Source organism: Streptomyces viridifaciens (assembly GCF_001888885.2).
GTDB lineage: Bacteria > Actinomycetota > Actinomycetes > Streptomycetales > Streptomycetaceae > Kitasatospora > Kitasatospora aureofaciens.
Window position 1 is genome coordinate 5315150 of the sequence record NZ_CP090841.1, and the last position, 115343, is coordinate 5430492.

Here is a 115343-nt window from a genome sequence, read left to right on the forward strand (position 1 = left end):
CGTTGCGCCAGCGGGCGAGGCGGAAGACGAGCGACTTGTAGACGTCCTTGATCGGGCCGAACGCGCCCACCGAGTCGCCGTACAGGGTCGAGTAGCCGACCGCCAGCTCGCTCTTGTTGCCGGGCGCGAGCACGATGTGCCCCTCCTGGTTGGAGATCGCCATCAGCAGGGTGCCGCGCAGCCGGGACTGCAGGTTCTCCTCGGCCAGGCCGGTCAGTTCGGTGGCGCCCAGGTAGGCGTCGAACATCGGGGCGATGGAGACGGTCCGGAAGTGCAGCCCGGTGCGGCGGGCCAGTTCGGCCGCGTCGTCGCGGGAGTGCTGGGAGGAGTAGCGGCTCGGCATCGAGACGCAGTGCACGTTCCCGGCGCCGATCGCGTCCACCGCGATCGCGGTCACCAGCGCCGAGTCGATGCCGCCGGAGAGGCCGATGAGCACGGATTCGAAGCCGTTCTTGACCACGTACGCCCGGGTGCCGGAGACCAGCGCGGCCCAGATCTCGGCCTCGTCGGACAGCCGCGGCGCGATCCCGGCGGTGAGCCTGTCCGCGGGGGCGGGCGACGGCTCGTCACCCAGCTCGGTGCGGACCAGGTGCAGTCCGTCGCTCAGCAACAGGCCGTCGGTGTGGTCGCTGCTCGCGGCCGGCAGGTCGAGGTCCAGCACCAGCAGGTGCTCCTCGAACTGCGGGGAGCGGGCCAGGACCCGGCCGTCCGCGTCGACCACGATCGAGTCACCGTCGAAGACCAGCTCGTCCTGGCCGCCGACCATGTTGACGTACGCCAGGGCGCAGCCCGCCTCGACCGCTCGGCGGCGCACCAGCTCGAGCCGCAGGTCGTCCTTGTTCCGCTCGTACGGCGAGCCGTTGACCACCAGCAGCAGCCCGGCCCCGGCCTCCCGCGCGGCGGTGACCCGGCCGCCGTCCTGCCAGATGTCCTCGCAGATCGCCAGCGCGACGTCCACCCCGTGCAGCCGCAGCACGGGCAGCTGGTCGCCCGGGACGAACCAGCGGAACTCGTCGAAGACGCCGTAGTTGGGCAGGTGGTGCTTGGCGAAGCGGGTGACCACCTCGCCCCGGTACAGCACCGCGGCGCAGTTCTGCGGCGACCCGGCGGGCCGGCCGAAGCGCGGCGAGGCGTGCTCGGAGCGCCCGAGGTAGCCGACCACCACGGGCACCCCGCCCAGGCCGTCGTCGGCCAGCCGGCCCGCCAGCTCGACCAGGGCGCCGCGCGAGGCCTCGACGAAGGAGTGGCGCAGCGCGAGGTCCTCGACCGGGTACCCGGTCAGGACCATCTCGGGGAACGCGACCAGCTGGGCGCCGGCCTCCACGGCCTGCTTCGTCCAGCGCACCACCTCGTCGCCGTTGCGGGTGAGGTCACCGACCCAGGGGTCGATCTGGCACAGGGCGACACGGAGATTGGGCATGCCTCGAAGTGTAATCGTCTAACTGACGCAATGTGCTGCGGGGGCGACCCCGTGGGGGGTCGGCCCTGCCGCGGAGGCCGGTGATCGGCCATGATGGGGGCAGCCGCTCCGCGGGGTCTCTCGGGGGCCTTCGGGGCGTAACACGAGCGTAAAGAGCAGAGGTGAGACTGTCCCCATGGGCAAGCAGCAGCAGTTCGTGCTTCGCACGCTCGAAGAGCGTGACATCCGGTTCGTCCGGCTGTGGTTCACCGATGTCCTCGGGTTCCTGAAGTCGGTCGCGGTGGCGCCGGCCGAGTTGGAGCAGGCCTTCGAGGAGGGCATAGGGTTCGACGGCTCGGCGATCGAGGGGTTCGCCCGGGTGTACGAGTCCGACATGATCGCCAAGCCGGATCCGACCACCTTCCAGATCCTGCCGTGGCGCTCCGAGACCCCGGGCACCGCGCGGATGTTCTGCGACATCCTGATGCCGGACGGCTCGCCCTCCTACGCCGACCCCAGGTTCGTGCTCAAGCGCACCCTGGAGAAGGCCTCCGACCTGGGCTTCACCTTCTACACCCACCCCGAGATCGAGTTCTTCCTGCTGAAGAACCTGCCCGGCGACGGCACCGCGCCGATCCCCGCCGACCAGTCCGGCTACTTCGACCACACCCCGCGCGGGGTGGGCCACGACTTCCGCCGCCAGGCGATCACCATGCTGGAGTCCATGGGCATCTCGGTCGAGTTCTCGCACCACGAGGGTGCCCCCGGCCAGCAGGAGATCGACCTGCGCTACGCCGACGCGCTGTCCACCGCCGACAACATCATGACCTTCCGGCTGGTCATGAAGGAGGTCGCGCTGGAGCAGGGCGTGCACGCGAGCTTCATGCCCAAGCCCTTCTCCGAGCACCCCGGCAGCGGCATGCACACCCACGTCTCGCTGTTCGAGGGCGACCGCAACGCCTTCCACGAGTCCGGCGCCGAGTACCAGCTCTCCAAGGTCGGCAGATCGTTCATCGCCGGCCTGCTGCGGCACGCCGCCGAGACGGCCGCCGTCACCAACCAGTGGGTGAACTCCTACAAGCGCATCTGGGGCGGCTCCCAGCGCACCGCCGGCGCCGGCGGCGAGGCCCCCTCCTACATCTGCTGGGGCCACAACAACCGCTCCGCGCTGATCCGGGTGCCGATGTACAAGCCGGGCAAGCAGGGCTCCACCCGGATCGAGGTCCGCTCCCTGGACACCGGCTGCAACCCGTACCTCGCCTACGCCGTCACCCTCGCGGCCGGCCTCAAGGGCATCGAGGAGGGCTACGAGCTCCCGCCCGGCGCCGACGACGACGTGTGGGCCCTGACCGACTCCGAGCGCCGCGCCCTCGGCATCCAGCCGATGCCGCAGAACCTCGGCGAGGCCATCGACCTGATGCAGCGCAGCGAACTGGTCGCCGAGACCCTGGGCGAGCACGTCTTCGACTTCTTCCTGCGCAACAAGCGCCAGGAGTGGGAGGAGTACCGCTCCGAGGTCACGCCGTTCGAGCTGCGCAAGAACCTCCAGGTGCTCTGAGGGGCTGCCGCAGGAGGCCCGCCCGGCGACGGCCGTCGGGCGGGCCTCCGCGCGTTCCCGGGGGCGGCCCCGGCGTTACTGCGTCCGGGGGACGGGCGTCGCCCCGGAGTGTGTCCGCTTGCGGTCGGGTGGGGCGGGGCGCTGAAGTGGCGGCCGGTTCGGTGGCGGCGACGGGAGCCCGGGATGGCGCGGCAGCGGGGCGTGGTGGTGCGGGCGGTGGCCCGGTGGACCGGGGACGGGCTGTTGACCCTCGGTCTCCTGGTGCTCCTCTTCGCGGTGTACGTGCTCTGGTGGAGCAACGTGGTGTCGGACCGGGCGGCGGACCGGGCCGCCGGGCGGCTGCGCGACAGCTGGTCGGCCGCCGCGCCGCCTGCGGCGGACGCGGACTCCCCGGTGGCCGGGCTCGGCCGGGGCGACCTCGGCTTCCTGCACGTGCCCGCGATGGGCCGGGACTACGAGGTGCTGATCAGGTCCGGTACGGACGAGGCGACCCTGGCGGATGGCGTGGCCGGCGCGTACACCGTGCCGTACCGCTCGGTTCCGCCGTGGGAGGGCGAGGGCAACTTCGCCCTCGCGGCACATCGCGACGGCCACGGCGCCAAGTTCCACGACCTGGACCAGGTCGGCCCGGGCGCCCCCGTGGTGGTCGAGACCAGGGACCGCTGGTACGTCTACCGGGTCGACGGCGTGCTGCCGGAGACCTCCCCGGACGACGTGGGCGTGATCGCGCCCGTTCCCACCGGTTCGCCGTACCGTTCGCCGGGGCGCTACATCACGCTGACGACCTGCACGCCGGAGTACACCTCGCTGTACCGGCTGGTGGTCTGGGGGAGCCTGGTCCGGGAGGAGGCGATGACGCCCGGGCGGGTACCGCCGGCGGAGCTGCGCTGAGCGGGGCCCGCCCGGACCGTACGGTCGGGGTCCCTAGGGTCGTTCGACGCTCAGCAGGTCGACCTCCATGGTGACCGGGTCGGTGCGGGTCGGCGGGGCGTGGAACGTCCCGTCGCCGATCGAGAGGTTGAGGATCAGGTAGGCGGAGAAGTCCGGCCCGACGCCCGTCCCGTCGGACCACACCGGGTTCAACTGGTCCCGGGAGGATCCGACGTACCAGGTGTCGTTGTCGGTGCCGAGCCTGACGGCCACGTACACCCACCGCTCGGGGCCGATGTCCGGGCCGTAGTAGACGGTGCTGCTCTCCCGCACGTGGTTGACGAACTCGATCCGGTCCGGATGGTCGGCGTACCACTCGAAGAGGTCGAGTTCGTTGCCGCCGTCCCGCCAGGTCCACAGGCAGGGCCAGGCGGCGGTGCCCGCGGCGGGGAGCCGGACGTGCACCACCACCAGGTCGCCGGTGCGGAGCTGGAATCCGCTGCCGCCCGAATCACAGGAGTCGCCGGTGGTCAGCAGCCCGGTGTTCCAGTTTCCGTCCGCGCGGTGCTGGGCGGTGACGGTCAGGTGCCCGTCGGCCGTGCTCAACGCGTCGGTGGTCAGCCGGTCGAGTTTCCAACTGTTGGGGTTGTAGGTGCAGTCGGCGTACGCGGCGGTCTGCCAGCCCCACATCCGGCCCGGTCCCAGGTCCAGGGTGTCGAACCGGTCCAGCAGGACGGTGGTGCGCTGCGTCCGCGGAGCCGCGGCCGCGTCCGCGGCGGGGGCGGGGGCGGGGGCGGGGGCGGCGGCCGACGTCGCGGCGGTCGTCGCCGCCATCGCCAGCGCCACCAGCAATCGGATAGCCATGCCGTTCACGATCCACGCCGGGCCGTCCGGCCGCGCCACGGGCGGAGCCGACCGGATGAATTCAGGGTGGACGCATCGACTGGCGGGGCCCGGAATGGCGTGTTAAGGACTCCGGTCGTGATAGAAGAAAAGCGGGTTATGGCGGTGGCCCGATGTCAGCGAATTCCTTCGAATTCCGCATGAATTCACCGATCGGCAATTCTGACCAGTCAGTGAGGAACAGTTATGTACGGACTCGCTCACACCGGCGTCGCTTCGCTGGCGCTCCTGGCGACCGGCGGCGCCGCCGCCGCGATCGGCGCGGCCGTGAAGTGGCTCGCCCGGCGGTGACCGAATCACTGACCGTGCTGATCCCGGCACACAACGAGGCGGACTTCATCGCTGACGCGGTGAAGTCCGCCTTCGGCCAGACGGTACGGCCGCGCACCGTGCTGGTCCTCGCGGACTCCTGCACGGACGACACGGCGGCGATCGCCCGGCGGTGCGGCGCCGAGGTGCTGGAGGTCGACTGCAGGAGCAAGCCGGAGTCGCTCAACCTCGCACTCGCGGAGGTGACCACCGAATTCGTCGCCCTGCTCGACGCGGACGGCTACTTCGCCTCGGACCGGGCGCTGGAGATGTGCCTGGAGCGGATGCGCGCCAAGGGCTACGGCGGCGTCTGCATGTCGGTCACGCCGCACAGCGCGAAGGGCGTGTTCCAGCGTTCGCGCGTGATCGAGTGGGCCGCGGCCCACCGGATGTCCCGGACGGTCGAGTCGTGGCACGGCTGGGTCGCCGTGCTCTCCGGCTGTGCGGGCGTGTACCGCACGGAGTCGGTCCGGGCGGTCGGCGGCTGGTCCGCCGACAGCCTCTGCGAGGACGTCGAGCTGGCGCTCAAGATGAACCGCGCCGGACACAAGGCGGGCTTCGTGCCCGGCGCGTACGTGTGCGTCCGGGACCCCGGCAGCTGGTCCGTCTACTGGGCGCAGACCCACCGGTGGGCGGCCGGCTGGGCGCAGGCGCTGTACAAGCACCGCAGTCTGTTCCTCCACAGCTGGGGCTTTACCCGGGTATTCGGCGCGATGCTCGTGGACAGCGTCCTGATGGCTTCCGGATACCTCTCGCTGCTTTATCAGCTGGCCACCAGGTTCACCCATTTCGATGCATTCCGGTGGATGGGTCTGTGGTTCCTGATGATGGTGGCGCTGACTTTCGGGACGGCCGCCCTGCAAATCGGTATCCGGCGAACTCTCACCTGTTATCCGGCATATCTCGTCGTGGGTACCATGGGCACCGTCGTCTCCCTCTGGGTGATGTTCCGGGAATGGGTCCTGGGCCGACATCTGATCTCCTGGACGGGCCGTCAGGGACGCCAGGTGGAGATCACCCGGATGTCGGAACGAAGACGGTTCGTACTCGCTCTGACGGGTGCGGGCGCGGGGCTCGTCGGCGCGCTCTCCGGCCGCGTGCTCGACCGGGAGTACCTGTTCCTGACGGGCGCCGCCGCGACCGGTTCGGTGCTGCTGTCGGCCCTGCTCTGGCACCTGGTGAACCGGATGCCGGAACAGGCGTGACGCCGGAACGACCGCCCGCGCCGCGGGCCCCGTGGCGCGGGCGGACCAGCTCCTGGGAAGGTAGGTCCAGGGCCGCGTGACCGCGTGGGCCACTGGGCGTTCCGGGAGAGCGATGGCGGTGGAGGAGCAGCGGGCCGGGAGCCGGGTCAGTCGGCCCGAGATCAGGCTGGTCCGGCGGGGGTTCACCGACCCCGCCAAGGCCGTGCGGCTACTGGACGGGCCCGGCCTGGAGGGCCTGGCCGACGACCCGGTGCTGCTGGACGCGCTCGGCGCCACCGCCGACCCCGACCTCGCGCTGCTGGGCCTGGCCCGGCTGCTGGAGGCCGCCGACGAACCCGAGCGGCACACCCTGCGCGACACCCTCACCACCTCCAAGCCGCTGCGCGACCGGCTGCTCGGGGTGCTCGGCGTCTCCACCGCGCTCGGCGACCACCTGGCCCGGCACCCCCACGACTGGCACGCGCTGGTCACCTTCGAACTGCGCGACATGCACCCCGGCCCGGAGGACTTCCGTCGCGCCCTCGCCGACGGCGTCAAGGAGGACGCCCTCAGCCCGGCGAACGCGTTGCGGGTCGCCTACCGCCGTTGCCTGCTGGCCATCGCCGCCCGCGACCTCACCGGCACCACCGACCTCGCCCAGACCGCCGCCGAGCTGGCCGACCTGGCCGGCGCCACCCTGCAGACCGCCCTGGACCTCGCCGCGGAGCAGGACCCGGAGGCCGCCGCGGCCTGCCGGCTCGCGGTGATCGGCATGGGCAAGTGCGGCGGCCGCGAACTCAACTACGTCTCGGACGTGGACGTCATCTTCGTCGCCGAGCCGCGCGAGGGCGTGGAGGAGCACGAGGCGGTCAAGGCCGCCACCCGGCTGGCCGCCGCGCTCACCCGGCTCTGCTCGGACACCACCGGCGAGGGCACCATCTGGCCGGTGGACGCCAATCTGCGCCCCGAGGGCCGCAACGGCCCGTTGGTGCGCACGCTGGCCAGCCACCTCGCCTACTACCAGCGCTGGGCCAAGACCTGGGAGTTCCAGGCGCTGCTCAAGGCCCGCCCGGTCGCCGGGGACGCCGAACTCGGCGCCGCGTACGTCGAGGCGCTCGCCCCGATGGTCTGGCAGGCCGCCGCCCGGGAGAACTTCGTCGCCGACGTGCAGCAGATGCGCCGCCGGGTGGTCGACTCCATCCCGGCCCCCGAACTGGACCGCCAGCTCAAGCTGGGCCCGGGCGGCCTGCGCGACGTCGAGTTCTCCGTCCAGCTGCTCCAGCTGGTGCACGGCCGCACCGACCCGGCGCTGCGCAGCGGGAACACCCTGGAGGCGTTGGCCGCGCTCTCCCGCGGCGGGTACGTGGGCCGGGCGGACGCCGCCTCGCTGGACGCCGCGTACCGCTTCCTGCGCTCGCTGGAGCACCGCATCCAGCTGCACCGGCTGCGCCGCACCCACCTCATGCCCACCGCCGAGGAGGACCAGCGCCGCCTCGCCCGTTCGCTCGCCGCGCTGATCAACGACGACACCCGCTCCGACCCGGTGGCCGCGCTGCAGCGGGAGTGGAAGCGGCACGCGGTGGAGGTCCGGCGGCTGCACGAGAAGCTGTTCTACCGCCCGCTGCTCGACGCCGTCGCCGAACTTCCGACCGGCGCCGCCGGGTTGACCCCGGACGCGGCCCGGGCCCGGCTGGAGGCGCTCGGCTACGCGGACCCGGCCGCCGCCCTGCGGCACATCAGCGCGCTCGCCTCCGGGGTGAGCCGCAAGGCCGCGATCCAGCGCACCCTGCTGCCCGTGCTGCTCGGCTGGTTCGCCGAGTCCGCCGACCCGGACGCCGGGCTGCTCAACTTCCGCCAGGTCTCCGACGCGCTCGGCCGCACCCCCTGGTACCTGCGGCTGCTGCGGGACGAGAGCGCCGCCGCCGAGCAGTTGGCCCGGGTGCTGTCGGCCGGCCGACTCGCCCCCGACCTGCTGCTGCGCGCCCCCGAGGCGGTGGCCATGCTGGGCGACCCGCAGGGCCTGGTGCCGCGCGGCCGGGCGGCGCTGCAGTCGGAGGTGCTGGCCGCCGTCGGCCGGGCCGGGTCCACTGCCGCCGCCGTGGCCGCCGCCCGCTCGGTGCGCCGCCGGGAGCTGTTCCGCACCGCCGCCGCGGACGTGCTCGGCCGGCTCGGCGAGGACCCGGCCGAGGCGCTGGACATCGCGGGGGAGGCGCTGACCGCGCTCAACGCCGCCACCCTGCAGGGCGCGCTCCGCGCCTGCACGGCCGGCTGGGAGGCCGAGCACGGGGATCTGCCGACCCGGATCGCGGTGATCGCGATGGGCCGCTTCGGCGGCCACGAGCTGGGCTACGGCTCGGACGCCGACGTGCTCTTCGTCCACGAGCCGGTGCTCGGCTCGCTGGAGCAGGAGGCGGCCCGGGCGGCCCAGGCGGTCTGCAACGAGCTGCGCACCCTGCTGGCCGCGCCGTCCACCGAGCCGCCGCTGCTGGTCGACGCCGACCTGCGGCCGGAGGGCCGCAGCGGCCCGCTGGTGCGCACCCTGGCCTCGTACGCGGCGTACTACCGGCGCTGGTCGCACGCCTGGGAGAGCCAGGCGCTGCTGCGGGCCGAACCGGTGGCCGGGGACGAGGAGCTGGGCGCCCGGTTCCGGCAGCTGATCGACCCGCTGCGCTACCCGGGCGCCGGGGTTCCGGAGCGGGACCTGGTGGAGATCCGCCGGATCAAGGCGCGGATCGAGGCGGAGCGGCTGCCGCGCGGCGCCGACCCGACCACCCACACCAAGATCGGCCGGGGCGGGCTGGCGGACGTCGAGTGGACGGTGCAGCTGCTCCAGCTCCGGCACGGGCACGAGGTGCCGGCCCTGCGCACCACCCGGACCAGGGCCGCGCTGGCGGCGGCCGCCGACGCCGGGCTGGTGGAGCCGGCCGACGCGGAGGTGCTGGAGGCGGCCTGGGTGCTGGCCTCCCGGGTGCGCTCGGCGGTGATGCTGGTGCGCGGGCGGCCGGGGGACAGCTTCCCGGGGGACGCCCGGGAGCTGAGCGGGGTGGCCCGCTACCTCGGGTACGGCGTCGGGCACAGCGGGGAGCTGGTGGACGACTACCGGCGCACCACCCGGCGGGCCCGCGCGGTGGTGGACCGGCTGTTCTACGGGGCCGGCTGAGGGCCCGCACGATGTGGAAAGGGGCCCCTCGGGAGGGGCCCCTTTCCACATCGTCCTCGCTTCGGTCAGCGCCGGGCGCTGCTGACCGTCGGTTCGCTCCACTGCTCGGGGACGGTGACCGGCCGGTCGGTCGTCTCCCGGGCGGGCACCTGCGGCAGCTTGTAGACCCACTCGTGGTAGAGCCAGCGGGCGGTGAGGAAGCCCACCGTGAGGCAGATCTCGCCGCCGACGGCGTCCATCCAGAAGTGGTTGGCGGTCGAGATGATGACCGTCAGGGTGGCCAGCGGGTACATCAGGCCGAGCACCCGGACCCAGGTCCGGCGGGCCAGGAAGAAGATCGCCAGCCCGCACCACATCGACCAGCCGATGTGCATCGAGGGCATCGCCGCGTACAGGTTGGAGACGTGCGCGGCGGGCCCCGAGGCGAAGGAGCCCCAGGTGTGGTGGGCCTGGACGGTGTCGATGAAGCCGCCGCCGGTCATCAGCCGGGGCGGGGCCAGCGGGAAGAAGTAGAAGCCGACCAGGGCGATCCCGGTGGTGACGAACAGCACCGTGCGGGCCGCGACGTAGCGGCCCGGGTGGCTGCGGTAGAGCCAGACCAGCACGCCGATGGTGATGATGAAGTGCAGCGTCGCGTAGTAGTAGTTCATCCCGGTGATGAGCCACCCGACGCTGTCCACGGCGTGGTTGATCGAGTGCTCGACGGCGATGCCGAGGTGGTGCTCCAGGTCCCAGATCCAGCGCGCGTTGCGCTGTGCCACCGCCTCCTGCTCGGGGACGGCGTTGCGCACGATCGAGTAGAGCCAGTAGCTGATCCCGATCAGGGCCAGCTCGAACCAGATCCGCGGCCGGGCCGGTGAGCGGCGCTGGTCGCGGACGCGGTTGCGCAGGGCCGCGGTACGGGACTGGGCGGCACGGGTGGCTCCTTCGGGCTGCCGGGCCGTGCTGGCCCGGGCTGCCTCGGAACCGCCGTCGTGGGCCGCGTCGGCGCGTGCGGCGTCGCCTCGCTGGATCTCGGTCGGTTCCCCCATGGACGAGAAGTCTGCCAGACCGCTCGTAGCCGTCTGCTCATCCTCCCGAAGTGGATTCTTCACCGGTTGTCCCCCTCCAGGGGTAGGGGGCGGATCCCACCGGGGTAGGGGGTGCGGTGGGATCTGGTGCTTACCGGAGGGGCGGACATACGTCCCATTGTCACGCCGTACGCCATTGGGACGTAACCGGGGTCGCCGGGAGGGCCGCTGGCCTGGATTTTTCCGGAACGAAACGGTTTCTGCATCTTGCTGAAACATATTGCAGGCCGCTAGCTTCCAGGGCAATCGATCGCCCCTTCCCCTAAGGGAGCCCCTCAGTGGCCGATACGCCGCTCCGCCCCCGATCACGCCGCGGTCCCCGCCCCAGACCGGGCCGCACGGCCGTGCTGCTGGCCGCCGCGCTGACCGCAGCCACCCTCGGCAGCGCCCCCGCGGCGCTCGCCGCCGCCCCGCCGCCCCCGCCCTCCGACACCGCGCTGGCGGCGACCGCCGGGCGGCACGACCTCACCCGCGAGCAGTTCTACTTCGTCCTGCCCGACCGCTTCGCCAACGGCGACACCGCCAACGACACCGGAGGCATCACCGGCGGGCGGCTGGACAACGGCTTCGACCCGAGCGACAAGGGCTTCTACCACGGCGGCGACCTGGCAGGCCTGATCCAGAAGCTCGACTACATCCAGAACCTCGGCACCACCGCGATCTGGATGGCCCCGATCTTCAGGAACAAGCCGGTGCAGGGCAGCGGCGCCGACGCCTCGGCCGGGTACCACGGGTACTGGATCACCGACTTCACCCAGGTCGACCCGCACTTCGGCACCAACGAGCAGCTCAAGGAGCTGATAGCCAAGGCGCACGCGCGCGGCATCAAGGTCTTCTTCGACGTCATCACCAACCACACCGCCGACGTCATCGACGACGCCGAGCAGCAGCACGGCTACCGCACGACCGGCGCGTACCCGACGCTCGACGCGGACGGCAACCCGGTCGACGAGACCGCGCTCGCCGACGCCGGGGCCCCCTGGCCGAGGACCACCAAGGACTCCTTCCCCTACACCCCGGTGTTCCGCACGCCGGCCGACGCCAAGGCCAAGAACCCGTCCTGGCTCAACGACCCGGCGCTGTACCACAACCGGGGCGACTCGACCTTCGTCGGCGAGTCCGCCACCGAGGGCGACTTCAACGGCCTGGACGACCTCGACACCCAGAACCCCCGGGTGGTCAAGGGCTTCGAGCAGGTCTACCAGCAGTGGGTCAAGGACACCGGGGTGGACGGCTTCCGGATCGACACCGTCAAGCACGTCGACATGGCCTTCTGGCAGCAGTGGGCCCCCGCCCTCAAGAACTTCGCCGCCGAGCAGGGCAACAAGAAGTTCTTCATGTTCGGCGAGGTGTACTCCGGGGACCCGGCCGTCACCTCGCCCTACGTCACCAAGGGCAAGCTGCAGGCCGCGCTGGACTTCCCGTTCCAGGGCGCGGCCCGCTCCTACGTCTCCCAGGGCGGCTCGGCGAAGAACCTCGCCGACGTCTACGGCCAGGACTACCGCTACACCAGCGCCGACACCGACGCGTACGAGCTGCCGACCTTCCTCGGCAACCACGACATGGGCCGCTTCGGCTCCTTCCTGCTCGCCGACAACCCGGGCGCCGACGACGCGACCCTGCTGAAGAAGGACCGGCTCGGCACCGAGCTGCAGTTCCTCACCCGCGGCCAGCCCGTTGTCTACTACGGCGACGAGCAGGGCTTCACCGGCGCCGGCGGCGACAAGGACGCCCGGCAGGACATGTTCGCCTCCAGGACCGCCTCGTACAACACCGACCGGGTGCTCGGCGGCCCCTCCGGCGCGGCAGACCGGTACGGGCAGGGCGGCGAGCTCTACCGGGGCATCGAGGGCCTGGCCGAGCTGCGCCGCGACAACCCGGCGCTGGCCGACGGCGCGCAGATCGAGCGCTACGCCGCCGACGGCGCGGGCGTGTACGCCTTCTCCCGGATCGACGCGGGCCAGCAGGTCGAGTACCTGGTGGCGGTCAACAACGCCACCGAGGCGAAGACCGTCACCCTGGACACCTTCTCGGCGGGCATGGGCTTCGACCGGATCTACCCGTCGGCGGGGGAGCGGGTCACCAGCGGCGGCGACCGCAAGGTGACCGTCACCGTCCCGGCGCTGTCCTCCGTGGTGTTCAGGGCCGCCGGAAAGCTCGCCCCGGTCGCGGCCGCGCCGCAGCTCTCGGTGCAGCCGCCCGCCGACGGGTCCACCGGCCCGGTGACGGTCGGCGCCACGACGGACGGCGGCTTCAACCGGGTCAGCTTCGCGGCACAGATCGGCAACGGGCCCTGGCAGACGCTGGGCACCGCCGACACCGGAAAGTACGCGGTCACCCAGGACCTGGGCGCCGTCGCCCCGGGCACGGTGGTCCGCTACAAGGCCGTCGTCCAGGACTCCAGCGGCCACCTGCGCTCCGCCACCGCGAGCTTCACCACCGGCACCCCCGCACCCAAGCCGGTGCCCACCGCGGGCGCCCGTCCGTACGCCGTCGTCCACTACAGCCGGCCGGACGGCGACTACGACGGCTGGAACCTCTACGCCTGGGGCGACCTCGCCGACGGCGAGGGCACCCAGTGGCCCGCCGGGCACCCCTTCACCGGGCGGGACGCGTACGGCGCCTTCGCGTACGTGCGGCTCAAGCCCGGCGCCTCGGACGTCGGCTTCATCGTGGAGAGGAACGGCGTCAAGGACGTGGACGCCGACCGCCACATCGACGTCGGCGCCACCGGTGAGGTCTGGCTGAAGCAGGGCGACGCCACCGTCCGCACCGCGAACCCCGGCCCGGCCGGCACCCCGCCGGCGAACACCGCCGTCATCCACTACAACCGGGCCGACGGCAACTACGACGGCTGGGGGCTGCACGACTGGACCGGCGCGGCCGGTCCCACCGACTGGGGCAAGCCGCTGATGCCGGTGCGCCGCGACGCCTTCGGCGCCGTCTTCGAGGTGCCGCTCGCCCCCGGGGCGACCAGCCTCAGCTACATCCTGCACAACGGCAACGACAAGGACCTGCCCGCCGACCAGTCGCTGGACTTCGCCGTCAACGGCAGGGAGGTGTGGATCCTCGGCGGCCGCGAGGGCTACCTGCTGCCGCAGAACCCAGCCGTCTCCTCCCGGTTGGACCCGGGCAGTGCCAAGGCCCAGTGGATCGACGCGAGGACCGTCGTCGTCCCGGCCGACTACGGCGCCACCGATCAGGCCCTGGCCGGCGGCACCAGCGCCCAGCTGGTCTACGACCCCGAGGGCGGCATCCGCGCCGACAAGGGCGTGCTCACCGGGCCCGGCAAGTGGATCCGGCTCAGCCCCGTCGCGGGCGGGCTGACGGACACCCAGAAGGCCAAGTACCCGCACCTGGCGGGCTACCGGGCCTTCACCGTGGACGCCCGGGACACCGCGCGCGTCCCGGCCGCGCTGCGCAGCCAGCTGCTGTTCACCGAACACCTGCCCAGCGGAGCGGCGCTGGCCGCCACCGGGGTGCAGACCCCGGGCGTGCTGGACGACCTGTACGCCGGCCGCACCGGGAAGGTGGACTTCGGTCCGGCCTACTACGACGGCAAGGTCGCCCTCTCGCTCTGGGCGCCGACCGCGCAGCAGGTGTCCGTCCAGGTCTTCGACAGCGCCACCGGGGGCAACCCGACGACGCTGCCGCTGAAGCTGGACGACGAGACCGGCGTGTGGGAAGTCGTCCGCGACAAGCGGGAGTTGGACGGAAAGTACTACCTGTACCAGGTGAAGGTCTGGGCGCCCTCGGTGCAGCAGCTGGTGGTCAACACCGTCACCGACCCGTACTCGGTGGCGCTGTCCACCGACTCCAGGCGCAGCCTGGTCGCCGACCTGGACGCCAAGGAGCTCAAGCCGGCGGGCTGGGACGACCAACCCCGCCCGGCGGCCGTCCCGCCCGGGAAGGAGCAGATCCAGGAACTGCACGTCCGGGACTTCTCGGTGGAGGACACCAGCGTCCCGGCCGCCGAGCGCGGCACCTACCTGGCGTTCACCGAGTCGAAGTCGGCCGGGATGCAGCATCTGCGGGACCTCGCCAAGGCCGGGATCACCACCGTGCACCTGCTGCCGACCTTCGACATCGCCACCATCCACGAGAACCGGGCGGACCAGAAGCTGCCGTCCTGTGACCTCAAGTCCCTTCCGCCGGAGAGCCCGAAGCAGCAGGAGTGCGTGGCGGCCGTCGCCGCCGACGACGCGTACAACTGGGGCTACGACCCGCTGCACTACAACGTGCCGGAAGGCTCGTACGCCACCGACCCTGGGGGCACCTCCCGGCCGGAGGCCGGGGGAGGGACCGCCCGTACCGTGCAGTTCCGGCAGATGGTCCAGGCGATGCACGCGGCCGGGCTGCGGGTGGTGCTCGACGTGGTCTACAACCACACCGCCGCCAGCGGGCAGGCCGAGCACTCGGTGCTGGACAAGGTGGTGCCCGGCTACTACCAGCGGCTGGACGCCGACGGCAAGGTGACGACGGACAGTTGCTGCGCCGACACCGCGCCCGAGCACGCCATGATGAACCGGCTGGTGGTCGACTCGGTGACGCTGTGGGCCCGGGAGTACCAGGTCGACGGCTTCCGCTTCGACCTGATGGGCCTGGACCCGAAGTCCACCATGCTGGACGTGCGGGCCGCGCTGCGGAAGATGACACCGGACTCCGACGGCGTGGACGGCAAGAACGTCTTCCTCTACGGCGAGGGCTGGAACTTCGGCACCGTCGCGAACAACGCCCGGTTCGTGCAGGCCACCCAGGCCAACATGGCCGGCACCGGCATCGCCACCTTCGACGACCGGCTCCGCGACGCCGCCCGCGGCGGCAACTTCATGCTGAGCTCCGCACCCCAGCAGGGCTTCGCCTCGGGCCTGTACACCGACCCCAACGGCTCGGCGGCGAACGGCAGTCCGCAGGAGCAGAAGGCCCGGCTGCTGCACCAGATGGACCAGCTGAAGGTCGGGCTGACCGGGAACCTGGCCGGCTACTCCTTCACCGACAGCTCGGGGAAGGCCGTCACCGGCGCCCAGGTCGACTACAACGGCTCCCCGACCGGGTACGCGGCCGCGCCGGGCGAGGCGGTGGAGTACGTGGACGCCCACGACAACACCGACCTGTTCGACGCACTCGCGTTCAAGCTGCCCACCGGCACCGCGCCCGCCGACCGGGCCCGGATGCAGGCGCTCGGGCTGTCGCTGACCGCGCTCACCCAGGGCGCGGGCTTCGCCCAGGCCGGCAGCGACCTGCTGCGCTCCAAGTCGCTCGACTCCAACTCCTACGACTCGGGCGACTGGTTCAACGCGATCCACTGGAACCCGTCGGCGGGCAACGGCTGGGGCCGCGGCCTGCCGACGGCGAAGGACAACCAGGAGCTCTGGCCGACCGCCCGATCCCTCCTGGCCAACCCGAAGTTGACCGTGGGCGCGGCCGACATCCGGGCGACGGCCGCGCAGTACCAGGACCTCCTGCGGATCAAGCAGTCCTCGCCGCTGTTCTCGCTGCCCACCCTGGCCGACGTCCAGCGGCGGCTGTCGTACCCGCTCTCCGGCACGCCCGGCGAGACGCCCGGGGTGATCACCCTGCACCTGGACGGCACCGGGCTGGCCGGCGCGGAGAAGGGCATCACCGTGGTCTTCAACGCCACGCCCACCGCGCAGACGCAGACCCTGGCGGCCCTGAAGGGGACGAGCCAGGCGCTGCACCCGGTCCAGGCGGGTGGGGTGGACCAGGTGGTGAAGCAGTCCGGCTTCGACGCCTCGACCGGTAGCTTCACCGTGCCGGGTCGCACCGTGGCGGTGTTCGTGCAGGGCTGATTCCGCCGTTATCCGAGTCCCGGGCCCCGTGCCGCCGTCGAGGCGGTGCGGGGCCCGGTTCCGTTCCGGCCGGGGAATGGCCGGAATCAGGCGGTGGCACGGCCGGAAGTGTGACGTGCCGCCCCGGCGCGGCGCTGCCCGCCGTCCGCCGGGGCGGGCGCCGGGACCGAGCGCTGGTCAGTCACCTCCGGTGGTGATCGAACTTTACCGGCGGGATGAAAACCGTGTTCAAGACTTGGTCATGCCGTAACACAACTGACTAACCGTCGTGCATACGGTTTCGGTAATGAATCGGCCAATCGGTGGCATGCATCTGTCATTAACGGCGCGTTTGCTGCCACGATTCCTCCGGCTGCAGACGAGGGGGCCCCACCTCCCGGTGCAGCTGCCCAAGTTCAGGTGCAGCGCGTCCCGACCTGCAACGAACCCCTGCACGACTTGTGAGCACCGAAACCGCACCCCCGTTGCACCCGGCGGGGGCCCCCACTGCGCCGCAACCCCGCGGCCCAGGTTCTCTCCACCGGGCGTGCCGAGTTGATCCCTCGACGCGCCGGTCGGAAAAGGAGTCCGCATGTCACGTCATGCTCACGTCCGGAAGGCAGCCGTTGTCATGGCCGCCACCACCGCGCTGCTGGTCACCGGCATACCGGTGATCGCCCAGGCCGCCCCGGACGCGCCGGCCGCCGTCGCCAGCCAGCAGGCCAGCCGGGCCGCGCTGATCGCCTCGGCGAACCAGCAGACCGCCTCCCTCGCCCAGGCCCTCGGCCTGGACGGCAAGGAGCGGCTGGTCACCAAGGACGTTGTCCAGGACGCCAACGGCGGTCGCCACCTGCGCTACGAGCGCACCTACGCCGGACTCCCCGTCCTCGGCGGCGACCTGATCGTCCACCAGGACGCGTCCGGTGCCACCAAGAGCGTGACCAAGGCCAGCGAGGCCAGCCTCGCGGGCGTGGACACCACCCCGGCCCTGGCCGCGCCCAAGGCCCAGGAGGCCGCGCTCGCCGCCGAGCAGGGCTCCGTCGACGGCGCGCCCCGCCTGGTCGTCTGGGCCGCCGACGGCACCCCGAAGCTCGCCTACGAGACCGTGGTCAACGGCCGCGAGTCCGACGGCACCCCGAGCAAGCTGCACGTCGTCACCGACGCCAAGACCGGTGCCGTGCTCAGCAAGGCCGACGGCATCAAGCGCGGCAGCGGCAACGGTGTGTTCGTCGGCCAGGTGTCGCTGACCACCACCCAGAGCGGATCGACCTACTCGCTCAAGGACACCACCCGCGGCGGCCAGTACACCACCGACATGAACAACGGCACCTCCGGCAACGGCACGCTGTTCAGCAAGTCGAGCGACACCTGGGGCAACGGCCAGGCCAGCAACCGCGAGTCGGCCGCCGTCGACGCTCAGTACGGCGCCGCCGCCACCTGGGACTTCTACAAGAACACCTTCGGCCGCAGCGGCATCAAGAACGACGGCGTCGGCGCGATGAGCCGGGTGCACTACGACACCGGCTACGTCAACGCGTTCTGGGACGACGGCTGCTTCTGCATGACCTACGGCGACGGCAGCGGCGACACCCACCCGCTCACCGAACTCGACGTCTCCGGCCACGAGATGACCCACGGCGTCACCTCGGCCACCGCCAACCTGAACTACTCGGGCGAGTCTGGCGGCCTCAACGAGGCCACCTCCGACATCATGGGCACGATGGTCGAGTTCTACGCCAACCTGCCCAAGGACGTGCCGGACTACCTGATCGGCGAGCTGATCGACATCAACGGCAACGGCACGCCGCTGCGCTACATGGACAAGCCCTCCAAGGACGGCGGCTCGGCCGACTCCTGGTACTCGGGCGTCGGCAACCTGGACGTGCACTACTCGTCCGGCGTCGCCAACCACTTCTTCTACCTGCTGGCCGAGGGCAGCGGCGCCAAGGTGATCAACGGCGTCAGCTACAACAGCCCGACGGTCAACAACATCACCGTCGCCGGCATCGGCCGGGACAAGGCGGCGCAGGTCTGGTACAAGGCGCTCACCGCCTACATGACCTCCACCACCGACTACGCCGCCGCCCGCACCGCGACCCTCAACGCGGCCACCGACCTGTACGGCGCCAACAGTGCCGAGTACAACGCGGTCGCCACCGCCTGGGCCGCCGTCAACGTCGGCTCGCTGCCCAACCCGGGCGGGGTCACCGTCACCAGCCCGGGCAACCAGTCCACCGCGGTGGGCGGCTCGGTCAACCTGCAGATCAAGGCCTCGGGCGGGACGGCCCCGCTGTCCTACTCGGCCACCGGGCTGCCGGCCGGCCTGGTCATCAACGCCGGCACCGGCGTGATCACCGGCTCCCCGACCACCGCGGGCAGCTCCAACGTGACGGTCACCGTGAAGGACTCGGCCGGCAAGAGCGGCACCACCAGCTTCACCTGGACGGTCACCGGCGGTGGCGGCGGCTCCTGCACCCCGGCCCAGCTGCTCGGCAACCCGGGCTTCGAGACGGGCTCGGCGGCGCCGTGGACGACCAGCTCCGGCGTGGTCGACAACAGCTCCTCGGAGGCGGCGCACGGCGGCAGCTGGAAGGCCTGGCTGGACGGCTACGGCAGCAGCCACACCGACACGCTGTCCCAGACGGTGACCATCCCGGCGGGCTGCAAGGCGACGCTGAGCTTCTGGCTGCACATCGACACCGCCGAGACCGGCTCGACGGCGTACGACAAGCTGACCGTGTCGGTGAACGGCACCACGCTGAAGACCTACTCCAACGCGGACGCCGCGGCCGGCTACCAGCAGCGCACCTTCGACCTCTCGGCCTACGCGGGCCAGACGGTCACCGTGAAGTTCACCGGCACCGAGGACTCCTCGCTGCAGACGAGCTTCGTGATCGACGACACCTCGGTCCAGACCGGCTGAGGTCGCACCGGCTCCTGAGGGACCGGTGAACCAGGACAGGTGAGGGGCCCGGCGGCTACGGCTGCCGGGCCCTTGCCGTGCTCCCTGTTGCAGGACTGTGTTGCAGAAACGTTCAGTCCTGGCCCTTGACGGCCCCTGCTGGTCGCCCTAGGTTCAGCGCTGCAAGTTTCCGGCAAGTTACAGAAACTTCCTGCATGCTTCACCCGGCTGTCCCACCCCAGCCACCCCCCCAGGAGACAACGTGGTCACCACCGCCCCCACCCGCCGGCCCGCCCGGGCGGCCGGCGCACTCGCCGCCTCCGCGGCCCTCGCACTCTCGCTCGCCGGGACCCTCGGCGCCCCCGCCGCCCAGGCCTCCCCGCCCGCGAACAACGGCAAGGACGTCACCGCCACCCTCTTCGAGTGGCGCTTCGACTCGGTCGCCCAGGCCTGCACCACCACCCTCGGCCCCAAGGGCTACGGCTTCGTCGAGGTCTCGCCGCCCCAGGAGCACATCCAGGGCCCGCAGTGGTGGACCTCCTACCAGCCCGTCAGCTACCAGATCGCCGGACGGCTCGGCGACCGAGCCTCCTTCAAGAACATGGTCGACACCTGCCACGCGGCCGGGGTCAAGGTGATCGCCGACGCGGTGATCAACCACATGTCGGCCGGCTCCGGCACCGGAACCGGCGGCACGGTGTACACCAAGTACAACTACCCCGGCACCTACCGGGACGCGGACTTCCACACCTGCCGCCAGCCGATCACCAACTACCAGGACCGCACCAACGTGCAGGACTGCGAGCTGGTCAACCTCGCGGACCTGGACACCGGCAGCGCCTCCGTCCAGACCACCATCGCCCACTACCTGGACGACCTCGGCTCGCTCGGCGTCGACGGCTACCGGATCGACGCCGCCAAGCACATCGCCGCCACCGACCTGGCCGCCATCAAGGCCCGGATGGCCAACCCCAACGCCTACTGGGTGCAGGAGGTCATCTACGGCGCCGGCGAACCGATCCAGCCCACCGAGTACACCGGCAACGGCGACGTCGACGAGTTCCGGGTCGGCACCGACCTCAAGCGCGTCTTCACCAGCGACAAGCTCGCCAACCTCGGCAACTGGGGCGCCTCCTGGGGCTACCTGCCGAGCAACCAGGCGCGCAGCTTCGTCGACAACTGGGACACCGAGCGCAACGGTTCCACCCTCAACTACACCTACGGCAACACCTACACACTGGCCAACGTCTTCCTGCTGGCCTCCACGTACGGCTCGCCCAACATCTACTCCGGCTACAGCTTCAGCAACAACGACGACGGCCCGCCGAACGGCGGCACCGTCAACGCCTGCTACCAGGACGGCTGGAACTGCACCCACGCCTGGCGGCAGATCGCCAACATGGTCGGCTTCCGCAACGCCGTAGCGGGCACCGGGGTGACCGACTGGTGGTCCGACGGAAACAACGCGATCGCCTTCGGCCGGGGCAACCGGGGCTACGTCGCGATCAACCACGAGGGCGGCGCGATCACCCGGACCTTCCAGACCGGGCTGCCGGCCGGGACGTACTGCGACGTCCAGCACGGCGACCCGCAGCCGGGCGGCGGCTGCACCGGCCCGACGTACCAGGTCGGCGCCAACGGGCAGTTCACCGCGACGGTCGGCGCGGGCGACGCGGTCGCGCTGTACGTCCAGCCGGGTACGACGGTCTCCGGCGCCTCGTTCAACGTCAACGCGACCACCGCGTACGGACAGAGCGTCTACGTGGTCGGCGACGTCCCGGCGCTCGGCGGCTGGGACCCGGCCAAGGCGCTGCCGCTCTCCTCGGCCGGCTACCCCGTCTGGTCGCTCGCGCTCTCGCTGCCGGGCGGCACGTCCTTCCAGTACAAGTACGTCATCAAGGACGCGGGCGGGGCGGTGACCTGGGAGTCCGGCGCCAACCGGACGGCGACCGCACCGGGCTCGGGGAACGTCACGCTGAACGACACCTGGCGGCCGTAGGGCCCTCCGCGCCCGGAACCCCCGTCAGCCGTGGACTGACGGGGGTCCCCCGTGGGGATGGCCGCACCGTCGCAAACCCCCCGGAAGAGGGCGGCGCTGCCACCATCGCGGGATGAGAACCACCCCCCTCGTCCTGGACCTCGAACTCTGCGGCGGCCGTTGGGACGGCCACCGCAAGCGCGTCAACGCCGCCGCCCCGCCGCCCGCGCTGCGTATGGTGCTGCGCGCCGAACTGCCCGTCGCCGAGAACGGCGAGTACTGGCCGACCACCAGCGTCTACCGGCTGGACGAGGAGAACGGCGCCGCGCTGCGGTACCGCTACTCCCACGACGAGTGAGCCGGCCCCGTTCCGTCAGCCCCGCCCGATGTACGGCATGGCGGTCGCCATCACCGTGGCGAACTGGACGTTGGCCTCCAGCGGCAGCCCGGCCATGTGCCGGACGGTGCGCGCCACGTCCGCCACGTCCATGGTCGGCTCCGGCACGATTCGGCCGTCCGCCTGCCGCGCCCCCGCGCCCATCGCGGCCGTCATGTCGGTCGCCGCGTTGCCGATGTCGATCTGCCCGCAGGCGATCCGGTACGGGCGGCCGTCCAGCGACAGCGACCTGGTCAGGCCGGTGACCGCGTGCTTGGTCGCGGTGTAGGCGATCGAGTGCGGGCGCGGGACGTGGGCGGAGATCGAGCCGTTGTTGATGATCCGGCCGCCCTGCGGGTCCTGGTCCTTCATCTGCCGGAAGGCGGCGCGGGCGCAGAGGAAGGCGCCGGTCAGGTTGAGGTCGACCACCGCCCGCCAGTCCTCGACCGCCAGCTCCTCCACCGGGACGGCCGGGCCGAAGGTGCCGGCGTTGTTGAACAGCAGGTCCACCCGGCCGTGGCGCTCGGCGGCGGTGGCGAACAGCGCGTCCACCGCGGCCGGGTCGGTGACGTCGGTCGGCACCACCTCGGCGGGCAGGGTGCCCGCCGGGAACGCGTCGGCCGTCTCCCGCAGCCGCTCGGCCCGGCGACCGGCCAGCACCAGCCGCCAGCCGGCCGCGGCCAGTTCGACCGCGACGGCCCTGCCGATGCCGCTGCCGGCTCCGGTGACGACGGCGACCTGCTCGATCATGGCACTCTCCTCGGTGGGCCGGTCCGGTGGCTCGGCACCGGTACGGTCACGCTCCGCTGGTCGGCGCCGGAGGCGTGTTGAGGAGATCGTTCCGGATGTGGGGGCCGCCGTCACTGGTCAAAGCACCCAAAATCCGGACGGCTGGGCAGGCCGGCGCCCGTGGCCCCCGCCGACCGGCCCCCGCCGACCGGCGGGAGCGGTGAAGGGCTTTACCTGATCACGAACAAACATTGGATTCCCGGTGGCCGCCTCGCAACCGGGCGACCCCGGCCCACGTCATAAGATCGCAGGAAGGTGCGCCTCCGCGAGGGACGGCGCTCCAACGCTCCGGGGGACCGCACAGTGCAGCGCCCCCGGGCCTGTCCGGCCCCACCGGGGGGCCGCCGCCCGGTCAGACGTACCGGGCGCGACATCGGTCGGAGAGTCCTCACCGTGCTTAGGCAGTCGTCCCGTTCCCGTGCCGTCCTGACCGGCGCCGCCGTGCTCACCCTGGCCGCCTCGCTCGCGGCCTGCGGGGGTTCCGACGACGGCAAGGGCAAGAGCTCCTCGGCCGACGGCACCCCGGCGGCGACCGCCGGTACGGGCACTCCGGCCGCCACGGGCAGCGCGGCCCCGGGCACGCCCACCGCCGAGCAGCCCACCCCGGCCAACGGGAAGGTGCTGATGCCGACCGGACCGGCCGCCAACCTCAGCAAGGTCCGGGACACCGCCGCCGGCCCGATCATGATGACCAAGGTGACCGGCGCGAAGTCCGGCGTCACCGGCCAGGTCTGGGTCTGGCTGCCGCCCGAGTACAACGACCCCAAGTTCGCCAAGACCGGCTTCCCGGTGCTCACCCTCTACGCGGGCGGCCAGAGCAACGGTTACAACACCTGGACCGACAACCAGCTGCCGATCCAGGAGGTGGACGAGCAGCTGGTCAAGCAGGGCAAGGCCCACCCGTTCATCATGATCATGCCGGTGCAGAACTTCAACAGCGACGAGAAGAACGCGCTGGACTGCTCCGACATCCCGGGCCAGCCGAAGATGGGCACCTGGATGGCCGAGGACATCCCGGCCTGGGTGCGCGCCAACTTCCGCACCCTGCAGGGCCGCGACAGCTGGGGCGTCATGGGCGCCTCCACCGGCGGCTTCTGCAGCGCCAAGCTCGCCCTGCAGTACCCGAACGTCTACAAGGCCGCCGTACCGATCGACGGCTACTTCATCCCCGACTCCGGGCTGTGGAAGGGCCACGACGCCGAGAAGGCCGCCAACAACCCGAACCTGCTGGTCACCCAGGGCAAGGCCGACGTGAAGATGTACGTCACCGCGGGCGGCGCCAACGGCTACGAGAAGGAAGTGGTCAAGAGCTGGGTGGCCAAGGCCGTCGCCCCGGTGTCCATCCAGTACTACGAGCAGCCGGGTGGCAAGCACCTGACCTCGGACTTCAAGAAGATGATCCCGGACACGCTGCAGTGGCTCAGCGCCAACCTGGCGGGCCCGGCCTCCGACTGACCGGAACGGCACCCGGTCCCGCTCCTCCGGCGGGAGCGGCCGGAGCCCGCGCGCAGGCCCGTGACCTGCGCGTCAATCGGACATTGATTCGCTTCTGATCGACTACGAGCACCTTGGATGGGGCGGTTCTCACCGGCCGCCCCGTCCGCCTCGCCACGTCGTGAAGAGAGTGCCATGCCGATCCATCTGCTGCCCCAGCCCGCCCCCTCCGTCCCCGCGCAGGCAGGGTCAGGGGTCGACTCCCGGGGCGCGGACGCGTACGGGCCGGCCACGGACGAGGAGCCGTTCACCGTCCGGTTCGCCGGACTCCGGCTGGTGCACGCCGCGCTGCGCCGGGACCTCGCCCGACTGCCCAACGCGCTGCGGCTGCTCCAGCCCGACGAGGAGGACAAGGGCGAGGCGCTGCTGCGGCACTGGACCTTCATGACCGCGATGCTGACCTGCCACCACGAGCAGCAGGACACCCGGATCTGGCCGATCGTGCGGCGCTTCGCCCCCGAGCTGCGGCTGCTGCTCAACTGGCTGGAGGCCGACCACCACAACCTCGACCACTCCTTCACCCGGGTCACCACCCTGGTCCGGATCGCCAGCCGGGACACCGGCAGCGCCTGGCCGGTCGCGTACGCGATGGAGGACCTGGCGGCCCGGCTGGAGACCCACCTGCGGATCGAGGAGCGGCAGTTGCTGCCCCGAATGGACCGGGTGGTCACCGACAGCTCCCGGCTCGGCGGCCTGGGCGAACTGCTCGACCTGCTGCGCTCGGCGGACGGCCCGGGGACGGCGGACGCGTTGGCCTGGCTGCTGGACGGTGTCGACCCGGCGCAGGTAGAGCGGCTGCTCGCCGAGTGCGACGACGACGTGGCCCGCAACTGGCCGCACTGGCAGGCGACCTACCAGCGCTGCACCGCGCCGCTTTGGGGGCCGGCGGGCGGCGGCGCGACCGACGGCAGCCTGGGGAGCCTCGTCGACTGAGCGCGGTTCTTCGCGGGCCGTCGATCTACGCGCGTGGCACGTGTCGCTGGCATATACCCGCCGGGGAAACGGCGGTGTCGAGGTGACCCCGCGCAAGGGGGACGAGGGCGGACCCTGCGCCGAGCCGCACGTCGACCGCTGACCGCCCGCAGTTCCGCTACTCGGGCAGGCGGTTGAGCCACTCCAGCGGAGCGACCCGGATCGCCGTCCGTGGAGAGCCGTTCCACTCCACCGGCAGGCCGACCGCCTCCAGTGCGGCCACCACCGTCCGGCCGATCTCCGCCGTCCGCCGCCCCGCGGCTTCCTCCGACTCCGCGTCCGACTCCGCGTCCGACTCCCCGTCCGTTTCTCCGCCCGGCGCCTCCCCGGTGCTGAAGGCGCCGTAGCGCAGCATCAGTCCGCGTCCGGCCGCGGCCGCCTCGGTGTCCTGCTGGTGGAAGAAGACGAAGCCCCGCGAGTCCTCGTCGGCCTCGCCGCCGATCTCCGCGTAGCCGCAGCCGGCGCAGCAGGTGAAGTCCATCGCCGCGACGATGCCCTGGTCCTCCAGCAGGTCGAAGGCGTCCATCAGCCGGTCCACGTCGGTGGTCTCCGGCCAGTGGGCCTGCTCGGCCAGCCGCTCGGTCCACAGCGGAGCGACGATCCGCTCCGCCTCCTCCTGGGTCAGTCCCTGGTCGTCGAGGACCTCGACCAGGGACTCGGCTATCTCGTCCGGCTCCTGGAAGCCGCACCGGATCAGCTCGCGAGCCCGCTCCCGGGCTTCGAGCAGCACGTCGGGGGAGAGCGCCGTGTCCGTGTCCTGGGTCATGCCCGGATCCTCGCACCCGCCACTGACAATACCGGGCCGCACGCCCCGCCGGTGCGCTACCGTCCGCCGGTGACCTCTCTGCTGCAACCCCCGCTGATCACCAGGCTCCTGGCCGCCGAGCGCATCCTGGTCGCCGGAGCCGGCGGCGGCTTCGACGTGTACGCCGGACTGCCGATCGCCCTCGCCCTGCGCGCCGCGGGCAAGGAGGTGCACCTGGCCAACCTCTCCTTCACCCACCTCTACGGCCTGCCCGGCGAGGTCTGGCAGGAGCCCGACGTGGCCAGGATCGAACCGGACACCGCCGCCCCCGAGGGCTACTTCCCCGAACGCACCCTGGCCCGCTGGCTTCGGCTGCACGGTATGCCCGACACCGTGTGGGCCTTCCCGACGGTCGGCGTCCGACTGCTGCGCGAGGCCTACCGCAGACTCGTCGCCCACCTGGGCGTGGACGCGGTCCTGCTGGTGGACGGCGGCACCGACATCCTGATGCGCGGCGACGAGGCCGGGCTCGGCACCCCCGAGGAGGACATGGCCAGCCTGGCCGCGGTGGCGGGCCTGACGGAGGTGCCCGAAAGGCTGGTCGCCTGCCTGGGCTTCGGCATCGACGCCCACCACGGCGTCAACCACGCCCTGGTGCTGGAGAACCTCGCCGCGATCGACCGGGCCGGCGGCTACCTCGGCGCCTTCTCCATCCCGCGCGGCAGCCGGGAGGGCGCGCTCTACCTGGACGCCGTCGAACACGCCCGGGCCGCCTTCCCCCAACACCCCAGCATCGTCAACGGCTCGGTGGCGGCGGCGCTGCGCGGCGAGTTCGGCGACGTGCGGTTCACCGAGCGGACCGGGAACGGCGAACTCTTCGTCAATCCGCTGATGACGCTCTACTTCGGCGTCACAGTCGAGGCGCTGGCCGCCGAGAACCGCTACCTGGACCGGCTGGAGCACACGGTGCTGACCCGGCAGATCAGCACCCTGATCGAGGAGTTCCGGGACGAGCTGCCCCGGCAGCGCCCGCCCCGGCAGTTCCCGCACTGAGCCGGACCGGGTGCCCGGGGAGCGGGGTGCTCAGGGAGCGGCGAGCCGGAACTCCAGGTTGCCGAACCGCACCTGGTCGCCCGGCCGCACCGGGATCCCGCCGGCGATCCGCCGCCCGTTCACATGGGTGCCGTTGGTCGACCCGAGGTCGTACAGCACCCAACCGCCGTTCTCGTGCCGCAGTTCGGCGTGGTGCCGGGAGACCGAGGCGTCGTGCAGCCGCAGCCCCGAGCCGGGGATCCGTCCGATGGTCAACAGCCCCGCCCCGGCCTGCGGCAGGCTCAGCCCGGGCAGCCGCTCGCTGCGCCAGGCCCGGTTCAGCCGGTCGCCGAAGGCCGACACCCGGCCGACCGCCCGCAGCACGAACCGCTCGACCGGCCCGCCGGTGGGCAGCCCGGCCACCGCCGCGTCCAACTCGCCGCGGCTGGTGGCCTGCAGGACGATGTCCATCCGGCCGAGGAAGGTGTCGTGCGACAGCCGGCCGCTGCCCGCGCCGTCCCGCAGCACTCCGAGCGCCTGGTCCCGTTCGGCGTCGGAGGGCCGGACGGCGCCGGTCGGGAACTCAGGCTGCGTCATGGCCCGATTGTCGGATCGACCGGCTGGGACTGTCCAGATCACGCCGCGGGCCGGCGCACGGTTCGTACGTCACTGAGCGACAGACGCCCGCTTCACCCGCGCGGTTCCAGCGCGGGTGCCAGCACCGTTCCAGTGCTGCCGGGGCGACGGACGACCCGTCAGGCCTTCCGGGCGGCCGCCAGGATCTTCTCCGTGGTGTGCAGGAACCGCGAGGTCACGGCGCCGCGGTACTGCCGGCCGAACATCTCCTTGGTGACCCACTTGCCGTCCTGGAGGTGGACCACGATGTACGCGGCCCCCGGGTCGGCGCCGAGCACCTCGAAGTCGCCCTTCGCCGAGCGGTGCGGAACGGCGAGTTCGGTCGGAAGCGGCTCGGAGAGGAAGGCGATCACCAGCCGGACGTCCGGTGTCACCTCGACGCCCCGGAACGGTTCGGCGGCGAGCAGCTCGGCCACCTCGTCGACCGTCCGCAGCAGCACCGGCACCGGGTAGCCGAGCGAGCGCTCCAGGTGCTCCTCGATCCGCGCGGTGAGCGCGGCGCGGTCCGGCTCGTCCGTACTGAAGAAGACGTTCCCGCTCTGGATGTACGAGCGGACGTTCCCCAGCCCCAGTTCGGCGAAGAGCGCCCGCAGCCGCTCCATCTTCACCGTCCGGCCGCCGACGTTGATGGCGCGCAGGAACGCGATGTACGTGGTCGTGGTGGTCACCCCGCCAGTCTGGCACCGGCCACCGACAACGCCCGCCCGCCGCTCACCGACGACGCCCGGCGCACGGCGTCGTTCGTGCCCGGCGGTTGTCGGTGCCGGGTGCCAGACTGGCGCCATGGCTACCTGGGAGGATTTCGAGCAGGAGGCACCCGAACTCGCGGCCCTGGTGCGGGCCCGGTTCGAGGCCGAGAAGCACCACGTCCTGGCGACGCTGCGCAAGGACGGTTCACCCCGGGTCAGCGGCACGGAGGTCGACTTCGTCGGCGCCGACGTCTGGCTCGGGTCGATGTACGGCGCGGTCAAGGCGCGCGACCTCCAGCGGGACGGCCGCTTCGCGCTGCACGCGCACCCGGGGGGCGAGGCCATGACGGGCGGGGACTCCAAGCTCTCCGGCCGCGCGGTGGAGGTCACCGACGAGGCCGAGCTCGCCGCCTTCGCGGCGGACCTGCCCGAGCCGCCTCCCAGCCCGTTCCACCTGTTCCGGCTGGACATCCAGCAGGTGGTGCACACCACGCTGGAGGGGGACGCCCTGTGGGTCCTCAACTGGCACCCCGGTCGGCCGGTGGAGAAGATCCAGCTCCACTGACCGCCGGACGGGCCGCAGGGGCCTCACGCGCCTTGCGGCAGAACGGACTTGAGCGCCTCGGGAGTCCGGGCCACGACGGCGTGCCCGTCGTCCGCGGTGATGATCGGGCGCTGGATCAGCACGGGGTGCTCGGCCATCGCCGCGATCCAGCGCGCCCGCTCGCCCGCCTCCCGGGGCCAGTCCTTCATCCCCAGGTCCTTCGCGACCTGCTCGTCGGTGCGGGTGATGTCCCAGGGCTCCAGGCCCAGCCGCTCCAGCACCTGCTCCAGCTCGGCCACGGTCGGCGTGTCCTCCAGGTAGCGCCGCACGGTGTACTCCACCCCGGCGGCGTCCAGCTCGGTGAGCGCCGTCCGGCACTTGCTGCAACGCGGGTTGATCCAGATCTCCATGCCCACCAGCTTATCGAGGCTCCGGCCGACCCCCCGGTAGCGGGAACTCCGCCGGGCCCAACGGTGGTTCACGAACCAGGAGCCGGGACGTCGGAAGTCGGTGCACCAGCAGTCGGTACACCGGACGTCGGCACACCGGACGTCGGCACACCGGACGTCGGCACGTCGGAGGGGAGCACCGCATGGACGGCGCTGCGATCATCGAGCAGCTGATGACCACGGAGGTCAGGAACGACCCGTACCCGCTCTACGCCAGGGCGCACGAGCTCGGCCCGGTGCTTCCGGCCGGGGACGGGATGTTCGTGGTGAGCGGCTACGCGGCGGTCAACAAGGTGCTGCGCACGTCCGCCTTCGGCGTGGCGACCGCCGACATGATGGCCGGCCTCGCCCCCGAGTTCAGCGAGCACTCCTCGCTGGCCCTGTTCGGCCGCTCGATCCTCCAGCGCAACGCCCCCGACCAGCCCCGGGTCCGCTCGCTGATCGCCTCCGTCTTCACCGCGCGCCGGGTCGCCGCACTGCGCCCGGCCGTGGAGGCGGCGGTCGGCCGGCTGCTGGACGGGATGGCCGAGCAGGGCGCCGACGGCTCCCCGGTGGACTTCATGGACGCCTTCGCCTTCCGGCTGCCGGTCGGGGTGATCTGCGAGCTGCTGGGCGTCCCGGAGCGGGACCGCTACCGCTTCCGCGGTCTCGCCTCCGACCTGACCGTCGCCCTGGAGATCGTCCAGGACCTCGACGACCTGGACGAGGCCGACCGGGCCGCCGACGAGCTGTCCGGCTACTTCACCGAGCTGGTCGCCGAGCGGCTGGCCCGTCCGCAGGACGACCTGGTCAGCGACCTGGCACGGATCGCCGCCGACGGCGGCGGGCGGCTCTCCGGCCAGGAACTGCTGGCCAACCTGGTGCTGCTGCTGGTGGCCGGCTTCGAGACCACGACCAACCTGCTCGGCAACGGCCTCGCCCTGCTGTTCCGCCACCCGGAGGCGGCCGCCGGGCTGCGCAGCGGCACCCTCTCCCCGGCCGGGTTCACCGACGAGGTGCTGCGCTTCGACTCCCCGGTCCAGGCCACCGGGCGGGTCGCCCTGGCGGAGGGGCTGTCGATCGAGGGCCTGCCCGTCCCGGCCGACAGCGGGCTGACCCTGCTGATCGGCGCGGCCAACCACGACCCGGCCCGGTACGAGCGGCCCGGGGTGTTCGACCCGACCCGCACCGACAGTCAGCCGCTCAGTTTCGGCGGCGGCACCCACTTCTGTCTGGGCTCGCAGCTGGCCCGGATGGAGGCCGAGGTCGCGGTGCCCGCGCTGCTGGACCGTTTCCCCCGGCTCGCCCGGGGCGGCGTTCCGACCCGCCGCGACCGCCTGGTGCTGCGCGGTTACGAGACGCTCCCGGTGACCGTCCGGTGACCGCTCGCTGACCACCGGCTGAGACCGGCTGGTCTCCTCCCCGGCCGAGGACGTCACCGGTACGCCGGCCTGCAGGCCGACGACCTCGCCGTCCTCTCCCTCACCCCCGAGCCCGGCCGTCCGGAGCAGGGCGCGTCCGCCGGTTCCCGCCCGGCGTGCGTCGTCGGGCCGCCGGGAACCGTCAGACGCGCCCGGGGCCCGGCCACTCCCACAGATTGGCGAACAGCACCGCCTGCTCCCGCGCGTCGTCCAGGGGGTGGTGTGTGTGCGGCAGGTCCGGCAGCAGCTCCGCGGGCATCGACCGCTTCCCGATCCCGGCGAACGGCACCCCCGCCCGGGCCGCGTACAGCGTCTTCAGGTCGAGGCACCCGGAGTGCCCGAACGGGCTGGAGCCGGTGAACCGCATCAGGTACCAGTACAGGAACTGCCAGTCGTACACCGCCGGGTACGCCACCATCACCGGCCGGTACCGCCGCCCCTCCGGCCCGGTCCGCACCCGCTCCACCCATCGCCCGAACTCCTGCAGTGCCACCCCCGGCTCCGCCCCGCCGGCCTCCAGCGCCGCCCGCTCCAGCCCGGACACCGCCAGGGCCTCCGGGACGTACTCCGCACTGATCGGCCGCAGCTCCCGGTAGAACCCCGCCGCCCCCACCTCCGCGCGCCGGAACCCCTCCCCGTCGTCCCACCCGGCCACCACCGCCCCGAAGCTCACCATCGAGTACGGCCCCGGAATCGGCCCGTCGGCCTCCACGTCCACCGACACGTACACCGTCGGCGTCACCCTCCGCTTGTTCCCCATCCCCCCATCCAACCGCCCCCCTCAACCGGTTTTCCCGGCCCGGGACACGGCGGTGCCCCGGCCGGAGGAGGTTCCGGCCGGGGCACGACTCGACGGACTGCGGCCCTTACAGGTCGTAGTAGAGCTCGAACTCGTGCGGGTGGGGGCGGAGGGCGATCGGGGCGATCTCGTTGGTGCGCTTGAAGTCGATCCAGGTCTCGATCAGGTCCGGCGTGAAGACGTTCCCGGCGAGGAGGTACTCGTGGTCGGCTTCGAGGGCCTCCAGGACGGCCGGGAGGGAGGAGGGCACCTGGGGGACGTTGGCGTGCTCCTCGGGCGCGAGCTCGTAGAGGTCCTTGTCGACGGGCTCCAGCGGCTCGATCTTGTTGCGGATGCCGTCGAGGCCGGCCATCAGCATGGCGGAGAAGGCCAGGTACGGGTTGGAGGACGGGTCCGGGGCGCGGAACTCGATGCGCTTGGCCTTGGCGTTGGAGCCGGTGATCGGGATGCGGATGGCGGCCGAGCGGTTGCGCTGGGAGTAGACCAGGTTGACGGGTGCCTCGAAGCCCGGGACGAGGCGGTGGTAGGAGTTCACCGAGGGGTTGGTGAACGCCAGCAGCGAGGGGGCGTGCCGGAGCAGGCCGCCGATGTAGTAGCGGGCGGTGTCGGAGAGGCCGGCGTAGCCCTGCTCGTCGTAGAAGAGGGGGGAGCCCTCGCTCCACAGCGACTGGTGGACGTGCATGCCGGAGCCGTTGTCGCCGAAGATCGGCTTGGGCATGAAGGTGGCCGTCTTGCCGTTCCGCCACGCGACGTTCTTGATGATGTACTTGAACAGCATCAGGTCGTCGGCGGCGTGCAGCAGGGTGTTGAACTTGTAGTTGATCTCGGCCTGGCCGGCCGTGCCGACCTCGTGGTGCTGGCGCTCGACCTCCAGACCGGACTTGGCCAGCTCCAGGGACATCTCGGCGCGCAGGTCGGCGAAGTGGTCGACCGGCGGGGTGGGGAAGTAGCCGCCCTTGTACTTGACCTTGTAGCCGCGCACGTCGCCCTCGGCGGCGCCGGAGTTCCAGGCGCCGGCCTCCGAGTCGATGTGGTAGAAGGACGCGTTGGCGCTGGTCTCGAACCGTGCCGAGTCGAAGACGTAGAACTCGGCCTCGGGCCCGAAGAAGGCGGTGTCGGCGATGCCGGAGGAGGCCAGGTAGGCCTCGGCCTTCTTGGCGACGTTGCGCGGGTCGCGGCTGTAGGCCTCGCCGGTGACCGGGTCCTGGATGAAGAAGTTGATGTTGAGGTGCTTCTCGGCCCGGAAGGGGTCGAGGCGGGCGGTGGCGAGGTCCGGCACGAGGGCCATGTCGGACTCGTGGATGGCCTGGAAGCCGCGGATCGACGAACCGTCGAACATCAGGGTCTCGGACGGATCGAAGGTCGCCGCAGGTACGGAGAAGTGCTGCATGACGCCCGGCAGATCGCAGAAGCGGACGTCGACGAACTTCACGTCGTTGTCCTGGATGTACTGCTTCACTTCGGCGGCGTTGTTGAACATCCATCCTCCTCGGCGTGCGAATTGGGCTCACCCTAGGAATGGGGCGTTTCCGGCCGGTGACCCGCTCGTTTCCTAGATGTTAACCGCGACCGCCGAACGGGCGGCAAAATCGTACGGGCCAGGGCAAATCGACCCGCCGACCTGGGGGTCGTCGCAGAAGTGGTCTGGACCACTTGGTCAGTGCGGCGAGCGGGATTCACCCGGTCGTGGACCGGCCCCCGGCAGGCGGCGGGCGGACCCCGGACGGGCCTCCGGCCGCGCCCCGCCGGGAGGGAGCCGGTGCCGGGGTGCGGCGTGAGCCCGGTTAGTGTGGATTCGTGGACACCAGAGAAGCGTTGGGATCGTGGATCGACGGCCCCAAGGCCGCCGCCGAGAAGATGGGCGCCGACTTCGGCTACCGCGGCGAACGCCTCGGGCTGCCCAAGGAGGGCCCCGGCTCGATCGCCGGCCCCGGCCGACGGATCGGCGCCCTGTTCGTGGACGGCTGGCTGGTCTCGCTGGTCTCCTTCGGCATGCTCGCCAAGGGCGACCCGGCCGAGGCCAACCTGTGGACCCTCCCGCTCTTCTTCCTGGTCGCGGTCCTCCTGCTCTCCACCACCGGCACGACCCTCGGCAAGCGGCTGTTCGGCCTCCGGGTGGTCCGCCTGGACGGCCGCCGCGCGACCATCCCGCAGGTGCTGCTGCGCACCCTGCTGCTCTGCCTGGTGGTGCCGCCGCTGGTCTGGGACCGCGACACCCGCGGGCTGCACGACAAGGCCGTCGGCACCGTCGAGGTCCGGATCTGACACCGATCCAGCACTGATCCAGCACCGGACCCGCTGGCGCAACCGGACCCGGTCCCGGCATCGGACCCGACCCGGTCCCGGAAACGGACCGAGAACGCGTCACCCCTCGCACGACATGGAACGGCCCCGCTCCGGAAGCTTCCGGAGCGGGGCCGTCGTCGTGAACGGGGGAGGGAGGGTCAGCGGGCCTGGCCGCCCTTGGGCATCCGCGCGCCCTTGGGCATCGGGCCCTTGGGGATCGGCGCCTTGGAGAGCAGGTCGCCCAGGGCGCGCAGGCGGTCGTTGGTCTCGGTGACCTGTGCGGCGGTGATGGCGCGGGGCAGGCGCATCAGGTGGATCTGCAGCTTCTTCAGCGGGATCTCGCCCTCGCCGTTGCCCACCACGATGTCGTGCACCGGCACGTCGCCGACCACACGGGCCATCTTCTTCTTCTCGGAGGCCAGCAGCTGGCGCACCCGGTTCGGGTTGCCCTCGCCGATCAGCGCGATACCGGCCCGGCCCACCGCGCGGTAGACCGCGTCCTGGTTGCGGGTGACCGCCACCGGGGTGGAGCTGGAACTCCAGCCGCGCCGGATGTTGTTCAGCACCGCGGCCACGGCACCCGGCTGCCCCTCCATCTGCCCGAACGCGGCGCGCTCGGCCCGGCGCCCGAAGACGATCGCCATGGCCAGGACGGCCACGATGAAGCCCAGGATGCCCAGGTAGACGGGGTGGTCGATTGCGAAGCCGATGGCGAGGAACACGCCGAAGGTCAGCAGGCCGACGCCGGCGATGATCAGGCCGATCTTGGTGTCGACCTTCTTGGTCATGGTGTACGCCAGGCGGATCTGCTTCAGTCGCCCGGGGTTCTCGGATGTTTCCCTCGCCATAACGCTCATGGTACGTGGCGCGGGTACGGGATATCCAAGCCCGGGTACCCGTTCGCCCGAACCGTGACCCGTGTGCCCGTTCACCGTCGCGCACAGCGACGTCAGGACCTCACTGCCGTACGGACCGTGCCCCCGGGGCCGGCGCCGCCCCCGCCGACGCCCTCGAGGACCCGAGGGCGTCGTGCCGCCGGTCCGCCGCGTACTCGCGGTTCTCGCACACCGCCGCCCAGGCGTTGCGGCGCGCGTGCCGCTGGCCGGGCGCCAGCAGGACGCTCTCGGCGAACCGCAGCGCCGCTCCCACCGAGCGGATCCGCACCTGCATCTGCATCCCGAACAGCTCCTTTGCGACTGTCGTGGCTGAGCCGTGGCTGAGAAGAATCGAACGCCTACCGGACGTCCATCGTCCCCACCCCGTGTTACCAGTCCGTGACCAGGCAGTCAAAGCGGGGTGAACGCCGGAAGGGCGGAGCCGCAGCTCCGCCCTTCCAATGGCCGACATGGCGCGAAATCGCTCCAGGGGTCAGACCGCGGCCTGCTCGCGCCGCTCCAGCGCCTGCCGGTACAGCCGGCCGGCCCGGTACGACGAACGCACCAGCGGCCCCGACATGACACCCGCGAAGCCCAGCTCCTCGGCCTCCTCCTGGAGCTCGACGAACTCCTGCGGCTTCACCCAGCGCTCGACCGGGTGGTGGCGCAGCGAGGGCCGCAGGTACTGGGTGATGGTGATCAGCTCGCAGCCGGCCCCGACCAGGTCGGCCAGTGCCTGACTGATCTCCTCGCGGGTCTCGCCCATGCCCAGGATCAGGTTGGACTTGGTGACCAGCCCGGCCGCGCGGGCCTGGGTGATGACGTCCAGCGAGCGCTCGTAGCGGAAGGCCGGACGGATCCGCTTGAAGATGCGCGGGACGGTCTCGACGTTGTGCGCGAGCACCTCGGGGCGGGAGGAGAAGACCTCGGCCAGCTGCTCGGGCACCGCGTTGAAGTCGGGGATGAGCAGCTCGACGCCGGTGCGGCCGCCGGCGCGATCGGCGGTCATCGCGTGCACCTGGCGCACGGTCTCGGCGTACAGCCAGGCGCCGCCGTCCTCCAGGTCGTCGCGGGCGACGCCGGTGATGGTGGCGTAGTTGAGGTCCATGGTGACGATGGACTCGGCGACCCGGCGCGGCTCGTCGCGGTCGAACTCGGCGGGCTTGCCGGTGTCGATCTGGCAGAAGTCGCAGCGGCGGGTGCACTGGTCGCCGCCGATGAGGAAGGTCGCCTCGCGGTCCTCCCAGCACTCGAAGATGTTGGGGCAGCCGGCCTCCTGGCAGACCGTGTGCAGCCCCTCCTTCTTCACCAGCGACTGGAGGGCGTTGTACTCCGGGCCCATCTTCGCGCGGGTCTTGATCCACTCGGGCTTCCGCTCGATGGGGGTCTCGCTGTTGCGGACCTCCAGGCGGAGCAGCTTCCTGCCGTCGGGCGCGACAGCGGACACGTGCGACTCCTAGAACTAGACGGGGTACCCCCAGGGTACGCCTGTGGTTGTGCGGCCTTCGCGGGGCCTGCCGCCCTGCAATCGCAGGGCAACGTGGCTACCGGCGAGTAGATTCCCAGTGGGTCCCGCTCGTTGGACGAACTCGCGGGGGATTCAGCGGCTGAGCGCCGGCTCCGGCAGCTCGGCCAGCACGTCCTTCAGGTGCCGCTCGACCGAGGGCAGCGCCTCGCTCACCGGGACGCCGCGCCCCAGCTCACCGGCCAGCGAGGCGACGCCCGCGTCCCGGATGCCGCACGGCACGATCTTGTCGAAGTACGTCATGTCGGGGTCGCAGTTGAGCGCGAAGCCGTGCATGGTCACCCCGCGGGCGACCCGTACGCCGATCGCCGCGAGCTTGCGGTCGCCGCCGCGCTGTCCGGCGTTGGAGGGCGCGTACTCCGGCCCGGCCAGCCTCGGGTCGATGCCCAGCGGCAGGCCCAGCCGCAGGGTCAGCTTGCCGATGTCCACCACCTCGGACGGGTCCACCACGGCGTCCGGGATGTTCTCGCCGAGCACCCAGACCCCGCTGCGGCCCTCGACCCGGGTGGTTTCGATGCCGAAGTCGGCGGCGGAGCGGATCAGCGCCTCCTCCAGCCGGCGGACGTAGGCGATCACGTCGATCGGGTCGGGCAGCTTGATGATCGGGTAGCCGACCAGCTGGCCGGGGCCGTGCCAGGTGATCTCGCCGCCCCGGTTGACCTCGACCACCGGGGTGCCGTCCAGCGGCAGGTCGGCGGGGTTGGTGCGCTTGCCCATGGTGTAGACGGGCGGGTGCTCCAGCAGCAGCACGGTGTCGGGGATCTCGTCCGCGACCCGCAGGGCGTGCAGGCGCTGCTGCTCCTCCCACGCCTCCTCGTACGGCACGACGTGCTCGCCTATGCCCAAGCGAACGAAACGCACGTTCTCGCTCATGCGCCCACCTCGCTTCGCTCGGCGGTCGCTTCGCGAGACGCGTCCCGGCCGATTGTTCGCTCGCTCCGCTCGTTCACCGCTGCCGCTCCTTGCCAGGCGTTCGAGACCAACCCGGCCACTGTACGCCCACGGCCGTGTCACCCGATCGGCCGTACCGTTCAGCCGGCTCCGCCCCCGTCTCCGCCTCCGCTGAGCAACTGCAGGCGCAGCGCCAACTGCAGCTCCAGCGACCGTTCCGGCTGGTTCCAGTCGTGCCCGAGCAGGGCCTCGACCCGGTCCAGCCGCTGCACCACCGTGTTCACGTGGACGTGCAGCTCGTCCTTGGCCCGGGTGAGGCTGCCGCCGCAGTCGAAGTAGGCGCGCAGGGTGCGCACCAGCTCGGTGCCGCGGCGGGCGTCGTAGGCGAGCAGCGGGCCGAGCGCGGCGCCGACGAAGCCGTCCACGTCGTGGCCGTCGCCGAGCAGCACCCCGAGGAAGCCCAGCGCGCGGGCCGAGGCGCCCTCCCCGGCGCGGCCGAGCACCCGCAGGGCGCGCACGCAGCGCAGGCCCTCGCCGTACGAGGCGGCCAGCGCGGCCGGGCCTGCGGCGCGTCGGCCGGCGCCGACGGTGACCGGGAAGCCCGCCAGCCGGGCCAGTCGCTCGGCGGCGTGCCGGGCGGTCGACTCGGCGGTGTGCTCCGGATCGTCGGTGTCGCCCGGCGCGACGGGCACCAGCAGCACCACCGCCTCGCCGTGCTCGGCGCTGACGCCGCGGGAGCCGAACAGGTAGCGCCGGGCCGCGCCCGCCAGCCGCCCCCGGTCGTCGTCGTCACGATCGGCGGGTTCCGCGACCAGCACCAGGTGCGGCCGGGCGAGGTCGACCCCGAGCCGGCGGCCGCGGGCGGTGAGCCCGGCCGGGTCGCGTTCGGGGGCGGTGAGCAGGTCGGTGAGCAGCTCGCCGCGGACCCGGTTCTCGGTCTCCGCGACCGAGCGGCGCAGCAGCAGGAGCAGCGCGGTGACCACGCCGGCCCGCTCGAACAGCCGCCGGTCGGCGTCGTCGAGGTCGGGCCGGCCGCGCAGCACCAGGGTGCCGAGGGTGTCGTGCCCGGCCAGCACCGCGCACACCCACAGCTCGCCGTGCCGTACGGAGCGGCCCTCGGCCCGGGAGGCGGCCGCCGCCCCGGCCAGTTCGGCGGCGGGTGCGGGCCGCCCGGCCAGCGGCTCGCCCTCGGCGTCCAGGACGGCTATCTCCCCGTCCAGCAGGTGGGCGACGGCGGCGGCCACGTCCGGCACCTCGGCGCCGCGCAGCACCAGGTCGGTGAGCCGGTCGTGCGCCTGCTCGGCGCGCTGGACGGCGGCCGAGTGGGCCCGGACCAGCTCGTTGGCGGTGTTCAGCTCGGCGAGTGCGGCCCGGGTGTCGGCCAGCGACTTGGCGGTGTCCAGGGCGATCGCGGCGTGCGCGGCCAGGGTGCAGAGCAGGGCGACCTCGTCGGGGGAGAAGGCGCGCGGGGAGCGGTCGGCGGCGAACAGGACGCCGATGACCTGCCCGCCGAGCAGCAGCGGCACCCCGATGATCGCGACCAGGCCCTCGTCCAGCACGCCGGCGTCGATCGTGCCGGTGTGGTGGAAGCGTTCGTCGGTGCGGTAGTCGGGGGTCGCGTACGGGCGGGCGGTCTGGGCGACCAGTCCGCCCAGGCCGTCGCCGAGGCTGAGCCGCAGGGTCTGGAACAGGACGGAGACCGAGCCGTCGGTGACCCGCATGTAGGTGTCGCCGGCGGCCTCGTCCGGCAGGGTCAGGTACGCGGTGTCGGTGCCGAGCAGCATCCGGGCCCGGCGGACGATCGCCTGCAGCACGGTGTCCAGGTCCCGGGATGCGGCGAGGTCCCCGGCGGTGTCGAACAGTGCTGTCAACTCGGCTTCGCGACGCCGGTGTTGACGCAGGGTGCGGTGGACCCGCAAGGCCTGCCAGGTGGCGTCGTCGATCTCGGCGAGGACGCCGGCCGACGCCCCGCGGCGGCGGGCGTCGGCCAGCACCTCGGCGAAGTCCTCGGTGGCGGCGCCGGAGGCGAGCAGGTCGAGCAACCGCCGCAGCGCGGGCGCGGCGCTCTCGTCGGGGTGGTTCATGGCGCGTGGTTCATGGTGCGGGCCGCCAATCGGCGTCGGTTCCGTCGGTGCCGAGAACTCGCGATGCTATCGGCTCGACTCTCGGGCCACAGCGGGCCTTTCGACCGTGGCGCCGTCCGCTGCCGGCTTCTCGACCTCGGCGAGGTCCTGCCCCCTGGTCTCCCTCGCGCACAGCACCGCCAGCACGGTGAGCGCCGCCGCGACGGCCACGTACACCGAGATCGGCGTGGCGCTGCCGTAGTCCTTGAGCAGCGCGGTCGCGATCAGCGGGGCGGGCGCGCCCGCCGCCACGGAGGCGAACTGGGCCCCTATGGAGGCCCCCGAGTACCGCAGCCTGGTCGCGAACAGCTCGGAGAAGAAGGCCGCCTGCGGAGCGTACATCGCGCTGTGGAACACCAACCCGACGCTCACCGCTGCCACCAGGGCCCCGAACGACCTGGTGTCCACCATCCCGAAGAACACGAACGCCCACACCCCGACGCCGGCCGCGCCGACCAGGTACACGGGCTTTCGCCCGACCCGGTCCGAGAGCGCCCCGAACAGCGGGATCAGCGCGAACTGGATCGCGGAGGCGATGAGTACGGCGTTCAGCGCGCTCTGCTTGTCGAAGTGCGCGCGGGTGACGGCGTAGGTCAGCACGAAGGTCGTCATCACGTAGTACGAGATGTTCTCCGCCATCCGCGCGCCCATGGCCACCAGCACCTCCCGCCAGTGGTGCCGCAACACCCCCACCAGCGGGGCCCGTTCGGTCTCGGGCCGGTTCGCCACCGCCTGCCGGAACAGCGGGGACTCCTCCACGGCCAGCCGGATCCACATCCCGACCCCGACCAGCACCGCCGACAGCAGGAACGGCACCCGCCACCCCCACGCCAGGAACGCGCTCTCCGACTGCACCGCCGTCATCAGCGACAGCACGCCCGCCGCCAGCAGGTTCCCGGCCGGCGCCCCGCCCTGCGGCCACGAGGCCCAGAACCCCCGCCGCCGCTGGTCCCCGTGCTCCGAGACCAGCAGTACCGCGCCTCCCCATTCGCCGCCGAGCGCGAACCCCTGCACCAGCCGCAGTGCCGTCAGCAGCACCGGCGCCGCCACCCCGACCGAGTCGTACGTCGGCAGCAGCCCGATCGCCGCGGTCGACCCGCCCATCAGCAGCAGGCTCACCACCAGCAGCTTCTTCCGCCCGATCCGGTCCCCGAAGTGCCCGAACACCAGCGCCCCGATCGGCCGCGCCGCGAACCCGATCGCATAGGTCAGGAACGAGAGCAGCGTCCCGGTCAGCGGATCGGTGTTGGGGAAGAACAGCTTCCCGAACACCAGGGCCGCGGCCGTTCCGTACAAGAAGTAGTCGTACCACTCGATCGTCGTGCCGATCAGGCTCGCAGCCACCACTCTCGGGAGTGAACTGCTCGCCGCCGAACCACGTGCGGGGGCTTCCATGGGTCACCACTTCCAGATCCAGGGGGACGGTGTCGCCACAAGGTAGGAACCCCACGCTCCCGGGACTATGTGGTTGACCCACGCAGCCCATGGGCCAGATGTGGTCGCCCACCCCATGACCACCCCTGCCCCCTGCTTCCGGCCGGCCCGTCGCGGCTCCGGCTGCGCCGAAGCCGCGACCTCCTGTTTCAGGTCGAACGCCCCGAGGAGCGGAACGGGCTCAGTGCGCCGTCCAGCCGCCGTCGATGGGGAGGCTGGCGCCGGTGATGTAGGCGGCGGGCGGGGTGCAGAGCCAGAGGGCGAGTTGGGCGACCTCGGCGGGTTCGATGAGGCGCTTGACGGCGGTGCGGTCGAGCATGATCTGTTCGACGACCTCGTCCTCGGGGATGCCGTGGGCCAGGGCCTGGGCGGCGATCTGCTTCTCCACCAAGGGAGTTCGGACGTAGCCCGGGTTGAGGCAGTTGCTGGTCACGCCGTAGGGGGCGCCCTCCAGGGCGACGGTCTTGCTGAGCCCTTCCAGGGCGTGCTTGGCGGTGACGTACGCGGACTTGAAGGCGCTGGCGCGCAGGCCGTGGACCGAGGAGACGTTGACGACCCGGCCCCACCCCCGCCCGTACATGTGCGGGAGCGTGCGGCGCAGGATGCGGAACGGGGCCTCGACCATGACGCGTTGGATGAGGGTGAAGCGGTCGACCGGGAACTCGTGCACGGGCGCGACGTGTTGGAGGCCGGCGTTGTTGACCACGATGTCGGCGTCGGCCGGCAGGGCGTCCACGGCCTCGGGATCGGCGAGGTCCGCGACGATCGCGTGCCCGCCGATCCGGTCCGCGAGCTCCCGGGCCGGAACGGCCGCGAGGTCGACGACGTAGACCCGGGCGCCGGCCCCGGCGAGGGTTTCGGCGCAGGCTCGGCCGATGCCCGAGGCGGCCCCGGTGACCAGGGCCGTGCGGCCGTCGAGCGGGCGGGCAGTAGAGGTGTCCATGGCCCAGAACGGTAGGAATCAGGCGACGTGCCTCCCATGTGGCGGACCGACACAGCAGGCCCGCTGACCATGGCGGCAACCACTACGAGTGTCGATCGACGGTTCGAGGCCGGACAGCCAAACCCATCCTGACCTGGCTTCCCCACAATGGACGCGGTTGCTTCACCCGTTCGGAGGATTGCTCGGTCAGATCCACCCATAGCGCCCGAATGCTCGCTACATTCACGCCGATTCCCGACAGGGGGCGCCGCCCCGGGCGAGCCGAAGTGCTGGTGGAGCCCGGTGCGACGTCCGAGAGGTGTTGACTGACATGCCCCAACGGCCTGCAACCGACAGCCCGGCGTACGGACCGCTCGACCCGCTCGGCCAGCGCCGAGGCCCGGTCGGCCGGGCCCTTCCGGACGCCCCCGACGCCCTGACCGCCGACACGCTGACCGGCGACACGCTGACCGCTGACACGCTGACCGCCGACGCCCCGACCGCCGACGAACTGCGGCTGCCCGCACAGGCCACACCCGCCCGGCACGAAGCCACCGCCGCCCCCGCGACCGGCGGAGGCCACGGCAGTCACACCGGCCACTCCGGCCCGGCGCCGCAGAACGGCCAGCTCGCCGCCCTGATCGAGGAGGCCGGTTTCTCGCACGCCGGCCTGGCCCGCCGGGTCGACCAGCTCGGCCTGGAGCACGGTCTCGACCTGCGCTACGACAAGACCTCGGTCACCCGCTGGCTGCGCGGACAGCAGCCCCGCGGCGCCACCCCGGCCCTGATCGCCGAGGTCTTCACCCGCCGCCTCGGCCGCCGCCTCACCGCCCAGGACCTCGGCCTGGACGCCTGCGCCCCGGTCTACGCGGGCCTGGAGTTCGCCGAGACCCCGCAGGAGGCGGTGGACATCGTGGCGAGCATGTGGCGCAAGGACAACGGCCCGCAGTCCGAGCTGCGCCGGATCGCCTTCACCCCGGCCGGCCTGGTCGTCCCCAGCCGCGACTGGCTGATCGGCCGCACCGACGAACGGGTCGCCCGGGACGGCTCCACCCTGGGCCGCCCGGACGCCGCCGGTGCGCTCGGCGCCGCACCCGGGGCACCGCCGCCCGCCGCCCCGGGCGCGCCCGGCTCACCCGTCCTGAGCCCGGCGCGCACCCAACCCGTCAGCGCCCCGGGAGCCCCGGGCGGCCCCGGCGCCCGCAGCACCTCCGGCACCACCGGCACCGCCGCCCCCATCGGTCGGGTGCCCACCCAGAGCCGACGCCCGCCCACCACCGTCGAACCGCCGTACCCCGACCCGACCCGCGAGGCCCGCCCCGCCCTGCGGGTCGGCCGCGGCGACATCGCCGCCATCCGAGCCGTCGGCGACCTCTTCCGCGCGCTCGACCACGCCTACGGCGGCGGCCACGCCCGTCAGGCGCTGGTCCGCTACCTGGAGAGCGAGGCCGAGCCGATGCTGCGCGGCCGCTACGGCGAGCAGATCGGCCGGGCTCTGTTCGGCGCCGTCGCCGACCTGACCAGGCTGGCCGGCTGGACGTCCTTCGACATCGCCGCGCACGGCCTCGCCCAGCGCTACTTCGTCCAGGCGCTGCGCCTCTCCCAGGCTGCCGGGGACCGCGCGCTCGGCGGCTACGTCCTGGTGACGATGAGCCAGCAGGCCGTCCACCTGGGCCACGGTCGGGAGGCCGTCCAGCTCGCCCGGGTCGCCCAGCAGGGCGTCGGCACGGCCGTCCCGCCGGTGGTCCAGTCGCTGATGCACGCCGCCGAGGCGCGCGGGCACGGCCTGCTGGGCGACGTCCGCTCCTGCACCACGGCACTGGTACGGGCCGAGCGCTCGCTCGCGGCCTCCCGTACGGGCGACGAACTGCCCGCCTGGGCACGGTACTTCGACGAGGCCCAGCTCTCGGACGAGTTCGCCCACTGCTACCGCGACCTCCAGCAGTGGCGCACCTCCGCGCAGCACGCCGAGAAGTCGCTGCGGCTGCGCTCGCCCGCGTACGCGCGCAGCCGGATCTTCTGCCGGCTGGTGCTGGCCACCGCCCGGCTCGGCATGGGGGACCTCGACGAGGCCTGCACCATGGCCACCGACGCGCTGCGGGCGGCGGGGGAGATGCGCTCGGCCCGCTCGCTCGAGTACGTCCGGGACTTCCACCGCCGCCTCACCCCGTACCGGGGCAGCCAGGTGGCCCGAGCCTTCGAGGAGACGGCCCGCCAGGCGGGGGTGATCTGAACCGCCCGCCCGGAACGGCCCCAGGGGCGACCGGGCCGGGAGCTCATCAGCTCTCGGCCCGGAGCCTCGCAGCATCGGAGCCCCAGGGCTTCCGGCCCGGCACACCGTCGGTCTGTCACCCCGGCAGACCGCTCGCGTGCCCGCACCGGCCGGGTCACCGCCCGGAGCACGACAATCCGGGTCACCGCCCCAGGAAGCCACCGGCGCTCAGGCCGCCGCCTCCGCCTCCCGCGAACCGGCCGGCAGGCCCAGGTCGCCCAGCACCGCCTGCGCCGCCCGCCGCCCGGAGACCAGCGCGCCCTGCACGGTGCTGGTGTCCCGGTGGTCCCCGGCGACGTACAGCCCGGCCAGTACCCGCACCGGGCGGCGGGGGTTGTGCGGCGGCGGCATCGCGGGCAGCGCGTCCGGGACGTGCCGCACGCTGAGGAACTGCCAGTCCGCCGTCGAGGTGCCGTACAGCTCCGCGAGCCGGGCTCGAACGGCCGGTTCCAGTCCGGCCGGGCCGCCCGCGTCGAAGGAACGCCGGCCGAGCACGGTGGTGGCGACCAGAGCCTGTCCGGCCGGGGCGTAGGACGGGTGCAGCTCGCTGAGCACCAGCGAGTGCGAGACCAGCGGCGGGTGCCCGTTCGGCCGGTCGGCGTCGAGCAGCAGCACGGCCTCGTTGAGCGGGGCGCGGTCGGCGGCGTGGAAGAAGGTGGTGACGGGGTGGAAGGCCGGCAGCCGCAGCCCGGGCAGCAGTTCGGCGGCGGAGCGGGCGTCGGTGGCCACCACCACGGCCTGGGCGCCGATCCGCCCGTGGGTGAGGGTCTCCACGCCGTCGGCGCCGATCGAGGTGACCTGCACCCCGGTCCGTACGGTGCCGGCGGGCAGCGTGGCGGCCAGCTGGGCCGGCACGGCCGCGATCCCGTCGGCGGGCAGACAGAGCCGGCCGCGCGCGTACGAGCGCAGCACCAGGTCGGCGACCCGGCTGCTGGTGCCGAGGGTCGGGTCGCCGAGCAGGGCGCTCAGCAGCGGGCGCAGGAACCCGTCGATGCTGCGCTGGGCGAGTCCGTGGCCGGTCAGCGCGCGGGCGGCGGTGGTCTCCGGGCGGGCCTGCAGCCGGCCGGCCGGGGTGGTGGCGATCCGGCCGAGCCAGCTGCCGAGGCGGGCCTTGTCCAGCGGGCTGCCGAGCGGGGCCCGGAGCGCGGCCTGCCGGGCGGCGGTGAGCTGCGGATCCCCGGCGCGGTAGCGGCGGCCGCCGCTGTGCACGAGTACGCCGGGCGCGAGCGGGCGCAGGTCCAGGCGGTCGAGGTCGAGCGTCCGGCGCAGCTCGGGGAAGGCGGTGTTCAGCAGGTGGCTGCCGTCGTCGAGGCGGAAGCCGTCCACTGAGCGGGTGGCCATTCGGCCGCCGATCCGGTCGGTGGTCTCCAGGACCTGAACGGTGACGCCGTGGCCGGTGAGTGCGCGGGCGGCGGCCAGGCCCGCGAGTCCGGCGCCGACCACGACGACGTCCGGGTCGGACGGTCGGCGGGCGCGGCGGGTGAAGTCGTACGTGGGCACTGGGGTGCTCCCTCCCTGGTCCCGGGGCTCCGGCCGACGCAGGCAGCGGGGTGCCGGGACACGGTCCGAGGAAGGTGATGCCCAGTCAGTGTGAGCATCAGACAAGTGCGATGAACCGGATGCGGGGGTCGGGAGGGGTTGTGCGGCACCGGGCGGGGGCGTGGTCACGGACAGTGCGCCGTGGCAGCCGCGTTACCGGGCAGACGGGCGCGCACGGTCACCGGGGGCGTGCGACGCGCCCGTCGTGTGCTCCCGTGCGCCCCCTCCCGGAGCCCCTCCCGAGTCTCCTCCCACCCCGCTCGGCATATGCCGATGGCCAGGGCGAATGCCGTAGCGGGACTACGCAGGACGACGCGGCGCCGCGCCAACGCGCGAGCCCGTCACCGCACCGCTCGCGAGCCCGTCAGCGCGCCACCGCCCGAGCGCGTCAGCGCACCGCGCACGAGCCCGTCACAGCGCCGCCCGCACCGCCGAGTCCAGATCCGGGTGCGCGAACCGGAAGCCCGCCTCCAGCAGCCGCCGCGGCACCACCCGGTGGCTGCCCACCACCTCGACCGCCAGCTCCCCGAGCACCACCTTGAGCACGGCCTCCGGCACCGGGAACGGGGTCGGCCGCCGCAGCGCCCGGCCGATCGCCGCGGTCAGCTCCGCGTTGGTGGCCGGCTCGGGCGCGGTGAGGTTGAAGGCGCCGGAGAGGTCCTCCCGGTCGATCAGGAACCGCAGCGCGGCGACCTCGTCGGCCAGCGAGATGTAGCTCCAGTACTGCTGACCGCTGCCGAGCCGCCCGCCCAGACCCAGCTTGAACAGCGGGAACAGCCGGCTGCCGGCCCCGCCCGCGGCGGAGAGCACCATCCCGGTGCGCGGGTGGACGACCCGGATCCCGGCCCGTTCGGCCGGCCGCGCGGCGGCCTCCCACTCCAGGCAGACCTCGGCCAGGAAGTCGTCGCCGGCGGGGGAGTCCTCGTCGATCACCCGGTCGCCGGTCTGCCCGTACCAGCCGACCGCTGAGGCGCTGACCAGGACCCGCGGCGGCTCCTTGAGCGCCGCCAGGGCCACCGCCACGGTCTCGGTGCCGTACACCCGGCTCTCCCGGATGTCCCGCTTGTAGGAGTCCGACCAGCGGCGGTCGCCGACCCCGGCGCCGGCCAGGTGCACCACCGCCTCGACCCCGGCGAGCCCGTCCCGGTCGACCTCGCCGAGCAGCGGGTTCCAGCCGATCGCGGTGCTGCCGTCGGGCTGCGGTCCCGTCCTGGAGCGGTGCCGGACCAGCCGGACCACCTGGTGGCCGTCCGCCAGCAGGGAGCGGACGAGCGCCGAACCGATCAATCCCGTGGAGCCTGTGAGAGCGATGCGCATGGGCCCATCCTCGCAGTTCTTATCACCTGTCACCTTTCGCACGCGCCCCATTAGCATCACGCGGCATGACCCCCCATGACGATCTGACCATCCGCCCGGCCCGCCCCGAGGACGAGCGCGGACTCGCCGAGCTCAACCGCGCCGCCTGGTCGACCCTGTCCGACGTCTCCCCGGAGCCGTCCGCCGAGGACGGGATCTTCGACGAGCGGCACACCCCCGACCAGTACCTGCTCGCCGTCCTGGACGGCCGGATCGTCGGCTACGTCCGCCAGGTCCCGGCGACCCCGCTGGCCGCCAACCGGCACGTCCGGCAGATCCAGGGCCTGGCCGTCGACGACTCGGTGCGCGGCCGGGGCATCGGCCGGCGGCTGGTCGAGGCGGCCTGCGCGGCGGCCAGGGCCGGGGGCGCCCGCAAGCTGGGCCTGCGGGTGCTCGGCTGGAACACCCCGGCCCGACGGCTGTACGAGAGCTGCGGCTTCGTGGTCGAGGGCTCGCTGGCCGAGGAGTTCCTGATCGACGGCCGCTATGTGGACGACATCTGGATGGCCCGCCGACTCACCGACTGAATCCGCGCCGAATCCACCCCGCCTCCGCTCCCGAATCCGCCCGGAATCCGCCCCGAACGACCTGACACCGCATCAGGGCGGGTGCTGCAGAGTCGTGACGTACCCGCCCTGTCTGGAGCGGCACGCCGCCGGGTACCGTACGCCCGTGAGCAACTCGACGCCTCCCGGGTGGTACCCGGTCCCCGGTGCGGACGGCGCGCCCGGTCACGAGCGCTGGTGGGACGGCAACGCCTGGACCAGCGAGGTCCGGCCGCTCCAGGGCGGCGCCGGACAGGTCGCCGACGCGCCGACCCAGACCTGGCAGCCCTCCACCCCGCAGCACCAGCAGCAGCCCGGCTACGGCTACCCGGCGCAGAGCGGCTCACCCGCCCCCGGTTACGGCTACCCCGGCCAGGACGCGGCCCAGGGCCCCGGTTACGGCTACCCCGGCCAGACACCGTACCCGGGCCAGTCGCCGTACCCCGGCCAGGAGGCCTACCCGGGCGCGGCCTACGGCTACCCGCCGCCGGCCGGCCCTGGCCGGAGCAGGACCGGTGTGATCGTCGGCATCGCCGTCGCCGTGCTGGTGGTGGGCGGGATCATCGCCGGGCTGGTGCTCAGCAACGGCGGGGACCCGAAGGCGGGCCCCACCCCGAACCCCACGGTCACCGTCACCCAGAGCGACAGCCCCTCGCCGCGCCCCACCCCGACCCGGCCCAGCCCGACCTCCAAGCCCGTCCCGACCCTCAAGAGCACCGTGCCGGACCCGCAGCACGCGATCACCGTCCCGGTGTTCGACGGCTGGGACGCGGCGGCCAACTCCGCGCACTCCACGGTCTACCTCGGCAGCGGCCGCTACACCTGCGCCGACGGCAACTCCTGCATCCGCGGCCAGTTCTCGATCGAGAAGGACACCGTCCAGGGCGACACCCCCAAGGGCGCCGCCGACGCCGCGATGCCGGCCTACGCCGGGACGATCTTCAGCGGGATCTCCTCCCACACCGACTCCGGCTCCGGCTACGTCAGCGTCGCCGGTGTGCTCGGCTACGCCACCCGCTGGCACGTGCGCACCTCGGACGGCACCCAGGGCTACGTGCTGCTGGCCGCCGTCCCGGCCAAGGGCGGCGGCTACGTGGTCTTCGAGGGCGGCGTGGACGACGACCCGGCCGCGCCGGACGCCTCCGTGCTGGACCAGATCCTCAAGGGCATCAAGCAGGACAGCTCCTCCGGCAGCAGCACCTGACCGCTACTGGTCCCCGTAGCGCTCCCAGAGCTTGGGGAAGCGCTTCGCCATGACGTCCGGGTCCTCGAAGTCCAGCGGGGTCCCGGACGGCCGGCCCGCCTGCCGCCCGCCCACGTCCGGCAGCGGAAGGCCGGTCAGCTGCTCGTACGCCTCGTCGGCGGCGTAGCCGAGGTCCTCGGCCTCGCCGTCCTCCTCCTCGTCGAACTCCGGCAGCAGGTCCGCCAGGTCGTCGGGTTCGGCCAGCCCGCCCTCGAAGACCTCCCGGCCCTGGCCGATCAGCCAGCAGCGGAAGTAGTCGAAGGTCTCCTCGGAGGCGCCGTCCAGCAGCAGGTGGGCCGCCCCCCACAGGTCGTGGCGGTAGGCGCGCTGGAACCTGGCCTCGAACAGCCGGGCGAAGTCGATCACGTCGTCCGGGGTCAGCTGGACGAGGCGCTCCACCAGCCGCTCGGCCTGCTCGTCGGGATCGCCGGCGGCGGCCTCCCAGGTGTCGTCGATGATCTGCCAGAAGTCGGTCTCGTCCATCACCGCTCCAGCATCCCTGTTCCGCCGCCTCCGCGCATGCCATGACCCGGCGGAAAGCGCACCCCGGAACGGCGGAACCCCGCGTCGTCCGGGGACGACGCGGGGTTGCGTACGGCTGTGTTCAGCCGTGCTGCCTCACAGGCCGAGCTCGACCTCGAACTCGCCGGCCTCCAGGATCTCCTTGACCGCGACCAGGTAGCGGGCGGCGTCGGCGCCGTCCACCAGGCGGTGGTCGTAGGAGAGCGACAGGTAGGTCATGTCACGGATGCCGATGGCGGTGCCGCCGTCGGCCTCGATGACCACCGGGCGCTTGACGGTGGCGCCGATGCCCAGGATGGCGGCCTGGTTCGGCGGCACGATCACGGTGTCGAACAGCGCACCGCGCGAGCCGGTGTTGCTGATGGTGAAGGTGGCACCGGACAGCTCGTCCGGGGTGATCTTGCTGTCGCGGACCTTGGCGGCCAGCTCGGCGGTCTTCTTCGAGATGCCGGCGATGTTGAGGTCGCCCGCACCCTTGATGACCGGGGTCATCAGACCCTTCTCGGAGTCCACGGCGATGCCGATGTTCTCGGAGTCGAAGTAGGTGATGGTGCCCTCGGCCTCGTTGATCCGCGCGTTGACGACCGCGTGGACCTTCAGCGCCTGGGCGGCGGCCTTGACGAAGAACGGCATCGGGGAGAGCTTGACGCCCTCGCGGGCGAGGAAGCCGTCCTTGGCCTTGGCGCGCAGCGACATGATCTTGGTGACGTCCACCTCGACCACGCTGGTCAGCTGCGCCTGCTCGTGCAGGGCCTTCATCATGTTGTCGCCGATGACCTTGCGCATGCGGGTCATCTTGACCGTCTGGCCGCGCAGGGCGGACGGCGCGGCGGCGGCCTTCGGCGCAGCGGCCGGGGCGGCAGCGGCGGCCGGGGCCGGGGCGGCCTTGGCGGCCTCCGCGGCGGCGATGACGTCCTGCTTGCGGATGCGGCCGCCGACGCCGGTGCCGGCGACGGAGGACAGCTCGACACCGTGCTCGGCGGCGAGCTTGCGCACCAGCGGGGTGACGTAGGCGTCACCGCTGTCGGCCACCGGGGCGGCCGGGGCGGCGGCGGGGGCCGGGGCCGGGGCCGGGGCGGCGGCCGGAGCCGGAGCAGCGGCAACCGGAGCAGCGGCAACCGGAGCCGGAGCCGGAGCCGGAGCCGGGGCGGCCGGGGCCGGGGCAGCGGCGGGGGCCGGGGCAGCGGCCGGAGCCGGAGCGGCAGCCGGGGCCGGAGCGGCAGCGGCGGCACCCGGGGCACCGATCAGCGCGAGCTGGGCGCCGACCTCGGCGGTCTCGTCCTCGCCGACCAGGATCTTGACGACGACACCGGCGACCGGCGACGGGATCTCGGTGTCGACCTTGTCGGTGGAGACCTCCAGCAGCGGCTCGTCGACCTCGACCGTCTCACCCTCGGCCTTCAGCCAGCGGGTGACGGTGCCCTCGGTGACCGACTCGCCCAGGGCGGGCAGCAGCACCGGGGTGGCGTCGCCGGCCGGAGCGGCCGGAGCAGCAGCCGGCGCGGCCGGGGCGGCAGCCGGAGCAGCCGGGGCCTCGGCGGCGGGGGCCGGAGCGGCAACCGGGGCCGGAGCGGCCTCGGCAGCCGGGGCGGCGGCAGCGGCCGGGGCGCCCGAGCCGTCGTCGATGATCGCCAGCTCGGCGCCGACCTCGACGGTCTCGTCCTCGCCGACCTTGATCGAGGAGAGGATGCCGGAAGCCGGGGCCGGGATCTCGGTGTCGACCTTGTCGGTCGACACCTCGAGCAGCGGCTCGTCGACCTCGACACGCTCACCCTCGGCCTTCAGCCAACGGGTGACAGTGCCCTCGGAAACGCTCTCGCCCAGCGCGGGCAGTGTTACTGAGACCGCCATGGTTTCAGCGACTCCTATCAAGTCTTGCGTACGGGAAGTACTGGAAACGGGGGGTGGTGGGCGCGATCAGTCGTGCGCGTGCAGCGGCTTGCCGGCCAGCGCCAGGTGCGCCTCGCCCAGGGCCTCGGACTGGGTCGGGTGGGCGTGGATGAGCTGCGCGACCTCGGCCGGCAGGGCCTCCCAGTTGTAGATCAGCTGGGCTTCGCCGACCTGCTCGCCCATGCGGGCGCCGACCATGTGGACGCCGACCACGGCGCCGTCCTTGACCTGGACGAGCTTGATCTCGCCGGCGGTCTTCAGGATCTTGCTCTTGCCGTTGCCGGCCAGGTTGTACTTCAGGGTGACGACCTTCTCCTTGCCGTACAGCTCGACGGCCTTGGCCTCGGAGATGCCGACGGAGGCGACCTCCGGGTTGGAGTAGGTCACGCGCGGGACGCCGTCGTAGTCGATCGGCACCGGCTTGAGGCCGGCCAGGCGCTCGGCGACCAGGATGCCCTCCGCGAAGCCGACGTGGGCGAGCTGCAGGGTCGGGGCGAGGTCGCCGACGGCCGAGATGGTGGGCACGTTGGTGCGCATGTACTCGTCGACCAGGACGTAGCCGCGGTCCATGGCGACGCCGTTCTCCTCGTAGCCGAGGCCGGCCGAGACCGGGCCGCGGCCGATGGCGACGAGCAGCAGGTCGGCGTCGATCTGCTTGCCGTTCTCGGTGGAGACGCGGACACCGGCCTCGGTGTACTCGACGCCCGAGAAGCGGGCCTTCAGCTCGAACTTGATGCCGCGCTTGCGGAAGGCGCGCTCCAGCAGCTTGGAGGAGTTCTCGTCCTCCAGCGGGACGAGGTGCGGCAGCGCCTCGACGATGGTGACGTCGACGCCGAAGGACTTCCAGACCGAGGCGAACTCGACGCCGATGACGCCGCCGCCCAGGATGACGGCCGACTTCGGGATCCGGTCGAGCTTGAGGGCGTGGTCGGAGGAGATCACACGGTTGCCGTCGATCTCCAGGCCCGGGATCGAGCGCGGCACCGAACCGGTGGCCAGCACGATGTGGCGGCCTTCGATGCGCTGGCCGTTCACGTCCACCGAGGTCTGCGAGGAGAGCTTGCCCTCGCCCTGGACGAAGGTCACCTTGCGGGAGGCCACCAGGCCCTGCAGGCCCTTGTACAGGCCGGCGATCACGTCGTCCTTGTACTTGTGGACGCCGTTGATGTCGATGCCCTGGAAGGTGGCCAGAACGCCGAACTCGGCGGCCTCCTTCGTCTCGTCCGCGATCTCGGCGGCGTGCAGCAGGGCCTTGGTCGGGATGCAGCCGCGGTGCAGGCAGGTGCCGCCCAGCTCACCCTTCTCGACCAGGGCGACGCTCAGACCCAGCTGAGCGGCGCGGAGCGCCGCGGCGTAACCGCCGCTTCCGCCTCCGAGAATGACTACGTCGAAAACGGTGCTGGCGTCGTTCGCCACGTCACGTCCTCCATGCAATGGGGTGGGTCGCCGGGCCGGTCGCGGTCCGGTGGGTCGGAAGCCCTTGTGGGGCGCCCAGTCGTGCCGGAAATACATCTTCGCACTTGTTCGCGGTGGCTGATGTCCGGGTCCACCCCAGGGGCGTCCCGAGGAGTGGTCACGGGGGCGGGAAGACCCCCCACGGAAGGGCATCATCGCAGCTCAATGCGGTGTTGACAGCCGCCGGACGGGCGTCTTCCGCGCGGCTCCCGGCCGCCTCTTCCGCAGTGCGGAACAAAGTTTCGCCCGTGGCGAACAGGCGTGCGGTGGGCCGCTCCTGCCTACTCGCAGGTAACCCGCGCGGGAACGCCGACGGGGGCCCGGCGCGTGGTGCGCCGGGCCCCCGTCGGGGCTTGCGGATCGGGCCTGCGGATCAGGCCTTGCCGTTGGCCGCGGTCTGCTCCGCGAAGCGGACCAGGGTGCGCACCGCGCTCGCGGTGCCGCCCTTCGGGGTGTAACCGAACGGCGCGCTCTCGTGGAACGCCGGGCCGGCGATGTCCAGGTGCGCCCAGTCGATGCCCTCGGCGACGAACTCCTGCAGGAACAGGCCGGCCACCAGGCCGCCGCCCATCCGCTCGCCCATGTTGGCCAGGTCGGCGATGGTCGAGTCGGTCATGCCCTTCTTGAGCTCGGCCGGCAGCGGCATCGGCCAGGACTGCTCGCCGACCTCGCCCGCGAGCGCGTGCAGGTTCTCGCGCAGCTCGTCGCTGTTGGCCATCACGCCGAAGGTGCGGGTGCCCAGGGCCAGCACCATGGCGCCGGTCAGGGTCGCCACATCGACGATGACGTCCGGGTTGTCCTCGCCGGCCTTCACGATCGCGTCGGCCAGCACCAGGCGGCCCTCGGCGTCCGTGTTCAGGACCTCGACGGTCTTGCCGCCGTACATGCGCAGCACGTCACCCGGGCGGGTGGCCGAGCCGGACGGCATGTTCTCGGCCAGCGCCAGCCAGGCGGTCACGTTGACGGCCAGGCCCAGGCGCTTGGCGGCCACCACGGCGGCGAACACGGCGGCGGCACCGGCCATGTCGCACTTCATGGTCTCGTTGTGGCCGGCCGGCTTCAGCGAGATGCCGCCCGAGTCGTAGGTGATGCCCTTGCCGACGAAGGCCAGCGAGGCCTTCGCCTTCGGGTGGGTGTAGGCCACCTTCACCAGCCGCGGCGGGTTGGCCGAGCCGTTGCCGACGCCCAGCAGACCGCCGAAGCCGCCCTTGGTCAGCGCCTTCTCGTCCAGCACCTCGACCTTGAGGCCGTGCTCCTTGCCGGCCGCCTGGGCGATCGCGGCGAAGCTCTTCGGGGTCAGGTCGTTCGGGGCGGTGTTGACCAGGTCGCGGGCGCGGTTCATCTCCTCGCCGATCGCGGCGGCCCGCTCCACGGCGGCCTTGGCGTCCTTGCTGCCCTTGCGGACGGTCAGCACGACCAGCTCGCCGACCGGCTCCTTGCCGTTGCCGTTGCCCTTGTAGGTGCCGAAGACGTACGAGCCGAGCAGGCCGCCCAGCGCGACCGCCTCGACCTCCTCCGCAGACTCGGCCGGCAGGGCCAGCGCGGCCTTCTTGACGCCAGCCAGGGCGCGAGCGGCGACACCGGCGGTGCGGCGCAGCGCCTCCAGCTCGTAACCGGCCTCGGCCGCCTCGCCGAGGCCGACCGCCAGCACGAGCGCGGCCTTCAGGCCGGCGGGGGAGGCCACCTTGACGGTCTCGCCCTCGGCGCCGGTCGCGCCCAGGGTGCCGAGGACCTCGGCCAGCTTGCCGTCGAACGCCTCGTTCACGGCCTCGGCGCCGGGGGCCAGCACGATGCCCTTGGGGCCCTTGGCGACACCGACCACCAGGGCGTCCGCGCGCAGCGAGGCGGCGGAGGAGGTGCTCACAGACAATGCAGTCACGTAATGCGTCCTGTTCTTTCGCGGTCCACGGCCGGTCGCGGCGTGACTGCCGCACCGGCGCAGCCCGCCGTCGCAGGCCGTCCGCCCGGCGGGCCCCCTGCGGTTCCGGGCCCCCTGGCGCGCGCGCCCGCCGACAGCGGCCGCGCACACCAGAGGCCCCGGCTCCTCGGTGCGCGCCGGGCGGGCAGGACCTGCCACGGTGCAGGGCTGCGGTGCTCCAGGCATGGTAGTCCGCATGGTGGGATCACGCGCCGCCCGGTGTCAGCCCAGCAACGCCAGGGCGAACAGCGTCCCCGTCGCGGCGGTCTCCGCCATCGCGCCGAGCACGTCCCCGGTGATCCCGCCGAACCGGCGCTCACACCGTCCGAGCAGCAGTCGAGCGCAGCCGACGCCGAACACAACGGCCAGCGGGAGGCGCAGGACTGACCATCCGTCGAACGATCCGCCCGCGGCCAGGGCGAGCGCCGCGAGGGCCGTCCCCGCGGCGGCCCCGACGGGCGGTACGGTGCCCGCCACCATCGCCCCGAGCCCGCCCGGGCGCGCGGCCGGCACCGACCGCAGACAGCCCCAGGCGAGCGCGCACCGGGCGGCCACCGCCGAGGCGAGCACCGCGAGCGCGCCGCGCGGCACCGAGTGCCCGAACTGCCCGGCCAGCGCGGCGACCTGCGCCAGCAGCACCAGCAGCAGGGTCAGGACACCGAACGGCCCGATGTCGGACTGCTTCATGATCCGCAGCGCGTCCTCGGCCGGCTTGCCGCTGCCCAGCCCGTCGGCGACGTCCGCCAGACCGTCCAGGTGCAGGCCCCTGGTCAGCGCGGCCAGGGCCCCCACCGCCGCCACCGCCGCCAGCAGCCCGCCCGCCCGCCAGGCCACCAACGACCCGACCCCGGACGCGATCCCGCCCAGGACGACCCCGACCACCGGAGCCGCCGTCATCGCCCGGCCCCCCGCCGCCCGGTCCCACCGCTCCACCCGTACCCGCAGCACCGACAGCGTCCCGAACGCGAACCGCAGCCCCTCACCCCACGTCGCCCGCTCGCCGCCGCCGGCCATCACTCCCACTCCTTCACCACACCGAACCCCAGGACCGAGAACCCCGTGCCCCCGACCAAGCAGAACCCCGCACCCTGCACCGACCCTCGGCCCACCCTCCCCGAACAAGCGAAATCCCCGCGCCCCGGAAGGGGCGCGGGGAACTGCGCGGGGCGCAAGTCCACGGGCCGGGGCCGACCGCCCGTACCGGGCTGCCGGACCGTCCGGCCCCCGGCCGCTACAGCCTCCGCAGCAGGTCGGCCGCCGAGGGCAGCTTCGGCTGCTCCTTCGGTGCCGCCGGCACGAACGGCCGCGGCGCCTCCTCCGCGAGCGCGTCGCCCGCCGCCTGGAGCAGCGGCAGCGCGAGCACCGCGCCGACGCCCTCGCCCACGGTGATCCCCTGGTCCTGCAGGGGCGTCAGGGTCAGCCGGTCGTACGCCTTCGCCTGTGCCGGCTCGCCGCTGGACTGCCCGGCCCGCCACCACTCCGGCGCCCGGAAGGCGATCCGCTGGGCGACCAGCGCGCACGCCGAGGAGACCACGCCGTCGAGCACCACCGGCAGCCGTCGGACGGCCGCCTGCAGCAGGAACCCGGTGATGGCGGCGAAGTCCGCTCCGCCGGTCGCGCCGAGCAGCGCCAGCTGGTCGCCGAGCACCGGCCGGGCTCGCCGCAGCGAGTCCCGGATGGTGGCGCACTTGACCATCCACACCCGGTCGTCGATGCCCGAGCCGCGTCCGCAGACCGCGGCGGCGTCCGTTCCGCACAGTGCGCCGACCAGGACGGCGGCGACCGTCGTGGAGCCGACCCCGATGTCGCCGAGCAGCACCAGGTCGGTGCCTGAGTCGGCCTCCTCGTCGGCCACGGCCATGCCGGCCCGGAAGGCCCGTACGGTCTCCTCCGGGGTGAGCGCGTCCTCGATGTCGATCCGGCCGGAGCCGCGCCGGATCCGGTGGGCGACCACCTCGTCCGGGAAGTCCGCGGGGTCGGAGTCCACCGCGACGTCGACCACCCGCAGGTCCGCGCCGTAGCGCGCGGCCAGTCGGGCGACCGGCGCGCTGCCGTCGAGCACCGCCCGCACCCGGGCCGCGGTGCCGCCCTGGGCGGGCAGCCGGGAGACCCCGAGCGCGGCGACACCGTGGTCGGCGGCGAACAGCAGCACCTTGGGCGCCGAGACCGGTCGTACGGGGGATCGCCCCTGCACGGACGAGAGCCAGCTGCCCAACTCCTCCAGCTTGCCGAGGCCGCCGCGCGGCCGCCCGGCCTCCTGCCAGCGTTCGTCGGCGGCGCGCCGGGCGCTGTCGTCGGGGCGCTCGACGAGCGAGGAGAACGTATCGAGATCCACGGTCGTGTCCATCGTTCGGAAGGCTACACGCCGCAGGTGTGCGGGCTGGGCTTGACCGTCAGAACCTGCCCCGCGACGACCAGGAGCACCCGTTCCGAGGCGTCCGCCACGGCCATGTTGAGCCGGCCCAGGGTGTCGCGGAAGCGCCGCCCGGCGGCGGTGGCGGGGACGACGCCCATGCCGACCTCGTTGCTCACCGCGACGACCGTCCGCCCGGTGGCCGCCCACGCCTGCGCCAGCGCCGCGCAGCGCCGCTGCACCGCGGCCTCGGCCCCGTTCGCCCACGCCTCGTCGACCCAGGCACCGCAGTCGTCCATCACGGAGGTCAGCCACAGCGCCAGGCAGTCGATGAGCACCGGCGCCGGGTCGGCGGTGTCGGCGAGCACGGCCTCCAGCTCGCAGGTCTCGACGGTGCGCCAGCTCGCCGGTCGGCGGTCCCGGTGCAGCGCGATCCGCTGGGCCCACTCGGCGTCGCCGTCCCGGGTGCCGCCGGTGGCCACGTACAGGACGTCCGGCCGGTCGGCGAGCAGCTGCTCGGCGCGGGTGGACTTGCCGGAGCGCGCGCCGCCGAGCAGCAGCGTGCGGGGGAGCGGGGGGTGGGTCGCCATGGCGACCATCCTGCCGGACAGGCATACGGAAGATCGGGCGGGGGAAGCTCAGGGTGCGTCTGGCGGGAATCGCCGGACGCACCCTAGGGTGCGCAGCACACAAGGCAGCGTCAGTGCGGGAGGAGCCGGGCATGGTCTGGACGTGGCGGTACGAGAAGGCGGACGGCAGCGCGGTGACGTCGAGCCTCGGCCAGGAGGAGTTCGCCGGCCAGGGCGACGCCGAGACCTGGATCGGGGAGACCTGGAAGCAGCTCGCCGAGGAGGGCGTGGACACCGCGGTCCTGCTGGAGGACGGTGCCAAGGTCTACGCGATGAGCCTGCACGAGGGCTGAGCCCCCGGGCGCCGGGCTCCCGGTGCTACTTCGCGCCGATCACGTGCAGCAGCGCCGCGACCTGCCGGTACGGGTCGGTGCGGCCGGCCCGGTCCTCGGCTTCCAGCAGCTGTGCCAGCTGGCGCCCGTCCACCGGCGGGGCGGCGTCGTCGGGGGCGTTGTCGGTGAAGACCCGGACGCCGAACCAGCGCCGCAGCGGCACCGACACCTCGGAGAGGGTGACGGACAGGTCGGCGAGCCGGTCGGCGCGGGCGGCCAGCCCGAGCCGGTTGTAGTAGCGGTCGCTCTCGAAGGCGTGCAGGGCGGCCCGCCAGTCCCCGGTGGCGGCGGGCCGCAGCGCGAGCGCGTCGCGGTTGCGGACCAGCAGTGAGAGCAGGCCGCCGGGCGCCAGCAGCCGGGCCAGCGAGGCGATCATCGGATCCGGGTCGGGCAGGTACATCAGGACGCCGTGGCAGAGCACCACGTCGAAGCTGCGCGGGCCGAACCAGCGCCCGCACTGGTGGCCGTCGCCGCTGAGCAGTTGCATCCGGCCGCGCACCTCGGGCGGCTCCTCGGCGAGCGCCCCCTGGGCGACGCCGAGCGCGACCGGGTCGGAGTCGATCCCGGTGACGTAGTGCCCGGCCCGGGCCAGCCGCAGGGCCTGGGTGCCCTGCCCGCAGCCGATGTCGAGGACGCGCTGCGCGGTGCGTCCGGCCAGCTGTTCGGCGAGCTGCCGGGAGACGAGCTCCTGCCGGACGAAGTTGCGCAGTCCGCCGAGCCGGTCCAGCCAGGCGCCGGTGCCGCCGGCGAAGGAGCCGCTGCGGGAGGGCAGCCGGCGTTCCTGGCCGAGCCGGTCGTGACCGCCGTCGCCCTGGCCGGGGAGAGTGCCCCCCTGCCCGGGCACGGCGTAGAGGCCGGGCCCCTCCCAGGACGGCGGGGCCCAGCCGGAGTCCACCGGTTCGGCGGTCAGGGCTTCTCCCCGCGCCGCACCTGCGGCTTGGGCAGGCGCAGCCGGCGCATCTGCAGGGTGCGCATGATGCCGTAAGCGACCACACCGCGGGTGTTCTGCCCGGCGAAGCGCTCGCCCAGCTGCTTGCGCAGGCCGAAGCCGAGGCGCACGAAGTCCAGGATCACCAGGACGAAGAACAGCAGGAACAGCAGCGTGGACAGCAGCTGCAGGGTGGGCACCTTGATGATGCTCAGCACCAGGATGACCACGGCGGCCGGCAGGAAGAACTCGGCGAGCGACCAGCGGGAGTCCACGTAGTCGCGGGCGAACTTGCGCACCGGGCCCTTGTCACGGGCCGGCAGGTGGCGCTCGTCGCCGTCGATCAGCGCCTGGCGCTGCTTCTCGCGTTCGGTCCGCATCCGGTCGCGGGCCTGGCGGGAGGCCTCCTTGCGGTCCTTGGGCACCGTGACCCGGGTACGCCGGTTGGCCTCGGCCTCGCTGCGCTTGGGGGTGGGGCGGCCCTTCTTGGCCTGCGGGTGGCGGGCCTGGGGCGTCTCGTCCTGCTTCTCCAGCACGGTGGCGGAGGCAGCGGCATCATCTGAACGGCGTCGGAACACACCCCCAGCGTACGGGGTGCGGCGGGGCGACCACGGGTCCCCTCGGACCCAAACGCATATCGATCCGTCCGACCGGGTCCCGACCCGGGGTTCCCGGCCCCTTCCCGTAGGGGATCAGTCGGATGGACTATGGGGAGGATGAGAGGCGGATCCACCCGGGGGATGAGGATCTGCCGCTGGTCGCTGTAGCAGTCTTGTTGCAGGCAGGTGCACTGCGGCGACGGGCTCGCTGCACATACACTCGTCGTGTCTGGTAACGAGATTAAGACCGCAGGCCGGAGAAGGGGGCACCCGAGGCCCATGAGCGACGGAATCATGAAGCGTATGGGGCTGATCTTCCGCTCCAAGGCGAACAAGGCCTTGGATCGGGCGGAGGATCCGCGTGAGACGCTCGACTACTCCTACCAGAAGCAGCTCGAGCTGCTGCAGAAGGTACGGCGTGGCGTCGCGGACGTCGCGACCTCGCGCAAGCGCCTGGAACTCCAGCTGACCCAGCTCCAGCAGCAGTCCGCGAAGTACGAGGACCAGGGCCGCAAGGCGCTGTCCCTCGGCCGCGAGGACCTCGCGCGCGAGGCGCTGACCCGCAAGGCCAACATGCAGTCCCAGATCAACGATCTGGAGACGCAGTACCAGCAGCTGCAGGCCGAGGAGGAGAAGCTCACCCTCGCCTCCCAGCGCCTCCAGGCCAAGGTGGACGCCTTCCGCACCAAGAAGGAGACCATCAAGGCGACCTACACCGCCGCGCAGGCGCAGACCCGCATCGCCGAGTCCTTCTCCGGCATCTCGGAGGAGATGGGCGACGTCGGCCTGGCCATCCAGCGCGCCGAGGACAAGACGGCGCAGATGCAGGCCCGGGCGGGCGCGATCGACGAGCTGCTGGCCTCCGGCGCGCTCGACGACGCCAGCGGTCTCGGCCGCAAGGACGACATCGAGGCCGAGCTGGAGCGGGTGGCCGGCGGTTCCGACGTCGAGCTGGAGCTGGCCCGGATGAAGGCCGAGCTGTCGGGTGGCCCCGCCGCCGGTCCGGCCGCGATCGAGCAGGGCAAGCCGGCCCAGCAGCCGCAGGACTCGCACTCGCAGGACACCCCGCGCATCAACTACAACAAGTGATCTCAGCTCGACCCCCACGAGGACCAGGGAGACGCACGGCATGATCATGAGGGTCATGGGTGAGGGGCAGTACGAGGTGGGCGAGGACCACCTGAACCTGCTCAACCAGCTCGACGACGAGCTGCTCACCGCGGTGGAGTCGGGCGACGAGGAGAACTTCCGCCAGGCCTACGGGAAGCTGCTGGGCGCCGTGAAGCAGTACGGCACCCTGCTGCCGGACGACTCGCTGGAGCCGTCCGAGCTGATCCTGCCGAGTGCCGACGCGAGCCTCGACGAGGTCCGGGCCCTGCTGCTCTCCGAGGGCGAGGGCGTGATCCCGGGGTTCCCCGAGTACGACTAGGCCCCGCGGCCGCTGCCAGACGAAAGGGCGGGTCCCCTCCGGTGGGAGGGGACCCGCCCTTCGTTCGCGCGGTGCGCGTCCGGCGCGCGGCGCGGACGGACTACGGCAGGGCCAGCATCCGGTCCAGCGCGGCCTTGGCGTACTTCTCGGTCTCCGGGTCGACGGTGATCACGTTCGGCACCCGGCCCTCGACCAGCGACTCCAGCGCCCAGACCAGGTGCGGCAGGTCGATCCGGTTCATGGTCGAGCAGAAGCAGACCGTGCGGTCCAGGAAGACGATCTCCTTGTCCGGGTGGGCCTTGGCCAGCCGGCGGACCAGGTTCAGCTCGGTGCCGATGGCCCACTTGGAGCCGGGCTCGGCGGCGTCCAGGGCCTTGATGATGTACTCGGTCGAGCCCACCATGTCGGCGGCGCTGACGACCTCGTGCTTGCACTCGGGGTGCACCAGGACGGTCACGCCGGGGATCCGCTCGCGGACGTCGTTGACCGAGTCCAGGCTGAACCGGCCGTGCACCGAGCAGTGGCCGCGCCAGAGGATCATCTTGGCGTCCCGCAGCTGCTCGGCGGTCAGGCCGCCGTTGGGCCTGTGCGGGTTGTAGAGGACGCAGTCGTCCAGGGAGAAGCCCATGTCCCGCACGGCGGTGTTGCGGCCGAGGTGCTGGTCGGGCAGGAAGAGCACCTTCTGGCCCTGCTCGAAGGCCCACTCCAGGGCGCGCTGGGCGTTGGAGGAGGTGCAGATGGTGCCGCCGTGCTTGCCGGTGAAGGCCTTGATGTCGGCGGAGGAGTTCATGTACGAGACCGGGACGGTCACGTCGGCTATGCCGGCGTCGGTCAGCACGTCCCAGCACTCGGCGACCTGCTCGGCGGTGGCCATGTCGGCCATCGAACAGCCGGCCGCGAGGTCGGGCAGCACGACCTGCTGCCGCTCGCTGGTGAGGATGTCCGCGGACTCGGCCATGAAGTGCACGCCGCAGAAGACGATGTACTCGGCCTCGGGGCGGGCCGCGGCGTCGCGGGCGAGCTTGAAGGAGTCGCCGGTGACGTCGGCGAACTCGATGACCTCGTCGCGCTGGTAGTGGTGGCCGAGGATGAAGACGCGGTCGCCGAGCGCGGCCTTGGCCGCCCGGGCGCGCTCGACCAGGTCCGGGTCGGAGGCCGGGGGGAGGTCACCCGGGCACTCGACGCCGCGCTCGCTGTTCGGGTCGGCCTCCCGGCCGAGCAGCAGCAGAGCGAGCGGCGTCGGAGCGGGGTCGACGCCGTAGGTCTCGGTGATGGTGGTGGTCACGGGCGGGTGCCCTTCTGTGCGGCCGAGCTAGCGGTGGGGCCTTTTCGTCTATCTGACGCTATCTATTCTAACCGCTTAGCGTCAGAGTGACGATGGCCATCCTGTCGATGTGACGAGAACCGCTCGACGAAACGGACCCCCGGTGGAGCCGGATAGGCCATCTCGGGGGTGCCGCGCGGGGCCGAATCGATGTTTCGAAGCCCCCGGGTATGGCTGAGCCCATGAAAGCAATCGCGATCAACCGCTACGGCGGCCCCGACGTGGTCGAGTACACCGACCTGCCGGACCCCAAGGTCGGGCCCGACTCCGTACTGGTGCAGGTCCGGGCGGCCGGGGTGAACCCGGTGGACTGGAAGATCCGGGACGGCGCCCTGGACGGCCTGCTGGACGCGCACTTCCCCCTGGTCATGGGCTGGGACGTGGCGGGCGTGGTCCGCGCCGTGGGCGGCGGGGTGACGGAGTTCGCCCCCGGCGACGAGGTGTGCGGCTACGTCCGCAAGGACTCCGTCGAGCACGGCACCTACGCCGAACTGGTCTCCGCCCCGGTCCGTACCCTGGCCCGCCGCCCCACCGCGCTGGACTGGGCGCAGTCCGGCGGCCTGCCGCTGGCCGGGCTCACCGCGCTGCAGAGCCTGAACGCCCTGCGGGTCGGGGCGGGGGACACGGTGCTGGTGCACGCCGCGGCCGGCGGGGTCGGTCACCTGGCCGTCCAGATCGCCCGGGCCCGCGGTGCCCGGGTGATCGGCACGGCGGGCGAGCGCAACCACGACTACCTGCGCGGCCTTGGCGCCGAGCCGGTGACGTACGGCGAGGGCCTGGCCGAGCGGGTCCGGGCGCTCGCCCCGGACGGCGTGGACGCGGCCCTCGACCTGGTCGGCCGCGGCGCCGTCCAGGTCTCCGCGGACCTGGTGGCCGACCCGGGCCGGATCGCCTCGATCACCGACTTCGGGGTCAAGGCGCTCGGCGGTCATTACGTCTGGGTCCGCCCGGACGCGGCGGGACTGGCGGAACTCGCCGCCCTCGCCGACGACGGCCGGCTCACCGTCACCGTCGCCTCCACCTTCCCGCTGGCCCAGGCGGCCTCCGCCCAGGCCCTCAGCGCCGAGGGCCGCACGAGGGGGAAGATCGTCCTCCTGGTGGGCTGACCGCTGCCCAGCCGTCATCCGTCGGCGGTGAACTCGTTCAGGTCATCCGCCAGAATGGGTGGCGAACCGTTTCGGCAGCGGCGGTGGCAACACCGGCCGCCGGGACGCCCTCGCCCCCCGCACGACCCGTGGAGCCCCGCACCGATGAGCAGCAGCCGAGCGCACGAGGTGATCGGGGCCGACCTGGACGAGACCGACCGGCAGCTCCTCGCCCGCCTCGGCAGCGACGGCCGCGCCTCCTACGCGGAGATCGGTCTCCAGGTGAACCTCTCCGCCACCGCCGTGCGCCGCCGGATCGACCGGCTCCGGGCGCGCGGCGTGGTGCGGGGCTTCACCGTGGTGCTCGACCCGGCCGTGCTCGGCTGGCAGACCGAGGCGTTCGTCGAGGTCTACTGCCGCGAGCGCACCGCCCCCGAGGAGATCCTCGCCAGTCTGCGCCAGTTCCCCGAGGTGGTCGCAGCCTGGACGGTCACCGGCGACCCGGACGCCCTGGTCCACCTGCGGGCCGCCGACATGCGCCACCTGGAGGCCGTCATCGAGCGCATCCGGCGCGAGCCCGGCGTCCAGCGCAGCCGCTCCTCGGTGGTCCTCTCCCAGCTGATCGGCTGACCCCGCGGAAGAGGGAACGCAGGAATCCTGCGCGGACCCGTCCGAAGACGCCCGAAACCTGCCTGACCAGCCGCGTTCGGACGCGCGGCGGAGCACCGCCGCTGCCTACGCTGATCACGTCCGGTCAGCGCGGTGAGGCGTCCCGCGGACCGGATCCCCCCGACACCCACAGCCGAGAGGGACAGCAGTGTCCGCAGCACCCGACCGCATGCACCGGCCCGACAACGAACTGGTCGACCTGGTTTTCGACTACATGCGGGAGCGGCTGCAGTACGACCCCGTCCCGCTCGACCACCCCGGTGACGGCGAGCACCTGCGCACCCAGCTGTCCGGCCTGCTCAACCAGGACGGCAACGACCCGGCCGACGTGCTCAAGCTGTACGACCACGAGCTGTCCCGCGCGGTCATCTCCGCCGACAGCCCCCGCTACCTGTCCTTCATCCCGTGCGCCCCGACCAAGGCCGCGCTGCTGTTCGACATGGTCGTCTCCTGCGCCTCGCTCCAGGGCATCTCCTGGCTGGAGGCGGCCGGCGCCATCGCCGCGGAGAACCAGGTGCTGCGCCTGATCGCCGACCGGGCCGGACTGCCCGCCTCGGCCGGCGGCTGCTTCGTCTCCGGCGGCTCGGCGGGCAACCTCTCCGCCCTGGTGGTCGCCCGCGACACCGCCCGCCGCCGCCTCGGCGTCGGCCCGGAGGCCCGGCTGCGGATAGCCGTCGCCGACCAGGTGCACTCCTCGGTCAAGAACACCTTCAACATCATCGGCGTCGAGGCCTTCAAGGTCCCGACCGTGAACCGCCGGTTCACCGGCGAGGCGCTGCGCGCCGCCCTGGCCGCCGACCCCCACCCGGAGACGGTGATCGCCGTCGTCGGCACCGCCGGCACCACCAACGAGGGCATCGTCGACGACCTGGCCGGTCTGGCCGAGGTCGCCCGCGAGCGCGACCTGTGGTTCCACGTGGACGGCGCCTACGGCGGCGCGGGCCTGTTCGCCCCCTCGGTGCGCGAGCGCTACAACGGCATCGAGCACGCCGACTCCTTCGTGGTCGACCCGCACAAGTGGCTGTTCGCCCCCTTCGACTGCGCCGCGCTGATCTACCGCAACCCGCAGCTCGCCCGTGCCGTGCACACCCAGGACGCCTCCTACCTGGACGTCCTGCACACCGAGGGCGACGAGTGGAACCCCACCGACTACGCCTACCACCTGACCCGGCGCGCCCGCGGCCTGCCGCTCTGGTTCTCGCTGGCCGTCCACGGCGTCCAGGCCTACACCGACGCCATCGAGACCGGCCTCCAGCTGGCCCGGGACACCGCCCAGCTGATCCGCGACACCGAGCACCTGGAGCTGCTGTTCGACCCGCAGCTCTCCGCCGTCTGCTTCAAGCGCACCGGCTGGACCAACGACGACTACTACCGCTGGTCGCAGCAGCTGCTCGCGGACCAGATCGGCTTCGTCACCCCGACCGGCTGGGACGGCGAGACGGTCGCCCGCTTCGCCTTCCTGCACCCGGGCACGACCATGGAGATGGTCAGGGAGATCCTGGACACCATGGCCTGATCGAGGCCCCGCCGTCCGTACGGCCCCCACCGGTCCTCCGGTCGGGGGCCGTACGCGTTCTCAGCCGTAGGCGTTCTCAGCCGTACGCGCCGGCCGTCCGCGCTACAGGAACGCCCCGCTCGGCAGGTACGGGGCCGGCGGGCGCATCCCGCGCACGCCGACGAAGCCGCTGGTCTCCGGCGTCAGCCCGACCTCCAGCCCGACGTCCAGCGCCCACTCCTGCTCGGCGGTCAGGTACTCCACCCGCGCCTCGGCCCCGTCCGGCACCCGGGCCAGCGCCTCGCGCAGCAGCCGGGCCCCGATCCGCTTGCTGGTCGCCGCCAGCAGCCGCACCGTGGCGCCGTCCCGGTAGCAGTAGCCGCTGCCGGCCAGCGCGTCGGCGACCAGGAGCTCCTCGAAGTGCCCGAGCATCAGCTCGTGGTCGGGCCCGTGCGCGGACCCGCGCAACCGGCGGTCCACCGAGTCCAGCAGGTGCAGGTGGCGGGCGTTGCCCGGGTGCACCGGGATGTCGCCCGGGTCGGTCAGCCCCTCCCGGCCGACCCGGCCGGTCAGCCGCATCGCCGGGTGCAGGGTGAACCCGGCCAGCCGGTAGCGGCGGGCCGCCGCCGGGGAGTCGCCGGCGCAGACCATCCCGCGCAGGCAGCCCCGGGCGTGGGCCAGCGCCCGCTCGAACAGCAGTCGTCCGATCCCCTGGCCCTGTGCGGACGGGCGGACCGCGAACAGCGAGGGCGTCCACAGGCCCTCGCGGCGCATCGACAGCACCACCCCGACCGCGTGCCCGCCGCTCTCCGCCAGCCAGCAGCCGCCGGGATCGGTGCGCGCCAGGTGCCTGGTCCTGGCCAGCTGCAGCGGCGTCGGCGCCGGCGGCCGCGCGGGGTCGTCGGACGGTGCGGCGAACGCGGCGAGGGACAGCTCCGAGACGAGCTCCGCGTCCGCTGCGGTGTCCCTGACCTGGCGAAGGATCATGCCGACCATCCTGGCGTCCGGGGCGCGGCCGCGGGGCCCGTTCACCCGGATCCATGACGTGCGCGGTGACCCGTCCTCCCCGGTTGTGCGAGCATGGGAAGCGTATGGGGACACGGGTGGCACACCCGGCCCACGGAAGATCCGCCGTCGAACAGGCCGAGAATTCCATCGCCGTCCGGGAATTGAAACCGGGCGGCCGTTGGTTGGCACTGGCGGCAGACCGTCGTCAAAGACCGGGAGAAAGCAGATGACCGTCCAGGACGAGACCACCGTCGAGAGTGGCATCCTCCTCACCGATGCCGCCGCGGCAAAGGTCAAGGCCCTGCTGGAGCAGGAAGGCCGCGAGGACCTCGCGCTGCGCGTCGCCGTCCAGCCCGGTGGCTGCTCCGGCCTGCGTTACCAGCTGTTCTTCGACGAGCGCTCGCTCGACGGCGACGTGGTGAAGGACTTCGGCGGCGTCAAGGTCGTCACCGACCGCATGAGCGCCCCTTACCTGGGCGGCGCCACCGTCGACTTCGTCGACACCATCGAGAAGCAGGGCTTCACGATCGACAACCCGAACGCCACCGGCTCCTGCGCCTGCGGCGACTCCTTCAGCTAAGCCCTCGAAGGCCCACTGAGCGAGCAGCGGTGAGGCGGCCCCCGGGACTCCCCGGGGGCCGCCTCTCGCGTTCCAGCGGTACTACTAGCGCGCCGCGCCGTCCGGGGTCACCGGGTCCAGGCCCGCGTGCGGGTCGCCCTCCAGCGGCACCTCCTGGCCGCTCGTCCGGTCCACCACCGTCCGCCCGGCCAGCGGCGAGCGCAGGTCGACGGAGACGGCCTGCCGCTTGGCCATCGCGGTGCAGACGTGTCCGGGCTGGACGGTCGGCGGCCCGGGCACGACCGTGACGCCCACCTGGCCCTGCTGCGACTCGTCCGCCTTCACCGCGTACGTGGTGCAGACCCCGCCGAAGAAGTAGACGGTCAGCTTGTTGCTGCCGTCCAACCGGTAGCTGACCGGCGGCCGCACATTGGGGTTGGCCGTCCCGGTACCGGCCGGATTCGGCTCACCGGGCGCGATCCCGTTGGCCGGGGGAGTGGCCGCCGCAGAGGGCCGCCCGGGAGCGGGCTCGGCCGGGGTCGGGGACCAGCCCGTCGGCGGCTGACCCGACGGGCTCGCCGTCGCGGCCCCCTCGGACGGCGAACCGGAGGCCGTCGGGGCCGGCGAGGAGGTGCCCGCCGGGGCCGAGGAGCTCGCGGAGGCCGACGCGGTGCCCGCCGCCGAGTCCCCGGAACCCTTGCCGCCCCCGTTGCAGCCGGCCAGGGTCACCACCGCCGCCAGTGCGGCGACCGTCAGGGCAACCACCCGCCGACCGCGGCGGGGCATCGTCTCCAGATCCATCTGCACATCCTCCCGAGGGCTCAGCGGCGCCGTCCCGGCCGTTCCGCGCGGATGTGACGTGCCCCGGTCGGATCCGGTTCCCGGTCGCACCCTCACATGCCGTACTCGGCCATCCCGGCAACCAGTCGCTGCGCCCCGGACGGGACCCGGACGCCGACCGACGCGGGCGCGGCCGGCTCCGGCCCGGCCGCCACCTGGGGCCAGAACCGGAGCAGCCGCCGGGAGGAGCTGACCAGCGCCTCGAGGGTCTCGCCGTCCGCGTCGGCCCGGAGGGCGGTCAGCTGGGAGTGCTTGGACATCATCGGGCATCGCTCCGATCCAGAGCCGTGGCGCACCGCCACGGTCGCCGACGGGCCCCGCCCGGTCCGACGGGACCCCTGCGGCCGACCCTAGGCCCGGCTCCGGGGGCCCACCAGTGCTACCCGGAGGTAGTACACGTTCGAGGGGCCGGGGTGCCACCCTGGCCGTGGGACCGGTGCGGCAGCTTTCCGGACTCTTGCTGGCGGGCCGTCCCGGACGGGTACCGTGGGTGGGTTCGTCCGTGCCCGCTGGCCCTGTTGCCATCTTGAGGAGACCCCCGTGCGTATCGCCGTCGCCGGCTCGATCGCCACCGACCACCTGATGACGTTCCCCGGTCGGTTCGCCGACCAGCTCGTAGCCGAGCAGCTGCACACCGTGTCGCTGTCGTTCCTGGTCGACGCCCTGGACATCCGCCGCGGCGGGGTCGCCCCGAACATCGCCTTCGGCATGGGCGTCCTAGGGCTCCGGCCGGTCCTGGTGGGTGCCGCCGGCGCGGACTTCGCCGAGTACCGCAGCTGGCTGGAGCGCAACAACGTGGACTGCGAGTCCGTCCACATCTCCGAGACCCGGCACACCGCCCGCTTCATGTGCACCACGGACCAGGACCACAACCAGATCGCCTCGTTCTACACGGGCGCCATGGCCGAGGCCCGCAACATCGAGCTCAAGCCGATCGCCGACCGCGTCGGCGGCCTCGACCTCGTCCTGGTCGGCGCCGACGACCCCCAGGGCATGGTCCGCCACACCCAGGAGTGCCGCACCCGCGGCTACGCCTTCGCCGCCGACCCGTCCCAGCAGCTGGCCCGCCTGGACGGCGACGACATCCGCGAGCTGGTGGACGGGGCCTCGTACCTGTTCACCAACGAGTACGAGGCGGCGCTGATCGAGACCAAGACCGGCTGGGACGCCGACGAGCTGCTCACCCGCGTCGGCACCCGGGTCACCACCCTGGGCAGCAAGGGCGTCCGGATCGAGCGCAAGGGCGAGGCCCCGATCCTGGTCGGCTGCCCGGTCGAGGACGCCAAGGTCGACCCGACCGGCGTCGGCGACGCCTTCCGGGCCGGCTTCCTGGCCGGTCTGTCCTGGGAGCTCGAACTGGAGCGCGCCGCCCAGCTCGGCTGCATGCTCGCCACCCTGGTGATCGAGACCGTCGGCACCCAGGAGTACGAGCTGCGCCCGACCGCCTTCCTGAAGCGCTTCGAAGCCGCCTACGGCGCCGAGGCCGCCGCGGAGATCCGCGCGCACCTGGCCAAGTAGTCCTCCGCGCGGTCCGCTCCGATCAGGAGCGGCGCAGCACGAGGTAGGCCGAGCCCCGGTCGCCGCCGTAGTCGGCGGCCGGGGCCTCGCCCGCATACTCCTGCCCGCGCATCCCGCACCAGGCCGGGACGTCCAGCCGGGCCGCCTCGTCGTCCGACAGCACGGCGATCGTGCCGCCCACCGGCACCTCCCCGATCCGCTTCGCCAGCTCGATCACCGGCAGCGGACACCGCTTGCCCAAGGCGTCGACAACTGTGACTCCCCCGCTCGCCTCCGGGCGCTCCGACCCGGCGCCGACGCTCTTCGCTCCGGCACTCCCTCCTGCGTCGGTCGCTTGTCGCTCGTCACTTTCGGCACCGGCGCGCCCTTCGGCTCGGGGCGTGGCGGCGACTCCCCCGCTCGCCTTCGGGCGCTCCGACCCGGCGCCGACGCTCTTCGCTCCGGCACTCCCTCCTGCGTCGGTCGCTTGTCGCTCGTCACTTTCGGCACCGGCGCGCCCTTCGGCTCGGGGCGTGGTTTCCGCGGCGCCGACGGGCGCCGGAAGGTCCAGCCCGAGGGGTGCCCGGACGCCGGCCACCAGGTCCGGGAGGACGGCGAGGAAGCGCTCCACGTCCGCCTCGGCCGTCCCGTACGGCAGTGAGACCCGGACGTTGCCCTCGGTGAGGACCCCCATCGCGGCCAGCACATGGCTCGGCGTCAGGGTGGAGGAGGTGCAGGAGGAGCCGGAGGAGACCGCGAAGCCCGCCCGGTCCAGCTCGGTGAGCAGCACCTCGCCGTCCACGTACAGGCAGGAGAAGGTGACGATGTGCGGCAGCCGCCGCACCGGGTCGCCGACCACCTCCACCTCGGGCACCAACTGCGGCACCCGGCCGCGGATCCGCTCCACCAGCGCGTGCAGCCGGGCGTTCTCCCGTTCGGCCTCGGCCCGTACGGCGCGCAGCGAGGCGGCCGCGGCCACGATCGCCGGAACGTTGACGTAGCCGGGCACCCGCCCGCCCTCGCGCTCGTCGGCCGGCAGCGGGGAGGCGTACCGGACGCCCTTGCGCACGGCGAGGACGCCGACGCCGGGCGGGCCGCCCCACTTGTGCGCGCTCGCGGTCAGCAGCGACCAGCCCGTCGGGACGTCCACCCGTCCGGCGCTCTGGGCGGCGTCCACCAGCAGCGGCACCCCGGCCCCGGCGCAGAGCGCGGCGACCTCGCCGACCGGCTGGACGGTCCCCACCTCGTGGTTGGCGCTCTGCAGTGCGGCCAGTGCGGTGTCGGTGCGCAGCAGGGCGCCGAAGGCCGCCGGGTCGACCCGGCCGGCGCGGTCGACGGGGGCGACCGAGACCTCGCCGCCGCCCGCCTCGTGGCGTTCGGCGACGTGCAGCACGCTGGAGTGCTCCACCGCGGAGTGCACCAGGTGCGCGCCGCGCCGCCGGTTGCCGGCGAGGGCGCCCAGCAGGCCGAGCTGGACGGCCTGTGTCCCGCTGGCGGTGAAGGAGATCTCGTCGGCCCGCGCGCCCAGGACGGCGGCGACCGTCTCGCGGGCGGCGTCCAGCAGCATCCGGGCCTGCCGGCCGGAGCGGTACAGCCGGGCCGGATCGGCCCAGCCCTCGTCCAGGGCGGCGGTCAGGGCCTGCCGCGCGACGGGGTGCAGGGGGGCCGTCGAAGCCACGTCGAAATACACGGTCACATTTAACGGCACGCATCCGCCGACACACCCGGGAGCGCGCTGCTCCGGCCGGATTGCTCACCGGCCGTCAGTCGATCACCCGGAATGTCCGCTTCGTCCGGTACCGACGGGCCGTCACCCACGTTGTTCGAGGTCATCCCCCGATCGGGCGTATGGACCTCGAATGCCTGCGATGACCTGCGACGCAGCCCCTGCCGGGCCTGATCGGGCGACCGGGCGGCGCGTTACCGGGGGCTGCCCGTCAGGAGCGCATAAGGCTGGAGTAGGGTTTGGCCCGCATAAGCATTCAAACCGTGCCCGTGGACGGGTCGCCGGAGGGGCTCACACTCCCCTCCCGGTGCGACGCGAAGGCGGGCGAGACTTCGGGAAGGCGCTACGTGAGTCCCAACGGCTCCGACCGCTCGCCGCGGCGCACGATGCGGCGGAAGCTGCCTCAGGCGCTGGCACTGGGCCTCGTCATCGCGACCGCCACCGGCTGCTCGGCCAACGACCTCCCCAGGCTTGGCCTCCCGAGCCCCGTCACCAAGGAAGGACCCATGGTCCTTCAGATGTGGCAGGGCTCCTGGATCGCGGCGCTGGTGGTCGGCGTACTGATGTGGGGTCTGATCATCTGGAGCGTGATCTTCCACCGGCGCAAGCGCACCGGCGTGGAGATCCCCCCGCAGACCCGGTACAACGTGCCCATCGAGGCGCTCTACACCGCGGTCCCCATCATCATCGTCTCGGTCCTCTTCTACTTCGTCGCCCGCGACGAGGCGAAGCTGACGCAGGTCTCCGCGAAGCCGCAGCACTACGTCAACGTGGTCGGCTTCCAGTGGAGCTGGGCGTTCAACTACGAGAACACCGAGACCCCCGACCCGGCCAACAAGGACGCCGCGTACGACGTCGGTACGCCGAAGGACGCTCCGACGCTCTGGCTGCCGGTCAACGAGACGGTGCAGTTCCGGCTCACCTCTCGTGACGTCATCCACGACTTCTGGCCCGTCAACTTCATGATGAAGATGGACGTCGTGCCGGGCGTGGTGAACAAGTTCGAGGTCACCCCGACCGTCAAGGGCGAGTACAGGGGCAAGTGCGCCGAGCTCTGCGGCGTCGACCACTCGCGCATGCTGTTCAACGTCAAGGTCGTCGATCGCGCCGACTACGACAAGCACCTGGCAGACCTTCGTGCCAAGGGCCAGAACGGCGCGGTGCCCTCCGGCGTCATCACCATGGGAAGTGAAGCGAAGTGACCATCCTCAACGAGCCCGCCGCGGCCGGCGGGGGCGCCGAGGCCGTCACGGTCGGGGCGCAGCGGACCCGGAAGCCGGGTTCGACCATCATCAAGTGGCTGACCACCACTGACCACAAGACGATCGGCACCCTGTACCTGGGCACGTCGTTCGCCTTCTTCCTGATCGGTGGCATCCTCGCCCTGGTCATGCGTGCCGAGCTGGCTCGTCCCGGGACCCAGATCCTGTCGAACGAGCAGTTCAACCAGGCGTTCACGATGCACGGCACGATCATGCTGCTGATGTTCGCGACGCCGCTGTTCGCGGGCTTCGCGAACTGGATCATGCCGCTGCAGATCGGCTCCCCGGACGTGGCCTTCCCGCGTCTGAACATGTTCGCGTACTGGCTGTACCTCTTCGGTTCGAGCATCGCGGTCTGCGGCTTCCTGACCCCGAACGGCGCCGCCGACTTCGGCTGGTTCGCCTACTCCCCGCTGTCGGACGCGGTGCACTCGCCCGGCGTCGGCGGCGACATGTGGATCATGGGTCTGGCCTTCTCCGGCTTCGGCACGATCCTCGGTGCGGTCAACTTCATCACCACGATCATCTGCATGCGCGCCCCGGGCATGACGATGTTCCGGATGTCGATCTTCGTCTGGAACGTCCTGCTGACCTCGGTGCTGGTCCTGCTGGCCTTCCCGGTGCTGGCCGCCGCGCTGTTCGCCCTGGAGGCGGACCGCAAGTTCGGGGCACACGTCTTCGATCCCGCCAACGGCGGGGCGATGCTGTGGCAGCACCTGTTCTGGTTCTTCGGCCACCCCGAGGTGTACATCATCGCGCTGCCGTTCTTCGGCATCGTGTCGGAGATCATCCCGGTCTTCAGCCGCAAGCCGATGTTCGGTTACTCCGGTCTGATCGCGGCCACCATCGCGATCGCCGGTCTGTCCGTGACGGTGTGGGCGCACCACATGTACGTCACCGGACAGGTGCTGCTGCCGTTCTTCTCCTTCATGACCTTCCTGATCGCGGTCCCGACCGGTGTGAAGTTCTTCAACTGGGTCGGCACCATGTGGAAGGGCTCGCTGAGCTTCGAGACGCCGATGCTCTGGACGGTCGGCTTCCTGGTCACCTTCCTCTTCGGTGGTCTGACGGGTGTCCTGCTGGCCTCGCCGCCGATCGACTTCCACGTCTCGGACTCGTACTTCGTCGTCGCGCACTTCCACTACGTGGTCTTCGGCACCGTCGTGTTCGCGATGTTCGCCGGCTTCCACTTCTGGTGGCCGAAGATGACCGGCAAGATGCTGGACGAGCGCCTCGGCAAGATCACCTTCTGGACGCTGTTCTTCGGCTTCCACACCACCTTCCTGGTGCAGCACTGGCTCGGCGCGGAGGGCATGCCCCGCCGTTACGCCGACTACCTGGCCTCGGACGGCTTCACCACCCTGAACACCGTCTCGACCATCGGCTCCTTCGTGCTCGGCCTGTCGATCCTGCCGTTCCTCTACAACGTCTGGAAGACCGCCAAGTACGGCGAGAAGGTCGCCGTGGACGACCCGTGGGGCTTCGGCCGCTCCCTGGAGTGGGCGACCTCCTGCCCGCCGCCGCGGCACAACTTCCTCACCCTGCCCCGGATCCGCTCCGAATCCCCGGCCTTCGACCTCCACCACCCGGAGATCGCCGCGCTGGACTACCTGGAGAACCACGGCGAGCCGGCCAAGCACCTCGCCGGTGTGACCCCGGCGAAGTACGACGCCCCGAAGCTGGGCAAGGGCAAGCAGGAGGGTGACGCCTGATGAAGGAACAGGGAAAGATCTTCCTTGGCCTGTCGGTCTTCGTGCTGGCGATGGCCATCACGTACGGCCTGTGGACCAACAACGCGGGCGGCCCGGGCCTGGAGGCCGCCGGTACCACCGCGCTGTTCCTCGCCTTCGGTCTGTGTGCCTTCATCGGGTACTACCTCGCCTTCACCGCCCGCCGGGTGGACAGCGGCGCGGGTGACAACCCCGAGGCCGAGGTCGCGGACGACGCCGGCGAGCTGGGCTTCTTCGCCCCGCACAGCTGGCAGCCGCTCTCGCTGGCGCTCGGTGGCGCGCTCGCCTTCCTGGGCGTGATCTTCGGCTGGTGGCTGATGTTCTGGGCCGCCCCGATCATCCTGATCGGCATCTTCGGATGGGTCTTCGAGTTCTACCGGGGCGAGAACCAGAACCAGTAGGTTCCCGCTTCCGACCACAGGGCCGGTCCTCCCGCATGGGGGGACCGGCCCTGCTGCGTCTCCGGGGTGACGACCTCACTCACCCGGGTCAACGGAGGGTCGCTCCGATGTCGCTCGATCCGGGCTGTTCCTACGATCTGATCAATCGTTCGAATCGTGCGGACCCCTCGGAGGCGGTCATGGCCGACAGGCGCGGAATCGCAGGAATCGGCAGCATCTCGCTGGCCATGGCAGTGCTGGCCCCGCTGGCCGCCTGCTCGTCCGGGGACGACGAGTCCTCCGGACCGCACCGGATCGACGCGGCCCCGCTCGTCCGCCTCTCGGCCGAGGACAAGGTCGACCCCTCGAAACCGGTCACCGTGACCGCCCTGGAGGGCAGCCGGCTCACCGACGTCACCGTGATCGGCCCGGACGGCCGGGTGGTGGCCGGCAAGCTCGCCGACGACCAGCGCAGCTGGCAGACCACCGGGCGGCTGAAGGCCGGCACCGCGTACGCCGTGCGGATATCCGCCGACGACGGGAAGAACGGCCGCGGCGACACCACCCGGAAATTCCGCACCCTGGCGGCCCAGCGCCTGCTCAACGCCAAGCTCGGCCCGGACTCCTCCGGCAGCGGCGTCTACGGCGTGGGCCAGCCGCTCACCGTCCAGCTGTCCGAGGCGGTGAAGGACCCGCAGGCCCGGCAGGAGGTCGAGCAGGCGCTGACCGTGACCTCCCAGCCGGCCGTCACCGGCGCCTGGTACTGGGTGGACGACAAGAACCTGCACTTCCGCCCGCAGGAGTACTGGCCGGTCGGCACGACCGTGTCGCTGGTCTTCGACGACACCGGCAGCCGGATCGCCGACGGCCTCTACGGCGGCGACCGCAGCTCGCTGCGGCTGCGGATCGGCGCGCGGGTCGAGACGGTGATCGACGCGGCCGCCCACGAGCTCACCCTGAAGCGCGACGGCCAGGTGCTCCGGACCATCCCGGTGACCACCGGCAGGCCCGGCTTCGACACCCGCAACGGCATCAAGGTGGTGCTCGGCCAGGAGCGCTCGGTCCGGATGAACGGCGAGACGATCGGCATCGCCGCCGGCACCTCGGATTCCTACGACCTGAACGTCGAGTGGGCCACCCGGGTGACCTGGAGCGGCGAGTACGTCCACGCGGCGCCCTGGTCGGTCAGCTCGCAGGGCGTCGAGAACGTCAGCCACGGGTGCACCGGCATGAGCACCGACAACGCCAAGTGGTTCTATGACAACACCCGGGTGGGGGACCTGGTCACGGTGGTGAACAGCCGCGGCGCCAAGATGGAGCCCTTCGGCAACGGCTTCGGGGACTGGAACGTCTCGTGGACCGACTGGGTCAAGCACAGCGCGCTCGGAAAGCCGCTCAGCACCACCGCCCCCGCCGCCCAGGCCCCCGCCGCCGGGATGATGCGCCCCGAGATGTAGGCCCGGGGTTCAGGCCCAGGGTACGGCCCGGATGCTCGGGCCCCGGGGTTCAGGCCCCGGGGTAGGCCACGCCCAGGGCGGTGACGACGGCGGCCAGGGCGTCCGCGTGGGACAGGCCCAGTCGGCTCGCCCGCTCGGCGTACTCGGTGGCGGCCTCGGCGGCCAGCCGGTGGGCGGCGTCCCCGGTCGAGGCGATCAGGGTGCCGCGCCGGCCGTGGGTCTCCACCACGCCGTCCGCCTCCAGCTCCTTGTAGGCCCGGGCGACCGTCCCGGCGGCCAGCCCCAGCTCCTCGGCCAGGGCCCGTACGGTGGGCAGCCGCAGCCCGGTGGGCAGCGCGCCGGAGCGGGCCCGCTCGGCGATCTGGGCGCGGATCTGCTCGTACGGGGGAGTGGCGGAGGCGGGGTCGACGGACAGCTGCACGGGTGGCTCCTGGAAGCGGTGCGGGTACGAGAAAGCCCGAGGGCCGCCGACCAGAGTTCATCTGGTCGGCGGCCCTCGGGGTGACGCGGGGTGCGTACGGGATCAGTGGTGGCCGTGGCCGCTGGTGATCTCGTGGTGCTCCTCGGCGGTCGGCTTGGGGATCTGGCTGCCCTCGCCGTAGAAGCCGCGGGAGAGCTTGGCCCGGGTGCGGGTGAGGGCGCCGGCCTTGCGGGCCACGCCGTTCTCGTCCGCCTGGGCCGGCAGCTCGATCGGCTGGTTCTGCTCGTGCGCCGTGAGCGTGTGCAGGTCCTTCTGCGGCAGCTGGGCGTGCACCTCGACGTACTCGCCGTGCGGCAGGCGCTTGATGACGCCGGTCTCGCGGCCGTGCAGCACCTTCTCCTTGTCACGGCGCTGCAGGCCGAGGCACCAGCGCTTGGTGACGATGAAGGTGATGACCGGCACCACGAAGAAGCCGGTGCGCACGAAGTAGGTGATCGAGTTGAGCGACAGGTGGAAGTGCGTGGCGAACAGGTCGTTGCCACCACCGATCAGCAGGACCAGGTACAGGCTGATCCAGGCCGCACCCAGGGCGGTGCGGACCGGGGCGTTGCGCGGGCGGTCCAGGATGTGGTGCTCGCGCTTGTCGCCGGTGATCCAGCCCTCGATGAACGGGTAGACCGCGATCGCGACCAGGACCAGCGGGAAGATCATCAGCGGGATGAAGACACCCAGGTTCAGGGTGTGGCCCCACAGGCTGATCTCCCAGCCCGGCATGACGCGGATCAGGCCCTCGGAGAAGCCCATGTACCAGTCGGGCTGGGCGTCGGTCGACACCTGGTCCGGACGGTACGGGCCGTACGCCCAGATCGGGTTGATCGTGGCGATCGCCGAGATGGCGGCGATGATGCCGAAGACCAGGAAGAAGAAGCCACCCGCCTTGGCCATGTAGACCGGCATCAGCGGCATGCCGACGACGTTCTTCTCGGTCTTGCCCGGGCCCGCCCACTGGGTGTGCTTGTGGTAGAAGACCAGGATCAGGTGCGCGACCAGCAGGCCGAGCATGATGCCCGGGATCAGCAGGACGTGGATGGTGAAGAACCGCGGCACGATGTCGTGGCCGGGGAACTCGCCCCCGAACAGGAACATCTGGATGTAGGTGCCGACCAGCGGGACCGCGAGGATCGCGCCTTCCATGAAGCGGATACCGGTACCCGACAGCAGGTCGTCCGGCAGCGAGTAGCCGAAGAAGCCGTCGAACATGCCCAGGACCAGCAGCAGGAAGCCGAAGACCCAGTTGATCTCACGCGGCTTGCGGAACGCGCCGGTGAAGAACACGCGCATCATGTGCACGAGCATCGCGGCCACGAAGACCAGGGCGGCCCAGTGGTGGATCTGGCGGATCAGCAGACCGCCGCGGATCTCGAAGCTGATGTCCACGGTCGAGGCGTACGCCTCGGACATCCCGATGCCCTTGAGCGGCACGTACGAGCCGTTGTAGACGACCTCGGCCATCGACGGCTTGAAGAACAGCGTCAGGTAGACACCGGTCAGGATGATGATGACGAAGGTGTAGAGGCAGATCTCGCCCAGCATGAAGGACCAGTGGTCCGGGAAGATCTTGCGCAGGTTGGCCTTGGCGAGGGAGTAGATCCCCAGCCGGCCGTCCGTCCAGTCAGCCGCGGCCTCCCACTTGTTGGCGGGGTTGGCGCGCGTGCTGGACGGCTTGGCGGCACCGGTCGTGGTGCTGCTCGCGCTACTCATCGAGCACGCTCCCAGAAGCTCGGGCCGACAGGCTTCTCGAAGTCGCCGGTGGCGACCAGGTTGCCCTTGTCGTCAGTGGTGATCTTCAGCTGCGGCAGCGGGTGGCCGGCCGGGCCGAAGATGACGCGCGCGCCGTCCGCCAGGTCGAAGGTCGACTGGTGGCAGGGGCAGAGCGCGTGGTGGGTCTGCTGCTCGTACAGGCTGATCGGGCAGCCGACGTGGGTGCAGATCTTCGAGTAGGCGAGGATGCCCTCGAAGCCCAGGTCCTTGGACTTGTCGTCCTTGATGTCCTCCGGCGCGATGCGCACCAGCATCAGGGCGTCCTTGGCGATGCGCTGCTGGAAGTCCTCGTCGTGGGTGGTCAGACCCTCCGGCATGGCGAAGGTCAGCGAGCCGACCACGAGGTCCTCGGGCTTCATCGGCTGCATGGTGCTCATGTTGACGAGCGCCAGCGGCTTGGCCGGGGTGGCCTCTCGCCAGCCCGTCTCCTGGAGCTTCTTCTCCGGCAGCGGGCCCAGGTCGCGGAGCAGGACCACGCCGGAGAGCGGCACCAGCGCCATCGACCCGATGAGGGTGTTGCGGATCATCTTGCGACGACCGAAGCCGGACTCGGCGGCACCGGTCTTGAACTGCTCGATGACGTCGTTGCGGACCTCGTCGGAAGCCTCGATCGGGTGACGCTCGGACGGCATCTCGACGTCCGACATCAGGGTGCGGGCCCAGTGGACCGCGCCCGCGCCGATCATGAACAGCGCGACACCCAGGGTCAGGCCGAGCGCGAAGTTCAGCGCGCTGACGTGACCCAGCGGGAAGATGTAGACGATCCGGTCCGGGTCGATGGCCACGTACGAGGCGATGAAGCCGATGGTGGCGATCATCGAGATCACGAACATCAGCGAGACCTGGCGCTCGGCCCGCTTGGCGGCCCGCTCGTCGATGTCGGTGCGGCGGGGCTCGTGGGCCGGAAGGCCCGGGTCGGCGAACGGGTTGCCGTGGTCGGCGACCTCGCCGGCGGAGCCGTGCGGCTCCGGGAGCTTGTCTTCTGACATGTCGTGGCTCATGACTTCTTGGCCTTGGTGGTGTGGGCGGCGACCCAGATCGCGACCGCGATGAGCGTTCCGAGGCCGAAGATCCAGCCGAACAGGCCCTCGGTCACCGGACCGAGGCTGCCCAGGGTGAGACCGCCGGGGTTGGGCTCATCGTTGGTGGTGTGGCGGACGAAGGCCACGATCTGCTTCTTCTGCTCCTCGGGCATGGTGCTGTCCGGGAACGACGGCATGTTCTGCGGGCCGGTCTGCATGGCCTCGTAGATGTGCTTGGCGTCCACGCCCTCCAGCGACGGGGCGTACTTGCCCTTGGTCAGGGCACCGCCCTGGCCCGCGAAGTTGTGGCACTGGGCGCAGTTGGTGCGGAACAGCTCGCCACCCTTGGAGATGTCATCGGGGTTGGTCGAGTTGTACTGCTCCGGCTTCGGCGCGATCGGGCCGGGGCCGAGCGAGCTGATGTACGCGGCGAGCTGGTCGATCTCGCCCTGGGTGTAGATCTTCGGCTTGCGCGGCACCTGGGCGCCGGGCTGCTGGGCCGGCATGCGGCCGGTGCCGACCTGGAAGTCGACGGCAGCCGAGCCCACGCCGACCAGGCTCGGACCCTCGCTGCTGCCCTGGCCGTTGATGCCGTGGCAGGAGGAGCAGCCGACGGCGAAGAGCCTCTTGCCCTCATCGATCGCGAGCGACTGCGCGGCGACGTCGGCCTGCGCCTTGTCGGCGGGCGCGAACGCGGCGTACAGCCCCCCGGTTGCCGCCAGGGCGAGAAGTAGGACGACCAGCGCCGCCAATGGGTGGCGCCGTCGTGCGGAGAGCTTTTTCACGGAATAACCCCGGTGTCAGGATCTGGTCGACTGGTGGGTGCACCCGGCGGCCGGTCTGGCCGGCACGAGGCTGCCTGTCCAAGGCTGCGCGCGCGGTCGGTCGGTGGGAGCGTCGGCACCGGCAGAAGCGGCCCGTCGCCGGTGAGGGCGGGGGCCGCAGCCGGTGGCCAGCGACCTGATCAGCTGGTTACTTGATCAGGTAGATGGTCGCGAACAGGCCGATCCACACGACGTCGACGAAGTGCCAGTAGTAGGACACGACGATCGCGGCGGTGGCCTGCTCGTGCGTGAAGCGCTTGGCTGCGTACGTCCGTCCCAGGACCAGCAGGAAGGCGATCAGACCACCCGTCACGTGCAGACCGTGGAAGCCGGTGGTCAGGTAGAACACCGTGCCGTACGGGTCGGAGGACAGCGAGAGGCCGTCGTTCTTGACCAGCTCGGTGTACTCGTAGACCTGGCCGCCGATGAAGATCGCGCCCATGAAGAACGTGAGGATGAACCACCCGCGGAGCTTCTTCACGTCACCGCGCTCGGCGGCGAACACGCCGAGCTGGCAGGTGAGCGAGGAGAGCACCAGGATGGTGGTGTTGACCGAGGAGAACGTCACGTTGAGCGCGTGCGCCTTCTCGGCCCAGAACTCGGCTCCCTTGACGGAGCGGAGCGTGAAGTACATCGCGAAGAGGGCCGCGAAGAACATCAGCTCGGAACTGAGCCAGACGATCGTTCCGACGCTGACCATGTTCGGTCGATTGACCGATCCGTGCGCGTGCCCGGTTTCTGTTGCTGTTGCTGTCGCCACGACGGACATTATGTCGGTCCCTTATTCCGTCTTCACGTCGGGGGGTGTCCCTCGGAGTGTCCGGTGCGTGCGGTATGCCCGCTTGGGGGGCGACGGAGGGTCCGTGCGGGGACTGAGCAGCGGCGTGTCCCTTTTCTGACGGTTCCTCGGAGGGTCCGCCACCCCCGTGCCCGGCGGGTCGGTGCACGGGCGGCGCAGTGCCGGGTGTAAGGGGAGAGGATGCCGCATCCGCCGTCCGGGTGGACCGGGAGGGCCAGGGTGACGGACCGTCCTCCGGGTGGGTGAGCCGTCGGCGTGGGCGGCTCGGGGAGGAACGTGCGCGAGGGGGACCGGAGACGGGGGAAACGGGGGTAGCATCCGGATCAGGTGAACGTGGTCCGGATCACACTTGAGGGAGCAGGGTCCATGGCGTACACGACCGACGAGACGCTCACCGTCCTCGTCTACAGCGACGACCGCAACACCCGCGAGCAGGTGCTGACGGCACTCGGCCGCCGGCCCGCCGAGGATCTTCCGGAGCTGTCCTACCTGGAGTGCGCGACCACCCCTGCGGTGATCAAGGCACTGGAGAAGGGCGGCATCGACCTCTGCGTGCTGGACGGTGAGGCGGTCCCGGCCGGCGGGCTCGGTCTCGGGCGCCAGCTCAAGGACGAGATCTACGGCTGCCCGCCGGTGCTGGTGCTGATCGGCCGGCCGCAGGACTCCTGGCTCGCCGCCTGGAGCCGGGCCGACGCCGCGATCTCCCACCCGGTCGATCCGGTGGCGCTGGCCGGGGCGGTCGGCACCCTGCTGCGGGCACGGCTGGCGAAGCGGGCCCCGGCCGCGCGCTGAACGATGTCGTCTCAGTAGTAGAGAAGACCGGGGCCCGGGCGCCCCGCCGCTCGATAGGCTGGCTGCATCCGTACGGACGTCCCCCGGCACGGGGGAACCGACAACAGCTGGAGTCAGCCATGGTGAACGTGAACCCTGCGAACGGTGGTACCGACCCCGCGCAGGTGGTCCGCACCTGGCCGGACCTCCTGGCGGCACTGTTGAAGGGGGAGGACCTCGACCGCTCGTCCACCGCGTGGGCGATGGACCGGATCATGAGCGGCGAGGCGTCCCCCGTGCAGGTGGCCGGGTTCATGGTGGCCCTGCGGGCCAAGGGCGAGACGGTCGACGAGATCGCCGGCCTGGTCGACGCGATGTACGAGCACGCCGAGCCGCTGGACATCCCCGGCCCGGCGGTCGACATCGTCGGCACCGGCGGCGACCGGGCGAAGACCGTCAACATCTCCACCATGTCGGCGATCGTCGCGGCGGCGGCCGGGGCCAAGGTGGTCAAGCACGGCAACCGCGCCGCCTCCTCCTCCAGCGGCTCCTCGGACGTGCTGGAGAAGCTCGGCGTGGCGCTGGACCTGTCGGCCCGGCGGGTGGCCGAGGTGGCCGAGGAGGTCGGGCTCACCTTCTGCTTCGCGGCCAAGTTCCACCCCTCGATGCGGCACGCCGCCACCGCGCGGCGCGACCTCGGGGTGCCGACCGCCTTCAACATCCTCGGCCCGCTGACCAATCCGGCGAAGGTCACCTCGCACGCCATCGGCTGCTTCGACACCCGGCTCGCCGGGCTGATCGCGGGCGTGCTGGCCCGGCGCGGGGCGACGGCGCTGGTGTTCCGCGGCGACGACGGGCTGGACGAGCTGACCATCACCACCACCTCGCGGGTGTGGGTGGTGCGCGACGGGGTGGTCACCGAGACCGTCTTCGACCCGCGGGACGTCGGCATCGAGCTGGTCGGCATCGAGGCGCTGCGCGGGGCCGACGCCGCGTACAACGCCGAGGTCGCGCGCCGGATGCTGGCCGGGGAGCGCGGGCCGGTGCGGGACGCCGTCCTGCTGAACACGGCGGCGGCGCTGGTCGCGATGGACCTCGGCGACGCGCCGCTGGCGGAGCAGCTCGCGGCGGGCATGGCCCGGGCGGCCGAGGCGATCGACTCGGGCGCGGCGCAGGAGCTGCTGCGGCGCTGGTCGGAGGCCACCAGCCGGATCTGAGGCGGTGGTTGAGGGCCCGTGCCGATCCGTCGGCACGGGCCCTGGGGCTGCCCGCCCCTGCTCCGCCCGCCCGGAGGCGAGCGGGCGAGGAGACACCGTCCGGATGGTGGATGGCTGTTTGACCGTCCGACGTACCCGACCTAGAGTCTTCGCCAGGTCATGAGCGACAGCGTCAAGCCCCAGCTGGCTGTCCGGCAACCCTCCGTCCGTGGCGGGGTGCCCTGGGTGAGGACCGGGTCGCCGGGCAAGCCGTCCGCGCGACAAGCGCGGACACCGGACGACGAGCACTCCCGGGGTCCCTTACCCCAGAAGGAGTGCATCCCCATGTCCGTCTCCCTCGACCTCCACGCCCCGCTCGCCGTCCTCGGCCACGACGTCCAGGTGCCGCTCGCCAGCGGCGAGAAGGTCGGCTACGCGGCGCTCGACTACGCGGCCAGTGCACCGGCGCTCCAGCGGGTCTGGGACGACGTCGCCGCCTACGCCCCGTACTACGGCAGCGTGCACCGCGGCGCCGGGTACCTGTCGCAGCTGTCCACCGACCTGTTCGAGCAGAGCCGCCGGACCGTCGCCGAGTTCCTCGACCTGCGCGAGGGCGACCAGGTGGTCTTCACCCGCGCCACCACCGACTCGCTCAACCTGCTGGCCACCGCCGTCCCGGCCGGCACCCGGGTGTTCGCCTTCGAGACCGAGCACCACGCCTCGCTGCTGCCCTGGGCGCACGCCGGGCTGGAGGTCGGCTACCTGCGGGCGCCGCGCTCGCGGGCCGAGGCGGTGGCCGCCCTGGAGGCGGCGCTGGCCGCGGCGCCCGAGGGGCCGAAGCTGCTGTGCGTCACCGGTGCCTCCAACGTGACCGGCGAGCTGTGGCCGGTCGCCGAGCTGACCGCGACCGCGCACCGGTACGGCGCCCGGGTGGTGCTGGACGCCGCCCAGCTGGCTCCGCACCACCGCGTCTCGGTGCGCGAGCTGGACGTCGACTGGATCGCCTTCTCCGGCCACAAGCTGTACGCGCCGTTCGGCGCCGGGGTGTTGGCCGGACGGTCGGACTGGCTGGACGCGGCCGAGCCGTACCTGGCCGGCGGCGGGGCGACCCGGACGGTGGCCCGGGAGCAGGACGGCTCGGTGGCGGTGCAGTGGCACACCGGCCCGGCCCGGCACGAGGCCGGCTCGCCGAACGTCATCGGCGCCTACGCGATCGCCTCGGCCTGCCGGGCGCTGACCGAGGCCGGCTTCGACGTGCTGGAGGCCCGAGAACGGCGGTTGGTCGAGCGGCTGACGGCCGGACTGGCGGAGATCCCGCAGGTCAAGGTGCTGAACCTGTTCGGCGAGGGCTCGGCCCGGGTGGGCGTGCTGTCCTTCGTCGTCCGGGGCTGGAACAGCTCGCACTTCTCGGCCGCGCTGTCCGCCGAGTACGGCATCGGGGTGCGCGACGGGCTGTTCTGTGCCCACCCGCTGGTGCGGACGCTGCTGGGGGACGAGGAAGTGGCGCCGTCCGAGTGCGGGGCGCCGGAGCCCTCGCTCCCGGGGGAGCGCAGCCTGAACGCGATCCGGGTGAGCTTCGGGGCCGGCACGCCGGACGAGCACGTCGAGCGCTTCCTGACCGCCGTCCGTGAGCTGGTCACCGACGGCGCGGCGTGGAACTACCGCAACGAGGGCGGCCGTTGCGTCGCCGACAGCCGCCGCGGGAACTGACGGCTACTCGTCCAGGCCGAGGGCGAAGGCCGCCTCCAGGTCGTGCTGGGAGTAGGTGCGGAAGGCGATCTGGGTCTCGGTGTGGGCCACGCCCGGGACCTTGTTCAGCCGGCCCGGGATGACCTCGGCCAGGTCGTCGTGACGGCGCACCCGGACCATCGCCACCAGGTCGTAGCCGCCGGTCACCGAGTACACCTCGCTGACGCCCTCGATCGCGGCGATGGCCTCGGCGATCTCCGGGATGCGGTCGACACTGGTCTTGATCAGGACGATGGCGGTGATCACTGTTCACGGCTCCTTCGTGGGGTGCGGCCAGCGTATCGGGCCTCAGCCGGGTCGTCGCGGGGGGTGTCCGACCACGGTGCAGGCGTACAGGAAGCCGGCCGAGAAGCCGATCACGTGCACCAGGTAGGCCACTCCGGGACCGGCCGAGTGCACCGACCACCACTGCAGGGCGAACCAGAGGCCGAGCACCAGCCAGGCCGGGAAGCGCAGCGGGAGGAAGAGGAGCAGCGGCACCAGGGTGGTCACCCGGGCCCTCGGGTGGAAGCGCAGGTAGGCGCCGAGCACGGCGGAGATCGCGCCCGAGGCGCCGATCAGGACCCGGGTGGAGCCGGGCGAGTGCGCCTCGGCGAGCGCGAAGCCGTACGAGGCGAGGCTGCCGGCGGCCAGGTAGAAGAGGAGGTACCTGGCCCGGCCGAGCCGCCGTTCGACGGTGGGGCCGAAGACGTGGAGGAAGAGCAGGTTGCCCAGCAGGTGCAGCCAGCCCGCGTGCAGGAAGAGTCCGGTGAGGGCGGAGAGCGCCGGGTGCTTGCCCGGGGTGGGGGTGGCGGGGCAGCCGGGGACCGGGTCGGGGCCGGCGGCCAGCTGCTCGGCGGTGAGCGGGTGCCCGGTCAGCAGTTCGGCGGGGACGGCGCCCCAGCGCTGCTCGTACCGCTGCTCGGCGCAGACCCGGGCCTGGCCCTTGCCGTACAGCGGGTTGAGGCCGGCGGCCGGGCAGAGCAGGAAGACCAGGGTGTTGACAGCGATCAGGGCGTAGGTGACCGCCGGTGCGGGCACCGCCGGGCGGTCGCCCCGCGCTTCCGTGTGGTCGGGGGCCGCGAGCGCCATGGGGCCAAGCATCCCTCCGTGCGCGGCAGGTGACACGGCGGTTTACGGCAGGTGGACTAGCCACCGTCTTCCGGCAACCGGTGGTCGGGGTGGTTGCCCCAGGCAATAGGCTTGGGGCGGGCAATCCCGTCTCCCGCCGCCGACGCCGGGGCTCCGGGGGGAGCGCCTAGCCCACCCAGGGACCAGCCGAGAGGATCCCCGATGACCGTCCCCGCACTGACCGCCGAGACGCGCTGGCGCTGCACGCTGTGCGGCAACCTCACCCGCTTCGACGTGACCCGCACCGCGCGGGTGACCGAGTTCCTGCACTTCGACCTGGCTGGCGAGTCCGAGGTCGAGGAGACCGAGGTGCTCAGCGAGACGATCGAGTCGGTGCGCTGCCGCTGGTGCAACGCCGTGGACCAGGTCGAGCTGGTGGCCCGCCCGGGCGCCGAGGGCGCGGAGGCCCCCGCCGAGCAGGGCTGACCCCGCCGGTGCGGTGGACGGTGTGCGCGACGCGGCCGTCCACCGCACGGGACAATACAGACAAGACGCACGGAGCGTGACGACAGGGGCGGCCGCGGGGCCGCACCCGCTGGACCAGGATCGGAGCCGAGGACGTGGTGGACGCAGCGAGGGAGCCCGGCGAAGCGCAGGGGCTTCAGCCCGCTGCGCAGGCACCGGAGCCGGCCGCCGCTGATCCGGATGCAGCCGCTTCCGGTGCCGCCGCGGAGCGGCCGGCCGAGAAGCTGGACCGGCCGCTGCCGGAGGGCGTGCGTCGGCGCGTGGTCGGGCTGGCCTCGGACGCGCTGGGCGGGCTGCCGCCCGCGGAGCTGCCGCAGGGCCTGCGGCAGTACGTGAAGTTCACCCCGGCCCGGCGGGCCAAGTACGCGGCCACCGCGCTGGCGGCGGCGCTGGAGTCCGAGCCGGCCTTCCGGGTTCGGATAGCGGAGCGGCTGCGGCTGGGCCAGCCGGACCTGGTGAAGGCGCTGGAGTCGGGTACCGTCCCGGGCGCCGCCGATCCGATGGACGTCGCGGCCGCCGCCTACCTGGTGCGCTCGGCGGGTTGGAGCCGGCTGGTCACCGAGGCCGGCGAGGAGGCCGAGCGGGCCGGCGCCGAGGACGCCGCGGCGGAGGCCACCCGGTTGGTGGAGAAGCTGCAGGCCGAGCTGGCCGAGGTGCGGGCCGCGGCGCGGGCGGACCTGGAGCGCCAGCGGGCGGAGTTCGAGGGCGTCCGGCGGGAGGCCGAGTCGCTGCGCAAGAAGGTGCGGTCGCTGGAGAGCGACACCCGTCGGGCGCAGGCCGAGACCAGGCGGGTGACCGGGGAGCTGGAGGCCGCGAAGGCGCAGGCCGCGAGCGAGCGAAGTGCGGCCGAGGGCGAGGCGCGACGGCTGCGGCACCGGGTGTCCGAGCTGGAGACCGCCGCCGAGCAGGGCCGCCGGTCGGCCCGCGAGGGGCGCAGCGTCGAGGACATGCGGCTGCGGCTGCTGCTGGACACGGTGCTGCAGTCGGCCCAGGGCCTGCAGCGCGAGCTGGCGCTGCCGGTCTCCCAGATCCGCCCGGCGGACCTGGTGGAGGCGGTGGTGCCGGGGGCGGCCTCGCCGCACGACGTGGCCCGGCGCGGCCTGGCCGATGACGATCCGGCGCTGCTGGACCAGCTGCTGGCGATCCCGCAGGTGCACCTGGTGGTGGACGGCTACAACGTGACCAAGACCGGGTACCCGACGCTGCCGCTGGAGCAGCAGCGGATCCGGCTGCTGGGCGGGCTGGCGATGCTGGCCCAGCGCACCCAGGCGGAGGTCACCTGTGTGTTCGACGGGCAGGACCTGGACGTGCCGGTCATCATGGCGCCACCGCGGGGGGTGCGGGTACGGTTCAGCCGGACCGGGGAGACCGCGGACGAGCTGATCCGCCGTCTGGTCCGGGCCGAGCCGCAGGGCCGTCCGGTGGTGGTGGTGTCCACCGACCGGGAGGTCGCGGAGGGCGTGCGGAAGGCGGGCGCGCGCCCGGTGGCCTCGGTGCTGCTGCTGAACCGGCTGGCCCGGCCCTGATCCGGGCCGGCGGCCGTGACCCCTGGTCAGTGCCCTTTTCGGGCGCTTTGCGCGGGGGTGTGCGGGTCCGGTGAAGCCGGCGTGGGGACCGCAGTTCACGCCTTCGGGGGAGTGGCAAAACGGATAGATCTTCACTAGGGTCTGGCGTCAAACCTATTTTCCGGAATCTCACCTGAACAGGTGAGTCCATTGGAAGAAGGAGCCGGTCCCTTGGCCTCCCACCGCCGTCCCAAGCAGCCGAGCCGCGCGCGGGTGTCCGTGCTCACCGCTGCCGCTGCGACCGCGGTCGCCCTCTCCGCCCAGGTGGCCGCGCACGCCGCGCCGCAGCCGAACACGTCCGACGTCAAGGCGCAGATCGACCAGCTCCAGCAGGAGCAGGAGCAGGCGGCGGAGAAGTACAACGGTGCCAAGGAGCGGGCCGACCAGCTCCGCAAGCAGGCCGACCAGCTGCAGGACCAGGTGGCCCGCAGCCAGGACCAGATGAGCCAGCTGCAGACCGGCCTGGCCCAGGTCGCGGGCGAGCAGTACCGCACCGGCGGCATCGACCCCTCGGTCCAGCTGATGCTCTCCTCCGACCCGACCGGCTACCTGGACAAGGCGTCGAGCGTCCAGCAGGCCAGCGAGACCCAGACCGAGGCGCTCAAGGGCCTGCTCGACCAGCAGCGCCGGCTGGACCAGGAGAAGGCCGAGGCGGCCGCCGTGCTGGCCTCGCTGGACGCCACCACCAAGGACCTCAACCAGGCCAAGGCGGACGTCAACCAGAAGCTGAAGGCCGCGCAGGACCTGCTGAACTCGCTCAGCGCCGCCGAGCGGGCCGCGCTGAAGGCCCAGCAGCAGCAGGACGACCGCGCCTCGCGCGGCGCGGCCCGGGTCGACCTCAGCAGCCTGCCGCCGGCCAGCGGCTACGCGGCCGTGGCCGTGGCCAAGGCGATGAGCAAGCAGGGCTCGCCGTACGTGTGGGGCGCCACCGGGCCGAGCACCTTCGACTGCTCGGGCCTGATGCTCTGGTCGTACGCCCAGGCCGGCGTCTCGCTGCCGCGTACCTCGCAGGAGCAGGGCGACGTCGGCACCCGGGTGCCCTCGCTGGACCAGGCCCAGCCGGGCGACCTGGTGATCTACGGCAGCGACCGGCACCACGTCGGGATGTACATCGGCAACGGCATGGTGGTCCACGCGCCGCACACCGGTGACGTGGTGAAGGTGATGAAGGCCGACGCGATGCCGATCAACACGATCCGCCGGGTCTGACGGCCCGACATGCCCGGGGTTCGACCCCCGGCCCTGTGATCCGCGCCACCTCCCGATCCGGGGGTGGCGCTTCGGGTTTGCCCCGCCATTCGACCGACCGGTGAGCGTCGATCAGCTTTGCGTGCGGCAGTGATCACGATCAGTCATTTTCACAAAGGAACATGGGTAATATTCCGTCTTTTTTCTGACAAGGATTTGAACGGATCACGGTTCAGTTACTAGGGTCGTGCCCCGAACCACCGCACTGTCGATCACCCAGCCTGGGTGGCGGCGGTGGTTTCCGTCGAGTTCGCGAAACAGCGGGGCAGGTCGAAGCGACTGCCCGACAGGGGAGCCCAGTGGTCGGGGGCGCTGCGGAGCGGAGCCGGGGAACCACGTTCCTCCGGGGTGAATCGGCGCCAGGTCGGCCGTTGGTGAGGCCGTGAGGCGTCGTAGGGCATGCTTCCGGCCCGAACCCGTCAGCTCACCCGGTAGGCGGAGGTAGGAAGAAGGAGTCCGCCTTCGTGGCGTCCCATCGTCGTCCCAAGCCCGCCGGCCGCGCTCGCGTCTCGATCCTGACCGGTTTCGCCGCCGCAGCCGTCGCCCTCTCCGCGCAGACCGGCGCGCACGCCGACCCGCAGCCGACCAAGGAGCAGGTCAAGGAGCAGGTCGACCAGCTCAACGAGCAGGCCGAGCAGGCGACCGAGAAGTACAACGCGGCGCAGGAGAAGCAGCAGGAGCTGGAGAAGCAGGTCTCCGGTCTGCAGGACCAGGTGGCCCGTCAGCAGGCGCAGGTGACCGACCTGCAGGGTGGCCTCGCCGAGATCGCGAGCGAGCAGTACCGCAACGGCGGCATATCCCCGACCGTCCAGCTGATGTTCTCCTCCAGCCCGGACAACTTCCTCAACCAGGCCGGGGCGCTGAACCAGGCCGGTGACACCCAGAAGAACCAGCTGAAGCAGCTCCAGGAGCAGCAGCGCAAGCTGGACCAGGACCGTACCGAGGCGCAGGGCAAGCTCGCCGAGCTGGAGTCCACGACCACGCAGCTGAAGGCGTCCAAGGAGGACGTCCAGAACAAGCTGAAGGCCGCCCAGGACCTGCTCAACACGCTGACCGAGCAGGAGCGCCAGGCGATCAAGGCGGCCGAGGAGAAGGCCGCCGCCGACGCCAAGGCCAAGGCGGACGCCGCCGCGCAGGCCTCCCAGTCGGGCTCCTCCGACCGCGCCTCGCGCGACAGCGGCCGCTCCGACCTCGGCTCGGGCTCCTCGTCCGCGCCGGTCAAGATCGCCCCGGGCAGCTCGCACGGTGCGGCCGCGTTGGCCGCCGCCGCCTCCAAGGTCGGCAGCCCGTACGTCTGGGGCGCCACCGGCCCCAGCTCCTTCGACTGCTCCGGCCTGATGGTCTGGGCGTTCAACCAGGCCAACGTGTCGCTGCCGCGCACCTCGCAGGAGCAGGCCGGCGCCGGCACCCGGATCGGCACCGACCTCTCCCAGGCCCAGCCCGGCGACCTGCTGATCTTCTACAGCGACGCCCACCACGTCGGCATCTACGCGGGCAACGGCCAGGTGCTGCACGCGCCCAAGCCGGGCGCCTCGGTCCGCTACGAGGCCGTCTCCAACATGCCGCTGGCTTCCATCGTGCGGGTCTGATCCCCGCCAGGTCCTCAAGGCCCGGTCCTCCACCACGGGGGGCCGGGCCTGCGGCTTTTCCGGCGGCCCGGTCTGGTGTCCGAATAGGGGTCAAATATTCTGGTCCGGAGGGGTTTGGACTCGCTTGCCCGGACTCGCTAACGTCTGCCACCGGACTCCCGCTCGACGGCCGCCCACCGGGGTGCGGCCGCGGGACCGCGCCGCAGGACTGGAGCCGCTGCCGCCATGCCCGTGCACCGCCGTTCCCCACTGCTCGCCCGTGCGCTGGTACTGACCGCGGCCGCCACCACGGTCCTGGGCGTGGCGACCGCCGGCAGCGCCCAGGCCGCCCCCGGGGCGCCGGACAAGCCCGACCACAAGGACGTCAAGGCGCAGGTCGAGCAGCTCTACGACGAGGCCGAGCAGGCGTCGGAGAAGTACAACGCCGCGCAGGAGGCGCAGAAGCGGCTCCTGAACGAGACCGCGAGCCTGCAGGGTGAGGTCGCCACCGCCCAGGACCAGCTCAACCAGCTGCGCGGTGACCTGGCCACGGTGGCCGGGGCCGAGTACCGGGCCGGCGGAATGACCCAGACCGCCCAGCTGATGCTCTCCACCGACCCCGGGGCCTACCTCGCCCGCGCCCGCACCCTCGGCCAGGCCGCCGAGCGGCAGCAGGAGACGCTGCACGAGCTGGTCACCCGTCAGCGCCGGCTCGACCAGCGCCGCGCCGAGACCGCGGCCAAGCTCGCCGAACTGGACCAGACCCGCCGCTCGCTGGCCGAGAACAAGCAGCAGATCCAGCAGCGGCTGGCCGAGGCGCAGAAGCTGCTGAACGGCCTGGGTGCCGCCGAGCGGTCCAGGATGGCCGCCCAGGACGCCCGGGAGGCCGAGCAGCGCGCCACCCGCGGCACCGACCGGCTGGACCTCGGCACCGCCCCGCCCGCCTCCGAGCGCGGGGCGGCCGCGCTGGCCGCCGCGGTGCGGATGATCGGCTCGCCCTACGTCTACGGATCCACCGGACCGCGTGCCTTCGACTGTTCCGGTCTGATGTACTACAGCTGGCGGCAGGCCGGAGTGTCCCTGCCGCGGACCTCGCAGGCCCAGGCGTACGCCGGGCAGCGGATCAGCCTCTCCGAAGCACGGCCGGGAGACCTGGTGATCTTCTACCGGGACATGCACCACGTCGGGATGTACGCCGGCGGCGGGGTGATGGTGCACGCCCCGTACCCGGGCGCCAGGGTCCGGTACGAGAGCGTCAACTCGATGCCGGTCTCGGGGGTGGTCCGGCTCTGAGCGCGACGCCTTCCGGCCCGCCCGACCCACACCCGATAGACGCGGCCGGTCGCGTGCTGTCCCGGCGCGGTGCGCTGCTGCTGGCGGCCGGCGGGCTGGCCCAGCTCTCGCTGCCCCCGGCCGCCCCGGCGGCGTTGCCGGACGAGCGGGCGGCCGACCGGCACGCCGAGGTGGCCGGGCTGCTGGCGGCGCGGGCGCGCTCGCTGCCCGTCCGGTCCGGGCTCACCGGGGCCGAGGCGGCGTACCGCAACCTGGTGCTGTCGCCCGGCCGGGGAGCGCCGACGGCCGACGGACCGGAGCGGCTGACCGCGTCCGTCGAACTGGCGGTGCGGATCGCCGGGTACGACGAGTACCCGGTGGTGTACCCGCGCCGGATCGAGCTGGTCCGGGACCGGGACGGCTGGCGGGTCGAGCACGAGGAGGGCACGGACGGGCCTCCGGCGCTGTGGGACCTCGGCCCCGCCCGGACCGCCCCCGGCGCCCGGTGCCTGGTGCTCGGCCTGGCCGGAGGGCCCGACCCGGCCGGCCTGGTCACCGTCGGGGACCAGGCGGTACCGGCCGTCAGCGCGGTCTGGGGCAGCGGCTGGCCCGGTCGGCTTCTGCTCGAACTGCCCGCCACCGAAGCGCAGTTCGCCCGGCTGCTGGAGGCCGACCCGGCGAGCTGGACGGGCATGGCGGCGGTCACCGTGGCCGCCCCCGGCGCGCCCTGGCACACCCCGGCGGACCGGGTGGTGATCAACCCCGAGGCGTTCGGGCGGCTCAGCGACTTCGGCCGGCAGGTGGTGGTCACCCACGAGGCCACCCATGTCGCGACCCGGGCCGACACCCGGGCCTGGACCCCGCTGTGGCTCTCCGAGGGCGTCGCCGACTGGACCGCCTACCGAGAGTCCGGCCGCCGTCCGCAGCAGATCGCCCCTGAACTCACCCGGGACGTCGTCGCCGGGAGGCTGCCCACCGCCCTGCCCGCCGACGGGGACTTCGCCGCCGGTGCCACCGGCATCGCCCAGGCGTACGAGCAGGCCTGGCTCGCCTGCGCCCTGATCGCCGGCCGGTACGGGACGGACCGGCTGGTCGCCTTCTACCGGGCGGTCGGCGCGGCCGACGGGCAGGGCGAGGACCGGGACCGCCGCACCGACCGGCTGCTGCGCGGCGAACTGGGCGTCGGCCTGACGGAGTTCACCGCGCTCTGGCTGGCCGAGGTGCAGGCCCTCAGGGGCTAGTGTCCTGAGTCTGGAATTTCATTCATAAATATAGACTGGGGCTGTGGCGCGGACGGGTCGGCCGAAGGTCGAGTTGGTGTTGTCGGAGGATGAGCGGGCTGCCCTGGAGGGGTGGGTGCGTCGCCGGTCGACGCCGCAGGCCTGGGCTTTGCGGTGCCGGATCATCCTGGAGTGCGCGAGCGGCGCGTCCAACAAGGACGTCGCGGAGCGGCTGGGATCGACGCCGCATGCGGTCGGCCGGTGGCGGGCCAGGTTCGTCGAGCACCGGATCGCCGGTCTGGGCGACATGCCCAGGCCGGGAGGTCCCCGCACGGTGACCGACGAGCAGGTGGCCGAGCTGGTCGCCAAGACCCTGGAGCGCACCCCGAAGGACGCTACGCACTGGTCGACCCGGTCGATGGCCAGGGAGACCGGTCTGTCCCAGTCCACCGTGTCACGGGTCTGGCGCGCGTTCGGACTGCAGCCGCATCGCGCTGAGACCTTCAAGCTGTCCACCGACCCGTACTTCGTGGACAAGGTCCATGACGTGGTCGGCCTCTACCTCGACCCGCCCGAGCGTGCCCTGGTGTTCTGCGTGGACGAGAAATCCCAGATTCAGGCGCTCGACCGGTCCCAGCCGGTGCTGCCGATGATGCCGGGCGTGCCGCAGCGGATGACCGCCGATTACGTCCGCCACGGCACCACCACCCTGTTCGCCGCACTCGAGGTCGCCACCGGCAAGGTCATCGGCTCGCTTCACCGCCGCCACCGGGCCGAGGAGTTCAAGAAGTTCCTGCTCCGGCTGGACAAGGAGGTCCCCGAGGGGCTGGATGTTCACCTCGTGCTGGACAACTACGCCACCCACAAGACGCCGGCGATCAAGACCTGGCTGGTCTCCCACCCTCGCTTCCACCTGCACTTCACCCCGACCGGCTCGTCATGGCTCAACCTGGTCGAGCGCTGGTTCGCCGAACTGACGAACAAGCAGATACGGCGAGGCGTCCACAAGTCCGTCCAGGCCCTCGAAGCCGATATCCGTGACTGGATCGCCACCTGGAACACCGACCCGAAGCCCTACGTCTGGACCAAGACCGCCGACGAGATCCTCAACCGCCTAGCCGGATATCTGAAGCGAATTCCTGACTCAGAACACTAGGGCGTGTCTCACAATTCGCGTCGGATCGGCGCGCGGCGGGAATTGTGAGACACGGCCTAACGGCCGGCCGGGTGGTCGATGCCGTCCAGCAGGTCCTGCTCGTAGGCGATGCCCGGGCGGACCGGGTAGGACGAGGCGGGCGGCAGCGCGGCGGGCTCGGACAGCACCACGGTGGGCGGCAGGGGCGCCGCGGCGCGGGTGGAGCGCCAGAGCCGGACGGCGGAGAGCACGGTGGCGGTCAGCAGCAGCAGGTTGCGCAGGCCCAGCACGGTGATCGCCAGCGGCTCGCTGTTCAGGACCTGGGTGAACATGGTCGGGAACTCGAGCAGGGTGAGCGGGCAGGCGAGCAGGATCAGCAGCGCCACCGGCCGCTGGCTGGTGCCGCGCACGGTCAGGCAGACCGCCGCCACGCCGATCAGCCAGACCAGGTACTGCGGGCTGATCACCCGGCTGGTCACCACGAAGATCAGCAGGGCGCACAGCGCCGCGTCGTACATGGTGGCCGCGTTGCGGCGGCGGGCGGTGAAGCGCCACAGCAGCAGCCACAGGAAGCCCAGCACGGTGCCGGCCATCATCACCTTGCTGATCACGCCGACCCACGGCCCGAGCATCTCGGGGGAGCCGTAGTTCATGGTGACCTTGCCGTTCCAGCCCCCGGCGATCCGGGCGAGGTGCAGCGGCAGGGCGCCGACCGACTCGACCTCGATGCCGCGGTCCTTCTGGAAGGCCAGGAAGCCGAAGGCGCCGTTCATCCCGGCCGCGAGCAGGAACCCCACCGAGACGGCGGTGGCCGCGGCCAGCGTCCAGGACCGGCGGGTGCGGCGGCCGGACGGGGTGCCGATCAGGCCGAGCAGCGGCCAGACCTTCACGATGCCGCCCAGGCCCAGCAACAGCCCGCCGATCGCCGGGCGGCGGATCAGCGCGAGCAGGCCGGCCAGGGCGAGCGCGGTGACCAGGAGGTCGAAGCGGTTGTAGATCATCGGGCCGAGCAGCGGTACGCCGACCACCCACATCCAGGCGCCGGTCAGCGCCCGGCCCCTGCGCAGGCCGGTGCGGATCAGCAGCGCGGCCGCGGCGGCGTCGGCGATGCCGCAGATCACCCAGAACGAGGTCAGGTACGACCAGGGCAGCAGTCCCGGCAGCAGGATCACCAGGGCGGCGCCGGGCGGGTACTGCCAGGTCACGTCGTCGAACGGGAAGGTGCCGGTCTGCAGCACGCCGTACCAGGCGTGGTAGATCATCCAGACGTCGGCCGTGACGTCGCCGCCGGGCGACTTCAGCACGCCGGTCATCAGCAGCACCAGCACGGTGCGGGTGGCCACCCAGGTCGCCCCGAGGGCGGCGAGCGCCCCGAGCGGGCGGCCGAGGCGGCCGCGCGAAGTACCGGACTCGGTGGCCGGGGCCAACTCCACTGCGCTCCCTCGTTCGTCTCGACGTCCTCACCTGAGGCGTCGTACCGACGGACGCCCGGGCTGCCGCATCCGCGACCCTGGGGCCGGTCTCCGGACCCACGTACTAGGACTGACCCGGGGGTCAAACGGTTGCCGCGTGCGGTTCCGTTCCCGGCGGGTCATGGTGTTGACCTATCGTACGGATCACCCAGCGGTACACCGAGCACCCCCCGACCGAGCGAGCCGTGGCCTGATGCACAGAACCTTGATCGTCACCAATGACTTCCCGCCCCGCCCGGGAGGCATCCAGGCCTTCGTGCACAACATGGCCGTCCGTCAGCCCGCCGGGAGCGTCGTGGTGTACGCCTCGACCTGGCGGGACGGCACCGAGGTGCGGCGCTTCGACGCCGAGCAGCCGTTCCCGGTGATCCGGGACCGTACGAAGGTGATGGTTCCCACACCTCGGGTCACCCGCCGGGCCGCCGAGATCCTGCGGGCGGAGAAGTGCGAATCGGTCTGGTTCGGCGCCGCCGCCCCGCTCGGCCTGATGGCGCCCGCGCTGCGCCGGGCCGGGGCCGGGCGGCTGCTCGGCATGACGCACGGGCACGAGGCCGCCTGGGCCCAGCTGCCGGGCTCCAGGCAGCTGCTGCGCAGGATCGGCGCGGGCACCGACGTGCTGACGTACCTGGGCGAGTACACCCGCTCCCGGATCGCCGCCGCGGTCGGGCCGCGGGCCGCGGGCCGGATGGTGCAGCTGCCGCCGGGCGTGGACGAGTCGACCTTCCACCCGGCTTCGGGGGGCGCCGAGGTGCGGCGGCGGCTGGGGCTGGCGGACCGGCCGGTGGTGGTCTGCGTCTCCCGGCTGGTGCCGCGCAAGGGTCAGGACACCCTGATCGAGGCGATGCCGCAGATCCTGGCGGACGTGCCGGACGCGGTGCTGCTGATCGTCGGCGGCGGACCGTACCGGCCGGACCTGGAGAAGCTGGCGGACGCCAGGGGCGTACGGGCCTCGGTGCGGTTCACCGGCTCGGTGCCCTGGGAGGAGCTGCCCGCCCACTACGGGGCCGGGGACGTCTTCGCGATGCCCTGCCGGACCAGGCGCGGCGGGCTGGACGTGGAGGGCCTGGGGATCGTCTACCTGGAGGCCTCGGCGACCGGCCTGCCGGTGGTCGCGGGGGACTCCGGCGGGGCCCCGGACGCGGTGCTGGAGGGCGAGACCGGGTACGTGGTGCCGGGCGGCTCGGCCGAGGCGGCCGCGGAGCGGATCGTCCGGCTGCTGGGGGACGAGGAGCTGCGGCGGCGGATGGGCGAGGCCGGGCGGCGCTGGGTGGAGCGCTCCTGGCGCTGGGACCTGCTGGCCGGGCGGCTGACCTCGCTGCTGGCGGGCTGAGACGCGGACGGGCCCGTGCACCCCTCCCGGGAGGGGTGCACGGGCCCGTCCGCGCCTCAAGGCTACTTCCGGTAGAGCGCCTCGATCTCGGCGGCGTAGTCCTTGAGCACGACGTTGCGCTTGAGCTTGAGCGAGGGCGTCAGGTGGCCGCTCTCCTCCGAGAACTCGGTGTCCAGCAGGCGGAACTTCTTGACCGCCTCGGCGTGGGAGACGGCCGCGTTGCCGTCGTCCACCGCGGTCTGCAGGGCGGCCAGCAGGTCGGGGTCGTCGGCGAGCTCGGCGACGGTGGCGGCGGCGGGCTTGCCGTTGAGCTCCTTCCACTTCGGGAAGAAGTCCGGGTCGACGGTGATCAGGCAGGCGATGAAGGGCTTGCGGTCGCCGACCACCATGACCTCGCCGACCAGGGCGTGGGCGCGGATCCGGTCCTCGATCACGGCCGGGGCGACGTTCTTGCCGCCGGCGGTGACGATGATCTCCTTCTTGCGGCCGGTGATGGTCAGGTAGCCCTCGGAGTCCAGCGAGCCGAGGTCGCCGGTGGCCATCCAGCCGTCCTTGAGGGTGTCCGCGGTGGCCTGCGGGTTGTTCCAGTAGCCGGTGAAGACGTGCGGGCCCTTGAAGTAGACCTCGCCGTCCTCGGCGATCCGGACGGAGGCGCCGGGGACCGGCTGGCCGACCGTACCGATCTTCGGCTTGTCCCACGGGTTGAAGGCGGTGGCCGCGCAGGTCTCGGTCAGGCCGTAGCCCTCCAGCACGGTGAAGCCGATGCCGCGGTAGAAGTGGCCGAGCCGCTCGCCGAGCGGGGCGCCGCCGGAGATCGCGTGGGTGGCCCGGCCGCCGAGGGCGGCGCGCAGCTTGCTGTAGACCAGCTTGTCGAACACCGCGTGCTTGAGCCGCAGGACCAGGCCCGCGCCGCCGGCGTCCAGCGCCCGGCTGTAGGCGATCGCGGTCTCGGCGGCCTTGTCGAAGATCTTGCCCTTGCCGTCGGCCTGGGCCTTGGCCCGGGCGGTGTTGTAGACCTTCTCGAACACTCTCGGCACGCCCAGGATCAGGCTCGGCTTGAAGGCGGCCAGCTCGGCGGTGACGTCCTTGATGTCGGAGACGTGGCCCAGCTTGATCGGCGCCATCGCCGGGGCGATCTCGGCGATCCGGCCGAGCACGTGGGCCAGCGGCAGGAAGAGCAGGACGGAGCTGTCGCCGGTGCGGAACAGCGGGGCCAGGCGCTCGACCACGTTGCCGCACTCGGCGAGGAAGTTGCCGTGGGTCAGCTGACAGCCCTTCGGGCGGCCGGTGGTGCCCGAGGTGTAGACGATCGTGGCGATGTCGTCGGGCCCGGCGATCGAGCGGCGCTCCTGCACCGTCGCGTCAGGGACGTCCCGGCCGGCCTCGGTCAGCGCGGCGAGCGCGCCGCCCTCGATCTGCCAGGTGTGCTTCAGCCCCGGCAGCCGGTCGCGGACCTCGGCGACCACCTTGACGTGCTGGTCGGTCTCGGTCAGCACGGCGACGGCGCCCGAGTCCCCGAGGATCCACTCGACCTGCTCGGAGGAGGAGGTCTCGTACACCGGCACGGTGATCGCGCCGGCCGTCCAGATCGCGAAGTCCAGCAGCGTCCACTCGTAGCGGGTGCGGGACATGATGCCCACCCGGTCGCCGGGCCCGATGCCCGCGGCGATCAGGCCCTTCGCGGCGGCGTGCACCTCGGCGAGGAACTGGACCGAGGTCAACTCCTGCCAGCGGCCGTCCACCTTCCGGCTGAGCACCGCGACGTCCGGGTGCTCCTCGGCGTTCCGGTGCACAGGGTCGGAGAGGTTACCGCCGCTCGGTACCTGGTAGAGGGCCGGAAGGCTGAAGTCGAGCAAGACTGCTCCTCGTTCGCGACGCTGCGGGACGGCAGGACGTTACTGCCCGGTAGGCAGCTTCGACCAGGGGGGTCGGCCCCGGTGTTCGAAGTGTCACACCCGGCCGGGTCGGACCAGGCCGTGACCGGGTCGTTCGACTGGCACCCTACGGCAGCCCACCGGTGACCGGCCGGTAGCGTGCCCCGCCGCCCGGCCCGCACCGTCCGCGGCCGGTGCCCGCGCGGCCGAGCCGATCGCCGGTCGCGATAGCCTGCTCCGGGCGGACCGGGTCGAGCGCGCCTCGACCGGACCGGCAGGCAGAGGGACGACACGGAGGGTCATTCCATGGCGGAGCACACCAGGTCGAGCATCACCATCGACGCGACCCCGGCCGAGGTCATGGCCGTGATCGCCGACTTCGCCGCCTACCCGGCCTGGACCGGCGAGGTCAAGGAGATCGAGGTCCTGGAGACCGCCGAGGACGGCCGCGCCGCCGAGGTCCGACTGCTGCTGGACGCCGGCGCCATCCGCGACGAGCACACCCTCTCCTACACCTGGGACGGCGACCGCGAGGTCCGCTGGACCCTCGTCCGCAGCCAGATGCTCCGCTCGCTGGACGGCTCCTACAGCCTCGCCCCGCTGGCCGGCGGCCGCACCGAGGTCACCTACCAGCTCGCCGTGGACGTCAAGATCCCGATGCTCGGCATGATCAAGCGCAAGGCCGAGAAGGTCATCATCGACCGCGCCCTGGACGGCCTGAAGAAGCGCGTCGAGGGCTGACGGGAACCGAGGACGGGGGCTGACGGCATGACGGCGACGCGCACCATCCTGGTCAGCGGTGACGCGGGCGCGCCCACCGTGGCCGCCGCCACCGCCCTGCACGCCGCCCGGAGCGGCCACCGCACCTGGCTGCTGGCCGCCGACGACCCGCACCGCACCCTGGACGCCGTCCTCGGCACTCGGCTGGAACCCGAACCGCTCCGCTACGCGCAGGGCCTGACGGTCTCCCGGATCGACGAGCAGGCCGCCTTCCGCTACGCCGTCGGCGAGCTCACCGGCCGGCTCAAGCCCGCTCTCGACCTGCTCGGCGCCGAGCAGCTCGACCCCGAGGAGCTGACCGCCCTCCCCGGCATCGCCCGGCTGGCCCTGCTGCGCGCCCTGCCCGCCGCCGACCAGGACGTCCTGGTGGTGCTCGCCCCGCCGCCCGCCGAGCTGATCGCCACCCTCGCCCTGCCCGAGCAACTGGCCCGCTACCTGGACCGGGTGGTCCCCGAGCAGCGGCAGGCCGCCCGTGCGCTGCGCCCGCTGCTGGCCGGGCTGGCGGGCGTCCCGATGCCCGCCGAGTGGCTGTACGAAGGCCGCACCAAGGCCGCCGCGGTGCTCGCCGAGTCCTGCGCCGCGATCAGCGGCCCGGGCACCAGCGTGCGCCTGGTCGTGCCGGCCGACGGCCACCCGTACGGGGAACTGCGCCGCATCCGGGCCGGGCTGGCGCTGTACGGGCACCGGCCGGACGCCGTCGTCGTGCACGGCGCGCTGCCGCCGGCCGCCCTCGCCTCGCCCGACGCCTGGCTGTCCGCGCTGGCCCGCCGCCGCCAGGAGGAGCTGGACCGGCTCATCGCCGAGACCGACGCCCCGGTGCTGGTCACCGGCCTGGCCGAGGGCACCCTGGAGGCCGTCGCCGACCGCCTGTACGGGGACGGGCCCGGCCCCGAGCGGCTGGACCCGCAGCCCTGGCCGGTCGAGGACCGGCTCGACGAGGACGGCCTGCTGGTCTGGCACCTCGACCTGCCCGGCGCCGACCGCGCCGGACTGGACCTGGTCCGCCGGGGCGACGACCTGGTGGTGGGCCTCGGCGCCCACCGCCGGGTGCTGCCGCTGCCCGCCGCGCTGCGCCGCTGCACCGTCGCCGGGGCGGGGCTGCACGAGGGCGTGCTGTCGGTGCGGTTCGCGCCCGATCCTTCGCTCTGGCCGCAGGGCTGACGGGCTCTCCGGTCTTTTCGGGGCGTGCGGCCGGTCGGGTAGCGTCGGGCCGGAGGGCCGCGGGGTGCGGCCACGGCTGAGGAGGCGCCCGCGATGACCAGCACCGACGACCGTACCGAGCCCGACGCGGAGCAGGGGAGCGGGCCGTCCCACCCGTTCGGGCCGGAGCTGGGCCCGCTGGTCGACGAGGTGCGCCGGTTCGCCACCGTCGTCGGCGAGAAGGCGCAGGAGACCAGCGCAACCACCCTGATCGCCCTCTCCGGGCTGGCCGACCGCCTGCGCACCCAGCAGCCGGAGGTCTACTCCCACCTCGCCGCGGCCGGCTCCGGGCTGGCCGCGGCGGGCGCCGAGCTGCTGGCCGCGTACCGGGCGGCGGTGGCCGGGCACGAGCAGCGCTGGACCGCGGGGGACGGGGCGCCGGTGGAGAAGATCGACCTCGACGAGCCCGGCCGGGCGGAGGACGCCGCAGCGGCGGACGGCGCTGACGGCGAGTCCGCCAAGCAGTGAATCCGTAACCTTCGGAGGGTGATCGCCCTGTTCTCCTACGTCACGAAGGAGGAGATTAGATAAGACTTTTGAAGCGTCACGGACCGGTTTTCCCAGAATTGTCTTCGGTTAATGTATGCGAGGCTGTGTACGGGGGCAGGGTTGGGCGGTACCGTTCCGTCCAGCGGGAACGAGTGAATAGCTGAGGGACACATGGCTCTGACCATCGGCGTCGATGTCGGCGGGACCAAGATCGCGGCAGGCGTGGTCGACGATGCGGGTGCGATCCTGGCGCGGACCCGGGTCCCCACCCCGGCCGACCCCCAGTGGGCGGTCGACGCCATCGCGCAGGCCGTGCGCGAACTCAAGGAGCAGCACCCCGACGTCACCGCGGTCGGCGTCGGCGCCCCCGGCTTCGTCGACAGCAACCGCTCCACGGTGATCTTCGCGCCCAACATCGACTGGGAGAACGAGCCGCTGCGCGGCCGGATCGAAGAGCTCACCGGCCTGTCCACCGTGGTCGAGAACGACGCCAACTGCGCCGCCTGGGCCGAGTTCCGCTTCGGCGCGGCCGCCGACCACCAGGACATGGTGCTGATCACCGTCGGCACCGGCATCGGCGGCGGCATCGTCCTCGACGGGCGGCTGCACCGCGGCCGATTCGGCGTGGCCGGCGAGATCGGCCACCTCAACATGGTCCCGGACGGCCTGCAGTGCGGCTGCGGCGGCAAGGGCTGCTGGGAGCAGTACGGCTCCGGGCGCGCGCTGCGCCGCTACGGCCGGGAGAGGGCCGCGGCCGACCCGGTCCGCGGCCGGCGGATGCTGGAGCTCAACGACGGCGTCGCCGAGACCATCCGCGGCATCCACATCACCGAGGCGGCCGAGGACGGCGACCCGCTCGCCCTGGAGTGCTACGCCGAGCTGTCCGACTGGCTGGGCCGCGGCATGGCCGACCTCGCCGCGCTGTTCGACCCGGGCGTCTTCGTCCTCGGCGGTGGCGTCTCCGACTCCGGCCGACTGCTGCTCGACCCGGTCGCCAAGGCCTTCGAGCACTACCTGACCGGCGGGGTGCACCGTCCGCGCGCCGAGGTCGTGCTCGCCTCGATGGGCTCCGCGGCCGGCATCGTCGGCGCGGCGGACCTCGCCCGCACCTGAGTGTCACCTCCCCCGGTCCTGTGGCCCGGGAGAGGTGTGAGACCCGCCGGCGGTGGTGCGACCGGGCCCCGACCAATCCCGGACGCGCCGCCGCCGTCGCACTACGGTCCTTCCCAGTGACACCGCACAGGGGAGGACCGTGAGATGACCACCGCGCCCATCGCTCCGCCGCCGGGCGGCCCGCGCCGGCTGCGCCTGCTCAGCTACAACATCCGCTCGTTGCGCGACGACCGGCGGGCGCTGGTGCGGGTGATCCGGGCCTGTGCGCCCGACCTGGTCTGCGTCCAGGAGGCGCCGCGCTACTGGCGCCCCGAGGGCCGGGCCGCCTGGTTGGCCCGGAGCACCGGGACGGTGGTGCTGTCCGGGGGCGGCCGCACCGCCGCGGGGCCGCTGCTGCTCGGCCGACCCGGCGCGGTGGAGGTGCTCGGCCGGTACGACCGGCTGCTGCCCAAGACCCGCGGCCTGCACGCGCGCGGCTTCGCCACCGCGCTGCTGCGGGTGCCCGGCGCCGCGCCGTTCACCGTCACCAGCTGCCACCTCAGCCTGGACGCCGAGGAGCGCCACGGGCAGTTCGAGCTGCTGCTCGACCAGCTCGCGATCGCCGAACAGGGCGTCGTGGCAGGGGACTTCAACGAGCACCCGGACGGGCCCGGCTGGCGGCTGCTGGCCTCCCGGATGTGGGACGGGTACCCGACGGCGCCCTGGGGCGGCGAGTTCACGTCCGTCCCCGAGAACCCCTACCAGCGGATCGACGCCGTCTTCGCCACGCCCGGGACCACCGTCCTCGGTTGCGGCGTACCGCACGGCCTGCCCGGCGTCACCGAGGCCGACCTGCGGGCCGCGACCGACCACCTGCCGGTGCTGGCGGTCGTCGAACTGCCCGAGAAGCGGTAGCTCAGACCACCGCGCCGTGGTCCGGGTCCTCCGGTTCGTCCTCGTCGCGGTCCTTCATCCGGGCGACCAGGGTGACGAAGCCGCCGAGGAAGGCGGTGACGCCGACCCAGGCGGGCCACCCGGAGATCTCCCGCCACACCACCGCGTCGATCAGCAGCAGGGCCGGGCCGCCGAGCACCGCCAGCCAGGCGAACTTGGCGGTCACGTCGGCGGGCGGCAGCGGCGGGGGCTCCGGCGGGACGTAGTGGCCCTCGTCGGTGTCCTCGGCCAGTTCGAAGTCGCGCGGGCCCGGGCCGGCGGCCGGGAGCACGGGACGGCCGGAGCGGGAGCGGGGCTGCGGGGCGAGGTCGGAGAGGTCGTCCGGGTCGCCCTGGCCGGCCCGGGGGCCGGCGCCGTCCTTGAAGCCGCCCTTGAGCTCGTTCTGTGCCCGGAGGTTCTCGACCTCCGGCCAGTTGGGGTTGGTGAGGTCGACCGGGTCGTCGAACTGGGCGACCAGGGCGGCGAAGATCGCGTCCTGTTCGGCCTGGCTGCGCTCGGGGGCGCGGCGGCGCGGGCGCGGTTCCACGGGCGCGGCGGCGTCCGCGTCGGCGGTCTCCTCGGCCGGTACGGTCGGCGCGGTGCCGTCGGCCGCCGCACCTGCCGCGGCCGGGCCGCCCTGGACGGTGCCGTCCCCGTGGACGGTGGCGTCGCCCGGGACGGTCGGGTTCCCCGCGATGCCGGCGTCCCCCCGGTCGGTGGCGTCCGTCGGCGCTCCGTCCGTCCGCGCGCCGTCCTCGCGGGGCTTCTCGTCCCCGCTGCCCGCCGTGCTGCTCTCGTGCACTTCCGGCCCTTCAGCCATGGTGATCGTCGGATTCGGCCAAGTCCGCCCCCGCCGCTTGCGCGGGAGCCAGCCGTCGGATGAAGTCCTGGCTCGCCGCGAATATTTCCGCCGCGTCGTGGTCCAGCGTCGCGACGTGGAAGCTGCGTTGGCACAGCCGCTCCGTCACGTCGGTCGAGGATATCCGGGCCAGCACCAGTTCGGAGTTGGCCGGCGAGACGACGTGGTCCTGCGGGCTGTGGAAGAGCAGCACGGGCTGGGTCACCTCGGGCAGCCGCCGCTGGACCTCCTGCCACAGCCGGCCGAGCGACCAGGCGGCGTGCAGCGGCGTCCGGTCGTAACCGAGCTCCCGGGCGCCCGGCTTGTGGATGTCGTTCGCGACTCCCGCGATGCTCGGGACGAGGTGCCGGAGCACCGGGAGCAGCACCCCCGCGGGGTTGTCGGAGCGCACCGACGGGTTGACCAGCACCAGCCCGGACACCGTCGGGCCGTGCAGCGCGGCCAGCCGCAGCGCGAGGGCGCCGCCCATCGACAGCGCGCAGACGAAGACCTGCTCGCACTCCTCGGCGAGGGCCAGCAACTCGCGCTCGACCTCCGCGTACCAGTCCTCCCACCGGGTGACCTGCATGTCCTGCCAACGGGTGCCGTGCCCCGGCAGCAACGGCAGCGAGACGGTGAACCCGGCCGCCGCCAGTTCCTCGGCCCACGGCCGCATGGACTGCGGCGACCCGGTGAAGCCGTGGCAGAGCAGCACCCCGACCGGTCCGCCCTGGTGGCGGTACGGTTCGGCACCGGGCAGCAGCGGCATGGCGGACTCCTTCGCGGGCGGGTGGCGCTGGGGGAGGGACGCTGGGAGGGGAGCTGCAGGAATCCGCATCGTCCCACGCCTCGAGCCGGGACGTACACCCCCTACGGCGGGCCCGGGCACAGTCGACGGCCTCGGGGCATTAGGATCGACCGGTCCGCATAACAGGAGGCCCGGGTTGTTCTACCGACTGATGAAGATGATCGTCGCGCCACTGCTTCGGATCTTCTTCCGGCCGTGGATCGAGGGTGAGGAGAACATCCCCACCGAGGGTGCGGCGATCATCGCGAGCAACCACCTGTCCTTCTCGGACTCGTTCTTCTTCCCCGCGCTGATCAAGCGCCGGGTGACCTTCATCGCGAAGGCCGAGTACTTCAACACCCCGGGCCTCAAGGGCCGGCTGACCGCCGCCTTCTTCAAGGGCGTCGGCCAGCTGCCGGTGGACCGCTCGGGCGTGCGCGGCGCCGGCGAGGCCGCGATCCGCAGCGCCATCGCGGTGCTGGACCGCGGCGAGCTGTTCGGCGTCTACCCGGAGGGCACCCGTTCGCCCGACGGCAAGCTCTACCGCGGCAAGGTCGGCGGCCTCGCCCGCGTGGCGCTGGCCACCGGCGCCCCGGTCATCCCGGTCGCCATGATCGACACCGAGAAGGTGCAGCCGCCCGGCCAGGTGATCCCGAACTTCGGCATCCGCCCGGGCATCCGGATTGGCCGTCCGCTGGACTTCTCCCGCTACCACGGCATGGAGAACGACCGTTTCATCCTCCGTTCGGTGACGGACGAGGTGATGTACGAGATCATGCGGCTCTCCGGCCAGGAGTACGTGGACATCTACGCGACGGCGGCCAAGCGGCAGATCTCGGACGAGAAGAAGAAGGCCGAGGCCGAGCGCCGGGCCGCCGCCAAGGCGGAGAAGGCCGAGGCCGCCGAAGCCGAGAAGGCCGCCGAAGCCGGGAAGGCCGCCGAAGCCGGGAAGGCCGAGCAGCAGGACCAGCAGGAGCAGAAGGGCACCGGGTCGGCCTGACCGACCCGGACGGGTCCAGGGGGAGGGGCCGGAGCATGGCGGGCGGTGCGGGAACGGACGGCGCGAGAGCGGGCGGTGCGGTCGGCGGGACGCTGGCGGCCGGCGGCATGTCCGTCGAACTCCCGCTGTGGAAGGCCATCTCCTACTTCCGGGTGCTGGCCCTGTGCTACGCGCTGCTGCGGTACTTCAACTCCTACCTGCACTTCCTGCACCCGGTCGCCGGCTGGATCTACTTCGGCGCGCTGATCCTCTGGACCCTCGCCAGCACCCGGGCCTTCTCCAACCCGCAGCGCTGCACCTGGTACGTCCTCGGCTTCGACCTCGCGCTGGCCGTGACCGGCATCGTGCTGAGCGGACTGACCGACGCGCCGGCCCGGATCAGCCACGGCGCTCCCACCCTGCCGACCATCTGGGCCGCCGGTACGGTGCTCGGCTTCGCCGCCAAGGGCGGCTGGCGCCCGGCGGCCGCCTCCGGTGCCGTGATCGGGGTGGCCAACATCCTCGGCCACGGCGGGCCCACCGGCGACAACGTCCACAACATCGTGCTGCTGCTGGTGGCCGGTTGCGCGATCGGGTACGTGATCGAGCTGGCCCGCGCGAGCGAGGCCACCCTCACCCGGGCGCTGCAGGTCGAGGCGGCCACCCGGGAGCGCGAGCGGCTCTCCCGGGACATCCACGACGGCGTGCTCCAGGTGCTCGCCCTGGTCCAGCGCCGGGGCGCGGAGCTGGGCAGCGGCGCCAAGGGCAGCGGCGCCAAGGGCAGCGGCGGCACGGGCAGCAGCGTGAACGGCCGCGGCGCCGACGGTACGGACTTCGCCGAGCTGGGCCGCCTCGCCGGTGAACAGGAGCGCGCCCTGAGGGCCCTGATGACGGGTGGTCCGCTCCCGGCGCAGCGACCGCCGGAGGCCGGGGCCGAGGCGCTCGACCCGGCCGGGCCGCGCGACCTCACCGCGCTGCTGCGCCCGTACGCCGGCGAGCGGATCACGCTCTCCGCCCCGGGCACCCCGGTTCTGCTGCCGGGCCCGGCGGCGGGCGAGCTGGCTGCGGCGGTCGGTGCGGCCGTCGACAACGTCCGCCGACACGCCGGGGAGGGCGCCCGGGCCTGGATCCTGGTGGAGGACGAGCCGGAGGCCGTCACGGTCAGCATTCGCGACGACGGCCCGGGCTTCGCGCCGGGGCGGCTCGGTGAGGCGGAGCGGGCCGGGCGGCTGGGCGTCTCCCAGTCCATCCGCGGCCGGGTGGTGGATCTCGGCGGTACGGCCGAGCTGTACTCGGCGCCCGGGGAGGGCGTCGAGGTCGAACTGCGCGTTCCGAGGAAGGCCTCCTGATGACCAACCAGCCGATGACCAACCAGCCGATGACCGATCAGCCGGGCACCGACCGGCCGGTGCGGGTGATGGTGGTGGACGACCACCCGATGTGGCGCGACGCCGTCTCCCGCGACCTCGCCGAGGCGGGCCTGGACGTGGTGGCCACGGCGGGCGACGGCGAGGAGGCGGTGCGCCGCGCCCGGGCCTGCTCGCCGCAGGTCGTCGTGCTGGACCTCAACCTGCCCGGCCTGCCCGGCGCCGAGGTGTGCCGCCAGGTGGTCGCGCACGACCAGGCGGTGAGGGTGCTGGTGCTGTCGGCCAGCGGGGAGCACCAGGACGTGCTGGAGGCGGTGAAGTCCGGCGCCACCGGGTACCTGGTGAAGTCGGCCGGGCGGGAGGAGCTGCTGGACGCGGTGCGCCGTACGGCCGTCGGCGACGCGGTGTTCACCCCGGGCCTGGCCGGGCTGGTGCTGGGCGAGTTCCGCCGGCTGGCCGCCGAGCCGGCCCAGGCCTCAGCGCCGGCCGTGCCGCAGCTGACCGCCCGGGAGACCGAGGTGCTGCGGTTGGTCGCCAAGGGCCTGTCGTACCGGCAGATCGCGGACCGGCTGGTGCTCTCGCACCGGACGGTGCAGAACCACGTGCAGAACACGCTGGGCAAGCTGCAGTTGCACAACCGGGTGGAGCTGGTCCGGTACGCGATCGAGCGGGGGCTGGACGAGGAGCTGTGAGCGGGGCCCGGGCGGTTGCCGCCCGGGCCCGCACGAGTCCTCAGCCCCGTACGGCCGTTGCCTCCCGCAGCAGGGCCGCGACGATGTCGACGCCGTCCCGGGTGAGCACCGACTCCGGGTGGAACTGCAGGCCCGCGAAGCCGGGGCCGCGCAGCGCGTGGACGTCGCCGGTGGCGGCGTCCCGGGAGACGTCGACGCCCGCCTCGGCGAGCCGGGCCGCGTCGGTGTCCGAGCAGCGCGCGGTGAAGGTGTTGTAGAAGCCGACCGTCCGCTTGGTGCCGAACAGGTCGATGCTCTCCTGGGCGCCCTGGTACGGGACGGCCTTGCGGCCCAGCGCGAGCCCGAGTTCGGCGGAGAGCAGCTGGTGGCTGAGGCAGACCGCGAGCAGCGGGGCCGTGCGGTCGCCGGAGCGGAGGGCGGCCAGGGCGTCCGCGACGATCGGCCGCAGCACAGCCATCTTGGGGTCGTCGACGAGCGCCGGGTCGCCCGGGCCGGGGCCGAGCACCAGCGGGCCGCGGTGCGCCGCCACCAGTTCGCGCAGGTCCGGCCGGTCGAAGCGGACCACGGTGACCCGGTGGCCGAGCGAGGTCAGCAGGTGGCTGAGCATCGAGGTGAAGGTGTCCTCGCCGTCCACGACCAGCGTCGGTTCGGCCTCGGTGACCCGGGACGGCGTCTGCATCCGCAGCCAGAACGGCGCGAGGTCGGCCCGGCGGGCGTCCAGGGCGGCCTGCACCCGGTGGTCGTCGGCGAGCCGGGGCCCGCCGGGGTGGGGCACCCGGGCGGGCGCGGGCCGGGCGCCGATCGCGGTGAGCACCCCGGCGGCCTTGGCGTGGGTCTCGGCGACCTCGGACTCCGGGACGGAGTGGCGCACCAGCGTGGCGCCGACCCGGACGACCAGCCGCCCGGTGGCCGGGTCGATGTCGGCGGTGCGGATGCAGATCGGCGAGTCCAGCAGCTGCCCACCGCTCGCGGAGCGGCCGATCAGGGCGAGCGCACCGGAGTAGTAGCCGCGCCCGCCGGGCTCGTAGCGCCGGATCACCCGGGTGGCGTTCTGCACCGGGCTGCCGGTGACGGTGGCGGCGAACATCGTCTCGCGCAGCACCTCGCGGACGTCCAGCGAGGTGCGCCCGCGCAGCTCGTACTCGGTGTGGGCGAGGTGGGACATCTCCTTGAGCCGGGGGCCGAGCACCTGGCCGCCGAGGTCGCCGACGGTGCACATCATCTTCAGCTCCTCGTCGACCACCATGGTCAGCTCCTCCAGCTCCTTGGGGTCGTGGAGGAAGCGGAGCAGCGAGTCGAGGTCGGAGCCGCCGGCCGGGTAGCGGTAGGTGCCGGAGATCGGGTTCATCACGACGGTGCCGCCGCTCTGCCGGACGTGCACCTCGGGGGAGGCGCCGACCAGCACCCGTTCGCCGGTGTGCACCAGGAAGGTCCAGTACGCGCCGCGCTCCTGGTCCAGCAGCCGGCGGAACAGGGTGAGCGCGAGTTCGGGGGCGCAGTGTCCGTTTCCAGCTCCGCCGGGGGCCTCCAGGGTGGCGTGGAAGTCCCGCCGGATCACGAAGTTGGCGCCCTCGCCGTTGCCGATCTCGTCCTCGATCACCCGGCGGACGATCTCCGCGTACGCCTCGTCGTCCACGTCGAACGCGCCGCCGGACAGCGTGACCGGCAGCTGTGGCAGGGCGGCCGTGAATTCGGCCAGCGGCAGGGCGTACTGCTCGGTCACCGCGAGGGCCTGCAGCGGGGTGCCGTCGTCGTGCGCCTCGAAGCCGCGCTCGCGGATCTGCCGGTACGGGACCAGCGCGAGGAGGTCGTGGACCGGCCCGGCGGCCGGGATGCCGGCCCGGACCGGCAGGTCGGCGAGGTGCTCGTAGCTGTCGACGGTGCCCAGCAGCACCTCGACGGTGTCCGGGGCGTGCCGGGGGGTGCGGCGGTGCAGCAGGGCGAAGGCGGGCGCGCCGGGGGAGGTGAGGCGGGCGAGCAGTTCGGCGGGGGTGGTCACGAGTACGGCTTCCTTCCGGGGAGGTGGCGAGGCGGTGCTGTTCCGCTCCCGGAGGGCCGTCTGCTCAGACGCACGACGGCCGCCCCGAGGGGCGGCCGTCGTGTTCGTCTAGGAACGCGCGATCTGTGGGCCACCCATGGGGGAGGCCCACCACCAGGAGTGGGTGTGGGGCGCGTGCATGGGGCGAGCCTAGCCGATTCGGCCGGGCGGGTGAGGCCGATGACGAGCATTGTCCGAGACGTGTCTCATCCCTCGGGCAATGGTCACGGAACGCTCTCGTGACCCCGTAGCCTTGCTGTGTGACCGTGACGACTGAGACAACGAGGACTGGCCACTCCTGGCAGTCCCTGCCCGCGGCGCAGCAGCCTGAATGGCCGGACCAAGAGGCTCTGCGCAAGACCCTTGCCGAGCTCGCCTCGTATCCGCCGCTCGTCTTCGCCGGCGAGTGCGACCAGCTGCGCGCCCGGCTCGGAGCCGTCGCGCGCGGGGAGGCCTTCCTCCTCCAGGGCGGAGACTGCGCCGAGGCCTTCGACGGCGTCTCGGCGGAGCACATCCGCAACAAGCTGAAGACCCTGCTGCAGATGGCGGCCGTGCTGACGTACGCCGCCTCGGTGCCGGTCGTGAAGGTCGGCCGGATCGCCGGCCAGTACTCCAAGCCGCGCTCGAAGTCGACCGAGACCCGGGACGGCGTGACGCTGCCGGTCTACCGCGGCGACTCGGTGAACGGCTTCGAGTTCACCCCGGAGTCCCGCATCCCGGACCCGGAGCGCCTGAAGCGGATGTACAACGCGTCCGCCGCGACGCTGAACCTGGTGCGTGCCTTCACCACCGGTGGTTACGCCGACCTGCGCCAGGTGCACGCCTGGAACCAGGACTTCGTGCGCAACTCGCCGGCCGGCCAGCGCTACGAGCAGCTCGCCCGGGAGATCGACAACGCCCTGGCGTTCATGAACGCCTGCGGCGTGGCGCCGGAGGAGTTCAAGACCGTCGAGTTCTTCTCCTCGCACGAGGCGCTGATCCTCGACTACGAGACCGCGCTGACCCGCGTGGACTCGCGCACCGGCGACCTGTACGACGTCTCGGGCCACATGGTGTGGATCGGTGAGCGCACCCGGCAGCTGGACCACGCGCACATCGAGTTCGCCTCCAAGATCCGCAACCCGATCGGGGTCAAGCTGGGCCCGACCACCTCGGTGGACGAGGCGCTCACCCTGATCGAGAAGCTGGACCCGGAGCGCGAGCCCGGCCGCCTGACCTTCATCACCCGGATGGGCGCGGGCAAGGTCCGCGACCACCTGCCCACCCTGGTGGAGAAGGTCACCGCTTCCGGCGCCAAGCCGGTGTGGATCTGCGACCCGATGCACGGCAACACCTTCGAGGCCTCCAGCGGTCACAAGACCCGCCGCTTCGACGACGTGCTGGACGAGGTCAAGGGCTTCTTCGAGGTGCACCGCGCGCTCGGCACCCACCCGGGCGGAATCCACGTGGAGCTGACCGGCGACGACGTCACCGAGTGCGTCGGCGGCGGCGACGAGGTGATGGTCGACGACCTGCACCAGCGTTACGAGACGGCCTGCGACCCGCGGCTCAACCGCAGCCAGTCGCTGGACCTGGCGTTCCTGGTGGCGGAGATGTACCGCGGCCAGTGATGCACCGGCCCTGATGTGACGAAGGCCCCTCCGGATTCGGGTTTCCCGGGTCCGGAGGGGCTTTTTCGCACCCGGATCGCCGGGTAAGGTGAGGCTCAGTGAACTAAGGCAAGCCTTAGTCAAGATCCATTCTGCGCTTCACCTGCGCTTCACCCCGGGAGAGACCGCGATGTACGTGTGCATGTGCCATGCGGTCACCGAGGACCAGGTGAAGGAGGCGATCGACGGCGGCGCCAGCACCCCGCGCCAGATAGCCAAGGGCTGCAAGGCCGGCACGGACTGCGGGTCCTGCGTCCGCCGGATCCAGGCGCTGCTCGGCGAGCACGGCGCCCGGCCCTGTCCGACCGCCCGGCTGGCCGCGAAGCTCGGCCTCGCCGATCCGCAGGTCCAGGATGTTCCGGCACCGGCCGCTCCGAAGCCCGGCCCGACTGCTCCGCTGGGCCCGGTCGCCCCGGTGGTCCCGCTGCGGGTGGCCTGAGCCGGAAGCCGGAAGCCGGAAGCCGGGAGCGGAACCAGACTGGACTAGGACTCCGGCTGCTCGATCTGCTGGGCGATGTAGAGCGCCTCGCCGAGCTTGTCCAGGAGCTCCAGCTGGGTGTCGAGGTAGTCGATGTGGTGCTCCTCGTCGGCCAGGATGTCCTCGAAGATGTTCGCCGAGGTGACGTCGTTCTTGGCCCGCATCATCACGATCCCGCGCTTGAGCCGGTCGATCGCCTCGACCTCGATCTGGCGGTCCGCCTCGAACATCTCCTTGACCGTCTGGCCGATCCGGACGTGGAACAGCCGCTGGTAGTTGGGCAGCCCCTCCAGGAACAGGATCCGGTCGGTGAGCGTCTCGGCGTGCTTCATCTCGTCGAAGGACTCGTGCCGGGTGTACTTGGCGAGCTTCGTCCAGCCGAAGTTCTCCTGCATCTTGGCGTGCAGGAAGTACTGGTTGATCGCCGTGAGCTCGGCCGTGAGCTGCTCGTTGAGGAACTCGATGACCTCCGGGTCGCCCTGCATGGTGGTGCCTCCCTGCGTTACGTCCTGCGGTGACTGCTGCGCTGGGCATCCTGGCACCGTATCGACAGGAATTTCCAGTAAGTTCACACTCACTGGGATATGTGGCGGAATATCCGGTTTGGGTGTTGTCGGATGGTGTGCGACCGACCGTTGGCCCGTACGGGCTGGGCGTGAAGCGGGGCCAAGGGGCGCGCGCCGGGGCCCGCCCGCCGTCTGTCACCATGGAGCCATGGGTCAGTCCGAACGAGAACCGCTTCCGCCGTCTGACCCGAGGCTCCCCCCGGGTCAGCGCGTGCAGCGCGGCTGGCCCGCCCTGCACTACGGGCCGGTGCCCCGCTTCAAGCCGCTGACCTGGGACCTCCAGGTGTTCGGCGCCACCGCCTCGGCGGAGAAGCACAGCTGGGACTTCGAGGCCTTCAACGCCCTGCCGCGCACCACCGTGGTCGGGGACCTGCACTGCGTCACCAAGTTCTCCGTGCTCGGCAACGAGTGGACGGGCGTGTCCGCGGCCCTCCTGCTCGACCTGGTGCCCCCCGCGCCCGGCGTCACCCACGTCATGGTCTGGGCCGAGTACGGCTACAGCGCCAACCTGCGGCTGGCCGACTTCGCCGACGGGCGCACCCTGCTCGCCACCCACCGCAACGGCGAGGCGCTGACCGCCGAGCACGGCTTCCCGGTGCGGCTGGTGGTGCCGGAGCTGTACGCCTGGAAGGGCCCCAAGTGGGTGCGGGCGGTGGAGTACATGCGGGCCGACCGGCGCGGCTTCTGGGAGGAGCGCGGCTACCACAACCTGGCCGACCCGTGGCGCGAGCAGCGCCACTCCTACCAGGAGGAGCCGGGCGACGGGCCGCTCCGCTGAGCCCCCCGATCCCTCTAGAACAGCGAGAAGTTGACCGTCACCACGGTCTTCTGCGGGCGCCGCTCACCGGCCGCCGGGGACTGGCTGCTCACCTTGCCCATGCCGAGCGTCCAGTCGGTGGACGCCTTCATGGTGAAACCCGCCGCCTGCAGCGCCTTCTGCGCGTCGTCCCGGCCCATCCCGGTGACGTCCGGAACGGGCACCATCCCCTTGCTGACCACCAGCGAGACGGCGGCGTTCTCCTGCAGCATCTGCCCGGCGGCCGGCGAGCTGCTGATCACCGAGCCCTCCGGCACGGTGTCGTTGTAGCTCTGGGTCACCGAGCCCCTGGTCAGCTGGGCCGCGGCCAGCGCGGCGGCCGCGTCGTCCGAGCTCTTGCCGGTCACGTCCGGCACCGCGATCCGCTTGGGGCCCTTGGAGACGGTGACCGTCACCGAGTCGCTCTTGCGGGTGCGCGCGCCGACCCCGGGGTCGGTGGAGATCACCTGGCCGGCCGGGACGGACTCGCTGAAAGCCTCGACGAACCTGCCGTGCATGCCCGCGTCGTCCAGGATCCGCTGCGCCTCGCCCCGGTCCTTGCCGAGCACGCCCGGCACCGAGCCGTACAGACCCTCGGAGATCCCGTAGGTGGCGCCGCCGACCGCCAGCACCAGGGCGGTCAGCGCGGCCGCCCAGATCAGCGCCTTGCGCGGGACGCGGCGCAGCCGGCTCGGCCGCCGCACCCGGACCGGGGTCGGCTCGTCGTACGGGCGGGGCTCGGCGAGCAGCTGGTCCATCACCTCCGCCGGCACGTCCAGCACGCTGGTGCGCTCCGGCGCGGGGGCGTCGGAGGGCCGGGGCAGCGGCTGGATCACCGAGGTCGGCTCGCTGGTCGGGTAGCGCGGGCTGGGCCGGGTGGAGGCCGGCGGTTCGGCGTCCAGCTCGGCCGGGGTGAGGGTGCGGCGGACCCGCTGGAGGGCGGCGAGCAGCTCCACCGCGTCGTACGGGCGGGCGTCGGCGGCCCGGGCGCAGGCGCCGGCCACGATGGCGTCCAGCGCCGGGGCGACGGTGGGGGCGGTCAGCGAGGGGGCGGGGACGTCCTCGTGCAGGTGCTTGTACATGACCTGGACGGGGTTGTCGCCGGTGTGCGGGCGGCGGCCGGTGAGCATCTCGTACAGCAGGATGCCGGCCGCGTAGACGTCGACCCGCTGGTCGGTGGGGGCGTCCGGGAGGATCTGCTCGGGGGCCAGGTAGGAGACCGTGCCCATGACGGTGCCGCCGGTGGCGGTGCTGGTCGAGGTGGGCGCGCCGTCGGCGCTGCCGAGCACCCGGACCAGGCCGAAGTCGGCGACCTTGACCAGGCCGCTCTCGGTGATCAGCACGTTCTCCGGCTTGACGTCCCGGTGGACCAGCCCGGCCCGGTGGGCGGCGCCGAGGGCGGCGAGCACGGGCTCCAGCACGTCCAGTGCGGCCCGCGCCGACAGTGCGCCGCGGTCGCGCAGCAGGTCGCGCAGGGTGCGGCCGGGCACGTACTCCATGGCGAGGAAAACGTTTCCGCCGTCCGCACCCTGGTCGAAGACGTTGACCACGTTGGGGTGGGTGAGCTTGGCGACCGCCTTGGCCTCGCGGATGAAGCGGGCGGTGAATCCCTCGTCCCCGGCCAGTTGGGGGTGCATCACCTTGAGGGCGACCACCCGGTCCAGCCGGGTGTCGGTGCCCTTGTAGACGGTGGACATCCCGCCGGTGGCGATGCGCTGCTCGACCCGGTACCGGTTGTCGAGCAGCGTACCGATCAGCGGGTCGTGCAGTGCCATGTCCACCCGGGGGAGTCTAGTGGGGCGGGCGGACGCCGGCCCCGGAGGACACCGCTCCGGGACCGGCTTGTGACATGCCCTACACGGACCGGAAGGCGGGCCGCTCGCGGCTGTCCAGGTCGGCGCGGCCGGCCATCGCGGAGGAGGCCTCGGCGTGGAAGCGGCGCGGGATGCGGCCGGCCCGGTGGGCGAGCCGGCCGGCCTCGGCGGCGTGCCGCATCGCCTCGGCCATCAGCACCGGGTCCTGAGCCCGGGTCACCGCGGAGGCGAGCATCACCGCGGAGCAGCCGAGCTCCATCGCCAGCGCGACGTCGGAGGCGGTGCCGGCGCCCGCGTCCAGGATCACCGGGACGCCGGCGTCCTCCACGATCAGCTGGAAGTTGTGCGGGTTGCGGATGCCCAGTCCGGAGCCGATCGGCGAGCCCAGCGGCATGATCGCCGCACAACCGACGTCCTCCAGCTTGCGGGCCAGCACCGGGTCGTCGTTGGTGTACGGGAGCACCGTGAAGCCGTCGTCGACCAACGTCTCGGCGGCGTCCAGCAGTTCGATCGGGTCCGGCAGCAGGGTGCGCTCGTCGGCGATCACCTCCAGCTTGACCCAGTCGGTGCCGAGCGCCTCGCGGGCCAGCCGGGCGGTCAGCACGGCCTCCCCGGCGGTGAAGCAGCCCGCCGTGTTGGGCAGGATCCTGATGCCGTTGCGGGTCAGTACGTCCAGGACGGAGCCCTGGGTGGTGGCGTCGACCCGGCGCATGGCCACGGTGGTCAGTTCGGTGCCGGAGGCGAGCAGGGCGCGCTCCAGGACCTCCAGGCTCGGCGCGCCGCCGGTGCCCATGATCAGCCGGGAGGAGAAGGCCGTCCCGGCGATGGTGAGAAGGTC

The 115343-nt window shown here is 72.4% G+C and carries 98 protein-coding genes, 1 pseudogene and 2 riboswitches (2 of these 101 running past the window's edge); of the genes and pseudogenes, 51 read left to right on the forward strand and 48 right to left on the reverse strand.

The features are described from left to right. Positions 1–1420, reverse strand: the 5' portion of a protein-coding gene (locus tag BOQ63_RS30975) for an NAD+ synthase (RefSeq protein ID WP_072655306.1). It extends 335 nt beyond the left edge of the window; the window shows 1420 of its 1755 coding nt (coding positions 1–1420); its start codon is at positions 1418–1420; its stop codon lies beyond the left edge, outside the window. Between the two features lie 175 nt (positions 1421–1595). Between BOQ63_RS30975 and glnA (BOQ63_RS30980) the strand changes: the two genes are divergently transcribed. Both glnA (BOQ63_RS30980) and BOQ63_RS30985 read left to right on the forward strand, forming a co-directional pair. Further along, complete coding sequence (gene glnA / locus BOQ63_RS30980) at positions 1596–2957, forward strand: gamma-glutamylpolyamine synthetase GlnA2 (protein ID WP_030282630.1); 1362 nt, start codon at positions 1596–1598, stop codon at positions 2955–2957. A gap of 183 nt (positions 2958–3140) precedes the next feature. Continuing rightward, positions 3141–3848: a class E sortase gene (locus BOQ63_RS30985; RefSeq protein ID WP_030282633.1), complete on the forward strand. Its 708-nt coding sequence runs from the start codon at positions 3141–3143 to the stop codon at positions 3846–3848. Positions 3849–3881: 33 nt separating this feature from the next. Here BOQ63_RS30985 and BOQ63_RS30990 read toward each other — a convergent pair whose 3' ends face one another. Beyond that, positions 3882–4691, reverse strand: coding sequence for a LamG domain-containing protein (locus BOQ63_RS30990; RefSeq protein WP_150476187.1), 810 nt, complete (start codon positions 4689–4691; stop codon positions 3882–3884). A gap of 326 nt (positions 4692–5017) precedes the next feature. Between BOQ63_RS30990 and BOQ63_RS30995 the strand changes: the two genes are divergently transcribed. Together BOQ63_RS30995 and BOQ63_RS31000 are read left to right on the forward strand one after the other, a co-directional pair. Further along, the gene (locus BOQ63_RS30995; protein ID WP_030282638.1) at positions 5018–6244 is read left to right on the forward strand and encodes a glycosyltransferase family 2 protein; all 1227 of its coding nucleotides are present in this window, start codon (positions 5018–5020) and stop codon (positions 6242–6244) included. Between the two features lie 112 nt (positions 6245–6356). Next, positions 6357–9383 carry a bifunctional [glutamine synthetase] adenylyltransferase/[glutamine synthetase]-adenylyl-L-tyrosine phosphorylase gene (locus tag BOQ63_RS31000; RefSeq protein WP_030549962.1) on the forward strand — a complete coding sequence of 1009 codons (3027 nt, stop codon included), beginning with the start codon at positions 6357–6359 and terminating at the stop codon, positions 9381–9383. A gap of 65 nt (positions 9384–9448) precedes the next feature. Here BOQ63_RS31000 and BOQ63_RS31005 read toward each other — a convergent pair whose 3' ends face one another. Beyond that, positions 9449–10414 (reverse strand): phosphatase PAP2 family protein, encoded by a 966-nt coding sequence (locus tag BOQ63_RS31005; RefSeq protein ID WP_030597145.1) that lies wholly within the window; start codon positions 10412–10414, stop codon positions 9449–9451. Positions 10415–10731: 317 nt separating this feature from the next. On the opposite strand from BOQ63_RS31005, the gene pulA reads away from it, so the two are divergent. The 4 genes from pulA to BOQ63_RS31025 all read left to right on the forward strand — a co-directional run bounded on the left by pulA (position 10732) and on the right by BOQ63_RS31025 (position 21480). Then, a complete protein-coding gene (pulA, locus tag BOQ63_RS31010) occupies positions 10732–16263 on the forward strand; it encodes a pullulanase-type alpha-1,6-glucosidase (RefSeq protein WP_072655308.1) in 5532 nt (1843 codons plus the stop codon). A 571-nt stretch (positions 16264–16834) separates the two neighbouring features. Then, a complete protein-coding gene (locus BOQ63_RS31015; protein ID WP_030549966.1) occupies positions 16835–19165 on the forward strand; it encodes a M4 family metallopeptidase in 2331 nt (776 codons plus the stop codon). 241 nt (positions 19166–19406) lie between these two features. Further along, the gene (locus BOQ63_RS31020) at positions 19407–21143 is read left to right on the forward strand and encodes a carbohydrate-binding module family 20 domain-containing protein (protein ID WP_030282650.1); all 1737 of its coding nucleotides are present in this window, start codon (positions 19407–19409) and stop codon (positions 21141–21143) included. Positions 21144–21255: 112 nt separating this feature from the next. Next, a complete protein-coding gene (locus BOQ63_RS31025; RefSeq protein ID WP_030282652.1) occupies positions 21256–21480 on the forward strand; it encodes a hypothetical protein in 225 nt (74 codons plus the stop codon). A gap of 15 nt (positions 21481–21495) precedes the next feature. On the opposite strand, the gene BOQ63_RS31030 is transcribed toward BOQ63_RS31025, so the two are convergent. Beyond that, positions 21496–22248 carry an SDR family oxidoreductase gene (locus BOQ63_RS31030; protein ID WP_030282655.1) on the reverse strand — a complete coding sequence of 251 codons (753 nt, stop codon included), beginning with the start codon at positions 22246–22248 and terminating at the stop codon, positions 21496–21498. Positions 22249–22680: 432 nt separating this feature from the next. On the opposite strand from BOQ63_RS31030, the gene BOQ63_RS31035 reads away from it, so the two are divergent. Together BOQ63_RS31035 and BOQ63_RS31040 are read left to right on the forward strand one after the other, a co-directional pair. After that, positions 22681–23742: an alpha/beta hydrolase gene (locus tag BOQ63_RS31035; RefSeq protein WP_223886084.1), complete on the forward strand. Its 1062-nt coding sequence runs from the start codon at positions 22681–22683 to the stop codon at positions 23740–23742. Between the two features lie 174 nt (positions 23743–23916). Next, positions 23917–24714: a hemerythrin domain-containing protein gene (locus BOQ63_RS31040; protein ID WP_030282659.1), complete on the forward strand. Its 798-nt coding sequence runs from the start codon at positions 23917–23919 to the stop codon at positions 24712–24714. Between the two features lie 157 nt (positions 24715–24871). On the opposite strand, the gene BOQ63_RS31045 is transcribed toward BOQ63_RS31040, so the two are convergent. Continuing rightward, on the reverse strand, positions 24872–25519 hold the full coding sequence (locus tag BOQ63_RS31045) for a DUF6891 domain-containing protein (RefSeq protein WP_050366816.1): 648 nt from the start codon (positions 25517–25519) through the stop codon (positions 24872–24874). 69 nt (positions 25520–25588) lie between these two features. Between BOQ63_RS31045 and BOQ63_RS31050 the strand changes: the two genes are divergently transcribed. Continuing rightward, positions 25589–26551: a DUF1152 domain-containing protein gene (locus BOQ63_RS31050; protein WP_030282664.1), complete on the forward strand. Its 963-nt coding sequence runs from the start codon at positions 25589–25591 to the stop codon at positions 26549–26551. A gap of 30 nt (positions 26552–26581) precedes the next feature. Here BOQ63_RS31050 and BOQ63_RS31055 read toward each other — a convergent pair whose 3' ends face one another. Together BOQ63_RS31055 and BOQ63_RS31060 are read right to left on the reverse strand one after the other, a co-directional pair. After that, entirely contained in the window at positions 26582–27127 is a 546-nt protein-coding gene (locus tag BOQ63_RS31055; RefSeq protein ID WP_030282667.1) for an FHA domain-containing protein, read from the reverse strand. A gap of 158 nt (positions 27128–27285) precedes the next feature. Then, the gene (locus BOQ63_RS31060) at positions 27286–27834 is read right to left on the reverse strand and encodes a DUF1697 domain-containing protein (RefSeq protein ID WP_030282671.1); all 549 of its coding nucleotides are present in this window, start codon (positions 27832–27834) and stop codon (positions 27286–27288) included. A 115-nt stretch (positions 27835–27949) separates the two neighbouring features. On the opposite strand from BOQ63_RS31060, the gene BOQ63_RS31065 reads away from it, so the two are divergent. Next, positions 27950–28420 (forward strand): pyridoxamine 5'-phosphate oxidase family protein, encoded by a 471-nt coding sequence (locus tag BOQ63_RS31065; protein ID WP_030282673.1) that lies wholly within the window; start codon positions 27950–27952, stop codon positions 28418–28420. Between the two features lie 23 nt (positions 28421–28443). Here the strand turns inward: BOQ63_RS31065 and BOQ63_RS31070 are convergent, their stop codons facing one another. After that, entirely contained in the window at positions 28444–28809 is a 366-nt protein-coding gene (locus BOQ63_RS31070; RefSeq protein ID WP_030282676.1) for an arsenate reductase family protein, read from the reverse strand. Positions 28810–28991: 182 nt separating this feature from the next. Here BOQ63_RS31070 and BOQ63_RS31075 point away from each other — a divergent pair, with 182 nt between their 5' ends. Next, positions 28992–30209 carry a cytochrome P450 gene (locus BOQ63_RS31075; RefSeq protein WP_072655310.1) on the forward strand — a complete coding sequence of 406 codons (1218 nt, stop codon included), beginning with the start codon at positions 28992–28994 and terminating at the stop codon, positions 30207–30209. Between the two features lie 181 nt (positions 30210–30390). Here the strand turns inward: BOQ63_RS31075 and BOQ63_RS31080 are convergent, their stop codons facing one another. Both BOQ63_RS31080 and glnA (BOQ63_RS31085) read right to left on the reverse strand, forming a co-directional pair. Then, positions 30391–31008, reverse strand: a complete 618-nt coding sequence (locus BOQ63_RS31080; protein ID WP_072655311.1) for a 3'-5' exonuclease family protein — start codon at positions 31006–31008, stop codon at positions 30391–30393. A 106-nt stretch (positions 31009–31114) separates the two neighbouring features. Then, positions 31115–32527 carry a type I glutamate--ammonia ligase gene (gene glnA, locus BOQ63_RS31085; RefSeq protein ID WP_030282683.1) on the reverse strand — a complete coding sequence of 471 codons (1413 nt, stop codon included), beginning with the start codon at positions 32525–32527 and terminating at the stop codon, positions 31115–31117. Positions 32528–32844: 317 nt separating this feature from the next. Here glnA (BOQ63_RS31085) and BOQ63_RS31090 point away from each other — a divergent pair, with 317 nt between their 5' ends. After that, positions 32845–33312 carry an RDD family protein gene (locus BOQ63_RS31090; RefSeq protein WP_030282685.1) on the forward strand — a complete coding sequence of 156 codons (468 nt, stop codon included), beginning with the start codon at positions 32845–32847 and terminating at the stop codon, positions 33310–33312. A gap of 179 nt (positions 33313–33491) precedes the next feature. Here BOQ63_RS31090 and BOQ63_RS31095 read toward each other — a convergent pair whose 3' ends face one another. The 7 genes from BOQ63_RS31095 to BOQ63_RS31125 form a co-directional block, all read right to left on the reverse strand. Beyond that, positions 33492–34190: a DUF4191 domain-containing protein gene (locus BOQ63_RS31095; RefSeq protein ID WP_370863330.1), complete on the reverse strand. Its 699-nt coding sequence runs from the start codon at positions 34188–34190 to the stop codon at positions 33492–33494. A 100-nt stretch (positions 34191–34290) separates the two neighbouring features. Next, positions 34291–34509 carry a hypothetical protein gene (locus tag BOQ63_RS31100; RefSeq protein WP_030282689.1) on the reverse strand — a complete coding sequence of 73 codons (219 nt, stop codon included), beginning with the start codon at positions 34507–34509 and terminating at the stop codon, positions 34291–34293. 192 nt (positions 34510–34701) lie between these two features. Then, a complete protein-coding gene (gene lipA, locus BOQ63_RS31105; protein ID WP_030282692.1) occupies positions 34702–35655 on the reverse strand; it encodes a lipoyl synthase in 954 nt (317 codons plus the stop codon). 153 nt (positions 35656–35808) lie between these two features. Beyond that, the gene (lipB, locus tag BOQ63_RS31110; RefSeq protein ID WP_030282693.1) at positions 35809–36606 is read right to left on the reverse strand and encodes a lipoyl(octanoyl) transferase LipB; all 798 of its coding nucleotides are present in this window, start codon (positions 36604–36606) and stop codon (positions 35809–35811) included. A 158-nt stretch (positions 36607–36764) separates the two neighbouring features. After that, a complete protein-coding gene (locus BOQ63_RS31115) occupies positions 36765–38708 on the reverse strand; it encodes a helix-turn-helix domain-containing protein (RefSeq protein ID WP_150476188.1) in 1944 nt (647 codons plus the stop codon). Positions 38709–38774: 66 nt separating this feature from the next. Then, the gene (locus tag BOQ63_RS31120) at positions 38775–40142 is read right to left on the reverse strand and encodes an MFS transporter (RefSeq protein ID WP_072655313.1); all 1368 of its coding nucleotides are present in this window, start codon (positions 40140–40142) and stop codon (positions 38775–38777) included. Positions 40143–40362: 220 nt separating this feature from the next. Beyond that, a complete protein-coding gene (locus tag BOQ63_RS31125) occupies positions 40363–41124 on the reverse strand; it encodes a 3-hydroxybutyrate dehydrogenase (RefSeq protein ID WP_030282699.1) in 762 nt (253 codons plus the stop codon). A gap of 310 nt (positions 41125–41434) precedes the next feature. Between BOQ63_RS31125 and BOQ63_RS31130 the strand changes: the two genes are divergently transcribed. Beyond that, complete coding sequence (locus BOQ63_RS31130) at positions 41435–43336, forward strand: NsdA family TPR-like regulatory protein (protein ID WP_223886085.1); 1902 nt, start codon at positions 41435–41437, stop codon at positions 43334–43336. Between the two features lie 207 nt (positions 43337–43543). Here BOQ63_RS31130 and BOQ63_RS31135 read toward each other — a convergent pair whose 3' ends face one another. Then, positions 43544–44875, reverse strand: coding sequence for an NAD(P)/FAD-dependent oxidoreductase (locus BOQ63_RS31135; RefSeq protein ID WP_046387359.1), 1332 nt, complete (start codon positions 44873–44875; stop codon positions 43544–43546). A 450-nt stretch (positions 44876–45325) separates the two neighbouring features. Beyond that, positions 45326–46231, reverse strand: a complete 906-nt coding sequence (locus tag BOQ63_RS31140; RefSeq protein ID WP_072655314.1) for a TIGR01777 family oxidoreductase — start codon at positions 46229–46231, stop codon at positions 45326–45328. Between the two features lie 65 nt (positions 46232–46296). Here BOQ63_RS31140 and BOQ63_RS31145 point away from each other — a divergent pair, with 65 nt between their 5' ends. Continuing rightward, positions 46297–46797: a GNAT family N-acetyltransferase gene (locus BOQ63_RS31145; RefSeq protein WP_030282707.1), complete on the forward strand. Its 501-nt coding sequence runs from the start codon at positions 46297–46299 to the stop codon at positions 46795–46797. 145 nt (positions 46798–46942) lie between these two features. Continuing rightward, entirely contained in the window at positions 46943–48019 is a 1077-nt protein-coding gene (locus BOQ63_RS31150; RefSeq protein ID WP_030549980.1) for a DUF2510 domain-containing protein, read from the forward strand. Positions 48020–48022: 3 nt separating this feature from the next. Here the strand turns inward: BOQ63_RS31150 and BOQ63_RS31155 are convergent, their stop codons facing one another. The 7 genes and pseudogenes from BOQ63_RS31155 to cobU all read right to left on the reverse strand — a co-directional run. Further along, positions 48023–48541, reverse strand: a complete 519-nt coding sequence (locus tag BOQ63_RS31155; protein WP_030282712.1) for a DUF4240 domain-containing protein — start codon at positions 48539–48541, stop codon at positions 48023–48025. Between the two features lie 135 nt (positions 48542–48676). Further along, entirely contained in the window at positions 48677–50431 is a 1755-nt protein-coding gene (gene sucB / locus BOQ63_RS31160) for a 2-oxoglutarate dehydrogenase, E2 component, dihydrolipoamide succinyltransferase (protein ID WP_150476189.1), read from the reverse strand. Positions 50432–50497: 66 nt separating this feature from the next. Further along, positions 50498–51886, reverse strand: coding sequence for a dihydrolipoyl dehydrogenase (gene lpdA / locus BOQ63_RS31165; protein ID WP_030282716.1), 1389 nt, complete (start codon positions 51884–51886; stop codon positions 50498–50500). Between the two features lie 412 nt (positions 51887–52298). Next, positions 52299–53804, reverse strand: a complete 1506-nt coding sequence (locus BOQ63_RS31170; protein WP_030282717.1) for a leucyl aminopeptidase — start codon at positions 53802–53804, stop codon at positions 52299–52301. A 261-nt stretch (positions 53805–54065) separates the two neighbouring features. After that, positions 54066–54857, reverse strand: coding sequence for an adenosylcobinamide-GDP ribazoletransferase (locus BOQ63_RS31175; RefSeq protein ID WP_030282721.1), 792 nt, complete (start codon positions 54855–54857; stop codon positions 54066–54068). 217 nt (positions 54858–55074) lie between these two features. Beyond that, the gene (locus BOQ63_RS31180; RefSeq protein ID WP_030282724.1) at positions 55075–56190 is read right to left on the reverse strand and encodes a nicotinate-nucleotide--dimethylbenzimidazole phosphoribosyltransferase; all 1116 of its coding nucleotides are present in this window, start codon (positions 56188–56190) and stop codon (positions 55075–55077) included. A gap of 11 nt (positions 56191–56201) precedes the next feature. Continuing rightward, positions 56202–56774 (reverse strand): annotated as a pseudogene (gene cobU, locus BOQ63_RS31185) (bifunctional adenosylcobinamide kinase/adenosylcobinamide-phosphate guanylyltransferase); the annotation flags it as partial. 143 nt (positions 56775–56917) lie between these two features. Here cobU and BOQ63_RS31190 point away from each other — a divergent pair. Next, positions 56918–57118: a hypothetical protein gene (locus BOQ63_RS31190; protein WP_030282729.1), complete on the forward strand. Its 201-nt coding sequence runs from the start codon at positions 56918–56920 to the stop codon at positions 57116–57118. A 25-nt stretch (positions 57119–57143) separates the two neighbouring features. On the opposite strand, the gene BOQ63_RS31195 is transcribed toward BOQ63_RS31190, so the two are convergent. After that, the gene (locus BOQ63_RS31195; protein ID WP_107488671.1) at positions 57144–57884 is read right to left on the reverse strand and encodes a class I SAM-dependent methyltransferase; all 741 of its coding nucleotides are present in this window, start codon (positions 57882–57884) and stop codon (positions 57144–57146) included. A gap of 179 nt (positions 57885–58063) precedes the next feature. Then, the gene (locus BOQ63_RS31200; RefSeq protein WP_030282734.1) at positions 58064–58663 is read right to left on the reverse strand and encodes a DUF3043 domain-containing protein; all 600 of its coding nucleotides are present in this window, start codon (positions 58661–58663) and stop codon (positions 58064–58066) included. A gap of 315 nt (positions 58664–58978) precedes the next feature. Between BOQ63_RS31200 and BOQ63_RS31205 the strand changes: the two genes are divergently transcribed. Both BOQ63_RS31205 and pspAA read left to right on the forward strand, forming a co-directional pair. Further along, positions 58979–59773: a PspA/IM30 family protein gene (locus tag BOQ63_RS31205; RefSeq protein ID WP_370863292.1), complete on the forward strand. Its 795-nt coding sequence runs from the start codon at positions 58979–58981 to the stop codon at positions 59771–59773. Between the two features lie 40 nt (positions 59774–59813). Further along, a complete protein-coding gene (gene pspAA / locus BOQ63_RS31210) occupies positions 59814–60113 on the forward strand; it encodes a PspA-associated protein PspAA (protein ID WP_030282737.1) in 300 nt (99 codons plus the stop codon). Between the two features lie 100 nt (positions 60114–60213). Here pspAA and nadA read toward each other — a convergent pair whose 3' ends face one another. Then, entirely contained in the window at positions 60214–61398 is a 1185-nt protein-coding gene (nadA, locus tag BOQ63_RS31215) for a quinolinate synthase NadA (protein ID WP_223886086.1), read from the reverse strand. A 221-nt stretch (positions 61399–61619) separates the two neighbouring features. Between nadA and BOQ63_RS31220 the strand changes: the two genes are divergently transcribed. The 3 genes from BOQ63_RS31220 (at position 61620) to BOQ63_RS31230 (ending at position 64707) form a co-directional block, all read left to right on the forward strand. Continuing rightward, positions 61620–62543, forward strand: a complete 924-nt coding sequence (locus BOQ63_RS31220) for an NADP-dependent oxidoreductase (RefSeq protein WP_072655320.1) — start codon at positions 61620–61622, stop codon at positions 62541–62543. 144 nt (positions 62544–62687) lie between these two features. Continuing rightward, positions 62688–63152, forward strand: coding sequence for an Lrp/AsnC family transcriptional regulator (locus BOQ63_RS31225; RefSeq protein ID WP_046386417.1), 465 nt, complete (start codon positions 62688–62690; stop codon positions 63150–63152). A 187-nt stretch (positions 63153–63339) separates the two neighbouring features. Beyond that, the gene (locus tag BOQ63_RS31230) at positions 63340–64707 is read left to right on the forward strand and encodes a pyridoxal phosphate-dependent decarboxylase family protein (protein ID WP_094742831.1); all 1368 of its coding nucleotides are present in this window, start codon (positions 63340–63342) and stop codon (positions 64705–64707) included. Between the two features lie 102 nt (positions 64708–64809). Here the strand turns inward: BOQ63_RS31230 and BOQ63_RS31235 are convergent, their stop codons facing one another. Next, positions 64810–65673, reverse strand: coding sequence for a GNAT family N-acetyltransferase (locus BOQ63_RS31235; protein WP_072656395.1), 864 nt, complete (start codon positions 65671–65673; stop codon positions 64810–64812). A gap of 247 nt (positions 65674–65920) precedes the next feature. Between BOQ63_RS31235 and erpA the strand changes: the two genes are divergently transcribed. Then, positions 65921–66274, forward strand: coding sequence for an iron-sulfur cluster insertion protein ErpA (gene erpA, locus BOQ63_RS31240; RefSeq protein WP_030282750.1), 354 nt, complete (start codon positions 65921–65923; stop codon positions 66272–66274). Positions 66275–66358: 84 nt separating this feature from the next. On the opposite strand, the gene BOQ63_RS31245 is transcribed toward erpA, so the two are convergent. Beyond that, complete coding sequence (locus BOQ63_RS31245) at positions 66359–67054, reverse strand: hypothetical protein (RefSeq protein ID WP_072655321.1); 696 nt, start codon at positions 67052–67054, stop codon at positions 66359–66361. Positions 67055–67146: 92 nt separating this feature from the next. Next, positions 67147–67353, reverse strand: a complete 207-nt coding sequence (locus BOQ63_RS31250; RefSeq protein ID WP_143174805.1) for a hypothetical protein — start codon at positions 67351–67353, stop codon at positions 67147–67149. A 280-nt stretch (positions 67354–67633) separates the two neighbouring features. On the opposite strand from BOQ63_RS31250, the gene BOQ63_RS31255 reads away from it, so the two are divergent. Continuing rightward, entirely contained in the window at positions 67634–68611 is a 978-nt protein-coding gene (locus BOQ63_RS31255) for a carbohydrate kinase family protein (RefSeq protein ID WP_030282754.1), read from the forward strand. A gap of 22 nt (positions 68612–68633) precedes the next feature. Here BOQ63_RS31255 and BOQ63_RS31260 read toward each other — a convergent pair whose 3' ends face one another. Continuing rightward, positions 68634–70280: a cysteine desulfurase/sulfurtransferase TusA family protein gene (locus BOQ63_RS31260; RefSeq protein WP_223886087.1), complete on the reverse strand. Its 1647-nt coding sequence runs from the start codon at positions 70278–70280 to the stop codon at positions 68634–68636. Positions 70281–70663: 383 nt separating this feature from the next. Here BOQ63_RS31260 and ctaC point away from each other — a divergent pair, with 383 nt between their 5' ends. The 4 genes from ctaC (at position 70664) to BOQ63_RS31280 (ending at position 75145) form a co-directional block, all read left to right on the forward strand. Beyond that, entirely contained in the window at positions 70664–71518 is an 855-nt protein-coding gene (gene ctaC, locus BOQ63_RS31265; RefSeq protein WP_030282757.1) for an aa3-type cytochrome oxidase subunit II, read from the forward strand. Continuing rightward, positions 71515–73290 (forward strand): aa3-type cytochrome oxidase subunit I, encoded by a 1776-nt coding sequence (gene ctaD / locus BOQ63_RS31270; protein WP_030282758.1) that lies wholly within the window; start codon positions 71515–71517, stop codon positions 73288–73290. The genes ctaC and ctaD overlap by 4 nt, the downstream gene beginning before the upstream one ends. Continuing rightward, entirely contained in the window at positions 73290–73709 is a 420-nt protein-coding gene (locus tag BOQ63_RS31275; protein WP_030282759.1) for a cytochrome c oxidase subunit 4, read from the forward strand. The genes ctaD and BOQ63_RS31275 overlap by 1 nt, the downstream gene beginning before the upstream one ends. Before the next feature lie 179 nt (positions 73710–73888). Then, the gene (locus BOQ63_RS31280) at positions 73889–75145 is read left to right on the forward strand and encodes a L,D-transpeptidase (RefSeq protein WP_046386418.1); all 1257 of its coding nucleotides are present in this window, start codon (positions 73889–73891) and stop codon (positions 75143–75145) included. A 49-nt stretch (positions 75146–75194) separates the two neighbouring features. Here the strand turns inward: BOQ63_RS31280 and BOQ63_RS31285 are convergent, their stop codons facing one another. From BOQ63_RS31285 to ctaE, 5 genes are all read right to left on the reverse strand, one after another. Continuing rightward, a complete protein-coding gene (locus BOQ63_RS31285; RefSeq protein WP_030549993.1) occupies positions 75195–75566 on the reverse strand; it encodes a GntR family transcriptional regulator in 372 nt (123 codons plus the stop codon). Between the two features lie 102 nt (positions 75567–75668). Beyond that, positions 75669–77327, reverse strand: coding sequence for a cytochrome bc1 complex cytochrome b subunit (qcrB, locus tag BOQ63_RS31290; RefSeq protein WP_030282765.1), 1659 nt, complete (start codon positions 77325–77327; stop codon positions 75669–75671). After that, positions 77324–78376, reverse strand: a complete 1053-nt coding sequence (gene qcrA / locus BOQ63_RS31295) for a cytochrome bc1 complex Rieske iron-sulfur subunit (protein ID WP_033348072.1) — start codon at positions 78374–78376, stop codon at positions 77324–77326. Before qcrA ends, qcrB begins: the two co-directional genes overlap by 4 nt. Before the next feature lie 8 nt (positions 78377–78384). After that, positions 78385–79194, reverse strand: a complete 810-nt coding sequence (qcrC, locus tag BOQ63_RS31300) for a cytochrome bc1 complex diheme cytochrome c subunit (protein ID WP_030282770.1) — start codon at positions 79192–79194, stop codon at positions 78385–78387. Between the two features lie 187 nt (positions 79195–79381). Beyond that, positions 79382–80002, reverse strand: coding sequence for an aa3-type cytochrome oxidase subunit III (gene ctaE, locus BOQ63_RS31305; protein ID WP_030282771.1), 621 nt, complete (start codon positions 80000–80002; stop codon positions 79382–79384). A gap of 396 nt (positions 80003–80398) precedes the next feature. Here ctaE and BOQ63_RS31310 point away from each other — a divergent pair, with 396 nt between their 5' ends. The 3 genes from BOQ63_RS31310 to BOQ63_RS31320 all read left to right on the forward strand — a co-directional run bounded on the left by BOQ63_RS31310 (position 80399) and on the right by BOQ63_RS31320 (position 83709). Next, positions 80399–80824 carry a response regulator gene (locus BOQ63_RS31310; RefSeq protein ID WP_030282774.1) on the forward strand — a complete coding sequence of 142 codons (426 nt, stop codon included), beginning with the start codon at positions 80399–80401 and terminating at the stop codon, positions 80822–80824. A gap of 119 nt (positions 80825–80943) precedes the next feature. Next, positions 80944–82020, forward strand: a complete 1077-nt coding sequence (gene trpD, locus BOQ63_RS31315; protein ID WP_030549994.1) for an anthranilate phosphoribosyltransferase — start codon at positions 80944–80946, stop codon at positions 82018–82020. A gap of 155 nt (positions 82021–82175) precedes the next feature. Next, positions 82176–82293: riboswitch (SAM riboswitch) on the forward strand. Between the two features lie 51 nt (positions 82294–82344). Next, a complete protein-coding gene (locus BOQ63_RS31320; protein WP_030282778.1) occupies positions 82345–83709 on the forward strand; it encodes an aminotransferase class V-fold PLP-dependent enzyme in 1365 nt (454 codons plus the stop codon). Between the two features lie 3 nt (positions 83710–83712). Here the strand turns inward: BOQ63_RS31320 and BOQ63_RS31325 are convergent, their stop codons facing one another. Continuing rightward, a complete protein-coding gene (locus BOQ63_RS31325) occupies positions 83713–83994 on the reverse strand; it encodes an Lrp/AsnC ligand binding domain-containing protein (RefSeq protein WP_030240061.1) in 282 nt (93 codons plus the stop codon). Between the two features lie 42 nt (positions 83995–84036). Next, on the reverse strand, positions 84037–84819 hold the full coding sequence (locus BOQ63_RS31330) for a rhomboid family intramembrane serine protease (protein ID WP_050366817.1): 783 nt from the start codon (positions 84817–84819) through the stop codon (positions 84037–84039). Positions 84820–85020: 201 nt separating this feature from the next. Here BOQ63_RS31330 and BOQ63_RS31335 point away from each other — a divergent pair, with 201 nt between their 5' ends. From BOQ63_RS31335 to BOQ63_RS31365, 7 genes are all read left to right on the forward strand, one after another. After that, on the forward strand, positions 85021–85284 hold the full coding sequence (locus tag BOQ63_RS31335; protein WP_030282783.1) for a hypothetical protein: 264 nt from the start codon (positions 85021–85023) through the stop codon (positions 85282–85284). A gap of 137 nt (positions 85285–85421) precedes the next feature. Continuing rightward, positions 85422–86849, forward strand: coding sequence for an NYN domain-containing protein (locus BOQ63_RS31340; RefSeq protein ID WP_079184112.1), 1428 nt, complete (start codon positions 85422–85424; stop codon positions 86847–86849). 210 nt (positions 86850–87059) lie between these two features. Further along, entirely contained in the window at positions 87060–88097 is a 1038-nt protein-coding gene (locus tag BOQ63_RS31345; protein ID WP_030282787.1) for a C40 family peptidase, read from the forward strand. Between the two features lie 339 nt (positions 88098–88436). Further along, positions 88437–88590, forward strand: a riboswitch (cyclic di-AMP (ydaO/yuaA leader). A 10-nt stretch (positions 88591–88600) separates the two neighbouring features. Next, positions 88601–89725, forward strand: coding sequence for an NlpC/P60 family protein (locus tag BOQ63_RS31350; RefSeq protein ID WP_030282796.1), 1125 nt, complete (start codon positions 88601–88603; stop codon positions 89723–89725). 225 nt (positions 89726–89950) lie between these two features. Further along, complete coding sequence (locus BOQ63_RS31355) at positions 89951–90997, forward strand: C40 family peptidase (protein WP_072655323.1); 1047 nt, start codon at positions 89951–89953, stop codon at positions 90995–90997. Between the two features lie 53 nt (positions 90998–91050). After that, positions 91051–92217 (forward strand): hypothetical protein, encoded by a 1167-nt coding sequence (locus BOQ63_RS31360; protein ID WP_150476190.1) that lies wholly within the window; start codon positions 91051–91053, stop codon positions 92215–92217. A 43-nt stretch (positions 92218–92260) separates the two neighbouring features. Then, positions 92261–93352 carry an IS630 family transposase gene (locus BOQ63_RS31365; RefSeq protein ID WP_030291294.1) on the forward strand — a complete coding sequence of 364 codons (1092 nt, stop codon included), beginning with the start codon at positions 92261–92263 and terminating at the stop codon, positions 93350–93352. A gap of 56 nt (positions 93353–93408) precedes the next feature. Here BOQ63_RS31365 and BOQ63_RS31370 read toward each other — a convergent pair whose 3' ends face one another. After that, positions 93409–94764 carry a glycosyltransferase 87 family protein gene (locus tag BOQ63_RS31370; RefSeq protein ID WP_050366819.1) on the reverse strand — a complete coding sequence of 452 codons (1356 nt, stop codon included), beginning with the start codon at positions 94762–94764 and terminating at the stop codon, positions 93409–93411. Positions 94765–94996: 232 nt separating this feature from the next. On the opposite strand from BOQ63_RS31370, the gene BOQ63_RS31375 reads away from it, so the two are divergent. Further along, a complete protein-coding gene (locus tag BOQ63_RS31375; RefSeq protein ID WP_072655325.1) occupies positions 94997–96133 on the forward strand; it encodes a glycosyltransferase family 4 protein in 1137 nt (378 codons plus the stop codon). A gap of 62 nt (positions 96134–96195) precedes the next feature. On the opposite strand, the gene BOQ63_RS31380 is transcribed toward BOQ63_RS31375, so the two are convergent. Then, entirely contained in the window at positions 96196–97989 is a 1794-nt protein-coding gene (locus BOQ63_RS31380) for an AMP-dependent synthetase/ligase (protein ID WP_072655327.1), read from the reverse strand. A gap of 324 nt (positions 97990–98313) precedes the next feature. On the opposite strand from BOQ63_RS31380, the gene BOQ63_RS31385 reads away from it, so the two are divergent. The 5 genes from BOQ63_RS31385 (at position 98314) to BOQ63_RS31405 (ending at position 102483) form a co-directional block, all read left to right on the forward strand. After that, the gene (locus BOQ63_RS31385; RefSeq protein WP_030282809.1) at positions 98314–98748 is read left to right on the forward strand and encodes an SRPBCC family protein; all 435 of its coding nucleotides are present in this window, start codon (positions 98314–98316) and stop codon (positions 98746–98748) included. Between the two features lie 27 nt (positions 98749–98775). Further along, positions 98776–99948 carry an ArsA family ATPase gene (locus BOQ63_RS31390; protein ID WP_072655328.1) on the forward strand — a complete coding sequence of 391 codons (1173 nt, stop codon included), beginning with the start codon at positions 98776–98778 and terminating at the stop codon, positions 99946–99948. Between the two features lie 93 nt (positions 99949–100041). After that, positions 100042–100455, forward strand: a complete 414-nt coding sequence (locus BOQ63_RS31395) for a DUF5304 family protein (RefSeq protein ID WP_072655330.1) — start codon at positions 100042–100044, stop codon at positions 100453–100455. 192 nt (positions 100456–100647) lie between these two features. Further along, positions 100648–101589 (forward strand): ROK family glucokinase, encoded by a 942-nt coding sequence (locus BOQ63_RS31400; protein WP_030282815.1) that lies wholly within the window; start codon positions 100648–100650, stop codon positions 101587–101589. A 144-nt stretch (positions 101590–101733) separates the two neighbouring features. Then, entirely contained in the window at positions 101734–102483 is a 750-nt protein-coding gene (locus tag BOQ63_RS31405; protein ID WP_072655331.1) for an endonuclease/exonuclease/phosphatase family protein, read from the forward strand. Between the two features lies 1 nt (position 102484). Here the strand turns inward: BOQ63_RS31405 and BOQ63_RS31410 are convergent, their stop codons facing one another. Then, positions 102485–103303 carry a hypothetical protein gene (locus BOQ63_RS31410; RefSeq protein WP_050366821.1) on the reverse strand — a complete coding sequence of 273 codons (819 nt, stop codon included), beginning with the start codon at positions 103301–103303 and terminating at the stop codon, positions 102485–102487. Between the two features lie 10 nt (positions 103304–103313). Next, positions 103314–104108, reverse strand: coding sequence for an alpha/beta hydrolase (locus BOQ63_RS31415; RefSeq protein ID WP_030282821.1), 795 nt, complete (start codon positions 104106–104108; stop codon positions 103314–103316). A 175-nt stretch (positions 104109–104283) separates the two neighbouring features. Between BOQ63_RS31415 and BOQ63_RS31420 the strand changes: the two genes are divergently transcribed. The 3 genes from BOQ63_RS31420 to BOQ63_RS31430 all read left to right on the forward strand — a co-directional run bounded on the left by BOQ63_RS31420 (position 104284) and on the right by BOQ63_RS31430 (position 107164). After that, entirely contained in the window at positions 104284–105126 is an 843-nt protein-coding gene (locus BOQ63_RS31420; RefSeq protein WP_072655335.1) for a lysophospholipid acyltransferase family protein, read from the forward strand. Between the two features lie 107 nt (positions 105127–105233). After that, complete coding sequence (locus tag BOQ63_RS31425) at positions 105234–106454, forward strand: DUF5931 domain-containing protein (RefSeq protein ID WP_150476395.1); 1221 nt, start codon at positions 105234–105236, stop codon at positions 106452–106454. Continuing rightward, entirely contained in the window at positions 106454–107164 is a 711-nt protein-coding gene (locus BOQ63_RS31430) for a response regulator (protein ID WP_435820457.1), read from the forward strand. Before BOQ63_RS31425 ends, BOQ63_RS31430 begins: the two co-directional genes overlap by 1 nt. A 40-nt stretch (positions 107165–107204) precedes the next feature. Here BOQ63_RS31430 and BOQ63_RS31435 read toward each other — a convergent pair whose 3' ends face one another. Next, positions 107205–109163, reverse strand: a complete 1959-nt coding sequence (locus BOQ63_RS31435) for an anthranilate synthase family protein (RefSeq protein WP_030282829.1) — start codon at positions 109161–109163, stop codon at positions 107205–107207. A gap of 299 nt (positions 109164–109462) precedes the next feature. Here BOQ63_RS31435 and BOQ63_RS31440 point away from each other — a divergent pair, with 299 nt between their 5' ends. After that, a complete protein-coding gene (locus BOQ63_RS31440; protein ID WP_030282831.1) occupies positions 109463–110812 on the forward strand; it encodes a class II 3-deoxy-7-phosphoheptulonate synthase in 1350 nt (449 codons plus the stop codon). 169 nt (positions 110813–110981) lie between these two features. Beyond that, positions 110982–111290 (forward strand): (2Fe-2S)-binding protein, encoded by a 309-nt coding sequence (locus tag BOQ63_RS31445; RefSeq protein WP_030282833.1) that lies wholly within the window; start codon positions 110982–110984, stop codon positions 111288–111290. A 44-nt stretch (positions 111291–111334) separates the two neighbouring features. Here the strand turns inward: BOQ63_RS31445 and bfr are convergent, their stop codons facing one another. Next, entirely contained in the window at positions 111335–111814 is a 480-nt protein-coding gene (gene bfr / locus BOQ63_RS31450) for a bacterioferritin (RefSeq protein ID WP_030282836.1), read from the reverse strand. A gap of 229 nt (positions 111815–112043) precedes the next feature. Here bfr and BOQ63_RS31455 point away from each other — a divergent pair, with 229 nt between their 5' ends. Then, positions 112044–112673: a sulfite oxidase-like oxidoreductase gene (locus BOQ63_RS31455; protein WP_030282838.1), complete on the forward strand. Its 630-nt coding sequence runs from the start codon at positions 112044–112046 to the stop codon at positions 112671–112673. A 14-nt stretch (positions 112674–112687) separates the two neighbouring features. Here the strand turns inward: BOQ63_RS31455 and pknB are convergent, their stop codons facing one another. Both pknB and BOQ63_RS31465 read right to left on the reverse strand, forming a co-directional pair. Then, a complete protein-coding gene (gene pknB / locus BOQ63_RS31460; protein ID WP_051746789.1) occupies positions 112688–114466 on the reverse strand; it encodes a Stk1 family PASTA domain-containing Ser/Thr kinase in 1779 nt (592 codons plus the stop codon). A 79-nt stretch (positions 114467–114545) separates the two neighbouring features. Beyond that, positions 114546–115343, reverse strand: partial view of a thiazole synthase gene (locus BOQ63_RS31465; protein WP_030282842.1) — the 3' portion only. The gene runs 9 nt beyond the window's last position; the window shows 798 of its 807 coding nt (coding positions 10–807); its start codon lies beyond the right edge, outside the window — the gene reads right to left on this strand; its stop codon occupies positions 114546–114548.

What these genes read in the sequence shown, in the direction of transcription:
- BOQ63_RS31095 (WP_370863330.1), bottom strand. Translation starts at nt 34,190, where the DNA reads ATGAGCGTTATGGCGAGGGAAACATCCGAGAACCCCGGGCGACTGAAG.
- BOQ63_RS31125 (WP_030282699.1), bottom strand. Translation starts at nt 41,124, where the DNA reads ATGGACACCTCTACTGCCCGCCCGCTCGACGGCCGCACGGCCCTGGTC.
- pknB (WP_051746789.1), bottom strand. Translation starts at nt 114,466, where the DNA reads ATGGCACTGCACGACCCGCTGATCGGTACGCTGCTCGACAACCGGTAC.
- trpD (WP_030549994.1), top strand. Translation starts at nt 80,944, where the DNA reads ATGGTGAACGTGAACCCTGCGAACGGTGGTACCGACCCCGCGCAGGTG.
- erpA (WP_030282750.1), top strand. Translation starts at nt 65,921, where the DNA reads ATGACCGTCCAGGACGAGACCACCGTCGAGAGTGGCATCCTCCTCACC.
- BOQ63_RS31405 (WP_072655331.1), top strand. Translation starts at nt 101,734, where the DNA reads ATGACCACCGCGCCCATCGCTCCGCCGCCGGGCGGCCCGCGCCGGCTG.
- BOQ63_RS31130 (WP_223886085.1), top strand. Translation starts at nt 41,435, where the DNA reads ATGCCCCAACGGCCTGCAACCGACAGCCCGGCGTACGGACCGCTCGAC.
- lipB (WP_030282693.1), bottom strand. Translation starts at nt 36,606, where the DNA reads ATGAGCGAGAACGTGCGTTTCGTTCGCTTGGGCATAGGCGAGCACGTC.
- BOQ63_RS31015 (WP_030549966.1), top strand. Translation starts at nt 16,835, where the DNA reads ATGTCACGTCATGCTCACGTCCGGAAGGCAGCCGTTGTCATGGCCGCC.
- BOQ63_RS31070 (WP_030282676.1), bottom strand. Translation starts at nt 28,809, where the DNA reads ATGGAGATCTGGATCAACCCGCGTTGCAGCAAGTGCCGGACGGCGCTC.
- BOQ63_RS31065 (WP_030282673.1), top strand. Translation starts at nt 27,950, where the DNA reads ATGGCTACCTGGGAGGATTTCGAGCAGGAGGCACCCGAACTCGCGGCC.
- BOQ63_RS31275 (WP_030282759.1), top strand. Translation starts at nt 73,290, where the DNA reads ATGAAGGAACAGGGAAAGATCTTCCTTGGCCTGTCGGTCTTCGTGCTG.
- BOQ63_RS31245 (WP_072655321.1), bottom strand. Translation starts at nt 67,054, where the DNA reads ATGGATCTGGAGACGATGCCCCGCCGCGGTCGGCGGGTGGTTGCCCTG.
- BOQ63_RS31155 (WP_030282712.1), bottom strand. Translation starts at nt 48,541, where the DNA reads ATGGACGAGACCGACTTCTGGCAGATCATCGACGACACCTGGGAGGCC.
- BOQ63_RS31385 (WP_030282809.1), top strand. Translation starts at nt 98,314, where the DNA reads ATGGCGGAGCACACCAGGTCGAGCATCACCATCGACGCGACCCCGGCC.
- BOQ63_RS31250 (WP_143174805.1), bottom strand. Translation starts at nt 67,353, where the DNA reads ATGTCCAAGCACTCCCAGCTGACCGCCCTCCGGGCCGACGCGGACGGC.
- BOQ63_RS31115 (WP_150476188.1), bottom strand. Translation starts at nt 38,708, where the DNA reads ATGAACCACCCCGACGAGAGCGCCGCGCCCGCGCTGCGGCGGTTGCTC.
- BOQ63_RS31000 (WP_030549962.1), top strand. Translation starts at nt 6,357, where the DNA reads ATGGCGGTGGAGGAGCAGCGGGCCGGGAGCCGGGTCAGTCGGCCCGAG.
- BOQ63_RS31145 (WP_030282707.1), top strand. Translation starts at nt 46,297, where the DNA reads ATGACCCCCCATGACGATCTGACCATCCGCCCGGCCCGCCCCGAGGAC.
- BOQ63_RS31335 (WP_030282783.1), top strand. Translation starts at nt 85,021, where the DNA reads ATGACCGTCCCCGCACTGACCGCCGAGACGCGCTGGCGCTGCACGCTG.
- qcrA (WP_033348072.1), bottom strand. Translation starts at nt 78,376, where the DNA reads ATGTCAGAAGACAAGCTCCCGGAGCCGCACGGCTCCGCCGGCGAGGTC.
- BOQ63_RS31455 (WP_030282838.1), top strand. Translation starts at nt 112,044, where the DNA reads ATGGGTCAGTCCGAACGAGAACCGCTTCCGCCGTCTGACCCGAGGCTC.
- BOQ63_RS31055 (WP_030282667.1), bottom strand. Translation starts at nt 27,127, where the DNA reads ATGACGCAGCCTGAGTTCCCGACCGGCGCCGTCCGGCCCTCCGACGCC.
- BOQ63_RS31075 (WP_072655310.1), top strand. Translation starts at nt 28,992, where the DNA reads ATGGACGGCGCTGCGATCATCGAGCAGCTGATGACCACGGAGGTCAGG.
- qcrB (WP_030282765.1), bottom strand. Translation starts at nt 77,327, where the DNA reads ATGAGTAGCGCGAGCAGCACCACGACCGGTGCCGCCAAGCCGTCCAGC.
- BOQ63_RS31180 (WP_030282724.1), bottom strand. Translation starts at nt 56,190, where the DNA reads ATGGACACGACCGTGGATCTCGATACGTTCTCCTCGCTCGTCGAGCGC.
- BOQ63_RS30985 (WP_030282633.1), top strand. Translation starts at nt 3,141, where the DNA reads ATGGCGCGGCAGCGGGGCGTGGTGGTGCGGGCGGTGGCCCGGTGGACC.
- bfr (WP_030282836.1), bottom strand. Translation starts at nt 111,814, where the DNA reads ATGCAGGGCGACCCGGAGGTCATCGAGTTCCTCAACGAGCAGCTCACG.
- BOQ63_RS31030 (WP_030282655.1), bottom strand. Translation starts at nt 22,248, where the DNA reads ATGATCGAGCAGGTCGCCGTCGTCACCGGAGCCGGCAGCGGCATCGGC.
- BOQ63_RS30990 (WP_150476187.1), bottom strand. Translation starts at nt 4,691, where the DNA reads ATGGCTATCCGATTGCTGGTGGCGCTGGCGATGGCGGCGACGACCGCC.
- BOQ63_RS31140 (WP_072655314.1), bottom strand. Translation starts at nt 46,231, where the DNA reads ATGCGCATCGCTCTCACAGGCTCCACGGGATTGATCGGTTCGGCGCTC.
- BOQ63_RS31175 (WP_030282721.1), bottom strand. Translation starts at nt 54,857, where the DNA reads ATGGCCGGCGGCGGCGAGCGGGCGACGTGGGGTGAGGGGCTGCGGTTC.
- glnA (WP_030282683.1), bottom strand. Translation starts at nt 32,527, where the DNA reads ATGTTCAACAACGCCGCCGAAGTGAAGCAGTACATCCAGGACAACGAC.
- BOQ63_RS31430 (WP_435820457.1), top strand. Translation starts at nt 106,454, where the DNA reads ATGACCAACCAGCCGATGACCAACCAGCCGATGACCGATCAGCCGGGC.
- BOQ63_RS31080 (WP_072655311.1), bottom strand. Translation starts at nt 31,008, where the DNA reads ATGGGGAACAAGCGGAGGGTGACGCCGACGGTGTACGTGTCGGTGGAC.
- BOQ63_RS31100 (WP_030282689.1), bottom strand. Translation starts at nt 34,509, where the DNA reads ATGCAGATGCAGGTGCGGATCCGCTCGGTGGGAGCGGCGCTGCGGTTC.
- BOQ63_RS31390 (WP_072655328.1), top strand. Translation starts at nt 98,776, where the DNA reads ATGACGGCGACGCGCACCATCCTGGTCAGCGGTGACGCGGGCGCGCCC.
- BOQ63_RS31005 (WP_030597145.1), bottom strand. Translation starts at nt 10,414, where the DNA reads ATGGGGGAACCGACCGAGATCCAGCGAGGCGACGCCGCACGCGCCGAC.
- BOQ63_RS31330 (WP_050366817.1), bottom strand. Translation starts at nt 84,819, where the DNA reads ATGGCGCTCGCGGCCCCCGACCACACGGAAGCGCGGGGCGACCGCCCG.
- ctaE (WP_030282771.1), bottom strand. Translation starts at nt 80,002, where the DNA reads ATGTCCGTCGTGGCGACAGCAACAGCAACAGAAACCGGGCACGCGCAC.
- BOQ63_RS31415 (WP_030282821.1), bottom strand. Translation starts at nt 104,108, where the DNA reads ATGCCGCTGCTGCCCGGTGCCGAACCGTACCGCCACCAGGGCGGACCG.
- BOQ63_RS31040 (WP_030282659.1), top strand. Translation starts at nt 23,917, where the DNA reads ATGCCGATCCATCTGCTGCCCCAGCCCGCCCCCTCCGTCCCCGCGCAG.
- sucB (WP_150476189.1), bottom strand. Translation starts at nt 50,431, where the DNA reads ATGGCGGTCTCAGTAACACTGCCCGCGCTGGGCGAGAGCGTTTCCGAG.
- pspAA (WP_030282737.1), top strand. Translation starts at nt 59,814, where the DNA reads ATGATCATGAGGGTCATGGGTGAGGGGCAGTACGAGGTGGGCGAGGAC.
- BOQ63_RS31445 (WP_030282833.1), top strand. Translation starts at nt 110,982, where the DNA reads ATGTACGTGTGCATGTGCCATGCGGTCACCGAGGACCAGGTGAAGGAG.
- BOQ63_RS31310 (WP_030282774.1), top strand. Translation starts at nt 80,399, where the DNA reads ATGGCGTACACGACCGACGAGACGCTCACCGTCCTCGTCTACAGCGAC.
- BOQ63_RS31190 (WP_030282729.1), top strand. Translation starts at nt 56,918, where the DNA reads ATGGTCTGGACGTGGCGGTACGAGAAGGCGGACGGCAGCGCGGTGACG.
- BOQ63_RS31375 (WP_072655325.1), top strand. Translation starts at nt 94,997, where the DNA reads ATGCACAGAACCTTGATCGTCACCAATGACTTCCCGCCCCGCCCGGGA.
- BOQ63_RS31400 (WP_030282815.1), top strand. Translation starts at nt 100,648, where the DNA reads ATGGCTCTGACCATCGGCGTCGATGTCGGCGGGACCAAGATCGCGGCA.
- BOQ63_RS31355 (WP_072655323.1), top strand. Translation starts at nt 89,951, where the DNA reads ATGCCCGTGCACCGCCGTTCCCCACTGCTCGCCCGTGCGCTGGTACTG.
- BOQ63_RS31235 (WP_072656395.1), bottom strand. Translation starts at nt 65,673, where the DNA reads ATGATCCTTCGCCAGGTCAGGGACACCGCAGCGGACGCGGAGCTCGTC.
- BOQ63_RS31045 (WP_050366816.1), bottom strand. Translation starts at nt 25,519, where the DNA reads ATGACCCAGGACACGGACACGGCGCTCTCCCCCGACGTGCTGCTCGAA.
- glnA (WP_030282630.1), top strand. Translation starts at nt 1,596, where the DNA reads ATGGGCAAGCAGCAGCAGTTCGTGCTTCGCACGCTCGAAGAGCGTGAC.
- BOQ63_RS31320 (WP_030282778.1), top strand. Translation starts at nt 82,345, where the DNA reads ATGTCCGTCTCCCTCGACCTCCACGCCCCGCTCGCCGTCCTCGGCCAC.
- BOQ63_RS31205 (WP_370863292.1), top strand. Translation starts at nt 58,979, where the DNA reads ATGAAGCGTATGGGGCTGATCTTCCGCTCCAAGGCGAACAAGGCCTTG.
- BOQ63_RS31120 (WP_072655313.1), bottom strand. Translation starts at nt 40,142, where the DNA reads ATGGAAGCCCCCGCACGTGGTTCGGCGGCGAGCAGTTCACTCCCGAGA.
- BOQ63_RS31395 (WP_072655330.1), top strand. Translation starts at nt 100,042, where the DNA reads ATGACCAGCACCGACGACCGTACCGAGCCCGACGCGGAGCAGGGGAGC.
- BOQ63_RS31025 (WP_030282652.1), top strand. Translation starts at nt 21,256, where the DNA reads ATGAGAACCACCCCCCTCGTCCTGGACCTCGAACTCTGCGGCGGCCGT.
- BOQ63_RS31425 (WP_150476395.1), top strand. Translation starts at nt 105,234, where the DNA reads ATGTCCGTCGAACTCCCGCTGTGGAAGGCCATCTCCTACTTCCGGGTG.
- BOQ63_RS31220 (WP_072655320.1), top strand. Translation starts at nt 61,620, where the DNA reads ATGAAAGCAATCGCGATCAACCGCTACGGCGGCCCCGACGTGGTCGAG.
- BOQ63_RS31280 (WP_046386418.1), top strand. Translation starts at nt 73,889, where the DNA reads ATGGCCGACAGGCGCGGAATCGCAGGAATCGGCAGCATCTCGCTGGCC.
- BOQ63_RS31225 (WP_046386417.1), top strand. Translation starts at nt 62,688, where the DNA reads ATGAGCAGCAGCCGAGCGCACGAGGTGATCGGGGCCGACCTGGACGAG.